The following is a 115,343-nucleotide window of genomic DNA, read 5'->3' on the forward strand; positions in this document are numbered from 1 at the left end:
TCTGCGTTTACAGGCTTCGACAACCGCTCAAGGGGCTTGGGAGAACTGGCAGCAGAGCCGGCAGAGGGACGGCAGTACCGCCCAGGGGAAGGCGCGGCAAGGGGCTATAAGTTTATTCTAAAACATAACCAACTAAGCTGCCTCTGGGACTTTTATGCTGTGGTTAAAGCCTACGATTATGTATTGAATGAGCCTTGCACTACGAATTCTTCTTTTGGTTTCCTGTGCATTCTTATTCATGAAGAGCAGGAAGATTTAAAGTATAGACAAAGGAAGTCTCCTATTATTTATCCTTTGATAGTATCAGATTAAGTTAGAAAGCGTATGGTAATGTTCAGCTGGAGCGTTGTATATTAAAAACATCCTCTCTAACTTGTTGACATGGCATTTCTCTATCCTTCCTTCTTATGGGCTCTTGCAGCGATCGCTATTCCGATCGTATTACACCTCATACAGTTACGTCGGGCGAAGCGGGTAGAATTCAGCAATGTTAAGTTCATTCAGGTTTCCAAAGATCTTACTGCTAGTCAGCGTAACCTGAAGGAACTACTTATTTTAGCTGCCCGCATTCTGTTCATTATTTTCTTGGTGTTGGCATTTGCACAGCCCTTTCTACCTGCTTCAGAATCTGTTCGCCCTATCGACTCTTCTCAGGTAACGATTGCGCTAGATAATTCATTGAGTATGCAGAACCTTCATGCAGACGATGATCTGACACTACTGACGGTAGCTGCAGATCAGGCAAAAAGGGTGTTAGATATTTTCCCCTCTACAACAGCTATCAGTATCAATACTAATTCAAATTATAACAGGACGGCTACTGTTGGTACTAATGATGCTTTGAATGAGCTTGATCAGTTATCACATTCTACCAGGCCTTTTGTGAGTCAACAGGTGATGAGCGCTAATCAGGTAGCTGCTGAGCATGTGTTTTTGTTCTCAGATTTTCAGAAGTCATACTTTGAGCCTTCCTTACTGGGCGGAGTTGACAGTAACCGAGTTTATCATCTTGTACCCTTGAAAGCTGCAGGCACTTCCAACGTATTTGTAGATTCAGTATACCTGGCTGATGAATTTGTTCGCCCTGGTACTGAGGGTACTCTATATGTTCGGCTGTACAATGCTGGGGACAATGCTATACCTGATTGTCCTGTCAAGTTAGTGATTGACAATATGCAACTCGCAGCTTTAAGCATCGATCTGCCACCAAAGCAGATCACTGAAACAGCGATTAATTTCACAATCAGGGGCGAGGGAAGTAAGCGTGCGTGGGTAGAAGTCGAGGACTATCCGGTTGAGTTTGATAACCTTTACTACTTTGTGCTCCAGCCTTCCGGCCGCCTGTCGATCACAGAGATCAACGGAAATGAAGCAAGCCCTCTGCAGCGGCTATATCGGAACGAACCATTATTCCAAACCCAGCGCTTCTCTCCTAATAATATCGATTATGCACGTCTCAATAGTTCTGACATTATCATACTGCAAGGTATAGATGAAATTCCATCAGCGCTTGTATCTACACTCGATACTTACGTTAAGTCCGGCGGGACACTAGTTATAGTCCCTCCATCAACTGAACGTAGCAGCACTTACACTGCATTAATGCAATCGCTTTCTATACCTGCTAGTTTAAATGCAGGGAGCAGCACAAAGACAGCACTTGCTATTCCAGACCGTGATAATCCTTTTTTTAAAACCATATTTGCGGACTACGACCCCAAAATGCAGATGCCCGTTTCTGTCAGGAAATTGGTATGGTCACGTTCCTCTGAGGATATTCTGAAATATAGAGGTGGTGCGCCCTATTTGTCACGTTTCGACAGAGGACAGGGGAAGGTATACCTGATGGCAGCGCCTTTGCAGCCTGAACAGAATGAACTGGTTAATCATGCGCTTTTTGTTCCGGTGATGTACCGTTTGGCGATCAGCAGCTATAAGCAGGAGCAGCAGATCGCCTATCGCCTGCAGAATATGGCGATCACGGTACCTATTCAAAAGCAGGCAGGAGGGGAGAGCATTTTTAAGTTGGTGAAAGACAGTACTGTCTTTATACCGGAGCAGCAGGTCAGAGGGGGTCGCCTTGTATTCAATGTGCCACCTGATCTTGATGAAGCTGGCTTTTATGAACTGCAACATCAGAGAGAGGTAGTGGGTAGCTTCGCTTTCAACTTTGATAAACAGGAGTCATTGCTGGATCAGTATAGCCCTGCAGAACTGCGGAGTTTCCTGCCTAATGGACAGCAGCATGTGCATGTTTATGATTACAGCGATACCTTCTCGGTGAAGAGCGAATTCGAAAAACGATTTTTTGGCGTCACCCTTTGGAAATATTGCCTATTATTGTGTCTGATTTTCTTGATGGCAGAAATAGCTCTAATCAGATTCCTCTAACATGAAACTTCTTCTCAAAGCAGTCCGCATCTACGATCCCTCTTCAGCCTTTCATCTTCAGCGTCAGAACATACTTATCGTTAACGGCCTGATCACCTCAATAGGAGGAAACGATCAGCAGGCAGACCAGATTATTGAGTTGGAGGGGCTTTGTGTGTCTCCGGGCTGGGTTGACTTGTACGCACAGGTTGGTGAGCCGGGGCTGGAGCACAAGGAAGACATAGAATCACTGGGTGAGGCTGCTGCGGCTGGTGGTTTTACCGATGTGCTGTGCATGCCCAACGTGCAGCCTGTCGTGCAAACCAAAGGTGCTATCAATTTTATAAAGGCCAAGTCGGCAGGCCTTCCTGTTAATTTATTGCCGACTGGTGCTGTGACAGTTGATACACAGGGAAAAGAGCTGACGGAGATGATCGACCTGCAGCGTGCGGGGGCCGTAGCTTTTAGTGATGGTGCAAAACCACTTCAGGGAGCCGAAGTGATCGTGAAAGCACTGCAATACCTGCAGCCTTTTGATGGCGTGCTGATGAACCGACCGGAGCATACCCGTCTGACGGAGTACGGGCAGGTGCATGAAGGCATCGTGAGCACACAGCTAGGTATGAAAGGTATACCTGCCCTGGCTGAAGAGGTAATGGTGACCCGCGACCTGCAACTGCTGGAATACACCGGAGGGCGACTGCATTTCTCGCTTATTTCTACCGCCGCTGCTGTTGAGGCAATACGTGCCGCTAAAGCCAGAGGACTGCAGGTAAGCTGCGATGTGGCTAGCTACCAGGTTGCTTATACCGACCATACCATGACGCCCTTCGATACCAATTACAAAGTGTCTCCTCCTTTCAGAAGTGAAGCCGATAAAGAAGCGATTCTGCAGGGGCTTGCCGATGGCACCATTGATGCCATTGTATCCGGGCACCAGCCACAGGACACCGAAAGTAAGAAGCTGGAATTTGACCTGGCGGATTTTGGAATCATCAACCTCGAAACAGCCTTTGCTGTGGCCAATATGACGATGTGCAATACACTTCCGCTGGAGTTATTGATCCATAAGTTCACTACCGCTCCACGTCAGATTCTGCAAATGCCCACATGCGGTATAGCCGAAGGCCAACCTGCCTGCCTCACGCTTTTCAATCCTGACTTAAAATGGACTCCGACGGCAGCAGGCACCAGATCTAAATCAAAGAACTCTCCCTTCCTGGGGCGTGAGCTTACAGGCAAGGTTATTGGGTTGGTCAACAAAGGGCAGGTAGTACTTAATCATTCTTTTTAATATCTTTATAGCTATATTTTTGTCAGCGGTAATGCTGACGCTGAATAAGCACATAATAAATGCTGAATCAAACGATTGTAAGGGTGGGAGTACGCTATGGCGTGCTGTGCGGATTGGCTTCTTTTATCATCATACTGGCCTTGCACCTGATGGGGTACAACGCACTGGGAGATGCAGGGCGTTGGAGTTATCTGCCTTTGCCGATATTCATCTTTATGGGCCTGCGCTATTTTAAGCAGTTTCACGATGCTGAGGTTGGTTTCTGGAAAGGCGTGCGCGTGAGCCTGTCGGTTACATTCTATACTGCGTTGAGCGCTGCCATGCTGCTGTACCTGATGCTATATCTGGCAGGGCCTGAGATTATTCAGCAACATGTAGTAGAGCTGAGAGCACTGCTTGACCAGAGCCGGGAGGCACAGATCAAATTATTAGGCGAATCAAACTTTGAGCAAGCTTACCAGGAACTCGACAACTTGTCGCCGAGTATGCTGGCCACACATGATTTTTTGGGGAGGATGTTAGTAGGGGCGATGTTTTCTGTTGTGGCAGCTGTATTTTTCAGAAAGTAAATCATCTTCACATAAACCTCTACTCTAATCATGACTGAAACTCAACCCTCCGTATCTTCTGTAGCGCTCAAGTATGGCTTCATTGGCGCACTGGTATCTATTGTATTCACAGCAGTTCTGCTAATAACCGGCGTTAATGTAAGCGGCTGGGTAGGCTCCTTAGGCTACCTTATCCTTATTGCCTTTATGGTCATTGCCATGAAGGAGTACAAAAAGCAAAATTACGGCTACATGTCTTATGGCCAGGGCTTAGGTATAGGTACACTGGTATCACTGGCCTTCGGTGTATTAGGTGGTGTGTTTATGTTCATCTATACCTCATTTGTTGATACCGAATATACCTCCAATATGATGGATAAGCAGCGTATTGAGCTGGAAGAAAGAGGTATGAGCGATGAGCAGATTGAGCAGGCTATTTCCATGGGAGAATCTTTCTCTAGCCCGGTGATGATGATTGTGTGGTCTATCGTAGGCTACCTGTTCATTGGTTTCCTGATTTCGCTTATCGTAGCAGCCGTGATGAAGAACAAGCGTCCGGAGTTTGAATAAAAAGCATGCAATACCCTTATGATATATCAGTAGTGGTTCCTCTTTTGAACGAAGAGGAATCGCTGCCTGAACTGGTCCGCTGGATCAAGCGTGTGATGCACGCACATAGTTTTACTTATGAAATCATCCTGGTGGACGACGGCAGCACCGACCGCTCCTGGGATGTTATCACAGATCTCAGTGCCGAAGACAATACTGTCAAAGGCATCAGTTTTAACCGCAATTACGGCAAGTCTGCCGCTCTGAACGAGGGTTTTAAGCGCTGTAGCGGCGAAGTGGTCATCACCATGGACGCCGACTTGCAGGACAGCCCGGAGGAAATCCCGGCCCTATACGACATGATCAAACACCAGCGCTTTGATCTGGTGTCGGGCTGGAAGCAGAAGCGATTTGATCCGGTTAGCAAAACCATTCCGACCAAGCTGTTTAACGCAGCTACCCGCGGCCTTTCCGGCATAAAGCTACACGATTTCAACTGCGGACTCAAAGCTTATCGTCAGTTGCTTGTGAAGAGCATTGAGGTACATGGCGAAATGCACCGTTACATACCTGTAATCGCCAAATGGCACGGCTTCACGCGTATTGGCGAAAAGGTGGTGCAGCACCAGGAACGCAAGTATGGCACGACCAAGTTCGGGCTCGAACGTTTCGTATACGGCTTTCTGGACCTGCTCTCCATTACGTTTGTGAGTCGTTTCAAAAAGCGCCCGATGCACTTTTTTGGTACGTTCGGCACCCTGTCTTTTTTTGTGGGCTTAAGCATTACGCTGTGGCTGATCATTCAGAAAGTATTTAGCTTGTATCCAGATGGTCGCGTACGTGACGTGGTAGATCAGCCCCTGTTCTATCTTTCGCTGGTGGCGGTGATTTTAGGGGTTCAGCTTTTCCTGGCTGGTTTCCTGGCCGAGATGATCTCTATGACTTCCAGTAAAAAGAATGAGTACCTGATCCGTGACCGGGCAGGTTTGATAAAGAAATAATGGCAGGGAGGCGCATTGTAATCGTGGGGCCTGCGCACCCTTTGCGGGGTGGGGGCATGTCTACATTCAACGAGCGCCTGGCCATGGCATTTCAAGAGGCTGGCGACGAAGTGGAGGTTGTTTCGTTCAGCCTGCAGTATCCTTCCTTTCTGTTTCCGGGCAAAAGCCAGTTTACTAACGAACCTGCTCCGAAGAACATCACCATTAAAGCGCTGATCAACTCCGTCAATCCTATCAGTTGGGTGCGTACAGGGAATTACATCAGTAGCCAGAGGCCGGATTTGGTTATTTTCAGGTATTGGCTGCCTTTTATGGGCCCGGCTCTGGGTACCATTGCCCGCCTGGTTAAGCGCAACAGGTATAGCCGTATTCTGGCTATTACTGACAATGTGGTTCCGCACGAGAAGCGACCAGGCGATATTCCATTTACAAAATACTTTTTAAGCGCCTGTCAGGGCTTCCTGACCATGTCGCGGGCTGTGCAGCAAGACTTGCAGCGCTTTGAGCCTAACAAACCCAACGTATACCTACCGCATCCCCTTTACGACAATTTTGGCCCTGCCGAAACTAAAGCAGAGGCCTGTGCCACACTCGGGCTTGATCCAGACTTCAAGTACCTGCTATTCTTTGGCTTCATTAGGGCTTACAAAGGGCTCGACTTGCTGCTTGAAGCCATGGCTATACCTGCACTGCAGGCTATACCTGATCTGAAACTGCTGATCGCCGGAGAGTTTTATGAAGATGCCAAACCCTACCGCGATCTGATTGAAAAACACGGACTGCAGGACCGGCTGGTGCTGCGGACAGACTTTATCCCGAATGCCGAAGTCCGCCATTACTTCTGCGCTGCCGATCTGGTGGTGCAGCCTTATAAGCATGCTACCCAAAGCGGCGTAACACAGGTTGCTTACCATTTTGATAAGCCGATGGTGGTGACAAATGTAGGTGGCCTGTCAGAGTTGGTGCCCCATGGAGAGGTGGGCTATGTAGTAGCGCCACAACCAGAAGAGATCGCAGCTGCTATTCTTGATTTTTATACCTCAGGCAGAGCGCAGGTATACGCGCAGCAGATCAAAACCTATAAGTTGCGCTTCAATTGGAGTCAGTTCGTGAAAGCAGTGTATGAGTTGGCAGATAAGGTATAGCTTTATTGCCTGTGCTGTATCAATAAAAAATATGCTAACCTGAGGACTACATATCTTTGGTTTTGGCTAAATGAAATTAATGCAAATTAGTTAATTGCCTGTGTCAAAGCCTGTAATACTATACCTACTCTGAGGCAGAATGATTTAGGCCAACTTAACGAACATGTGCTAAGAATCATTGAACCGTCTTCGACTAAGGACTTTTGGTGTTTCAAAATAAGACTGAGTTGGGTAAGGTTTAAGTTATATTTCAGGGTGATGGTTTTGCTCAACTGTGTTATGATATACTGTAATATTTTTTGAAATAATTTATTGATAAGCTTGTCATAACATTAAACATACTTTATAATTAATGTTAATTTAAGTTATAAAGTAACCTTTGATATGCGCAAAAGCCTTGCTTACCTAGTCCTCATCTTTTTAATGCCCTTTCTGCCCTTTGCTGCCATTGCCCAGGCTGACAGCAGCTTTGTAGACAATGCAGTTTCGAATGCGCTGCAGCAGTACCGCATTGCAGTTGGTGTGCACGCCCACTTATACAATGGCCCGGAGTATCATGTGTCTGTCAAGACCTACGTAGAAGGGCACCAGTTCTATCTGGACAAGATTTACCAGAACGGAACTGTGAAGTATGATGGTGCCTGGTTTGAGGATGTGCCGATGCTGTACGACCTGGTCCAGGATGAGCTCCTGATTGTCAACCATGGAAGCGGGCAGCCTCAACGGCTTGTAAAAAGCCGGGTGGAAGCCTTTAAACTGCACGGGCATACCTTTGTGAAGTTGCAGCCGGACACCACGACCAGTTCTGTAATTCGCCCAGGTTTTTATGATCTGCTTTACAGCGGAGAGGTGCAGGTGTTGATGAAGCGCGAAAAGACCCTGTTTGAGCGGGCTAGCACAAACGGTATGGAGGGTGAATACAGGGATGCCAGTAAATTCTACCTGGTGAAGGATGGCGTATACCATTCGGTCAGTAATAAACGCTCTGTAATGCGTGTGCTGCAAGACCAGAAAAAGCCGCTGAATAAGTATGCCAGCGCCAATAAACTTCGCTTCCGTAAAGAGCGGGAATATGCTATTGTGAAAACTGCGGAGCACTACGATTCGCTCAAACGATAAAGTGGCGTATTCCCGAGCTATCTAAAAATCTGTTTAAGCTTTCACCCTTTCTTATGACCCATTTCTACAGAGCACTTTTGCTGGTATTGTTGTGCTGTATTACCACGACGGTGCCGGTGCATGCCCAACAGCGGAATGAGTCTCCGCTCATCAGCGGATCATTCCGCAACATGACGTTTCAGGACTTTGTACAGCGGCTGGAGACCCGGTTACCCTACAAGTTTTACTACGAGCAGGCAGTGGCTGATAGCCTGGTGGTAAACCTGGAGGTGGAGGGTGAACCGCTTAATCTGGTGCTCGCTCAAATTCTGAAAGACACGGATTACAAATTTGCCATCACGGAACAGCGGCAGGTTTTCATCACGCGGCAAAATCCGATCATGACGAGCCTGCCTTCCAATTTCTTCAAGGACGAAGAAGAGGCAAAACGGAGCACCCAACTGGCCACGCCAGCCTACCTGCCGCAGCAGCAGGATAACAAGAAGAGTATACAGTCAGAAATCAAGCTATATGAGATAGGCACGCCTAATGGAAGCAAGACAGGTAAAGCAAACCTGGCCGGAACTCTGCGCGATGCCAACACAGGCGAGCCGATCATTGGTGCCCATATCTATATTGAATCTCCGTCCATTGGCACCGCATCCGATCAGTATGGCTACTACTCGCTTTCGCTCCCGGTGGGCCGTCATGAGCTGAACATACGCGCAGTAGGGTTAAAGAACACCAAGCGTCAGGTCATACTGCACAGTGATGGCAAGCTGAATATTGAAGTAGAAGAAGATATCCGTTCTCTGAAAGAAGTACTGGTGGAAGCCGAAAAAGACCGCAATGTTACGGGCCTGCAGATGGGTATGGAACGCCTTGATATCCGAACAATCAAGCAAGTCCCGACGGCTTTTGGTGAAACAGATATCCTGCGGGTGGTGCTGACGTTGCCCGGCGTGAAATCAGTGGGCGAGGGTGCTACGGGTATGAATGTACGCGGTGGTTCCACCGATCAGAACCTGATCCTGCTCAACGATGCTACGATTTATAACCCATCCCACCTGTTTGGTTTCTTCTCTGCCTTCAACCCGGACGTGATCAAGTCGGTGGAACTATACAAAAGTGCCGTACCAGCCCGCTATGGTGGACGTCTGTCCTCGGTACTGGAGGTGACCTCCAGAGAGGGTAACAAGAAGCAGTTTAGCGGAACAGGTGGTATCGGTCTGTTGACAAGCCGCCTGATACTGGAGGGACCGATCATTAAAGATAAAACCTCGATCCTGGTAGGAGGGCGCTCTACCTACTCTGACTGGCTGCTCAAGAAGATACCGAATAAGTCGTTCAGTAACAGCGAGGCTTCGTTCTATGACGTCAATACGCACATCAGCCACGAGATCAACGAGAAGAACAGCCTATACCTGACCGGGTACATGAGCAAGGACCGCTTCAAACTGGCAGCCGACACATTGTACCGTTTCCAGAACCAGAACGCCAGCCTCAAGTGGAAGCACAACTTCCATAACAAGCTTTACAGTGTTGTGACGGGAACATACAGCCACTACGGCTACGATATTTCAAACGAGCAGAATGCCGCTAACGCTGCTATAATGGATTTTGGCATCAGCCAGACAGGTATGCAGGTAGACTTCAACTACTTCCCTGACTCCAGGCATACCCTCGACTTTGGTGCGAGTGCCATTCGCTACGAGGTGAACCCGGGTAGCCTGGTGCCAAACCATGGAGAGTCGCTGATCAAAGCAGACAAGTTGCAGCAGGAGAAGGCTATTGAAAGTGCGCTATACCTGTCTGACCGCTATGACATCAACCAGCGTCTTTCTGTATCGGCTGGTTTGCGCTACTCATTCTTCACGGCCCTCGGGGAGAGAGACGTGCTGCAGTATGCGCCAGGTATGCCAAAGACGCTGAACACGATCGTCGACACGGTTTCTTATGGCAGTGGAAAATCGATCGCGACCTACCACGGACCTGAGTTCAGGCTTTCGGCCCGCTATGTGCTGTCAGACAACTCGTCGGTGAAAGTAAGCTTCAACAGACTGCGCCAGTACGTGCACATGCTTTCTAACACGGCGACCATGGCCCCAACCGATACCTGGAAGCTGAGCGACAGCAACATCAAGCCGCAGGTAGGCGATCAGGTGGCGATTGGCTACTACCGCAACCTGCGCGCCAATACCATCGAGTTTTCAGCGGAGGCTTACTACAAGTGGATGCAGGACTTCCTGGATTACAGAAGCGGCGCCAGCATCATCATGAATCACCACATCGAAACGGATGTAGCCAATGCCGAGGGCAAGGCTTATGGTGTGGAACTGATGCTCAAGAAAGCGACAGGTAAACTCAACGGCTGGGTAAGCTATACCTATTCCCGCACCATGGTTCGCCTGGATGATCCGGCTGTGTCAGAAGTGATCAACAGAGGAGAGTGGTATGCGAGTAACTTTGACAAGCCGCATGACCTGACCATGATCAGCAACTACCGCTTCAGTCAGCGTTTCAGCACGTCGCTTAACTTTACCTACAGCACAGGCCGCCCTATTACGCTGCCGCTGGGAAAATACTACGATGGAGCTTCACACCGCATCCTATACTCAGACCGCAACCAGTACCGTGTTCCTGACTACTACCGCGTAGACCTGGCTCTGAACATAGAGGGCAACCACAAAATTGCGAAGCTGGCGCACAGCTCCTGGACCGTGGCCGTGTATAACCTGACAGGTCGCAAGAACCCTTACTCCGTTTATTTCAAATCACAGAAAGGACAGATCAGAGGGTACAAAATGTCCATCTTTGGGCATCCAATTCCTACTATCACCTATAATTTTAAGTTTTAATTGCCATGAAGATCCGGAACTGGAAAAACCCAATTGTCTGGCTTGTGATGCTCCTGGTGAGCGGTTGCGTAGAACCATATTTTCCTGAAGTACTGGAGTCGCCTAGCAGCTTTCTGGTGGTCAATGGCTTCCTGAACGCAAACGGGCGCACCAGCATACAACTGTTGCGAAGCCAAAACCTCAATGATACAGAAGCTCCACCTGCAGAGGAAAGCGCCACTGTTGTGGTAGAGTCAGAGAGCGGCGAGCGCTACGGCCTGCATGAAACTGGTTATGGTACTTACATGCACCCTAACCTGCAGTTGAGTACCGAGAAGAAATACAGACTATACATCCGTACGAAGAACGGAAAAGAATATGCTTCGGATTATGTGGAGGTGAAAGCCACACCAGCCATCGATAATGTGTATTGGAAAGCGGTAGATGGTGAGGTGAAGGTATACGTGAACACGTACGATGCCAACAATAACACACATTACTACAAGTGGGAGTACGATCAGACCTGGCAATTTAGAGCCGCATTCTTCTCTGCACTCAAGTATGAGAACGGGCAGGTACGACAGCGGACACCAAGCGATGAGCCTATTTATGTTTGCTGGAAATCAGATAACTCAACTACGATCGAAGTAAGTTCGTCGGTAAAGTTAAATGAAGATAGAATTAGCGACTACATGTTGCTTTCTATACCTTATAACTCTGAGAAAGTTAGTATGAAGAACAGTATACTAGTAAAGCAGTATGCGCTGACCCGGGAGGCGTTTGAGTACCTGGAGTTACTTAAGAAGAATACCGAGAGCATCGGTACGCTCTTCGATCCGCTGCCGTCTCAGCTTACCAGCAACATCCGCAGTTTGTCAGATCCTGACGAGACAGTAATTGGCTATATGTCGGCCACTACTATGGAAACCAAGCGGATCTTTATAGACAGCCGTGACCTCCCACGCGATTGGCGCCTCTACTATCCAACTTGTGAGTTTGGTTCAGTGATGATCGCTTCAGGCATGGTGCAGGAGCGATTTGAGGAGGGCTATCTGGTGCCTATCGATGAGATTTATGATGAGGCTGCAGAACCGATTGGCTATACCTATGCCACGCGCCCCTGTGTAGACTGCACCCTGCAGGGCACTAATGTTAAACCTGCCTTTTGGGAATAGATGCCACACCATAATAAAATGCCCGAGACAATGAACAACCCCCAGCCTAAACACCGCTATTCTGGCAAAAAGCGATATGGTTTGAGCACTTTTCTTTGCTTCGCCTTAGGTATAGCAGGTATAGGAAATGTAAGCGCCCAGTCTGGCCAGGCTAACGAGGCCGTCAGCAGTCTGCATAAGCATCGGCAGGCATCGCTGCAAGAGAAGCTATACCTGCACATCGACAGACCCGTGTATGCTTGTGGCGATGAAATATGGTTTAAGGTATACAATGTAGACGGAAGCCTGCACCGCCCCCTAGATATGAGCAAGGTGACGTATGTGGAGTTGCTGGATGCGGACCAGAAGCCTGCCCTGCAAGCCAAGATAGCCATGAAGGATGGGGCTGGCAGTGGCTATTTGCAACTGCCCACCACGCTGAAATCTGGCAACTACACAGTGCGGGCCTATACCAGCTGGATGAAAAACTTCGATCCTGAGTTCTACTTTCAGCAGCAGGTAACGATTATCAACACCTTTGAGCAGCTGCCGAAGCAGAAGGTGCCAAAAGCAAAGGGCTATACCTTGCAGTTATTCCCGGAAGGCGGGAGCTTGCTGGCAGGTGTGGCGAGCCAGGTTGCCTTTAAAGTAACAGAAAGTCAGAGCGGCAAAGGAACTGCGCTGGTTGGCCAGGTTTACGACCAGGACGGAAATGAAGTAGCAACGTTTACGCCACACAAGTTTGGCATGGGCCGTTTCACGTTTACGCCTGAGCAGGGCAAGCGCTACACTGCCAAACTCCAGCTGCCTGATGGAAGTACGCTGGAACAGGCCTTGCCGCAGGTACACGAGCGTGGCTATACCTTACAACTGGCAGACACCACTGCTAACTATGTGCACATTGCGGTGCATTCGGTAGGCAAACCAGATGAACATGTATACCTGTTGGGCCACACCCGTCAGCAGGTGGTCAGCTCAGAAAGGTCGTTGCTGCAAAACGGCAAGTTTGTGTTCAGGATAAATAAAGCTGATCTGGCAGATGGCATTACGCACTTCACTGTATTCAACACAGCTGGTCAGCCGGTAAGTGAGCGCCTGTACTTCAAGAACCCTTCAAAAGAACTAGCCTTGCAGGTTGCTGCGTCACAGTCGCAATACAGTCTGCGCGATAAGGTCAGCCTGGAGCTGCAGGCTTCTTCGCAGGCCCCGGCAAATTTGTCGATGGCGGTGTACAAGCTGGACTCGCTGCAAATGCAGCCGCAGGCGCACATTGCCAGCTACATCTGGCTGGAGTCAGATCTGAAAGGATCCATCGAGAACCCTGGCTATTACTTCTCCAAAGAGGGGCAGGCAGACCGGTTGGGTGTAGATAACCTGATGCTAACCCATGGCTGGAGCCGCTTTACATGGAATGAAATACTGGAGAAAGAACCGGCTAAGCATTCCTTTTTGCCTGAAAACCATGGCCATCTGCTCTTTGGGAAAGTAACGCATATGAGCTCGGGACAGGCTGCTCCGGGCATTATGACTTACCTGGCGTCACCGGGCAACCCGATTCGCTTTTATAACGCCAGTAGCAACGCCGATGGCAGGCTGATGTTTGAGCTGAAGGACTTCTATGGCAATAAGGATGTCGTGCTGCAAACTGATTTCACAAAGGACAGTACCTATCACTTTGAGTTGTTCAGTCCTTTCTCTTCACGCTATACCTCCAGGACGTCATCTGCGCTTCAGCTTGCTGAGTCAAGAGAAGGGGACATCAGAGCGCGCCACATGCAGGTGCAGGTCGAGCATGCCTACCATGGGGCTTATCGCAATAGATTCCACACGCCAGGTATAGACAGCACCGCTTTTTATGGCCAGCCATCGGAGCGTTACCTGCTCGATGACTACAAGCGCTTTAAAGTGATGGAGGAAGTGATGCGGGAGTATGTGCAGGGAGTACAGGTGCGCATCAGGGGCCGTAGTTTCCACTTCATGGTTCTGAACCGCCCTTACAAGTCTATTTTCCGCCAAAACCCGATGGTGCTTCTGGATGGTGTACCGGTATTCAGCATTGACAAGATCATGGCTTTTGATCCGCTGAAGGTCAAGCAGCTGGATGTGATTGCCAGCCGTTTCTTCCACGGTCCGCTGGCTTACGAGGGCTTGGTGAGTTACCAAACTTATACGGGTGATCTGGCCGGCTTTGACCTGGATCCGCGTGCCCTGATGCAGGCATACGAGGGACTACAGCAGAAGCGTGAGTTCTATGCACCGGCCTACGACACACCCGAGCAGAAGCGCAGCCGACTGGCCGACTTCAGAAATCTCCTGCACTGGTCTCCCGAGATCAGGCTGCAGCCTGGAAAAGGAGAGCAGGTGAGTTTCTATACCTCCGATCAGCCGGGTACTTACCTGGTGGTGGTGCAGGGTCTGACAGCTGCAGGAGAGACCGGCTACGAACTGCTGCAGATCAGGGTGAACGGCCCGGTTGCGCAAGGGCAGTAATCAAATAGCACAGGTATAGAAAAAGCCCCTGCCAGTACAAACCGGCAGGGGCTTTTTTGTGTCAGAGGCTATACCTTACAGCAGTTGCACGCCGGTATAGGTATAAGGACTTATCTTTTTCAGTTCAGCCTTAATGGTATCACTCACCTGCAGGGTGTCGATGAAGTTGGCGATGGTCTGCTCAGTGATCTTCTCGTTTTTGCGGGTCAGGTCTTTCAGCGCTTCATATGGCTGCGGATAGCCTTCGCGGCGCAGCACGGTCTGTATACCTTCTGCTACAACAGCCCAGTTCTCTTCCAGGTGATGGCGCAGGGCAGCTTCGTTCAGCTCCAGTTTTCCTATACCACGCTCCAGCGATTTCAGGGCGATCAGAGCATGGGCCAGCGGAACTCCGACATTGCGTAGTACAGTAGAGTCTGTGAGGTCGCGCTGCAGGCGGGAGATCGGCAACTTGGCTGACAGATGCTCCAGCACAGCGTTGGCTATACCTAAGTTGCCCTCTGCGTTTTCGAAATCGATCGGGTTAACCTTGTGCGGCATGGCCGAAGAGCCTACTTCGCCGGCTTTGATCTTCTGCTTGAAATAGCCCATCGACACATACTGCCATACATCGCGCGAAAAGTCGATCAGGATGGTGTTGAGGCGCTTGATGCCGTCGAAGTAAGCGGCCAGGTTGTCGTAGTGCTCGATCTGGGTGGTGTACTGGCTGCGGCGCAGGCCCAGGGCTTCCTGCACAAAGCGGTTGCCGAATTCAGGCCAGTTCACATCCGGGTAGGCCACATGGTGGGCATTGAAGTTGCCGGTCGCGCCACCAAACTTAGCTGAGAAAGGCACCTGGCGCACCTGCTCCAGCTGGGCTTCAAGCCGCTCAGCAAACACCATGATCTCTTTGCCCAGTCGGGTAGGAGAGGCAGGTTGTCCATGGGTATGGGCCAGCATCGGGATGTCTTTCCAGGATTGCGCCAGTTCTACCAGTGTCTGGTGCAGCTGCTGGTACAGTGGTATAAGCACCTTTTCATCTGCTTCGCGCAGGGAGAGCGGTATAGCCGTATTGTTCACGTCCTGCGAGGTCAGGCCAAAGTGAATGAACTCCTTGTACTGGCTGAGGCCGAGGGTGTCAAATTTCTCTTTTATAAAATACTCTACCGCCTTCACATCATGGTTGGTGGTCTTTTCCGTTTCCTTGATGCGCAGGGCATCGGCCTCTGAGAACTGCTCGTAAATGGCCCGCAGTTCAGCAAATTGGTAGGAAGGCACGCCTTCCAGCTGTGGCAGTGGCAGTTCGCATAGGGCTATGAAATACTCTACCTCTACCAGCACGCGGTAGCGGATTAGTCCGAACTCAGAAAAATAAGCAGCTAGCTCTGAAGTATTGCGGCGGTAGCGGCCATCCACCGGTGATATGGCCGTGAGTGATGTCAGATTCATGGAAATGAGAATGTTTCGTCTGTCAAAGATAAGCAGTAATGCCAATGCACGCCAAATAAGCAGAAGCCTATTTAGCAGGTATAGGTGGCCTGGGGTCGATTGTACTGCTATGGTATATAAAAAAGAACGGAACGGTGAATTTGCCTGTTAGTTTGGTGTAAATAACTGTTAATGAAACAATTGGTATCTTTCTTGCAGTTGAAGCAGCCAGTTAGTGCCGGAAGTTATATCCAAATCCGACTTGGGTCGTATGCGGGGTAGATAACATATACCATACGGTATTACGTATGCGTGAGGAAGTGTTATATTATATCAGTACTATATTTTGATACTAAATCTTATTAGCGTAATTCGCATCTTGATATTTTGAACCAGCGATTGAAAAAAAGAATTTTAATAGGAGCAGGCTCTTTTTTGGGCTTCTTCCTGATTATACTGATTGCCCTTTTGGTGTTTAGGGGTAGGCTGTTGAGCTATACCGTAAACCGTGTGGTAGAGAAAGTGGAGAACCGTTATCCCGTTGATTTTAACATCGGTAAAGCAGAGTTCAACGGCCTTACCTCTGTCATACTCAGTGATATAACCTTAGTGCCGCATGGGCAGCCCCAGCTTTTCAGAACCGACAGCGTGCACGCTACCGTTGGTTTTCGCTCTCTTTTTAAGGGACGCATTGTGCTGCGCAGCCTTGATGTAGCCAACGGTTATCTTACTGCCGTGAAGGACGGGGACCGCAACAACTTCGCTTTTCTGTTTAAGAAAGACGATGCACAGCCTGTTGACACTACTGCCAAGACTGACCGCAACTATGGCGAACTGCTCAACCGTGTGCTCGAAACAGCTTTTGATAACGTTCCCGACCAGGTGGACTTCAGCAACCTGAACGTGTCCTATACCTCTCCGAATCGGGTCATCGACGTGAAAATGCCTTTTCTTACCATAGAGGACGGCAACATCGCTTCTCACATGTCAATCCGTACCGACTCTCTTATCAACAACCTGATAGTGAAAGGCACAATTGATCCGCGTGACTATAACATCATGGCCAGTCTGTACACCGCTGATACGTCCGGCATCAGACTGCCTTATGTAAAAGAGAAATTTAACGGTGTTGTGGCTTTTGATACGCTGCACCTGGGCCTCAATGAGAAGCGCTACCGCCGTGATAGGCTTACTGTAAAAGGCCGGGCGATGGTGAATAACCTGATGCTCAACCACGAGAAACTGGCAGATGAGAATATTTACCTAAGGGAGGGAGCCGTTGACTATGTGGTGAGCTTGGGGCAGAACCTCTTTGAAGTGGATAGCCTGACGGAAGTGCGCGTGAACAAGGCTCGCGCCAATGTATACGCCTCTTACAACAACGCCGACTCGAAGATCATCGCTCTGAAAGTGCGCACCGAGGCTCTCCCTGCTAATGATTTCTTCGAATCTTTGCCTAATGGCCTTTTCGAAACGCTGGAAGGTATACAGGCCGAGGGGAAGCTGCAGTACAAAATGAACTTTCACGTCAACCTGGACAGTGTAGAGCGTGTCGTGTTTGATTCAGATCTGGATGCGTCGGAGGATTTTAGGGTAGTGAAGTGGGGCAAAGCCAACCTGGACAAGCTGAAAGGTCCGTTTATGCACACCATGTACGAGTACGGAAAACCGATCCGTACCTTCATGGTGGGGCCGTCCAACCCTTTCTACGCACCGATTGGGCAGATTTCGCCCTACCTGCGCAATGCTGTACTCACAGCCGAAGATGCTGGTTTCTACAGCCACAAAGGCTTTCATGAAGAGGCTTTCCGGCAGGCAATTGCGACCAATATCAAGAACAGGGAATTCGTGCGGGGTGGTAGTACCATCTCGATGCAGCTGGTGAAGAACGTGTTCCTGACGCGCAAGAAAACGGTGTCCCGCAAGGTGGAAGAAGCCATCATTGTGTGGTTGATCGAAAACCTGGAGATCGTGTCGAAGAACAGGATGTTTGAGATATACCTGAACATCATCGAATGGGGGCCGGACGTATACGGTGCCAAGGACGCTTCGAGATTCTACTTCGGTAAGCAGCCTTCGGAGCTTAACCTGGCGGAGTCGATCTTCCTGACCAGCATCATTCCAAGTCCAAAGCGCTACAGGTCTTCCTTTGACAGCTACGGTAACCTCCGCAGTTGGAAGTCGGGATACTATCGACTCATCGGGGGCATAATGGCCAGGCGTGGGCTTATATCGCAGGAAGAGTACGAAAACCTGCAGCCTAATGTGCGGCTCTATGGCCGTGCACGCGATCTAATCGTGACGGCACCCGACGCAGACTACGAAGATACCACCGAGTTTGAACTGGAAACCATTGATATGCTGGGCTTTTAAGTCCTGATTATACCTAAAACAACGGCCGGCGCTTGTAATTGCGCCGGCCGTTGTTTTGTTTTGGAGCCAGCTATACCTGATTTTTACTTTCATCTGAACATACCATACCTGTGAGCATACCCCAGACTCCCCTGCCTGACGATCCTAATCCCAAAGCGATGAAGCCAAAGTTTGGTGTGCGCAGTGTGCAGGAGCTGTTGGTGCGGGCCGGTTTTGACTGGTTTCTGCTGGCACTGATTGGCATGATCGTGCTGGCCTGGCTTTGGCCGGAAGGGGGTATAGACAGGGAGCCTGTCTCCCTAAGTGATGTCGCTGGTATAGGTGTTTCTGTCATCTTCTTTTTTTACGGACTGCGTCTGAGTCCCGAGAAGCTTCGGGCTGGCTTAGGCAGTTGGCGCTTGCATCTGGTGGTGCAGGCTTCCACCTTTTTGCTTTTTCCGCTGCTGATCATCCCCTTGCACGGCTTTTTTGAAGGCACTTCGTACGAGCTGCTCTGGCTGGGTACCTTTTATCTGGCGGCGCTGCCTTCCACGGTGTCCTCATCGGTGGTCATGGTTTCAATAGCGGGAGGCAACATACCGGCCGCTATTTTCAATGCCAGCATTTCGAGTCTGGTGGGCGTATTTATCACCCCGCTTTGGATGGGGCTATACCTGACGGCCGGTTCCGGCGACTTCGATATGGGGCAGGTGATGGGCAAACTGGTGCTACAGGTGCTGGTACCTGTTGCGCTGGGTGTGGTGCTGCACCGTTATTGGGGCGGCTTTGCGGAGCGCAACCGCAAACAGCTTCGTCTCTCGGATCAGGTGATCATTCTGCTGATCGTCTATACCTCTTTCTGCGAGTCCTTCGCCCGTGACATGTTCAGTGGCTACAGCCTTGGTAACCTGCTGCTGCTCGGGTTAGCTATGATCGGCCTGTTCTTTCTGGTGTATGGCATTGTACATATGATCAGTCGCCTGATGGGCTTCAGCCCTGCTGACCGCATCACAGCTATCTTCTGTGGCTCCAAAAAGTCGCTGGTGCACGGCACGGTGATGGCGAAAGTACTGTTCCCGGATGCCGACATGGTAGGCCTGATGCTCTTGCCGATCATGATCTACCACGCTCTGCAGCTATTGGCCTCCAGCGTGATTGCCCAATCTATCGCCCGCCGTGCCGGGTTCGATATAAGTGGCGAATAATTCACTGATCCAGTCTCAATTCCTTTCTGTTTCTCTGCAAACTTTAACATTTGATTAACCTTTCATTAACAGACCTTAACACTAAGCTGCTTCATATTGCTGTACTTTTAGCATAAAAAAGAAAGCATATGAAAGAGTTTGTCTCAGGTTTGTTAACTATGGCGCTGGTGATACTGGCGCAGTTTGTATACGCCCAGGAGGGTGTGATTACTTACGAAAACACCATGAACATGCACCGCAGGCTCGGCCCTGAGCAGGAGGCTATGAAAAGCATGATACCAGAGTACCGCACCACCAAGCAGCAACTCTTTTATAATGCCCAGGAGTCGCTTTACAAGGCACTGGAAGAAGACGAGGACCAGTTCACGGCAAGTGGCGGTGGCATGCGCATTAACATGCGGGTACCGCTCAACGAAAGCTATTACGATCAGGCCACGACACAGAAAGTGTTACTGACCGAGTTCATGGGCAAAAAGTACATCATTGAAGATTCGATTCGCATCAGCCCATGGAAATTTGGAACAGAGACTAAAGAAATTCAGGGCTATACCTGCAAGCAGGCTTACTATGAAGATGAAGCCAAGAAGCTAGCAGTTGTGGCCTGGTATACGGACAAGCTCAGACCCGCACTTGGTCCTGAGTCTTATAACACTCTACCGGGCGCGGTGCTGGCTGTCGATATCAACAATGGGGAGCGTGTGATTAAGGCAATCAAAGTAGAACAGCGTCCACTTAAAAAAGGAGAGATGTCGCGCCCGAGCAAAGGCCAGAAAGTTAGCCAGCAGGAGTACCAGGCGATGGTAGACGAGCAGATGGAGCGCATGCGCCAGAACGGTGGCCGTAACGTAATCATCCGCTAGAAGGGGAGCGCTAAGCATACGGCTATGAAAAAATCTATACTTCTCTCACTTATCGTTTTTCTTTGTCTGACGCACGAGGCGGTGGCCCAGCGCTATACCTTGAGAGGGCAGGTGCAGGACGAAAAGCAGGCCGGTTTACCGGGTGCCACCGTGCTGATCCTGCAGGCAAAGGACTCCTCATTGGTAAGTTTTGCCGCAACCAATCCGCAGGGTGAGTTCGAGATCAAAAATGTAAACAAAGGCGACCTGCTCCTCAAAACGACTTTCCTGGGTTACTCGCCTTACTTTAAGCAGCTTCAGTTTCCGGAAGGAGGAAATGTACTGGACCTGGGCAAACTCACTATGCGACCGCTTTCGAATGAACTGAAAGAGGTGATGGTGCAGGGAGAGAAAAGCCCGGTGGTATTCAAAAAAGATACCATTGAATACAATGCCGGTTCCTTTAAAATGCAGCCCAACGCTGTAGCTGAAGACCTGCTTAAAAAGCTGCCCGGTGTGGATGTGGAAACAGATGGCTCCATCTCAGTGAAGGGTGAGAAGGTGCAGCGTGTGACAGTGGATGGGAAAGAATATTTTGGCCGTGATCCGAAGCTGGCCACCCGTAATCTTCCCGCCGATGCCATCGACAAGGTACAGGTCTTCGACAAGAAATCAGACCAGGCCATGTTCACAGGTATTGACGACGGACAGCGCGAGAAAACCATTAACCTGCAGCTGAAAGAAGAGAAGCGCAACAGTGCTTTTGGCAACGCCATGGCAGGTATAGGTACCGATGACCGTTACCAGGCCAAGGCGAGTCTCAACCGGTTCAGCAATGGAAAGCAGCTGTCTTTCCTGGGTATGGCCAATAACGTGAACGCACAAGGCTTTGGCTTTGATGAGTATATGACCTTTAGTGGAGGCATGCAGCAGATGGCTGGTGGTGGAGGTGCTCGCATAACCATCTCATCCGATAACAGCTCCGGGGTGCCGCTGAATTTTGGAGGTCGCACCAATGGTCTGATGGACAGCTATGCTGCCGGTCTGAACTTTAACAACCAGCTAAGCAAGAAGGCAGAGGCCAATGGCAGTTACTTCTTCAACAAGCTCAATCACACCATAGCCCGTGACCTGGAGCGCCTGGAGTTTCTGCGGAATGCGGATGTACGCACCGATCAGCGGAGCCGCCAGCTCAACGGCAACAGCAACCACCGCGCTAACTTCACAGTCGACTATAAGATAGACTCGGCTAATTCTGTGAAAGTGACAGGTGCCATCGGGTATAACGAAACCAGCTCAAATCAGCGGAGTGAGGTAGAAACTTACAATGGAGAGAATCAGCTCCAGAACCAAAGCACCAATACGGCTTTCTCAGATGGCTCCGCTCTGAATGCCAACGGTAGCATCCTGTTCCGGCACCGTTTCCCGAAAGCAGGGCGCACTATTTCCTCCAACACAGAGTTCAGAACCGCATTTAACAGTAATGATGGGACACTGCAGGCTGTGAACACCTTCTCAGATGGCCTTGTGAATGTGCTGGACCAGGAAAATAAGCAGGAAACGGAGAACCATAGCCTGAGCACCAACCTGGCCTATACCGAGCCACTCGGAAACCGACGCTATCTGGAGGCCAACTACAGTTATCGCCAGAACATCAACAGAGTAGACCGCCAGGTATATGACGTGGTAGAAGGTGAATTCCGCTTATATAACGAGTTGCTCAGCAACAGCTATACCAGTAACTACCAATATCATCGGGCAGGTATGAACTTCCGGATGAACAGGAGAGAGTATAGCCTGACCGTTGGTTCCAGTCTACAGCATACTGACCTGACGGGTGAGCTCCTGGGATTGGATGACGATATCCGTCACTCGTACCAAAATGTATTGCCTACCTTACGATTCAACTACGAATTCACGGGCAACCGTCGCATCGATTTCAACTACGAGACCATGGTGCAGGAGCCTACTATACGCCAGTTGCAGCCTGTTGTGGACAACGCTAACCCGCTGAACATCTACGAAGGCAATCCTGAACTGAGACCGGCTTATATGCACCAGTGGCGTCTTAACTTCAGCACTTTCGATCCGGGTACGCTCATTAATTTCTTTACGTTTGTGAATGCCTCCTACACCAACAACGCCATTACGAATGCCCAGAGCTATGATGAGCGCCTAATCAGAATCACACAGCCTGTCAACGTGAGCCATAACACTATGGTGAGTGGTTTTGCGTCGCTTGGATTCCCAGTGAAGAAGCTGAACAGTCGCTTTAACATTGGGGCCAATGTGCGTCAGCAGGAGAGCATCAATCTGGTGAACGAGGTGGCAAACGACATCCGGATACAGAACCTGAATGGTAACCTGCGCTACGAATACCGCTTGAAGGAGCTTTTTGACTTTAACCTGAGAGCAAACTATACGATGCAGCGCACCAAATATCAGTTTGGAGATGACCAGCTGTTCTTTAACCAGACTTACTCGGCAGAGACCAACCTATACCTGCCAAAGCTCTTTAACTTCAACACCAACTTCGACTACATGTTGTTTGATAATCCAGGCTTCGACTTTAGCCAGCGTATACCTATGCTCAACATGTCTGTATCGAAGCAGTTCCTGAAAAACAAAAGTGGTGAGTTGAAGCTATCTGCCCTCAACGTGCTCGATGAGAACCTGGGCGTGAACCAGACTGCCAACATCAACTATGTGGAGCGCGAGACACTCAACTCACTGGGGCGCTATTTTATGTTGAGTTTTACCTACTCCATCAACAAGCACCTCAACCCGATGGGGAACCGAAGTGGAGCCGGGACCATCCGGATCATGAACTAAGCGTTGCGTATAGAAAAGAAAAAAAGGGCTGCCCCATGCGGGCAGCCCTTTTTGATACTATTGGCTAAATAGTTGAGGGTTGTTGTTATGCAACCTGCTTTTGATTAGCAGGCTTCTCTTTTCTATTTTCCTCTTCCTTGAGTAGTTTCTTATCTAAAATAAATGGTCCGAATGGCAGGAGTGATGCGATTACCGCAGCTGCTACTTTCTTGATAGACCAGTTGTACGTGAGTGTAACTTCCAATACTGATACCATGTACAGCACAAACAGCACACCATGTGCCCAGCCAGTATATTTCACCATCTCTGGCATCCCTGCCATATACTTCAGTGGCATAGCAATGCCGAGCAGTAGTAGGTACGATATACCTTCGTATATACCAATGGTGCGAAGTCTTGAAATTGGGGTTCTCATGATGTATAGCTTTTGTTCAGCTGCAATTTAGCACTTAACAGCCGAGTTACCTGAATCGTGCCATTGGAATGCGTAAAATTACGACAGACAGCAGAAATAGCTACCATCAAAAAGCAAACAGGCTGCCTTTGGGGCAGCCTGTTATTTTTAAAAGTTCTGTTTGTAGGTTAGTTTACAGTTATTGGGACTGTATTAAATACAACTTTTTCACCATCATTATTTGTGCCTTCAACAGACCAGTCATCAGTAATTTCGCCTCCCTGGTTCTTTTTAAAGTTCTTGAAGGTGATGGTGAAAGAATTGCTGTAACCGGAAGCTATGTTGCCTAACTGCCATGAAATGTTGCTATTGCTTTCGTTATTTCCTATAGCAGTTTTTCTTACTTCTGCTGTATTGCCATTTTTATCAGTAGCTGAAACAAGCTCAGTAAAGGCTGTTAACCCACCTTGTAACTTAGCACCCTTAATATTGATGCAAGAATTGAAGGTATACTCTACGGTATATTGAGTGTAAGATTTTTCCCCGTCTGTACCAGTTTCTGTTAAATTTTCAATTAATCTACCTATTAACTGTGTGTTCTCACAATTTGAAACTACTTCAAGCTGAGCACGAAAAGAATTAATGTTATTTATATTACCTCCAGCTCCAGTGTATTTAATGTTGAAATTAATAAAGCCAACTCCTTCAGGTGTAAAAGTATGTATAATGGTTTCAGATTTTGTAATCTGTACCCAATCTGTTCCTACAAGCTGCTGTAACATTAGTTCGCCCTTCGGTAGCTCAGTACCATCTGGTGCAACAGCTGTAATAGTCATAGTTACTGGTTGGCCTACAATCGCAGGGGACTTAGAAAACTCAACATTTATAACAGGGTCAATCTTTCTGTCAGAGTTGTTAGTTTTCACTTCCTTTTTAGCCGCATTAATAGCTGATGCATTCAGACCAACCTCATCCAGGTCCTTCGTACAGCTTGTAAATGTTCCGGCTAGCATGAGTAGCGCGATCGTAATAGTAGATAATCTCTTCATATTGGTTCTTTTAAGGGTTGTGGTTTGGTGTAAGTAATAGTTGTGCTTCAACTTATATTTATAGTAAAATTGACGTAATTAATTTTAATATTCAAATATTATTATAAAAATATTTTCAAATAAAAGACTTATAGTTATAGTTTTATGTGTGAAATTGCACTGAAATATCGTCTACTGATTAATGAAAAGGAGCTAATAACTGGTTTCAAATGATAAATACTGATAAGCTTCACAGCAGTAATAGCACAAAAAAAACAGCCTGACAGATCTTGAATAAGAAGCTATCAGGCTGTTTTTTTTGTTCTGTGTTCAGACTACGAACTCAAACCATAATTATAGAGATGTGTACGGGCATACTGCGAGCGTACTTCCTGAAATATGGTCTTTACAAAAGCCTGGTCTATACCTGCGCTGCTTGCCTGGTGCAAGAGGTTTTCCAACACCAAGTCCCAACGCACCGGGTCTGGTTTCTCAGCGCTCTTTTCAGTGGGCTTGCTATAGTCGCCAAGCTGTGCTGTGACCTTCGTACGGCGTGACAGCAAAGTTAACAACTCGTCGTCAAGGTGCTCGATCTCTTTGCGCAACTTTTCCAGCTGGGCACTTTGCTTCAACTTCTCGGCAGGAGCCTGCTGTTGCTTCAAAGCCTGCAACAACATGTGCAATTCCTGTGGCATGATTTGCTGTTGGGCATCGCTCAAAGCGGCGACCGGGTTGTGGTGCGACTCTACCATCAGTCCATCGTAGCCCAGGTCAAGGGCACGTTGGCTTACCGGGCGCAGCAAACTACGACGACCCGCGATATGACTGGCATCGCAGTACATGGCCAGGGCAGGCACCTGCTGGCGCAGCTCCAGAGCGTGTTCCCATTTCGGGTGGTTGCGGTAAGGGGCGCTGTCCAGGGTAGAGAAGCCCCGGTGCATGGCACCAAGCTCCGATAAGCCACTGTTATGCAAACGCTCCAAAGCACCCAGCCACAAGGGCAGGTCCGGGTTTACGGGGTTCTTTACAAGTACAGCCACCTGCACACCCTTCAGGGCGTCAGCGATCTCCTGCACCAGGAAGGGGTTTACGGTGGTATGGGCGCCAATTAGCAGGATGTCAACATTGTGTTGCAGGGCTTGCTGTGCCTGGTTGGCATTGGCTACTTCGCAGGCGGTGCGCAAACCGGTTTCCTGTTTCACGGTGTGAAGCCACTCCAGCCCAATAGTGCCTACTCCATTGAAGCTGCCCGGGCGGGTGCGCGGTTTCCAGATGCCCGCTCTGAATACCGATACTCCTTTTACCTTTTTCAGGCCAAGGGCGGTTTGCAACATTTGCTCTTCACTCTCAGCGCTGCACGGACCTGCGATCACCATAGGGCGCTTGCTGCTTACCAACTGGCTCTGCTGTCCTGCTAATTTCATGCTGCTGTGTGCTGCTGTACTCATGGGTATATGTAATTTAGAATATGCCTTAAAACAAAAAAGCCCCGCTTGTGGCGGGGCTCCTGTGGTACCTGTGTATGTTGATGTTTTACCTAACGCACAAAGTTCTACCAGGGAGCCCCGTTTGAGGCACCAGCTTAGAATTTGTAAAAATAGAGGCGTTAGCGAAAATCATTTTTTTCTTAATTATACTGCAATTGAAAGTATTAAAATCGATAAAAGCAAATATAGGTGAACAATTTTAGTTAAAAATTTTCCAGAGCCTGCTTTAAGGTATGGTTACATCGGGCGGCGGAGGCAGCTTATTATCCTTCTTGGGGAAGAGGAGTGAAGCAACAATGGAAACTGTCAGAATAGTGCCTACGACGAGTAAAGCATAGCGCATATCCAGATGGTAAATATCGCTTAGCAGCAGCTTAGCACCAATGAAAACCAGGATCAGCGACAGGCCATAGTGCAGGTAATGGAACAACTGCATGATGCCGGCCAGGGCGAAGTAAAGCGCCCGCAGGCCCAGTAGCGCAAACACATTGGAGGTATAGACGATGAACGGATCCTTTGAAATAGCCAGGATGGCAGGTATAGAATCGGCTGCGAACACCACATCGGTACTCTCCACCATGATCAGGACCAGGAAGAGCGGCGTGGCGTAGAGCTTGCCGTCAATCCTGGTGAAGAACTTACCGCCCACGGCTGTTTTTGTGAATCGCAGCTTCTGGCTGATCCAAACAATAAACGGATTCTGCTCGGGGTGCAGTTCGTCATCATCTTTCGTAAGAGCCATTTTGGCACCGGTATAGACCAGGAAAGCGCCTAGTATGTAAATGATGAAGTGGAACTTGGCAATAAGCGCCACACCTACCAGGATGAAAATACCACGTAGCACCAAAGCGCCTATGATGCCCCAGAACAGGATCTTGTGCTGGTACTGGAGCGGCACTTTGAAGAAGTTGAAAATCAGGATAAACACAAAGAGGTTGTCGACGCTCAGCGACTTTTCAATCAGGTAGGCTGTCAAAAACTCCAGGGCGGGGGCGGGCCCTTTCCAGTAGTAGATCACTGCATTGAAGATTAGCGACAGTGCCACCCAAAAGGCGCTCCACAGCAAGGCCTCTTTTATCTTGACTTCGTGCTCCTTCCGGTGAAACACAAACAGGTCGAGGCCCAGCAACAGCAGGATGAAAACGTTGAATATGACCCAAAAAAGTATGGTATCCATAGGCTAACAAAACTTGACAGGTATAGACTTTCTTTCTCTAATTGGAGCTATACCTAATCCGTAAAGTTAGTCGATTTAGCGCGGGATATGCAGCTTTGTGGTGAGAATATATTTTGAAAAAAGATTGAAGCGTGTCAGGTATAGCAGATAGCTAGTAGCGGTCAAAATGACGGAAAAAACTGTTCACCTTCATGCGGATCACCCCCAGCACGGCTTCCTTAAATATACCTTTCGACATCTTGGACTGACCTTTGGTGCGGTCAGTGAAAATGATAGGCACCTCCTTGATCTTGAAGCCATACTTAAAGGTGAGAAATTTCATCTCAATCTGGAAGGCATAACCCACAAAACGAATCTTGTTGAGCTGAATGGTCTTGAGCACTTTGCGACGATAGCACACAAAACCTGCGGTGGTGTCGGCAATGGGCATACCTGTGATCAGGCGCACATACAGGCTGGCAAACCAGGACATCAGCACCCGGCTCATAGGCCAGTTCACCACGTTTACACCCTGCACGTAGCGGCTGCCGATCGACATGTCGTGCCCTTCTTCGGCGCAGGCCTGGTAGAGGCGCACCAGGTCATCGGGGTTGTGCGAAAAGTCGGCGTCCATCTCAAAAATGTACTCGTAACCCTGACGCAATGCATATTTAAAACCATGAATGTAAGCCGTACCCAAACCCAACTTGCCGGTGCGTGACTCGAGGTGCAGGCGATCCGGAAATTCCTGCTGTAAGCTACGAACAATATCCGCCGTGCCGTCAGGGGAGCTATCGTCCACGATCAGCAGATCAAAAGGGTAGGGGAGTGACATCACCTTCCTGACAATAGCCTCAATGTTTTCCTTTTCGTTGTAGGTTGGTATGATCACCAGCGAGTCATTCATACCGCAAATATAGTTATTAGGCTATTGAGCGGGAAGCAGCGCGTGTATTAATTTTGGAGGCAATGGCTTTGGCTTCGCGCACGCAATCGGGCACCGAAACGCCGGCAGACCAGTTGGCAGAAATGAACAGACCATCCTGCTCGAGCACCTCCGCCAGGTGGTGGGCATCCTCGATGTAAAGGTCAAATTGGGGCAGGGCGTGACGCCACAGGTGCATGTGCTGATATACAGGGGCCAGCGCCTTGATCTGGTAGGTTTGGCAGAGCTCCTGGTGCACCTGCCCGAGCAGGCTGCGTTCCTCGAGCTGGGCATGCTCGGCGAAGCGTGTGCCACCCACATAAGAAGTGATCAAAACCTCATGGGAGCGGCAGCGCCCCTCAAACAGTGAACTCGTCCATATAGAGCCTGACGTGAAAGACTGCTCCTCCCAGGGGTGAAGTGCCCCGAAGCCTTGCAGCGGGTGGCCAACTTCCGCACGGTTGTACACGGTGTGCACCACTGCCATGGGCGGGTAATTGATGTTCTGGAGCGCCGCTGACATGCCCGGATAGGTAAACTCAATCAGTTCAGCAGCCTGATGGGCAGGTAGGGCAAGCACCAGTTTGTCGTACTCTTCGTTGTCGTGGTCGCCGTTGGAAGCGCAGCTAATGATAAACTTCCCTTTGATGCGGGTTATAAATTCCACTTTGTGGTCGAGGTGCAGCGAAATCAACTTGTCAGCAATGGCTTGTGGCAGCGTGGACATACCATTGCGGAAAGAGAAGGCCCGTTGGAACACGCCCCGCTTCTTTTTCTGCACCATCCCTTCCAGCACTGAGCCATATTCTGTTTCAAGCTCTTTAAGCTCAGGATGGGCTTTGTTAACCAATAGCTGTCTGGGGTCGCCGCCATAGAGACCGCTGATCATGGGAGCTGCCAGGTAGTCCATCTGCTTAACCCCAAAGCGTCGCTCGAAAAAATCCGAGACAGTTTCGTTTTCAACCTCAGCAGGCGGCTGCTTCCGTTCCTGCAGGATTCTGTACTTGTCTTCTTTTGTAAAAAGACCGTTGGCCAGAAATGACTTGGGGCTGGCTGGGACCGGGTGCAGCTTTCCGTCGTGCAGCACATACCTTTTGTTATTACGCGGCGTCAGTGGCAGCAGCTCGGTTTCCAGTTTGAGTTCTGTAATGAGCTGCAATAGCTCTTCGTTCATTTGTAAAGTGTTGGGGCCCAGTTCTAAGGTATAGCCATTTTTGCGTATAGTACGCATGTTGCCGCCCACCTCACTGCCGGCCTCAAACAGGTCATACGCTATGCCCTGCCGCTGCAGGTAATAGGCCAAAGACAAGCCCGAAATTCCCGCTCCGATTATCGCTACTCTCATGATTTCCTGCCTGTAAGCTGTTATTATTTGTGCCTTTGTGGAGCAGTATTGCTGCCGGGGCATGCATATCCAACGTAATAATTCTAATTTTAGCGCCTGAACCTATAGACTGACAATGCAGCGAAAGTGCATATTCCTGGACCGTGACGGTGTGCTTAACCGCGAACGAGGAGACTATACCTATACCTTGGAAGATTTTGAAGTGCTGCCGGGCGTACCGGAGGCTTTGGCGCTTTTGAAGCAAAACGGCTATTTGCTGATTGTGGTTACAAACCAGGGCGGTATAGCCAAAGGCCTGTATACCAAGGCCGATGTGATGGCCTGCCACCAGAAACTACAGGATGCCTGTGATCATCTGATCGATGCCATCTACTACGCCCCCTCACATCCTAAATACTCCGAATCACTCTCCCGCAAACCCGACAGCCTGATGCTCGAACGTGCCATTGCCAGGTATAACATAGACCCTGTCCAGAGCTGGATGGTGGGCGACTCCCACCGCGACCTGGAAGCCGCTGAGAAAGTAGGCGTGCGGAGCATTATTGTTGGCGATAAGTATGACCCCGGCAGCTATACCTGGCAGGTAAATGACTTGTGGGAAGCGGCGCAGGTTATTTTGGGGAATAGGGAAAGTAAGGCTAAGGTTTATACATAATTTCTTATATTTAACATAAGTGGAGTTGCTTTTAAGCGGACAGCCGTCTGCTGGGAAAGCGTATATTTACGCTTTCGAGCAAGTTAGGTGCAGTAAAAACAAAATCAATGCAGCTTAAAAAATTCATCAAAGAAATTGAAAATCTAAAACCTACAGCGGAAGAGCTTGACAAAGCAGCAATTCCCTTAAGCGAACAAGACCGCTGGGAGATTAATGTCTTAGATGATGAATTCAACGCATACGATGGACCACTATATCAGATGGTTTATTGCTTGGATAAATTACAACTATTCTCTGGACTCGAGCAGTTATCTGATATGGATGAAGATGCCCCAGAGCCATTTATTATATGGGGCATTAATTCCAATTATAATTTTTTTTACGCTTTTAACTATTTAACCGATGAAGTAGTGCTGCTGGATGATTTAAAATCGCCTGAACCCAATATGCTTTGTGCCGCAAGTGGACCTAAATTCTTAGATTGTTTACTGGTTGTAGCAGAAGCTGAAAAGTTAAGGTTATTGAACAGTGTCGAATTTGATAAGAGTAAAGAACATTTAATTGAAAGAGCAGCAAAAGCAGCGGGTGGGATAAAATACAAAGAGCATTGTCAAAACTTAATAGGATAATTAGCTTCACCTAACCACACCCATAAGCCAGCTACGCCGCCTTATGGCCAAGTACGTTAAATCATCCGACTCCTCATGCTTCTTCTCTCTTACTTCTGTGGTCCATACTTGCAACTGCTCAGAAGTAATCCCTTAACTACCTAACATTACTCTTCGATCACAAAGAAATAAAGATGAATCCTACTTTTTTTTCACATTTTTCTGAATTTAGGAAATGGCTGGAGGAGCACCACAGCACACACTCAGAACTGGTTGTTGGTTTTTATAAAGTAGATAGCGGTAAACCCAGCATGACATGGAGCCAGTCCGTTGACCAGGCGCTTTGCTTTGGGTGGATCGATGGTGTGCGAAAATCGATCGACAGCACTAGTTACCTCATTCGGTTTACGCTACGGAAGTCCTCCAGCATATGGAGTGCTGTCAATATCAGGAAAGTGGCTGAACTTACGGGGCAAGGACTCATGCACGAGGCTGGGCTGGCCAGTTTCAACAACCGGACAGAGAGCAAATCAAAGATTTACGCTTATGAAAAAGCCGAGGTCACGCTTTCACCTGAGTTTGTACAGTTGTTTGAAGCAAACGAAAAGGCATGGTCCTACTTTCAATCGCTTGCTACTTCTTACCGCAAAGCCTCGATCAATTGGGTGATGAGCGCAAAGCAGCACGTTACGCAAACGAAGCGCATCAAAGCACTTATTGCAGATAGCGAAGCGGGAACGAATCAGTGGAAAGACAATAAGTACCAGAAAAAAAATAATTGAGTGGAGTACACACTTCAAGATTATTATCTAAGAAGTCATTAAGCCTTTTGAATTGACCAAATGCCTACCGTTAACAAAAATTCGCTGTAACATGACCCAGTATAGATCATTTGAAACAGAACGCCTGCTGCTGATCCCAACTTCGGAAGACGATGCTGCTTTTATGTTGAAGCTGCTTAATAGCCCAACCTGGATCAAGTATATAGGGGATAGGAACGTGCATTCTACAGAGGAGGCGGCTGCTTATATCCGCAGTAAAGTCACTGCACAACTAGAGCGGCTTGGGTATGCGAACTACACCGTTATCCGGAAGACAGACCAGGAGAAACTGGGCGTTTGCGGGCTTTATGATCGGGAGGGGCTGGAAGGCATTGACATTGGTTTTGCATTCCTGCCGGAGCACGAGAAGAAAGGCTATGCCCTTGAAGCTGCCCTGGAAGTAAAGCGAGCCGGTATAGAGGAGTTCGGCATTACCCAGATGAAAGCAATCACGGCAAAAGACAATGTGGTCTCACAAAGACTGCTGGAGAAACTGGGACTGCGATTTAGTAGACTGGTGCAGTTACCCGACGATCCGGAAGAGCTGCTTTTATACGAGCTGAAGGTTGATGAACTGACAGCACGCCCAAAACAGAACCATATCCATCCTGAATCAATTACATAGACATCAACATGAACCCTATCCTGAGAATTATTTTGGCCGTTGCGGCTGGTGTCGTGGTCGGCAGCGCTGTCAACATGTGCATCATTATGGTGAGCGGCGCCCTTATACCGCCCCCGGCTGGAGTTGATACCACCACTACCGAAGGCTTGTCGGCTGGCATGCATTTGTTTGAACCGAAGCATTTTCTGATGCCCTTTCTGGCGCATGCCCTGGGTGCGTTTGTGGGTGCATGGGTAGCAGCCCTTGTTGCTGCTAGTCACAAAATGAAATTTGCGCTAGGTATAGGCGTCTTCTTTCTGGCCGGAGGTATAGCCAGTGTGCTGATGCTGCCTTCGCCGGTATGGTTCACGGTGCTGGATCTGACCGCAGCCTACCTGCCAATGGCGTATCTGGCTGGTCTGCTTGCCACCAGAAAGCGGAGGAGGGTAGTAGGTATACCTGCCTGAAAAGGCTGCAGCAACAAAAAAACCGGCCTTTAAGCCAGTTTTTTTATATCCATAGGTAATCGCTCGGATTAGCCTTTGATCACTTCAGTTTCCTTCACAAGGTCAGTTGCCGGGGCGTTTTGCTCAGACACCTCAACGCTGGCAAAGTTGTAGGCTGGGCAGTATGTCTTGCAGGAAGTCATACCCAGTGCCAGGATGAATGCGCCGAATGCTGCTAATTTCTTCATGGTAAAATATTTAAATAAACGATGGTAATCCAAAAATACAATTTTTACTATAAATGCAAAACAGTATACGCAAATTTAACGCTCGCGGCGTTAAATTTCGTATCCAAGTATGTTCAGCATCGATTCATAGCTCTGCTCCGGCGCAAACTGCCAGCTGATCAGCTTACCATTCTCATCACGGTCCACCAGAATGTGCTGCGGCGAAGGAATCAGACAGTGCTTGATGCCGCCATACCCGCTTAGCTGCTCCTGGTAAGCGCCTGTGTGGAAGAAACCGATGTAAAGTGGCTCTCCTTTTGGCGCTTTCGGCAGGAACACCTGGAACGAGTGCATCTCGGAGTTATAGTAGTCCTGGCTGTCGCAGGTCATACCCCCCAGCTGAATCTTGCGGTACTCCTTGTTCCAGTGGTTGATTGCCAGCAGTGGCCAGCGCTGGTTCAGTGCCCAGGCATCCGGCAGGTTCGTGATGAATGAACCATCGATCATGTACCAGAGCTCCTTGTCGTTCTGCAGCTTCTCGTCCAGGATAGAGTAGATGTTGGCGGCACTTTCGCCTACGGTAAAGATGCCAAACTCCGTGAAGATATTCGGCTCCTGCACACCCTCTTCCTTGCATATACGCTTGATCGTGCGCAGAATCTCCTCGGTCATGTACTGGTAGTTGTAGTCCGCCTGAATGGAGGTCTTGATCGGGAAGCCACCGCCAATGTCGATGGTATCCAGCTCCGGGCATACCTTTTTCACTTCGCAGTACTTGTGCACGAAGCGACTTAGCTCAGACCAGTAGTAGGAGGTGTCCTTTATACCTGTGTTGATGAAGTAGTGCAGCATCTTCAGCTCAAACCTGTCGTCGGTTTTGATCTGCTGCTCGTACAGGTCGATCACGTCGTTGTAGCGCACACCTAGTCGGGAGGTATAGAACTCAAACTTCGGCTCTTCGTCCGAGGCCAGCCGTATACCAATTTTAGTCTTTGCGTTTACGTGCTCCTTGTAGTAGTCGATCTCGCCCAGGTGGTCGATAATCGGCATACAGTTCACAAAGCCATCGTTGATCAGCTCCGAAATCCACTGGCGGTAGCGCTCACGCTTAAAGCCGTTGCAGATGATGTAGGTGTTCTTGTCGATTTTGCCCTTCTTGTGCAGTGCCCGCACGATCTGCATGTCGTAACCAGATGAGGTTTCGATATGAATGCCGTTCTTGAGGGCTTCCTCCATTACAAAGGAAAAGTGCGAAGCCTTGGTGCAGTAGCAATAGGTGTAAGTGCCCTGGTAGTCCAGCTTCTGAATGGCGTCGTTGAAAAGACGCTTCGCCTTCTGAATCTGAGAACTAATTTTGGGCAGGTATGTTAATTTTAAAGGGGTACCATACTGCTTGATCAGGTCCATCAGGGGAATACCGTTGAAGTACAATTCGTTGTTCTCTACAGTGAATTCTTCAGTTGGGAAATCAAACGTTTGGTGTATTAGGTCAGTGTATTTATCCATTATGGTGCTTGTGCTCTTAAGAAAACATGCAATATTGTTCGTTATTTACCATCTTTGCAAAAACTTAGTTCAATTTATATGAATCGTTCATGAAATTATTCCTATTAGGCTCTTTATAGCCGGAAAATTTTGTGAAAGAAGGAAGCTAGCGTTGCAGAACATATAGATCTATGAAGAAGATTAAACTAATAGAAGTAAGGTCAGAGTTGGGAGCCGGAACACGTGGGGCGAGCATGGGAATTGACGCGCTGCGGGTCGCCTGCTGGGACAAAGGCTGCGACTACTTCAAACGTTTCAATTCCATCAGCGTACCTGACCTTAACTATACCCTGTTTGACAGGGACCTGTTCCCGAATGCGCACCGCATCGACAGTATCCTGACGGTGCAGAAGAACATTGCCAATGCCGTAGAGCAGACACTGGAGCTGGACATGTTTCCGCTCGTGCTGTCCGGTGACCACTCCAATGCCCACGGCACGATAGCAGGTATAAAATCCGCTTACCCGGACAAGACGCTGGGTGTGATCTGGGTAGACGCACACGCCGACATCCACTCGCCGTATACCTCGCCATCGGGCAACGTGCACGGTATGCCGCTGGCCATGGCGCTTAACATCGATAACCTGGAGCGTCAGATAAACGACCCGGCACCAGAGACCGTTTTCTTTTGGAACTCGCTGAAGAAGCTGGGCTATGACGGCCCGAAGCTGAAGCCGGAGCACCTGGTATACATTGTAGTGCGCGATACCGAGGAGCCGGAAGACTACCTGATGACCAAACACGGCATCAAGAACTTTACCTATGCTGAGCTGAGCCAGAAAGGGCCGGAGCAGGTAGCGGCAGAAGCACTCGGGCGTCTGCAGGACTGCGACATCATCTATGTGTCTTTTGACGTGGACAGCCTCGATTCGAAGTTCTCGAAAGGAACCGGAACACCGGTAGAGGTGGGCCTGACCGTAGAAGAAGCAAAACTGCTGAACTACCACCTGTTGCAGGATCCGCGCATTGTGTGCTACGAGATGACCGAAATTAACCCGACGCTCGACACTGAAAACACGATGGCCGAAAACGCTTTCGACATACTCGAGACAGCCACTGATGCCATTTTACACCGAGAATTCAATAAAACACCTATACATTAATTTACTTAATGCAACTTCAATCCGCCATCAGCCAAAGCATTAGCCAGGCACTGCAGGCTTTGTTTGGCCTTACTGTTGATGCTTCTGCTATCGCCCTCCAGCCAACCCGTAAGGAGTTTGCCGGCAGCTTTACGTTCGTAACCTTCCCCTACACCAAGCAGGCCGGCAAAGGTCCTGAGCAGATCGGGGAGGCATTGGGTGCCTACCTGAAAGAGCACGCCGCCGAGGTGAAGAACTTCAATGTGGTGAAAGGCTTCCTGAACCTGGAGATAGAGGAAGAGGTATGGGTGCGCCTGTTCCGCGACCTGATGACCAACCCTGCGCACGGGAAGGCAGCTGACTCCGGTAAGAAAGTGATGGTGGAATACTCTTCGCCAAACACGAACAAACCCCTGCACCTGGGTCACCTGCGCAACAACTTCCTGGGCTACTCAGTGGCTGAGATCATGAAGGCTAACGGGCACAACGTGATGAAGGCAAACCTGGTGAATGACCGCGGCATCCACATCTGCAAGTCCATGATAGCTTACCAGAAAATGGGCAATGGCGAAACACCGGAAAGCAGCGGCATGAAAGGTGATCACCTGGCTGGCAAGTACTACGTGCTGTTCGACAAAGCTTACAAGGAGCAGATCGACGAGCTGGTAGCTGGCGGTATGGACAAGGAAGAGGCGAAGAAGAAGGCACCGTTGATGCTGGAGGCGCAGGCCATGCTGCAGCAATGGGAGCAGGGAGACGAAGAAGTAGTAGCGCTGTGGAAGACCATGAACGGCTGGGTGTACGAAGGTTTTGATGCCACTTACCGCAACATCGGCGTTAATTTTGATAAATTCTATTACGAGTCTGAGACTTATACCTTAGGCAAAGAGCGTGTAGAGGAAGGCCTGCAGAAAGGCGTGTTCTTCAAAAAGCCAGACGGCTCGGTTTGGGTTGACTTGACCGACGAAGGCCTGGACGAGAAGCTCTTGCTGCGCTCTGACGGCACCTCGGTTTATATCACCCAGGATTTGGGTACAGCTGAACTGAAGTATAATGACTTCCCGTATGACCAGTCGGTATACGTGGTGGCGGACGAGCAGAACTACCACTTCCAGGTGCTGAAGGCAGTGTTGAAGAAGCTCGGCAAACCATACGCAGAGGGTATCTATCACCTGTCTTACGGCATGGTGGACCTGCCTTCGGGCAAAATGAAATCGAGAGAAGGTACGGTAGTGGACGCTGACGAGCTGGTGCAGGAGATGGTCGACACGGCACGTCAGCAGACAGAGGAACTGGGTAAGATAGAAGGTTTTACGCCGGAGGAGGCACAGCAACTGTACCATACCCTGGCTATGGGTGCCCTGAAGTATTTCCTGTTGAAGGTAGATCCGAAGAAGCGCATGCTTTTCAATCCGCAGGAATCTATTGATTTCCGTGGCAACACGGGGCCGTTCGTGCAGTACACGCACGCTCGTATCTCTGCTATTCTGCGTAAGGCTGGCGAGATGGGGATAGCCGTAGATGCCGCCTCTTTTGGTGAATTCAAGAACCTGCATGAAGCGGAACAGGAGGTGATCGTACAGCTGGTGAACTACCCGGAGGTAGTGAAAGAAGCTGGTAAGTTATACGCGCCGTCTGTTATCGCGAACTACGCCTATGAGCTGGCCAAAGCCTATAACCGTTTCTACCAGGAGATCTCGATCTTCAATGAGACAGACGAGCAGGCCCGCAACTTCCGCATTGCCCTCTCTGCCATGGTAGCCCGCTTCGTACGCGAAAGCATGAGCCTGCTAGGTATAGAAGTGCCGGAGCGGATGTAAACAAAAACAGAACGTACTGGTTAAGCCGCATATACTTATACCTTAAGCAAATCAAATATGAAACGCATTGCGCAACTTTTGAGCATAGGCCTTGTATTTAGTGTGACAACAGCCTGCTCCGGCGGGTCTAACACAACGAATACAACAACAGATACTATGACTACAGAAACAAATCAGACGGCACAGAGCTCTGACTTCTATTCTTTTAAGGTAAACAGCCTCGAAGGACAAGCAATTGATTTGTCGAAGTTTAAAGGCAAGAAAGTGCTGGTGGTGAACACTGCGTCCGAGTGCGGCTATACCCCGCAGTACGCCGACCTGCAGAAGCTTCACGAGACACATGGCGATAAGGTGGTGATTCTAGGCTTCCCGGCGAACAACTTTGGCGGACAGGAGCCCGGTTCTGAAGAGGAAATTGCAGCTTTCTGCCAGAAGAACTATGGCGTGACTTTCCAGATGATGGAGAAGGTATCGGTAAAAGGCGATGACCAGCACCCGCTCTACCAGTGGCTGGCCAAAAACAGCCCGAACAATGAGGAGCCAGGCTGGAACTTCAGCAAGTATCTGATCGATGAGAATGGAAAGGTGATCGCCTTTTATCCGTCAAAAGTGAAGCCGATGGGAGAGGAGATCCTGGCGGCTATTCAGAAGTAATTCCATCAGGTACAGGCCTTTGCTATACCTGATAATTCAGAGCAATACCTTGAACACAACACAACACATTCCGCAGAATCCAGGTCTGGTAAAGGCCTGGATTTCCGCTTTTAGGCCGCGCACGCTGCCGCTGGCTTTTTCATGTATCGGCATGGGTGGTTTTATGGCGGCTGCCTACGGAGCATTTGATGCGGTGATGGTGGGCCTGTGTGTACTCACCACACTATTTCTGCAGATACTTTCCAACCTGGCCAACGACTACGGCGATTCCATACACGGCGCCGACAGCGAGCACCGGGAGGGGCCGAAGCGGGCTGTGCAGGCCGGCCACATCAAAGCCGAGCACATGAAGAAAGGGATGGCTGTTTTCAGCCTGCTGTCGCTGGTGTCGGGCTTGCTGCTGCTGTGGGTGGCTTTCGGTACCGAAGGGATATACCTGTTCCTGATCTTTCTTGCCCTTGGCCTGGCTTCGATCTGGGCGGCTATTAATTATACAGCTGGCTCTAAGCCTTATGGGTATGCCGGACTGGGCGATATCTTCGTGTTCGTGTTCTTTGGCTTGGTGGGTGTGCTGGGTACTTTCTTTTTGCAGGCTCAATCGTTGCCCATGCTGGTGATCCTGCCGGCTATGGTTTGTGGTTTCTTCTCGACAGCGGTGCTCAACGTAAATAATATCCGGGATATCAAGTCGGATGTGCTGGCGGGCAAGCGCTCTATACCTGTGCGCTTAGGCCCAGCGCGGGCGCGTGTCTACCACACCTTCTTGCTGGCAGGGGGCGTGCTGAGTGCGGTGGCTTACGTGCTGCTCAACTTGTACAGCGTGTGGCAGTTTCTGTTTGTGCTGGCTGTTCCACTTGTGTTAGTCAATGGCGTGAAGGTATGGCAAAAGCAAACCTCCGCCGAACTCGACCCATACCTGAAGCAGATGGCGATTACCACCATGTTGTTCGTGCTGCTCTTCGGGATAGGCCAGGTGGTGGCTTGATCAGTTACTAAAGCAGGTCGCCGCTCTGTATGATTTTTCCACCGCTGGCCAGCATGTCGACTCGTGCAGCGGCATAGCCTTCCTGACTGATCGGGCGGGTGGCATCCTCAATAAAGTACTTCTCGAATCCTTCTCCCAGAGCATCTTTGGCAGAGTAGTACACACAGTAGTCGGCGGCCAGGCCGGCCAGGTAGAGCTGTGTCACGCCTTTGCCGCGCAGGTAATCTGCCAGTCCGGTTGACTTGAGACGGCCGTTGTCATAAAAGCCGCTGTAGCTGTCGATTTCCGGATTAGTGCCTTTCCTGAAAATAGCCTCAATCTTTCTGGTTTCAAGAGCAGGAGCGAGGTCGGCTCCGGGTGTGCCCTGCAGGCAGTGGTCGGGCCAGAGGACCTGTGGCAGCCCGAGTAGCTCGGTCGTTTCAAACGGGCTCTTGCCTTCGTGATTTGAGGCAAAGCTCTTGTGATCAGCCGGGTGCCAGTCCTGCGTCGCCACCACCAGATCAAACTGCTCCTGCAGGCGGTTTACAATAGGTATGATCAAGTCCCCTTCCGGCACAGCCAATGCACCGCCAGGCAGAAAATCGTTTTGTATGTCGATCAGCAAAAGTGCTTTCATAATTCAGGTATAGGTATAGCCCAAAGGATACGCTAAAATAAGCATTAGCTGCCAATTAACACCAAGTTATACCTTGCCTCCTCTTTTAGTTAAATGTCAGATAGTCTTCTACTCAAGGCTAAAGCCCATCTGTTAGGTTAGCCAGTGGAGGTTTATGGTCCTCCTGATAAATTTCGAAGTAGACGGTATCGCCAATCGACTCCACCACATTGGCCTGCTTGATCACGTCCTGATAGGTGTCATAACAGTTCAGTGCCTTTTTCATGATTTCTATGTCCTCAGGTCGCAGCTTCACTTCGCAGTCGATGAGGTCGGGCCTGCTGTGCTTCATCAGGAATTTGCCGGATTGCAGCGGCTGTTCTGTTTTATTGGGCAGCGTCAGAAAAGCCAGCCTTTTCAGGTAATCGGAACCGCCTTCTTTCATCTCCAGGTATACCCGCTTAACGACGGCGTGCATCACGAGGTGGTCATGAAAGCCGCTCACCCCATGCACCGGGTACGATACGATGACCTGCGGTTCTATCTGCCGGATATGCGCCTTTACCACCTTTTCAATCTCGCGTGGGTCCATCTCTGCTAGTTTACTGTCAGGCAGGTCGAGCACCGTCATACCTGTCAGGCCAAGCACCCGTTCCACGGCCAGCATCTCCTTATACCTGACATCGCCCATCTCTTCTACGCTCAGGCCCAGTTCGTGCCGCACTTTGGTGGCGCCGCCCCTGGTGAGGGTGAGCAGGTATACCTGGTGCCCTTGCTCCAGTTGCTGCCACATAACAGGGGCCGGACCGAAGGATTCATCATCGGGATGCGGAAAGATATAGAGAATGCGCATGATGGAGGTTTTGGTTTAAGTGTTTGGATGCTCACTTAAACGGAGAAATGCGCTGGAACGGTTTGCAGGATCTAGGCAAATCAGGTTTAGCAGAATATACTACAGGCTACAATGATTTGGATTGTAGCTGTTTGGCTTGTTAAACTTGAAACTCCCCTTTTCAATTCTGATAAATTCCTCAGGGTTTTGCTCATGATAGAGGATGCCTTCGAAGCTTCCTTTTATGCTCTGGAGTTTGACAAAGCCAGACAGCGGCAATATTTCATCTACCTTTACCTGAAAAGAATTAGGTGTATTCACATACCTGGTAGAAGTGCCATCGGCGTGCGTGATCAGGTAATAAGCGTAGGAATCGAAAATTTCCTGATAAGTGCCGGTCGTGTGGTAAGTGCCCTTTTTATCTACTCCTGTAATTTGGATCTCCAGCAGGTCGTCTGCTTGCATGTCGCTCTTGCCGGAGTTGCTGTGCGCTGAAATTGTAAAAGCAGGGGAGGAAATGTCGTTTACCGTATGAAGTGACCAGGCACCGTTAAACCTGCTTCTGCATTTATCGCCATCAATTGCTGTCGGTACCCAGTCCTGTCCGTCTAGCTGTAAGGCGAGTTCATTCACAAAAGCAGGCTCCTCCGGACCAGGCGCCTTTTTATCACAACTCACCGACAAGAGCAAGGTCAGGTATAGAAAAGCAAGTGATCCGATTTTTTGAATAGCCGTCGTTTGCATCTATACCTGTTTAGTGGTGAAAACTTAAGATACTATACCTTGTCGTTTTAATTTTGTTAGGAGCCTGTGTTTTCCTTTTACTCAGCTTCCTGGTCTTTCTTTTTTGCCCGAAGCAGGTAAGTAGCTGATATGATCCAATCATTGTTGTTGTAGGTATAATAATAGCTGGTCGCATTGTGCTCCCCATAGTGTAGTTGACCTCCAGCATGATAGGTAAAGGACACTTTGATATGCTCACCAATGGAAGAAGACAAACCGGCAAATACCTGGTGCTGAAATCTTTTAGCAGAAGAGAAGGTGTCAAACGGATCGAAACTGTTCTCGCCTCTACGTGTTTCTTGACCTTCCTGCACAAAAATGGATCTGCCGCTCTCTTCTCCTTTTATAAAATAGTTTGGTCTATACCCTACAAAAAGAGATGGTTGGAGCTTCCAGTCAGATAGTACAAAACCTGCAGAAACAGGAAAGCTAAGCTTGTGCATGGTCTTATTCTCCCAATACTCATAGGAGTAGTTCTTCTTCGTATGATAATCCTTGTCTTTTTGGTTGAAATAATAACGCGTACCTGCCAGCTGATACTGCGCCCCCATTGTAAAGCGGATGTATCGCTTCACTGTCAGTTCAGTTGCTAGTCCCACAAGCGGACCCGGGAGTGGGTTTGTCCTTTCAAATCTCTTGCCTTGTCCGGTCTCTGTGACAGAGGACATACGCTCTGGAAGTTGTGAGATTGAAAGGCCAAGTTCTCCGCCATATCGGAAGGTACTTTGAGCCTGTACTGCCTCATGTGAAACTAGGGTTGATAGAGTTATAATCAGGAGTAGAAGTTTTTTCATTTTGTATTCTTCTTTTGAGGCTTGATGTTATTTAGAAAAAAGGAAGCTGATATTTACAAACCCGGTCTAAAGTTAGTAAATATCAGCTCCGATATGATTTAGGTTTATTTTAAAACAAAGCATCTGATGCTTTCTTCTATAACAGGAGAGTCCGTTGACCATTGCCTGTCTGGAGTAATTTTAGAACCTGTAGCCTATTCTCAAACGCAGATCCAATACAGCATCTCCTGTGTTCTCAGAATATCCTGCACTTTTGGAAAAAACGTGGCGGTAACCTAGTCCAACTCCTGTTTCGTAATTGAAATGCCTGCCGATATTCCTTCTGATACCCCATGTTGGAATGATCGTGATCTGATTTATCACATTTATATTTTCGTAATTGGAAAGAACAAACCAATCGGGAATGTAAGTGGATCGCAAGGAAATAAAGCTACCACTGTTCCCGGAAATGTCTTTTGATTTCAGGACCCTCTTGTCCAGGTTATAGTAGAACTTTGGCTCGGCGGACAGCGTCGGTACAAATATGACCCATGTTTTCTCATGAAGACTGCCTCCCAGAATTCCCGTGTTAAAACCGAACTCACTTCTGAAGGCGATCTTATTGGTTAGCCTGGCTTCGTTGTGCGCCCAAATTCCAAGGAAACCCACCTGTATACCTGAGGTAGATTTTTCTACACTGGCCTCTTGTGCTTTTGCTATAAAAGTCAGACTTAAAAGAGCGAGGGTAAATACGAGCGTTTTCATATGGGATCGTTATTTGCCTTGATAGAAAAGTATAGCCGGAGCTTTACCTGCTTACTTCCAAAATGTGGGAGTAAGGTAAACGCAGTTTTATATGCTGCAAGGCTTATCAGGTGAGACCAGGAGCCACCTCGCTGAGCGGCTCCCGGAGCTAACCTAACAAAATTTTAATTCGCACCGCCGCCTGACTGCTCTCCAGCCTTCACATCGTCGTTCTTGATGCCACGTTTCTTGCGGGCGATGTCTCCCTTCAGCTTACCGAAGCGGTAGTTGAAGCCTACACTGTAGTGGCGCATCAGGAAGAAGTTCTCCTGCTTCTGTGTGAAGCGCGGGTCGTTGATTTCGTTCAGGAAGCGTCGGTTTTTCTGGAACGGGCTGTTCACGGAGAAACTGATCGTCGCCTTGTTGTCTTTCAGGAACTGCTTATTCACCGACAGGCTGTTCCAGATGTATCCAGCAGAGCGACCCTGCAGCAGGATGCGGGAGGAGTAGTAGCCAATGTTGCCGCTTGCCCGCCAGCCCTTCTCGAAGCGGTAGCTGGAGTAGCCGAACACATTGTAAGTGAAGCCCTCGTTATTCTGAGGCACGCCGTCGATGACGCTGGTCAGCTTCACATAGTTGGTAGTGGAGTTCAGGTTAATGCTCAGTTTCTTGAACAGTGTGGTGTTGCCGCTCAAAGAGAAGCCGTAAGTCTGATTGCGGCCTATGTTGCCGTAAGTAGTACGGGCCACAGTGTCTGAGCCAAGCGTGGTATAGCTCTGGATGGAGTTGTTGGTGAAGTTATGGAAGATGCTCGCATTGATAGACGTTCCTTTCACGAAAGTATTATAGGCCAGGTTAAACACATTGTTCGTGGCCGGATCGAGCTTCGGATTACCAAAGCTGATGTTGCGCGGGTCGATCTGGTTTACATACGGGTTGAGGTAGTAGAGACTCGGCCGCTCGATGCGCTGGGTATAGGACAAGCGCATGGTACTGGCACCCTTTAATTTGCGCGACAGGGTGATGTTCGGAATCAAATTGAAATAGTCGGGAGTAGCCACCGTTCCTGATGACTTAAAGTTCGCATCGATTCTGGTTTCTTCCAGACGGGCACCGGTTTTCAGACCCCAGTCACCTTTTTTAAGGCTTAACGAAGTATAGGCCGCATAGATATCCTGGCGGTATTCGAAGCTGTTGGTCAGGTTCTCGTCGATCACAAAATTGCCTGTTTCGGGATTTTGGTTGCTGTAGAAGTAATCGCTGCTGTTCAGTCGTAAGATTGTTTTCACACCGAACTCGAGGGTATGCTTTTTGATCGGCTGCACATAATCAGCCTGCATGGTATGCTCTACTGAACTGCCGTCATTGTCCGTCTGGCTTACCTGGCCATTGAAGTTGAGCACTGGGTCCAGTATGAAGTCTGAGCCGCTGCCATTGCCGCTGTTGCTTAGCCTGTAAGAAAGGGTGAACAGCTGATCTTTGTTTTTCTTGAAGGTGCGCTGGTAGTCAGCACCAAAGTCACTCCCCTTCCAGGTAAAGTTGCCATTGTTCAAACGTGTGTAAGCCTGGGTCAGTGCCCCTGTGGAGTTAAACAGATCGACACGCTGCGCCAGTGTGTTATTGCCGTTGTTCATGTTCATGCTGAAGTTGGCCGTGAACAGGTTTAGTGTGTCCATCTCGTAGCTGAACTCACCGCTCGCGTATTGATAGGTATTGTCGTTTCGGCTTTCTCCAACCTGCTGCAGTACCGTCTGGCGTATGTTGTCCTCACGGTACAAGTTGTTGCTGTTGGCTGGGCTGTAATAGGAGCCGGTACCAAAATAGCCTGAAAAACCCGCCTTGCCTACTTTGGCAGTCAGGTAGCCGCCAAAATTGCTTCCTCTCGGGCTGGAAACCTGCGCATTGACAGAGCCATTGTAGCCGCCTATGTTCTTTTTATGCGTGATGATGTTGATGATGCCGCCCACGCCTTCGGCTTCGTACTTGGATGGCGGGTTAGTGATCACTTCAATGCTTTTGATGGTGCTGGCCGGCATGCTTCTGAACACATCTTTCGGGCTGCGCACAAAAAGCGAAGAGGTTTTGCCGTTGACAAGTACCCTGTAGTTGCTGTTGCCGTTCAGTTTGATGTTGTCTTCCGCATCCAGGCTTAGCAGCGGCACCTTGCGGAGCATGTCCAGGGCCGTCATGGTCTGGCTTTCGGGGTCGGCATCTACGTTATAGGTGAGTTTGTCGATGTCCTGTTCTACCAGCAGCTTCTCCGTCACGATCTGCACTTCCTTCAGTTGTTTGGCCGAAGAAACCAGGGGTAACCTGCCCAGGTCGATGGTCGTGCCGGTAAAGGCGGGGAGGGGCAGCACTTTGGTTTTGTAGCCCACATATGAGAGCACTAATTGGTATTGCTTCAACTCAAGGCCCGTCAGCTCAAACGAGCCATTGTCTCTCGTGAAAGTGCTTTTGATTGCCTGGCTCTTTCCTGCTTCCTGCACTACTACCGTGACGTAGTCCAGAGAGGCCTGTGTTGCGGAGTCGGCTACAATGCCTTTGATGGTGCCTGTCGGTGCAGTTGACTGAGCAAAAGCCGAACATGCCAGGCACCAGAGGAGTGCCAGCAGTAAAGTTTGTTTCATATAGAAATAAAGTGGTTTGAAAGACACTAGCCGTCTTTGGTTGCGAAGCCAAAGCTCCTCACTTCACATGAACCTGAGACTTAACCGAGCATACATGCAGTGGAGACTAATTTGTAACGAGTAGAAAGGTATCAAATAATATATATTAATCTGTAAATATTATATAAACCCTCGTTTTCTATAGATGAAAAGGTGTTTTGACCTATAAAATTAGTTGTTGGAGGGGATAATGTATAAGAGGTGCTCATACACCAGGTATAGCCCCTGTTAAACAGAAAAGGCCTCTCCGGTAGGAGAGGCCCTTTCTGTTTAGTTATTGTCCTGCGAAACTGGCGGCTTGCTGTTCTGTGGGTTAGAATCGTTTGGCTTGTTCCGGTTGCGGTTCCTGTTACGATTACGGTTTGGCTTCTGTCCGCCTTCCTGCCCCTCTGCCTTTGGAGTGCCTTGCTCGCTTCTTGGCTGCGGGTTAGCAGCTTTTATTGGTCTGTTGTTACCTTCATTGCGTGGGGCTGCACCTTCCGGTTTCGGTCCTCTGCGACGATTGCGGTCTCTGCCACCACCTTCACCTGAACGCTGGCTGCCGCCTGGTCTTCCTCCACCTGTTCTTGCGCCGCCTTTGCCGCCACGTCCACGGCCCATGTCACGACGGGTCGGGTCGAATACCGGAGCCGGGCCAAAACCCTCCGGAAGCGGAAGCTTAGGCAGGTCACGCTCGATCAACTGCTCTACCTTGCGCACGCGGTACATGTCATTCTCATTTACAAACGTAATGGCCATACCAGTAGAGGCGGCACGGGCTGTACGGCCCACACGGTGCACATAGTCTTCGGCATCCTGTGGCATGTCAAAGTTTACCACATGGCTCAGGCTGTCAATGTCTATACCTCTGGATAGGATATCCGTGGCTACCAGGATCTGGTACTTGCGGTTCTTGAAGCCTTGCAGCGCCTTCTCGCGCTCTTCCTGCGTCAGGTCCGACATAATACCTTCCGCCTCAAAGCCCATCTTGCGCAGCGAGCGCACGATCTGGTTTACGTTTGACTTACGGGAGGTGAAGATGATCATGTTCTGCACTTCTAGCTCACGAATCAGGTGCTCCAGTAAAGGCAGCTTCTGGCTGTCGTAAGTCAGGTATAAACGCTGGTCTATACCTTCGGCCGGCTTAGAGATGGCCAGGTTAATCTCTTCAGGCTGCTGCAGAATCTGCTGCGACAGGTCACGAATCTTCTTCGGCATAGTAGCTGAGAAGAGGAGTGTCTGGCGTTCGGCAGGCAGTGCACGCACGATCTTCAGGATGTCATCCATAAAGCCCATGTCCAGCATCTTGTCAGCCTCGTCGAGCACCAGGTACTTCAGTTGGTCCAGCTTTACATAGCCCAGAGCCATGTGCGACATCAGGCGACCTGGCGTGGCTATAATAATATCGGCACCACCGGTTAGGGCGCGTTTTTGCTGCTCCCACTCATCGCCTTTGCTGCCACCGTAGATGGCGATAGAACTAACCGGGGCAAAATAGCCCAGGCCTTCTACCTGTTCGTCTATTTGCTTGGCCAGTTCGCGTGTCGGAACCAAAATAAGGGTGCTGGTGAAGTCGTAATTAGCGTGCGAAATGCGATCGATAAGCGGTAACAGGTAAGCGGCAGTCTTGCCGGTACCTGTCTGTGCGCAGGCGATAATATCCTTCTGCTCCAATATGAGCGGAATGGCCTGCTGCTGTACCGGTGTCGGGGTATTGTAGCCCATTGACTCAATTCCGGTGATCACATCTTCGTGAAGGTTGAATGAACGAAAATCCAAAGTTATCTCTATAAAATTATTTTTATGCCTTAGCGGCCTTTAAACCGCATTTATTGTGGTAAAGATACGTTTTTTTTACCTTATCTGAGAAAAATTTAAAAGGTTATGTTATTTATATTGAAAATTATATTAATATTGCATCGTCGATCAGCAAAGAATAGCACAATACATTTATAAAGTTGGAGCTGCATTCGAAAAGTTAAAAACATTAGAAAATCGCTATATAGATAGAATGTTTTAAATATGAACAGAATTGCAAAATATTTTATTAGCTTATATAACTTAAACAATATTAAATTTTAATTACATAGATTTTTTTATATTAACGCCGAAACATTTGATTAGGTGAGGCGTAAATAAGCCCAAAGTGATATAAACAATCATCTTAAAACATATAAAAGAAAGATTTATTTAAAATTAAAATGAAAAAAGCTATACAAGAATCTCCGAACTTCTATCTTCTACTGGGCGTTAACATCATCAATGCTATTTTCTTTTTGATATAGCAGCCCTCCTGATCGGGACCTAATTTTATACATAGCGAAATCATACAGGCAGCTCTTCTTCGGAAGGGCTGCTTTTTTTATCCCCTTTTTGATAGCTTTGTTTTCAGAGCGACAGCCTGAGGCAGGCGTGCGCCCTATCACTTATACCTTAAGAAGATGGCTGAACCCGTTTTTAGAAATATGCTGGTGCTCGAGCTGGCCAGTGTGCTGGCAGGACCTAGTGTAGGGCAGTTTTTTGCAGAACTTGGCGCTACAGTGGTAAAGCTTGAAAACGCCGCCACTGGCGGCGATGTCACCCGTACCTGGAAACTGGCGACTGAGCAGGGGAGTACGGATGTTTCAGCTTATTTTTCCGCGGCCAATTGGGGCAAGCTCTCAGTGGGACTCGATATTACACAGCCGCATGCGCTTGAAGCAGTGCACCAACTGGCCACCAAAGCCGATGTTGTGATCGCGAGCTATAAGCCCGGCGATGCTGAGAAACTGCAGGTCGATTACCGCACGCTGGCTCAACTCAACCCCAGACTGGTTTATGGACATATTTCAGGCTATGGGCTCGAGGATCAGCGGGCAGGTTATGATGCCGTGATACAGGCTGAGAGCGGATTCATGTACATGAACGGCACTGCTGACGGACCACCCACCAAAATGCCCGTTGCCCTGATGGATATTTTGGCGGCGCACCAACTAAAGGAAGGTATATTGACGGCGCTCTTGCTGCGTGAGCGTACCGGGGAGGGCAGGTATGTGCAGGTTTCGCTTTTTGATGCTGCTGTCTCAGCGCTGGCCAACCAGGGCACTAACTACCTGGTGGCAGGGCATAGCCCACAGCGCATGGGGTCTGAGCACCCCAACATTGTACCCTACGGCAGTGTGTTTACCTGCAAAGACAGTCTGCGGGTAGTGCTCGCCATAGGTGATGATCGACAGTTCAGGCGCCTTTGCCAGGTGCTGGGGGATGCGGGGTTGGCTGATCACCCACACTTTGCCACCAATAATGCGAGAGTACAACATCGGGAGGCTATCAACCAACAGTTAGAGCAGCTGATCAGGCAGCACGAGCGTACTGCGCTGTTGCAGGAGCTGCACAGGCTGCATGTGCCGGCTGGTGCCGTAAACAGCGTGCCCGAAGTATTTGAGCAGCCACAGGCCAGGCGCATGTTGCTGACCCAGCCAGGTGGCCCCAGTGGCATCAGGCAGGTAGCTTTTGTGGGAGAGGGGATGGCAACAAATGAAGTGGCCCCTCCACCAACCTTTGCACAGCATCATGAGCAAGTACTCAGGCAATTTATAGCACCTGCTAAGTAGGATGATTCTTAGCCTGTTAAATGTAAGCCAGCAAGGTTGGTATACCTTGGCGAAAACCGCTTGAATAACTATTTCTGAAAGATTAGAGTAAAAAATACAGCACCCGAAACAAGCATAAGTATGAAAGATAGACTCGACGATATAATACAAGGCCTGCAGCAAAAGTCGGCTACAAAGCAGGCAATATACCGCAACACCTACCAGACCTTTACGCGGATGAAGGAAATCTCGCAGGAGATTGTAGAGGAGCTGACCAATCGGATCACGACGCACAATGCGGATGTTGTAATCGAATACAAGGCGGTAACCGATCTGGAGTTTCAGATCAAGTTCTCTGGTGATCTGCTTGTTTTTGTCATGCATTCCAACATCGTCACGTTCCCTGACGATTACGAGATCATGCGCAACGATTATGTGGAAGAGGACTTCCGCCGCCGGTTTTTCGGACACATCATGGCGTACAACTTCATGGCTGATACTGTTAAATACAACCGCCTCGACGACCCGGGCTACCTGGTTGGCCGGATGCTCATCAACATCGAGAATCACTTTGCCATAGAAGGTGTAAAGCAGATGGACCTACCCTACGACCGCATTGCCCGAAATGTAATAAATGATGACATGCTGCGCCTCATTGTGGAAAGCGCCATGGTGGCAGCTGTGAACAACGACCTGATGGGGCAGGATGTCTCGGACATTGAACGCATCACCTACAAGCAGAAGCTCGAAAACTCACAGCTGTCGAGGCCACGCAAGCTAGGTTTCATAATCAACCACGAACTCACGCACTAAGCTGTATCTGTAGGTATAGATAAATCCCGCCAGCAGGAGGTAGCCTATACCTGTTGCTGGCGGGGCTTTTTATGTCAGGCAGTGGTCGCTAACTCATCCTGGGTGCGGAGCTGCTGCAGGGCCGCTTCAATAACTGGCAGGCTCCCGAGTAGCTGCTCAAAGTTCTGAATACAGAAGTACTGGCTCTGGAACGTCTCTTTGATGTAGGCCGTGTCCAGAATATGGTCCACGTCAAAGTCGAACTTCACGCTTTCATCAGATACAGACAGGTTGCTCTCGCCCATTGAGGAAAGAATGCCGGCGCCGTAGATCTTTGCCTTCTGGCCAGGCTTGCGGAACAATCCGAATTCAATCGTGTACCAGTAGATGCGTGTAAGGCGGTCAATAATATCGGGGCGGTCGAGGTGGGTAAGAGCCAGCTCGGATAGCTTGGCCAGGAACTCGCAGTACACCGGAATAGTGAGCAGCGGCACGTGGCCAAACACGTCGTGGAACATGTCAGGCTCCTCGAGGTAGTCGAGCTGGTCCATGCGGCGCACCCACACCGTGGCCGGGAAGCGTTTGCTGGCAATCAACTGAAAAAACAGCGCATCATCGACTATGCCGGGAGCTGCCACTACTTCAAACCCTGTCAGTGGCCTGAGCTTTTGGTTTATCTCATTGAAATCAGGTATACGGTCGCGGTTGAAGCCGACTTTCTCCAGGCCCTCCATAAACTCAGGTATGGCTTTGTCGGGGAGGTTGTGCAACTGGCGGTCGTAGAGGATGGCCCATACCTGGTGGTTTTCGGTTGTGTAGCTGCTGTAGTTCTGTGTCAGGTCCATGGATGTCATACGGTTTGATTTTTAGTTTTTGGAATAGGTATAAAATGAAAAAAGCAGAGCGAAAGCTCTGCTTCAGTTGTATCAGTCAGGGGCCTTGTGGACTTTTCCTGTTTAAGTGCGGTATGTAAGTCGCCTGATTGCCTGAGAGAGCGCAGTAGAGCAGCGGTAATAATAACCGTAGCAATAATAGGCGGCACGATAGCAATCAGCGGAAACAGCATGCAGCAGCACGATACCAAATGGCAAAGGCAATGAGAGGCTCGCTATGGCTGCTGGTTTAGACATGTGTTTATTTGATGTGCGCAATGAAGCGATAATCACGAGTAAACGCAAACTATTCTGACAGGTTTTCTGATTTTTTCAGATCAACCTGGCTGTTTGCCTGAACTCTAGCGGATATCGTATACCTAAGTATAGGATTTTATGCCCTTTTATTTGTGTCAGGTATGGGAGCTTACCCCGGATATTCAAAATTGCGTTGCCGCCGGTTGCGTGCAGGTAGACTGCAGGTGCTGCTGGCCCTGGCTACAGCGGCTCTGCTTGGTTCCTGTGCTACAACAGGCGGAGGAGCAGGTGGTCTTCGCTCCGAAAATGTGATCATCCTGGTGATTGATGGGGTGCGCTATTCGGAAACATGGGGGGCGGTGCCGGGTATCATACCAAATATGTCCCAAAGTTTGATGCCGCAAGGCACCTTTTGCAATAACTTCCGCAACGAAGGCTATACCTATACCAATTCGGGGCATGCAGCTATCACGACAGGTATAAACCAGCCCATTGACAATTACGGAGCCGAGCTTCCCGCTAACCCTTCCTTCTTCCAGCACTGGCTAAAGCAGACAGGCAAACCCTCTACAGCCGCCTGGATCGTGTCGAGCAAGGACAAGTTGGACATCCTGGGCAACACTCTGCACCCAGACTGGCAGAACCAGTTTATGCCCTCACTTAACTGTGGCGTCAGTGGGCCAGGCAGTGGCTACCGGGCTGATTCCCTGACGCTGGCGGAGGTGCTGAAGGTGCTGCAAGCCGATCAGCCGAACCTGATGCTGATCAATTTTATGGAGCCCGATGGCTTTGCCCATGCAGGTAACTGGGAGTATTATCTGCGCGGTATTTCCCGTGGTGACCGCTATGCAAAGCAACTCTGGGACTTCCTGCAGAAAAACCAGCACTACCGAAACAAAACAACGCTGCTGATCACCACCGACCACGGGCGCCACCTGGATACGGTAGAAAACGGCTGGATAGACCATGGTGATGATTGTGAGGGTTGTCAGCGCATCAGCCTATTGGCTCTCGGACCTGACTTCCGGAGGGGTGGATTTGTAGAAACAAAGTATACGCTGGCTGATATTTCGGCAACAGTGGCTCCAATGCTTGGTATGGCCTTCCCTCAATCGGAAGGAGCGCTTATGACTGAACTGTTTACACGTCGCAGCCTGCGCAGGCTGCCAGCAGGCACCGTGCCTGTGCCCTGATGCCTGTACCTGGGCCATACGCCTAAGGTATAGGCTGACTTGATTTGTGTCGCTACGGGCTGCATCGCTTACCTGTCCCTATTTAATGGCAGCTTCTGTATGTACTGGTGATTTCAAGCGTCGGCTATACCTGTTGGTGTGCGCTGTACTGCTGTGCATCCCTTTGCAGGGGCTGGCGCAGGTATACTCAACTGAAAGCTCACATACTGCGACACAGCTACGCAAACAAGTGGCCAAACCAGCCGACCTGTTTTCGGAGGACTCGCCGCTGAAGTTTACGCTAGTAGTTAATTACCAGCGGCTGCTGAAAGACCGTGGCGATGAAAGGCAGTATCACACAGCCACCCTTTCTTATGCCGACAACACAGGCACTGTCGTGACCCTGCCGTTGCGGGTGATGGTGCGGGGCAACCGCCGTCGCGATGTCACCGTCTGCCGCTTTCCGCCGCTCATGCTCAACCTGATCCGCAAAAAGATGCCGGCAGGTTCTATCTTCGAAGGGCAGAACAAACTGAAGCTGGTGACGCACTGCATCGGGGATGAGTATGTGCTTCGGGAGTACCTCGTGTACAAGGTATACAACATTTTGGCTGAGGAGAGTTTTAGGGTGCGTTTGTGCCAGGTAACCTATGCCGACAGCGCTGGGAGACGCAAAGAAGAAGTGCGCTATGCTTTTCTGATAGAGGATGACAAAAGCATGGCCAGCCGCACAAACATGAAGCTTATACCTGGTAAATTACGCTTAAGCATGGACCACGTTGACCCGAAGGCCATGGCCCGGCTAGCCCTTTTCCAGTACATGATCGGCAACACGGACTGGTCTGTGCCTTACCGGCATAACATCGACCTGCTGGCACCTGATTCTCTTTCAGCGCCTATACCCGTGCCTTTCGACTTTGACTACGCAGGTATAGTAGGCGCCCCCTATGCTTCACCGCCTCCTGAGCTGGGTATAAAGTCTGTAAAACAGCGCCTGTACAGAGCGTATACTTTCCCGGAAAACATCCACCGGGAGATAGTCAACACATTTAACGCTTACCGTACTCCGATTTATGCAGTATACAGGCAGTGTGAGCCCCTGAGTAAAACAGGGCTGCGGCAGTCTCTCAAGTACCTTGACAGTTTTTACGACATCATCAACCACCCCCGCAAGTTTGACCGGGAAATCGTGAAGGTGGGGGAGCGTAACGGGAAAGCTTATGTGACCGTGAAAGGCCTGAAATGAAATCGCCGAAGCAAACAAGTTGATTCGGCGATTTTAAGGTATAGCTGCAAGGTGCTTACATGATCTCGGAGAGCTCAAGCCAGCGCATCTCTTTTTCTTCAAGCTGCTCGTTTAGCTGCTCCAGTTCTTTGGCCCATTTGCTAAGCTGCTCGTGGTCAGTGGTAGTGCCGGAATTCATGGTTTCGATGATCTCTGCTTTACGCGCCTCGAGTTGTGGCATGGTCTTCTCCAACTCTTCAAACTCTTTTTTCTCCTGGTAAGTCGGTTTGCGCTTGCCTGTCGTCGGTTGTTCCTGTTTTTTTTCGACAACAGGAGCAACCTGCTTTGGCTCCGGCTCGGTTTTTTCCTGCTCCTTCAGCCACTCACGGTAGTCAGTGTAGTTGCCCGGGAAGTTGCGGATCTTGCCTTCGCCCTCAAACACAAACAGGTGCTCTACCAGTCGGTCCATAAAGTAACGGTCGTGGGACACCATCAGCAGACAGCCGCCGAAGTTGAGCAGGAAGTCCTCCAGTATGTTGAGCGTGATGATATCGAGGTCGTTGGTAGGCTCATCGAGTATCAGGAAGTTGGGATTCTTGATCAGCACGCGCAGCAACTGCAGACGACGCTTCTCACCACCGCTCAGCTTGCTCACAAAGGTATACTGCTGCGGCGGGGCAAACTGGAAGTGCTGCAGGAACTGACTGGCTGTGATCACCTCCCCGTTGGCCATCTCCACTACCTCCGCAATTTCCTTCACGATGTCGATCACGCGCTGGTCTTCCTTGTAATCCAGCTCATCCTGGGTATAGTAACCGAACACAGTCGTCTGGCCGGCGTCGATGGTGCCGCTATCGGGTTGCAGTTTGCCAGTGAGCATGTTCAGGAAGGTAGACTTGCCCGCTCCGTTCGGACCCACGATGCCGATGCGGTCTTTCTTCTTGAACACATATGAGAAGTCATCTACGATCTTCTTGGAGCCAAAAGACTTCGAGATATGGTCTACCTCGATGATCTTGCCGCCTTGTCTGGTGGTTTTCACAGACAGTTCCAGTTGCGGAGCCGCTGTTTTCTTGGCGGCTTTCTCCTTTAGTTCCTCAAAAGCGTCGACTCTATACTTGGCCTTGGTGCCGCGGGCTTTCGGCTGACGTCGGATCCAGTCGAGCTCTTTGCGCATCAGGTTGCGGGCTTTCTCGGTTTCTACGGCGGCCATCTCTTCACGCGAAGCTTTCTTCTCCACAAAGTAGCTGTAGTTGCCTTTGTAGGTATAGAGCTCCCCGTTGTCGAGTTCGGCTATCTCATTGGCCACTTTGTCGAGGAAGTAGCGGTCGTGCGTCACCATCAGCAGGGTTGTGTTCTGGGTAGATAGCAGGCCTTCGAGCCACTCAATGGTGTCGAGGTCCAGGTGGTTGGTGGGCTCATCGAGAATAAGCATGCTGGGCTCTTCAATAAGCACACGGGCCATAGCCACCCGCTTGCGCTGCCCACCCGAGAGTTGTTTTATCTGTTGCTCAAGGTTATGTATACCTAATTTGGAAAGAATCTGCTTCACTTTGATCTCAAAATCCCAGGCCTGCAGTTCGTCCATGCGCTCCATTAGGTGCTGCATCTTCTCCGCGCTGGTGTCAGGATGGGAGATGGCCACTTCGTATTCGCGGATGACGTCGAGTACTTCGCCCTGTCCGCCGAAAATGGTCTGCTGCACCGTCAGCTCTTCGTTAAACTCCGGATTCTGGCCCAGGAAACCGATCGTTACTTCTTTTCGCACGCTCACGCTACCCTCGTCAGGCGGCAATTTGCCTGCCAGCACATTTAGCAGCGTGGTTTTGCCGGAGCCGTTCACACCTACCAGGGCGACGCGTTGCCCCTGGCTGATGCCAAAATTCAGGTTTTTGAAAAGCCAGCGTTCGCCAAAGCTTTTCGAGATATTTTCTGCGGATAGGTAATTCATAGTGCAAATTTAGGTATTTCTGCGCTATGGGCAGGCAAAATAAAACAGGCTGACTTGATGAAGTCAGCCTGTTGCGTTACACATGGTTTATGTCGCTTATCTTACAGTTTCTTCGTGTGCCACATTGGTTTTATAAGCTCTGCTTGGTGTGCGGTGTGTGGTGAGCGATGCCAGTATGGAGAATACACCAAAGATCAGATGTGGTGTAAACACATAGTCAGCAAAGCCGAACAGCCACGGCGATAGCGCCAGAATGACACCTATACCAAAGTCGAGCATCAAGTGCGTCTGCATCGGAATCTTCTTTACCAGGCCCATCTCAAAGTCTGTTAAGATTGTTTGCAGGAGCACCATTGCACCTATGACAACAGGTACCCAGGTTTCAGCACCACCGGCGGCAAAGTCAAACAGCCAGGGCGATGCGATAAGCAAAATACCATATAGATAGTCCAATATTCCGTGAAAACGGGTTGGGATAAAACGCATAATTACCTCCTTTCTTGTTGTTGTACAGGATATAATATACGGTTCATTCTATGAGGTGTTGGGTATATAGTAGAAAAATAGTGCAATTTACTGCTCAGTCATTACCAGGGTGCGGGCCACATGATCGTGCAGCGCCTGCTTACGGCGGGTGAATTGAATGAGCAAGAAGCCAAGTAAAAGCGGTAGCGCTGAGAGGATGCGAGAAAAGTAGCGTGCATTTGCCTGCAGGAAAGAGATGCGTTTGCCTCGCAGGTCAGTCACTTTTAAGCCCAAGGTAAACTTGCCAATAGTAGCCTGCTTTGGAGAGGCCTCCAGCAAGGTATAGTACAGCCAGTGCAGAACAGGGAAGTAGAGACTGTAAAAGAATAGCTGAAGCACCGCCTCAAACTCCAGCATACTAATGTTCCCATCGATCACTACTTGCTTCCATGTATTGAACTGCAGCGAGTTCTCCGCCATGGAGTACAGTATGATCGAATACCAGAACACCAATATAGTTGTGTCGATCAGGAATGCCACAAAACGACTGATAGAACTACCATACAGGGGCGTGCGTTTCACCACAGGTGACGCAGGCGAGATGATGAAAGCGGAGTCAGTGATAGCTGTAGACATAAGGGCTAGGCTAGGAGGTGGATAATCTGCTTTATCTGCTCTGTTGATAAAGCCAACGGGTGTCGTACTCAGGGAACTGAGAATTAAAATAGCAATTCCCTTTGTATAAAGTAGTTAAATATAATCAAATAAAATTTTTTCACAAAATATATTGTAAAAATAATATTCAGTGCCGCCGCTCAAGGCGACAAGTTGATTTATAACTCAATAATAAGTTTGAAAAATTCAATTGTGGTATCAAAATAAGTGAATGACCTTAAAATTATGGTGAACATCTTATTTTGTGGGTTTTAACATAACTTCGCACCATATGGGAGACAGAAAAAACATGCACCCGATCGGGGTATTTGACAGTGGCATAGGGGGGCTTACTGTAGCGCAGGCAATTGTGGCAGAGCTGCCAAACGAGAAGCTTATATACTTTGGTGACACCGCTCATCTGCCTTATGGTGATAAATCTACGGCTGCCATACAGGCCTATGCCGTGAAGATATGTGATCTGCTGCTCCGGCAGAACTGCAAGGTGATTTTAATTGCCTGTAACTCAGCATCAGCGGCGGCTTATGAGCTTGTAAAGGAATATGTGGGCAGCAAAGCACGGGTGTTGAATGTGATAGATCCGGTGGTAGAGCATATTGGAAAAACTTATGCGGGCAAAACGATCGGACTTATTGGGACAAAGCAAACAGTCAACTCCAATGTGTATCGCAAAAAAATAGATGAACTGGATTTGGCTATCACGCTGAAGTCACATGCCACGCCGCTGCTCGCTGCTATGATCGAAGAGGGCTTTTTCAATGATTCTATCTCTGAGAATGTGATTCACGCCTATCTGTCGGCGCCAGAGCTGCAGGGTATAGAGGCGCTTATTCTGGGTTGCACGCACTATCCGCTTATCAAGAAGCAGATCGAGAATTACTATCAGGGGAAAGTTGATGTACTGGACGCCAGCCAGATCGTGGCCAGACATGTGCGGCGGTTTCTGGAAACCAATGACCTGACCTCAGACGAGCTGCAGGGTGATCATGCTTTCTTTGTATCTGATTTTACTCGGTCATTCGAAGAGAGTACCCGCATCTTCTTCAAACGGAAGGTGCACCTGGAGCACTACCCACTGTGGGAATAGGGATTTTGTAGGGCCAGGTTGCGACACGTCCGAATCGTGTACTGGCAATCAACAAATCAACCATCCACCGATTCCCCGACTTTCAGAAATCCCGTAAAAAGAGTACCTTTATATATCAACGGAGATAATCTTATGAAAAAGCGATATTTGACCATCGGTGACTTCAAGCGCAATGCCTTTATTGTGGCCGCCGCCGCTACCATGGGACTCACTAGCTGTGATTCAAACACGCAGACAAATGATGAATGGAACGCGGGTACAGAAGTGCCAGTGCCGGATGGGATTGTAACGGAACTCACAGAAGAGGCACCTGACCAATGGAAGATCACCGACGAGCGTACCACAGCGCCTGGCCAGAGCATGGCGATCCTAAAGTATAACGACGGCCGCGTAGATACGCTGCAGGGCCTGGCACTCGAGAACCAGATGCGTGACATTGCCCAAAATGAGCAGCAATATTCCCAAGGCGGCTTTGGCTTGGGCAGTGTGCTGTGGTGGAGCGGCATGGGCTTTATGGCCGGCCGCATGATGTCACCAAGACCTGCTTACTATGCCAACCCGGGCGTAATGAACAATACAGCCGCATGGCGCCAGAATGTGCAGACTTACCGTCAGCAGTCTACAGCGCCGCGTACAGGCCGAAGTGGCTATTTCCGTGGACGTAGCGGCGGAGCGGGAGCTTAATCTTAAAGAACAGGAAAAGCATTCTTGCTGTTTCGCAAGGAAAGTAGTCCGGCGACCAGGTATAGCGGTGTGCTCCTTTTAGGGAACATGCCTTGTATGGAAGGTATCAGTATAAGCTATGCTGCTTGTGCCGATACCTTCATTTGCGTATCAACCTTTTATTTCAGAGTATTTCATGCTAGAAAATTCTAAGACGAGCATCCAGGTAAAACCCCACACAGGCGATGTGGAGAAGGCAGTGCGCGGACTAGGCTGGGAGTGGTGTGTAGAAGACGGCTGCGCCAACTATGTGCCTGGCGAGGCAGTGGTGATTACGGAGGACGAAGCCGAAGAACTGCTTGACGCCGCCAGCTCACTTTACAACATGATGGTGCAGGCTATCCCGAATGATCTCCCGGATGCCTTCCTGCAGGTGCTGGGTATACCTGAGAACCTGTGGCAACTGGTACGCCATTCATGGAGCGACGACCGTCAGGTGCATCTGTACGGCCGCTTTGATTTGGCGATGACGCCTGATGGCCCTAAAATGCTGGAGTTTAACGCCGATACCGCTACTTCTATACCTGAAACCGCTGTAGTGCAATGGGCTAGTCTGGCCGCTGCTGGCAAAAACGATGCCCTGCAGTATTCTGGTTTGTACGAAGCCTTGGTAGAACAGCTCAGGGTATGGCGCGAACGCAACGAAGACCTAGCCCCTGCCTTGCTCGTTACTTACATTGGGGCAAGTGCCGAGGACGAAGCCAACTGCTCGGTCATAACCCAGGCTGCCAACGAAGCTGGTTTTGAAGCCCATCTGTGTCCGATCGAGGAGGTGAGCTTCTCTACAGAGGGTGACGAAAAAGGCGTGTGGGCACAAGTGGAGTCAGAGCAGTGGCGGCAGTTTCCATTTCTATTCAAGCTGCTGCCATGGGAACAGATTGCCTGGGAAGAACCTGAGCTGCTGCAAACCCTGACATTGCTCTCCCGTTCCCGCACTATCACAATTGCCAACCCGGCCTATACCTTGCTGTTCCAGAGCAAAGGCATGCTGGCCTGGCTTTGGAAGGCATTTCCGTACCACCCTCTTCTGCTGGAGGCAGACATCGAGCCACTGACAGGTAAGTACATCAAAAAGCCTTACTTCGGCCGTGAAGGACAAAGCGTAGAGGTCGTAGACCGCGGTCGCGTAACCAAAGTGCGTGGCGACTATGCCAAGCAGCAGCAGGTATACCAGCGCTGGTGCGATCTGCCCGAAGACAGTAAGGGCTACCAGTACCAGGCCGGTGTGTTCTGGTCAGGCGAAGGAGCCGCTATCGGTTTTCGGCGCGAAAAAGGCATCATCACCAACTTATCTCAGTTTGTGCCGCATCTGGTGGAAGGGTAATATTTATAAATCCTAAAATAGGTATAGCTATGTCAATAGACTCAAATGAGGACCTGGAAGGTATAAAAAAGGTGAGTGAGGCTGTGGCTGTCACGCTCAGAAAAATGCGTGAACATGCCAAGCCAGGTATGACAACAAAAGAGTTGGATGAGTTCGGATACAAGCTGCTGCAGTCTTACCATGCGCAGTCGGCACCCAAGATCACCTATGATTTCCCCGGCTATACCTGTATCAGTATCAACAATGAAGCTGCACACGGTATTCCCTCTGATAAAACCGTTCTTAGAGAGGGGGACCTGGTAAACATAGATGTGTCGGCGGAACTCAATGGATATTACGCTGATAACGGCGGTTCTTTTATCTTAGGAGAAGACATTCATGGTTTGAGCAAGCTGGTAGATGCTTCTGTCACGGCACTGTATAAAGCGCTGAAGGAAATAAAAGGAGGCAAAAAGATAGCTGAAATAGGCCGCATTATAGAGACAGACGCAAAGAAGAACGGCTTTAAAGTGATCAAAAATCTGGTCGGCCATGGTGTAGGGCGCAGCCTACACGAAGAGCCGCACGAGATTCCATGCTTCTATGACAAACAGGAGACCCGAAGGTTTCGGAAAAACACCGTGGTGGCTGTAGAAACCTTCATTTCTACAAAAGGAAGCTACGTGCACGAGAAAGGCGACGGCTGGACACTACTGGCTGATGCAGGTGCTTTTGTAGCGCAGCACGAGCACACGATCCTGATAACAGACGGAGAGCCAATAATCCTTACAGCTGCTAACGGGATATAGTTATGGTCAGCTGAGCAACAGCCGGTTTATTAAGACTTCATTTTCAAATAAGCTAAACCTGCCTGTAGTTTCTTGCTCTACTAGCACATTAGCACATTAAAAACTACCTTTGCCCGTTCATAAACCCTAACGCTTATGCTTGCCTTTCTGCTGACACTTATGCTACTGCTGGGTATCGTCATTGTGCTGGCGTATGCGGAACGCAAGGTAGCGGCCTTTATGCAAGATCGCCTGGGGCCAACCGAAGCCGGACCCTACGGCTCGCTGCAATCGGTACTGGACGTGCTAAAGCTGCTGCAGAAAGAAGATATTGTGCCTGCTGCGGCTGACATGAAGCTATTCAAACTGGCCCCTATCCTGATCTTTGCCGCAGTATTCGCAGGCTTTGCCGTTATACCTTTTACACCTGATCTTATACCTGCCGGCATTGGCATCGGCGTGTTTTACCTGCTGGCCATTATTTCTTTGGATGTGGTGGGGCTACTAATGGCAGGTTGGGGCTCCAATAACAAGTACGCCATGCTGGGTGCCATGCGATCGGTGGCACAAATTGTGTCGTATGAGATACCAGCCGGATTGGCCATCCTCTCTGTTGTGATGATCTGCCAGTCACTCGATTTTCAGGAAATTAGCTACCAGCAAGGTATATTGCTAAATCGCTTTCCCGGACTTGAATTTGAAACGAACTGGCTCTTTGGCATCGAAGCACTGGGTATAAACACGACAAACATAGGAGGTATCACCACCTGGAACATCTTCAGAGCTCCGCTTTTGCTGGTGGCCTTTGTAATCTATTTTATCGCATCCCTGGCAGAAAGTAACCGGGCACCGTTTGATATACCTGAAGCGGAGTCGGAGTTGGTAGCCGGTTTTCATGTGGAGTACTCAGGCTTCCGGTTTGCCGTGCTGTTTCTGGCAGAGTATAGCATGATGGTGCTGGTGAGCCTGGTAGCAGTCATTCTTTTCCTCGGTAGCTGGAACACTCCTTTGCCGAACCTCACAATGCTGAAGTTTGCCGACTGGACAACAGGCACAGTGGGGTCACTTTCAGGTATACTGTGGGGTGGCTTCTGGCTGCTAAGCAAGACCTTTGTGCTGCTGTTCCTGCAATTGCAGATCCGCTGGACTTATCCGCGCCTGCGTGTGGATCAGCTCATGCACCTGTGCTGGAAGGTGTTGACACCCATTGCGCTAGGTATAGTTTTGCTGGCTGGCATCTGGCGTTTGCTAATGGTTTGAGTCCAGGAGTTTAGAAGTAAGAGCATTAATAATTTGTTCCCCTCTTGGGAGGGGCAGGGGTGTGTTTCGGCTTGTACCCTTTCAAATAAGATATGGAAAAATCGTCTGTTCAACATAAAACCGGGTTTTGGGAAGTAGTAAAGTCGCTGCTAAGCGGCTTGCAACTAACCTGGCGGCATTTTAGAAATGCAGACAAGCGACGTGCGCCCGTACCGGTCATGGACGAGAACTACTTTAAGCAACCGGAGGGACTGGTGACACTTACCTACCCCTACGAGGCTATACCTGTTCCGGAGAATGGTCGCTATCGCCTGCACAACGAGATCGACGATTGTATTGTGTGCGATCTTTGTGCCAAGATCTGTCCCGTAAACTGCATTACTATTGAATCGGTGAAGGCGACTGAGGAAATTGGGTTGACCTCTGACGGCACCAAGAAACGCCTGTACGCTCCCGTGTTCGATATCGACATGGCCAAGTGCTGCTACTGCGGCCTGTGCACCACCGTTTGTCCAACCGACTGCCTCACCATGACTCCAGTATACGATTTCGCTGAAGTGGATATTAAGAATATGATCTACCACTTCACTGACCTTACTCCGGAGCAGGCAGAGGAGAAGAAGCAATTGCTACAGAAGCAGCAGGAAGAAATGGCCGCAGCCAAAGCCGCGGCACTAGCGGCCCGGAAGCAACAGTAAATTAAATTGTTAAATTGCTATACGGTTACAATAAATGCTGGATCTGATGATTGGGAATGGCTTCCATGAATCAGCTCGCATTTGACAAACCAGGTATCTAAAAACAGACGAATTATAAGAGAAGATGCTATTCTACGTTTTTGCTCTACTAGCCATAGTTTCAGGTGCCTACATGGTGCTGACGCGGAACCTGTTGTATGCCGGCTTCTCACTGCTGCTCACTTTGTTGAGTGTGGCTGCTATTTTCGTGTTGCTCTTCGCTGATTTTGTAGCCGTTACCCAGCTGATGGTATATGTGGGCGGCGTACTGGTGCTAATCCTTTTCGGTATCATGCTCAGCAGCCGGGTACACGACAAGTCTGTCATGTCGGAGAATGTAAATGTAGGATGGGGAGTTACGATTGCACTGCTCACACTCTTAGGGCTTGGCTATACCATTTGGCAGGCAGGTTTCAGTTCACTCCCCTGGCTGCAACAAGCTGACACTGATGTGCTGGCAGGCCAGAAAAGCACGGTACAGCATATCGGTATTAAGCTGATGACTGACTTTGTGCTACCCTTCGAAATAGCCTCCTTGTTGTTGCTTATTGCCCTGATGGGAGCAGCTTATATTGCCACTGACAAACAGAAGGTATAATGTTAAATCAGGTTCCTTTAGAACACATCCTGCTATTAAGTGCCGCTTTGTTCACCATTGGCATTTTGGCTGTTATTACCAAGCGCCATGCAGTGGTGGTGCTGATGGGTATAGAATTAATCTTCAATGCCGCCAATCTGAACCTAATTGCCTTTGGCCGTCACGACCCGATGCTGATGCAGGGGCAGTTATTTTCACTCTTCGTTATCCTTGTCGCCGCTGCTGAGGCTGCTGTGGCGCTTGCCATTGTGCTGCGGGTATACCAGCATTTCAAAACTGCTAATTTGAATCAAATTGTTACCAGGGAAGAGTAAGGCGGATGTTTACTCTTGATTATGGTATTTAATGTTGATTTTTCCTCCCTAAAGAAATCCTTTTTATTCATTGGCTTAGTTGTTATTTCAATCCATCAGGCGTTGATCAAGAAGTGCTTGAGTTTACTTTATTCAATGTATAACCATTGAATAAAGTAAACTCAATTTTTGTCTTTTTTGAACTTATAAAATTGGCAAAGGGTTACTGAACAAATTCTATCATCAATAGCATTACTTCAGTATTCGAAAAATTTACTTTTAGCCAAAATGAAAGAAGGGACTACATGGGTAAGATGTGCGAAAGTGTACATCTTGCTCGTGTCTTGGGTATGTGCACAAAAAGCTAATGCACAAGCAATTGAAATGGGGCAGTTGGGAACAACTTACATGCAGGATTTTAACACACTACCTGCTGTATCTGGGGAATATCAGCTGGGGAGTAATGCTTTTCTGCCAGATGGTTGGGCCGTGCATCGATCCACGTCGAGCAACGTTATCATGGTTAATAATGGCTCGTCTAATACTGGTGGCCTTTATAGCTATGGAAATACGGGTGCGACTGATAGAGCCCTCGGTGCCTTAACCGCATCGGGCATAGAGATTACTTACAATCTCCTTTTACAAAATACTTCCGGAAGGACAATTACGGAGTTAGACATAGCATATGCCGCTGAGCAATGGCGTTCAGGTAGCTCGAATACAGATGTTCAACGCTTGCTTTTTACTTATTCTATTGCTGAATATCCTTCTTCTTTTAATTTAGCCGTTAAACTCAGCACTCCGAGATGGACTACTGTTCCGTCCATGCAATTCAATAGTCCTGTAATAAAGAGTACAGCTGGACATGTCAATGGCAATCTACCTCAGAACCGAAAAGAATTCATCTATACCTTGCCCGAAGTGATACCTGATGGGCATTATGTGATGTTGCGCTGGTACGATCCGGATGAGCTCCACCAAGACCACGGATTGGCTATTGATGATGTGCAAATTACCTGGAATTTTGCCCCCGACTACATCCCACTCCCAGTAGAACTTACCAAATTTACAGCCCAGATGAAAGGCAAAGCAGTTGAGCTGAACTGGACAACTGCCTCAGAACAAGACAGCCGCCATTTTGAAATAGAGCGAAGTGCTGATGCAAAGAATTTCACAACTATCGGTATAGTAAACGCACGGGGCACTACCAGCTTAACCACCCACTATATCTTTGCCGATCGGGAGCCATTGCTAGGTACATCTTATTACCGGCTCAAGCAAGTCGACGAAGATCTGACTTATACCTACACCAGCGTAATTGCAGTATCCAATCAGCAAGCCAAAGCGACCTTTGTGTATCCAACACTCGCACAACAGGAGTTGAAAGTGGAGCTCCCGCTTGCTCATTTATCTTATGATGCGGCTGTGTATGACAAGATGGGACGCGTTGTCCTTCGCCAAAGTCTGAAAGGCTATACTCACTTGTTGGATGTTAGCCGCCTAGGGCATGGCAACTATACTTTGGTGCTTTCAAATGAAATAGGTGAGAGGCAGTCACTACGATTTTTGAAGAGATAACTATACCTATAATGGAGCTATACCTGCGCCTGTAATAGGTATAAAAGCAGAAGGGCCAGCTAAGTTTAGCTGGCCCTTCTGCTCTGTATAAGCTGCTGTTATTTTTAAACGGAGAAGCTATCGCCGCAACCGCAGGTACGGGAGGCGTTCGGGTTGTTGAAGTAGAAGCCCTTGCCGTTCAGGCCGTCCGAGAAGTCAAGCTCGGTACCAGCCAGGTACAGAAAGCTCTTCATGTCTACCACTACCTTTATGCCTTTGTCTTCAAACTCCTGGTCCATTGGCTTTACCTCATCGTCGAAGTCGAGGTTATAGGAGAGTCCGGAACAGCCGCCTCCGGCTACAGATGCGCGCAGGCGAAACGTATCGTCAAGCTGCGCATCCTGCTTCAGCTTCAATACCTTCTCTTTTGCTTTATCTGATACTGTTATCATAACAATTCTTTCTTTAAGATACCGGATTCAGCACCACACTGAAAACAGTTATGGTATTCATATCGCGGCCAAAGTATAATTTGTCGAGAGCCTCGTACATATTACGTGCCCGGAAGTAGGAAGTATTCAACTCCTTATCTCCGCGAGCCATCCACTGCACGGTATAGGGGCTCTCTTTCTCTTTATAACTCTGTACGTAGTCCAGCATCCGGCGAAGCACGTCCACTTTATCATACCCTGTTTCTGTATGGAACAGGAATGACTGGTGGTGGCGTGGGTTCACCGTAATAAGGTCCAGACGCACTTTATTATCCATCTGTCTGAATTCGAAAAGCAGACTGTCACCGCTTAAGCCTAAGTGGTTCTCAATCTGCTTTTGAATGCGGGCACTTTCTACGTGCACCTCGGTCGTTGACTCCATGCGCGAGTCTGTGTCTTAGTGGTGAGACTTCGGCATTTCCAGTGCTGGAAGGCCGTTCTTAACTCTGTAGTCGTTGATGGCAGACTTGATTGCGTCTTCAGCCAGTACAGAGCAGTGAATCTTCACAGGAGGCAATGCCAGTTCTTCCACTATGTCCATATTGTCAATGGAAAGGGCCTCGTCGACAGACTTTCCTTTCAGCCACTCGGTAGCAAGTGAAGAAGAAGCAATAGCAGAACCACAGCCGAATGTCTTGAACTTAGCATCGGTGATGATCTGGTTTTCGTCTACTTCAATCTGGAGGCGCATTACGTCACCGCACTCAGGCGCACCTACAAGGCCAGTACCCACGTTGTTTTTCGCCTTGTCAAGCGTACCAACGTTGCGTGGGTTGTTATAATGATCGATTACTTTATCTGAATAAGCCATAGCTATTTATTATTACTAGTTATTATTGATGAATGAATAATAAGGGGGAGAATAATTAATCTTTATTCATTCCCCCATTACTAATTAAATCTTAGTGTTCCGCCCACTCAATTGAGTTCAGGTCGATGCCTTCTTTAAACATCTCCCACAGTGGCGACATCTCACGCAGTTTGGCAACAGCCTCTTTCACGTGGTCGATGGCATAGTCGATCTCCTCGTCTGTTGTGAAGCGGCTCAAACCAAAACGCAGCGAAGAGTGTGCCAGGTCGTCACTCAGACCTAACGCTTTTAATACGTAAGATGGTTCTAAAGAGGCTGATGTACAGGCAGATCCGGAAGATACGGCGATGTCTTTTACACCCATCATTAGGCCTTCACCCTCTACATACTTGAAGGAAATGTTAGTTACGTGCGGCAAACGGTGTTCACGTGAACCGTTTACATAAGACTCCTCGATTGTTAGAAGCTCTTTCTCTAATCTGTCGCGCATAGCTGAAAGACGGGCTGTATCTTTTTCCATGTCCTGCTTCGCAATCTCACAAGCCTTACCAAGACCTACAATACCAGGCACGTTCAGTGTACCAGAACGCATACCGCGCTCGTGTCCGCCACCGTCCATCTGGGCAGTTACTTTCACACGTGGGTTTTTGCGACGCACGTACAGCGCACCTACACCCTTCGGTCCGTACATTTTGTGACCAGAGAACGCCATCAGGTCGATACCATCAGCTTCCACGTCTACCGGAATCTTACCAACAGCCTGGGTAGCATCTGTAAAGAACAGGATGCCGTGCTTCTTGGCAATGGCAGAGATTTCGCGAATTGGTTGGATAACACCCACCTCGTTGTTGCCATACATGATCGAAATCAGAATGGTCTTGTCTGTGATGGCTTCTTCCAGTTGCTTCAGGTCGATCAGACCTTCTGCATTTACCGGCAGGTAGGTTACTTTGCCACCGATTTTCTCGATGTGCTTGCAGGTGTCCAGCACAGCTTTATGCTCTGTGGTAGCCGTAATAATGTGGTTGCCTTTTGAAGCATACATTTCAAACACACCCTTGATAGCCAGGTTGTCTGATTCTGTTGCGCCTGATGTGAAAATGATCTCTTTTGGAGAACAGTTGATCAGGGATGCGATTTGCTCGCGGGCATAGTCAACAGCCTCTTCGGCATGCCAGCCGAATGCATGGTTACGGGAAGCGGCGTTGCCAAACTTATTAGTAAGGTACGGCATCATGGCCTCCAACACGCGTGGATCCAGTGGCGTAGTGGCGTTGTTGTCTAAGTATATCGGAAATGTTAGCATATCACTATTTTTTATCTCTTTTTGTCCTGTCTGATTAACAGTTGTGAGAAATTATTAGTTTTGAATTCCCTGCAAAATTAACAAAAAAAGGTTACTTAGACTAATTACAAATTGAAAATGGTAAACGTAGAACATATAGGTATAGCAGTTAAAAATTTTAGTGAGGCAAATGCCCTGTATTTTAAATTGCTGGGCGTGGAGCCCTATAAGACAGAGTTTGTGGAGTCAGAGGCAGTAAACACCTCTTTCTTTAAGGTAGGCGGCACTAAAATAGAGCTTTTAGAAGGCACTACGCCTGACAGCGCTATCAGTAAATTCATCGAAAAGCGCGGCGAAGGTATACACCACATCGCTTTTGAGGTGAAAGATATACTGGCAGAGATGGAGCGGCTGAAAGGTGAAGGCTTTACATTGCTGAACGAAACACCCAAAAAAGGCGCCGACAACAAGCTGGTGTGCTTCGTGCACCCCAAAAGCGCCAACGGTGTGTTGATAGAACTGACGCAGGAGATTAAGTAAATTGTTGATTGTTAATTGCTGATTGTTTTTCTCAACAATGTGAACAAGCGCAAGTAGAATCAACAATTAACAACCAACAATCAACAATTAGATAATGAAACACTTTCTGAAAGAGATACAGGCGGCTGAGGAAGAGTTGCTGGTAGGCAACGTCATCTTATACCCAACTGACACGGTATGGGGCATTGGTTGTGATGCTGAGAATGCAGCGGCTGTCCGGAAGATCTTTAAGATCAAAGAGAGAGAAGAGTCGAAGTCGATGATCGTGCTGGTGAGTGATGTGGCCATGCTGCGTCGCTACGTGCGCGATGTACCGGAGGACTTTGAGCAGTTAGCTGAGTCACAGGAGCGACCGACGACTTTTGTGCTCTCTGGCGCGCAGAACCTGCCCAAAGAACTGATCGCGGAAGATGGCAGTATTGGTATGCGCATTGCCAAAGACGAGTTTTGCCACCGCCTGATGCAGCAAATCGGCCGCCCGCTGGTGTCAACTTCAGCCAATGTGAGCGGTGAACCCTCGCCGCGGACTTTCGCTGAAGTGTCTGCTACCATAAAGGAACGGGTAGATTACGTGGTGCAGTGGCGGCAGGATGAAGAAGTGGAAGCACGGCCGTCACGCATTATTAAAATTGATGAAAATGGCAAACAGAGCATAATCAGAGAATAAGTTTAAGTATAGCATGATTAGCATAGACTTGCTATACCTTTGTTTCAGAGCCTGCTTTTGAAATTTTACCCATGCTCTGAATTTATCTCTTTATTTTTGTGCCTCAGGCGTATGTTTTGTGTACAGCCTGAGGTTTTGATTTTTCTGAATGGATACGATAAAATTACCAGAGCACCCCATATTCGATACCGTAGCCGCCGCAGCTGCGGAAGTAGGTGTAGATGCCTATGTGATTGGGGGCTTTGTGCGTGATCTGGTCTTGAAAAGGCCCTCAAAAGATATTGACGTGGTATGCGTGGGCAACGGCATCGAGCTGGCTGAGCGGGTATCGCATAAGCTGCCGCACAAGCCCAAGGTGTCAGTTTTTAAACACTTCGGTACGGCCATGCTGCGCTCCGGTGAGTGGGAAGTGGAATTTGTGGGTGCCCGCAAGGAATCGTATCGCGAAGAATCCCGCAAGCCGGATGTAGAAACTGGTACGCTGGAAGATGATCTCAAGCGCCGCGACTTCACCATTAATGCGCTAGGTATAAGCCTGAATAAAAACAGCTACGGCCAGCTGATTGACCGCTTCGAGGGTATAAAGGACATGAAGCGCAAGATCATTCGCACACCGCTGGAGCCGGGTATTACCTTCTCCGACGACCCGCTGCGCATGATGCGGGCTATTCGCTTCGCCTCCCAGCTTAATTTCGATATTGCCCCCGATACGTTCGACGCAATAATTGATAATAAGGAGCGCATCAAAATTGTGTCGCAGGAGCGGATCACAGACGAGCTGAACAAGATCGTGCTCTCCCCGCAGCCTTCATACGGCTTTAAACTTCTTTTCGCCTCTGGACTTCTGCAACTTATCTTTCCCAAAATGGCAGAATTGCAAGGTGTGGAGACGATCAAAGGAAACTCTCATAAAGATAACTTCTACCATACCTTGCAGGTGCTCGACAATGTGGCCGAGGTGTCGGATGACCTGTGGCTTCGCTGGTCAGCCATCATGCACGACATCGCCAAGCCGGACACCAAACGCTACCACGAGAAAGCAGGCTGGACCTTTCATGGACACGAAGAGCGTGGCGCACGTATGGTGCCCAAGCTGTTCAAAGACCTGAAACTGCCCCTGAACGAGCACATGAAGTTTGTTCAGAAACTCGTGCGCCTGCACCTGCGCCCTATTGCGCTAGTGAAAGACACAGTTACTGACTCCGCTATACGCAGACTTCTGTTTGAGGCGGGCGACGACATTGATGCGCTGATGAAACTGTGCCGTGCCGACATCACGTCCAAAAATGACAGCAAGGTAAAGCGCTACCTGCAGAACTTTGATAAGGTGGAGAAGCGACTAGTAGAGGTAGAGGAGAGCGACAAGCTGCGCAATTTCCAGCCGGTGATTACAGGTGAGATCATCATGGAGACCTTCGACCTGAAGCCATCTAAAACAGTAGGGGAGCTCAAGGAGGTCTTGACGGAGGCTATACTGGAAGGAGCTGTGAAAAATGAGTTCGAAGACGCCTATGCTTATCTGCTGAAAAGAGGAGAAGAGAAGGGCCTTAAAGTAGCTAAACTGTTTCAGGCAAACGAAAGAGGAGAACAGCAGTAAAGCTGTCCCCCTCTCAGTTTTTTATTTTTGGCTTAGGGCGCAGCGAATGGCCTGTGCCTGCATCGGAACATGATTACGCCCTACTACCGCAAATACGCTTTCACCTCGTAACACGGCATTGGTCAGGAGCCTGTACATATGCAGGTTGCGAAATTCGCTGCTATGGCGGTTGATCTCGTTGGTGAACTTGCCGCCGGTTTTCTCCCCGTCATCGCCCGGCGTAAACCAACTTGAAGGTGCTTCCCACCAATTGGCCGGTGCTGACCAGTATTTGTTGTAGGCTGGCTGTAGCGAGTTAACGTCAGGCAGTACATCGGCAAAAGCGGGTACCATGCTGTTTGCCTTCTGAAGCAGCTGCGCAATTGCGGCCTTAATCTGCTCCTCGTTCATCCCTTTTCGCTCCCGCAGCCGGCTTGCTTCACGAAGTATAAAGAACAGCTTGATTTGCTCCGGGGTGAATTTGTTCAGCGAAATCAGGTAACTCACTTCATCCTGAGGCCCAGGTTCCAGCGTCTGTGTCTTTATGCCTTGTTCCTTTGCCAGGAAACGGACAAAGCCTGATTCACCAAATTTTTCTATGGTTTCTTCCGCTGATTCGGCTGTGCCACGGTCCGGTCCTTCAAAAAAAGCGATGGTTGGCTTCTGAGACTCCCAGGCGCGGCGTATGATGTCGAATTGTTGGTGCGTAGTGTCATCAGAATGAGAGGCACCGATGTACTGCAGTTTGCCGCCGGTTTTGGTAGTGAGTTGCAGTGACCATTCTGTAGTTGGAGTTTCCTTCCAGTTCAGGTAAGAGACAAGTTTCTCGTCACAACTGGCAGTGTTTTGATGCTGCGCCTGCAGTGGCTTGAAGCCGGCCAGTATGGCAGTGGCAGCAGCAAGCATGAGCAGAAAAATAAGCTTAAACATAGTTTTATCTTGTACTAGTGGCAGGTATAGAGAAGGGATAAGTCGATTAAACTTATCCCCTTTTGTAGAGCTACTACAGGCGCGAAATTTTACTAGCACCTGCAACGTCAGTTACCACGTTACTAGGGTTGCCCCTGTAGCGCACTTTGCTGGCACCTGCCGCGTTGGCGCGCAGTGTGTTGGTGGCATGTACATCAGCGGAGCAGGCGCCAACAGCATCAATCTCCACTGAATTAGCTACCAGTCTGGTGGCATCCATCTTGCTGGCTCCGGCAATATCCATGTCCACATAGTCTGCACGACCTGAAAATGTGCTTTTGGAAGCTCCGGCGATATCGGCTTTTATTCTGTTCACATTCACATCTACAAAAGCCTGAGTAGCACCTGTTAGGGCAAGATTTAGTTCTGGTGATTTGATGTGACCGATATCCGCTTTGATAGCACCACTCAAATCGAGGCTTCGCAATTCAGGCACCGTTATCTGAATCAGCACCGTCTTCTGTCTGTCAAAGAGTTTGAAGGTTCTGTTTTCGTGCTCAATCACCAGTTCATCGCCTTTTTTAGTGATTTCAAGTTTTTCCAGATCATCCGCATTGCCACTGGCAGTGATGTTATAGCTGCTGCCCTGGGTAATCTGTACGTGGTAAGCTCCATTCACAGTGATGGCGTTGAAGTCGCTGAAATCGTAAGTCTGTTTGTTAGAGCTATACTCTGACTCGTTCATCAGCACGCTTCCGCCAGCACCCATTGTAGCAGCGGCATTGTAGGCAAAGTCACTGTCGGCTACGTCTAGCGTATCAGAGGCGCAAGTAATGCAGGCAAGCAGATTGCCTTTTACCTGCCACAGGTTGCGCAGGGTCTTTTCACGGCTATACTCTTCTTCGAAGGCGCTGCTCGGCACCATACGCAGGAAGTTGCTGGTCAGGCGTAGCTGCTTATCTTGCGGTATAAGCAAGGTCACGTCCATGCGCTGGCTGCGGTAAGCCGCCCCCGATGCAAACTCGAAGCTGTCGTCGAAACGGAGCGTAGAGTCAGTTTGCACCACGCGGTAGGTTACCATGCGGGCGTTCTCCTGTGCTTCGGCCTCCGTTTTTCCTTTGGCTTGCAAGCGTTGCTGTACCTCCACGTTGGAACCAGGGTGTCCCTGCACATCAAAATAGATGCGGTTTTCATAAGACGAGTTCGTGTTATACCCATCCAGCGTGATAGTAGGGTATGGCCCAACCGGGAAGGACTGCGTTGTAACCACTTCGCCTGAGCGACGGAAGTTTTCCGCATGCGCCGCGATAAAGGCGATCATGGTAAACAGGCTGATCAGCCAGATACCGAACAAAGACCAGCCTACCAGTGGGCGCATGAAGAAGCGCTTCGCCAAGAGGCCAATAGATAATAGGATGAGAAACAGAATCGGAATAAGTCCTACAAAAAAACCTGCCACCAGTCCGAGCCGGGGAAAGCCCTCCAGAAAGATGGAGGCCGGAAAATCACCCATCATGAATGCGCTGTGTTCATCTACTATGCCCAGAGACACAAACAAGGAAGTGAAAAGAGCCACTGTGAAGGCCAAAGAAATCATCAAAAGCGTAATGCCGGCAGCTACTCTGATGAGTGTAATCAGAACGGCGAGTATAGGACCGAGTGCACGGCCAAGCCAATTGATTACCTGTGAGATGATGCGAAAAGGCAGTAACAGTACCTTTGCGGCAGTGCTTTCTTCCCCGTCATGGTCCTTCATGTTCAGGTTCTCTTTCAGCGTATGCTCAATACTGGCCAGCGTAACCGGGTTTCCCTGCATCTGCATACGTTCGGTCAGGCTGGCCGCCTCCGGGACCGCTACCCAGAGGATGATGTAAGCCAGCAAGCCAAAGCCACCCGCGAAAATCAGGGCAAGGAACAGAATGCGGATAACCGCTACATCTACACCGAAGTACTTGGCAATACCGCTCGCTACACCAGCCAGTTTCTTGTCATCGGGGTCGCGGAACAGCTTCTTCACCGTAATTTCAGGCAAAGAGTAATTTGTAGGCAGCGCAATCCAGAGGATGATGTATAGGATCAGACCAAAAGAACCCGAGATGCCGTCTGTGATCGGCGTACCGATTACCAGGAACACGAAGATCAGGCGAATCCACACCGGGTCTACGTTCAGGTAATTGGCTATACCTGATGATACACCGCTGATCACTTTGCGGCTTGCATCGCGGTACAGACGCTTCGGACGGGCAGTTGCGGCGGCGGCTGCGGCCCCGCCAGCTTCGGCGTACTCCGGTTCAGGAGCACCAGCTCTGTAGGCTTGCTTGGCGTGCGGCATTTCCTCTTCCATCGGCTCCAGTATCTCGAAGTCGGTCACATCGCCCATTTGGGCAATCAGTGACTGTACATCCTCTATAGTGATGACCTGTTTGCCAGGAGAAAGTCGCGTCGAGAAAATCTCAGCGATGCGGGCCTCGATATCAGCTACAATTTCCTCGTGGCCTTCGTAGCTCGAAAAGTAATGGCGAATAGAAGCAAGATAGCGGCTAAGTTGCTCATACCCATCTTCCTCAATGTGGAAGATAATGCCTTGCAGGTTGACGTTTATGTTCTTTTTCATGATTGCTGCGCTTTCTTGTTGTGGATGATGAATTCGGTGGAAGCTACCAGTTCGCCCCATGTTTCCCGGAGTTGTTCCAGAAAAGTGCGTCCGGTCTCGGTAAGTGTGTAGTACTTGCGGGGTGGTCCAGAGGTAGATTCGACCCAACTGTAGTCGAGAAGCCCCGCGTTCTTGAGGCGAGTAAGGAGAGGATAAAGAGTTCCCTCCACTACTATCATCTTGGCAGCTGTCAGCTCCTCCAACATATCGGACGCATATACCTCACCACGAGAGATAATCTCCAGTATGCAGAACTCCAGAATTCCCTTCCGCATCTGCACTTGTGTGTTTTCTACTTTCATGATGATTCCGTTTAATGTTGAAGCAAAGTTATTAAAAGGTACTATGTGAAACAAGGTACTGTTTAAAAATAATTACGAAAGTTTTTTCAAAGGGTTTAAACGGCAGCTAATTGTGGATAAAAATGATTATTTTTGAATGCGAAAAAATGTCGTTTAAAATCAACTTATTCGCTTTTTATGGTGTTAGGAGGCAAAACTGCATCCATTGATCAGGTTATAACCTATGCCTGAAATTTTTTTGAATAATCCTGAAAAGCCCATTTGAGATTGTATTCCTGTGCCTATGACCACCAGATTTACCCTTTCGGTTCTATTGCTAGTGCTATGTTTTGTGAGTGGTGTTGCCCAGGCGCAGGTAGCTACTCCAAAGTATAGCAATGAATTTTTAAATATCGGGGTGGGGGCTCGGGCCCTTGGTATGGGGAATGTGCAGGTCGCAGTTGCCGATGATGCCACAGCCGGCTTTTGGAACCCCGCTGGTTTGCTGCAGCTGCGCAACAAGTACAACATCGCCCTGATGCATTCAGAACTCTTTGCAGGCATCGCAAAAAATGACTTCGGCAGCTTCGCCATGCCCATCGACTCTAGTAGTGCGCTTGCTGTCTCGGTTATACGCCTCGGCGTAGACGACATTGTAGACACCCGTCGCCTCCAAAACGAGTACGGCTACATCCAGTACGACAGCATTCGCTTTTTTTCGGTAGCAGACTATGCTATGCTGTTATCCTATGCTCGTAAAAGTAACTTGGTACAAGGCCTAACACTGGGGGTGAACGCCAAGATAATCTACCGCAATGTGGGGGAGTTTGCCAATGCCTGGGGCTTCGGTTTTGATGCAGGCGCCCAACTGCGCCGTGGGACGTGGCAGTTCGGCCTCATGGCCAAAGACGTAACCACTACCTTCACCGCCTGGACCCACAATGTAGAGGCGCTGGAAGCTACCTACCAGCAGACGGGTAATGATCTGCCTGAGAGTACGGCCGAACTTACGCTGCCCCGCTTAGTGTTGGGAGCCGCCAAAAACTTCAGGTTCTCTGATAAGTTTACAGGTTTACTGGCTACTGACATTGACTTTACGTTTGACGGCAAGCGCAACGTGCTGCTCAAGTCTGACTTCGCCTCCGTGGATCCGCATGTAGGAATGGAACTGGCCTATGCCAATACAGTATTTGTGCGGGGAGGTATCAACAACTACCAGCAATTCCGCAATTTCAACGGAAGCATGTCCTCTAAGGTGCAGCCAAACTTCGGGGTAGGCTTTGAGAACAACGGCCTGAACATCGACTTGGCTCTATCACGCGTGAGCGGTAACGATGGAAACACGGCCAATGCAAACGGGCTTTATTCCATCATCATCTCTTTAGGTTATTCTTTCAATTAAAAATTTACGGTTCTAAGTTTTACAGCCGATGAATATAAGTAGACTCATTAAGCAGTTTTTGTTTGTATGCACCTTCGTAGTAGGCCTGCAGTCTGTAGCACTTGCCCAGTCGCCGACCCCCTATGGCAACGAGTGGATCGACTACAACAAAACCTACTACAAACTCAAGGTCGTTAATACAGGTCTGCACCGCCTCAGCCATGGCTTTTTGGACAGTCTTGGGCTTGCCGGTACTAACCCGCAGCACTTCCAGCTTTTCAGAAGAGGCAAAGAAGTCACCATTCATGTTGCCGGTGAGGCTGATGGCCGCCTGGATAGGCAAGACTTCATAGAGTTCTACGGTGAGCGCAACGACGGTAGATTAGATCAGGACCTATACAAGAACCCAGCTCATCAGCCGCACCAGTTGTATAGTCTCTATACTGACACAGCAGCATATTTTTTAACCGTGAACCCTGCTGGGGGTAAGCGCATGCAGCAAGTTAATCCTTCGCCTGCAGGGAAGACGCCAGAGCCGTATGTTTTGAGAAAGGTGACGCAGTATTTTGTGGATAGGTATTATGATGGTAAGATTTATGGGAATACAAAATCGCAGCTTTCTTGGATGGATTCTGGAGAAGGTTATACCGCAACTAGTAGTGCAGGTGCAAAGAACTATGATATTAATTCTGTAATTAACTTAGTCACAACAGGCCCAAAGCCAGTAGTCCAGTTCAACCTGATTGGTATCAATGGCGAGACTCAGACAGGGTTAATAAATGTTGTGCCGTCTGCAGGGGGAGCAAGGCAAATATCATCCTTTACGTTTGGAGCGTATGGTCATCAGCATGTTAGCGGTCAAATTGAATTTACTGATGTTCTAGCTGATGGCAGAGTTGCTTTCCGGGTGGTTCCTAATTCTGTTCAGAAGAGTAACGTTAGTATGTCAAACATAAGGTTAACATTTCCCCAAAGGTCAACCCTTATGACAAACTCCATTATTTTCTTCACTGATTCTACACGTGCAGCAAACCCTTATTTTGAAATTGGAGCTGCCCCTGTAGAATCGTTTGCTTATGATATATCAGATCCTTACAACCCTATCAGGATTGAGGGTAATATAAGCGGAAGTGGCAAAGGATTTGTAATTCCAACCAACTCTGCTATTTCTCATAAAGTGCTTATCGCAAATAGTGCTAAAGCTTTCAAGGCAGTTGGTAATACGGAGTCATTGCGTTTTCGTCAAATAACACCAGCTAATCATAATTATATTATTGTTACAAATAGAAGGCTGATGAAGGTAGCTACAGGCACACAAAGGCCTGCGCCACTGGAATATGCATCGTATCGGGCTTCTGCATCAGGTGGAGGACACGATACCTTATTAGTATACATGGATCAAGTCGTAAATCAGTTTCATTATGGTGAATTTTCATCTAATGCGATCCGAAAATTCATGTCCTACATGCTTACATCCAATCGTTCAAAGCAGCTATTTATTATAGGTAAGGGGATGAAGTATGCTCACCCAGATTATAGATCTATTAGAGATGATTATTGGGTGGGTACCCATAACAGGTATAGTTTCTACCATCCAGATGGAAGGCATCCCAAAGTATATGAAATGGATTTAGTTCCTACGGGTATGTTACCAGCATCAGATGTTTTCTTTACTGCTGATTTCAGAAATAATCGATATGAACCTAGGGTGCCAACAGGGCGCTTACCTGCAACTTCAGCTGAGAATATTATTGCATATCTAAATAAAGTTAAGGAGCATGAGACCTTACCTGAAGGTCTAGCTTGGCGTAAAAATATTTTACAATTAGGGGGTGGATCTGGTACTGCACAAATTAACCAATTTAAAAGGTGGCTTAACCAACATAAAGTAGTTGCAGAAAGCCCTCTCTTTGGAGGAAATGTAATAGAAAAATATAGATTCGACTCAAGTCAACCTACAGCTTATGTGAATGTCTCCGAAGAAGTAAATGCTGGTCTTTCTCTGATTACTTTTTATGGACATAGTTCTGCAGATGTTTCCGATATCGAAATTGGATTTGCATCTACGAATTTGAATGGATATAGAAATAAAGGTAAATATCCTGCGATTTTAATGAATGGCTGTTATAGTGGTGATTCTTTTTTCTATAACAGAGTTTCCTTTGGAGAGGATTGGCTGATTACACCTGATAGAGGGGCAATTTCATTTATGGCTCAGTCTTATATAGGCGGAGATAGTCCTCTAAATGAATTTTCAAAGAGGTTCTACAACTTGTCTTTCGAGGATCATGAATTTTACGGAAGAACCATTGGCGAAATACAAAGAGAAACAATCCGCAGATACAATAATAGCTACAATAACGAGGAACATGTAGCTACCATGACACAAATGGTATTACAAGGAGATCCAGCAGTAAAGCTTTATGCACCTAGTAAGCCTGATTTTGCATTTCATAATAATAACTATTCAGTAAAGGATCCTTCAGGTGAAGTAGCTACAGCTGTGTCCAGAAATTTTGTTCTACAGGTAGATGCGACTAATCTTGGTAAAGCGCTTAATGAATCTTTAAGTGTAAGTGTAAAGAGGATTTTACCTAACGGGAAGGAATTAGAACCTGTCTCGCAAATGGTTAAACCAATTTATTACAGGGAGAAAATTGAATTAACTTTACCTAATGCCGATTCTACTGGAGCTGGTATTAATAGGTTTGAAATCATATTGGATGACACAAACCAATTTGATGAATTGAATGAAGATAATAATACCTTAATTGTACATCATTTCTTACCAAGTTCAGGGATTTCTTTACTGGCACCTATGGACTATTCTATCGTAAACAGTAAGTCCGTAGAACTTTTTGTTCAGTCAACACAACTTAGAGCAGAGCCAAAAGGTGTTTACTTTGAGTTGGATACCGTGTCTACTTTCACTTCAGGTATTAAAAAAAGTCATACAACTCAAGCAGGTAATGTTCCTTCTTGGAAAGTAGAATTGCCAATCCAAGACCTGGTTAGTGATAGTACTGTGTTTTTCTGGCGTGCAAGATTCGATAGTTTCGATGTAAAAGAAGATACAGTATGGGTGGAGAGCTCATTTAGATATATTAAAGATAGCAATGGTGGTTGGTCGCAAAGCCACAAAGGTCAGGTCGTGAAATCTGAGTTGAATAAAGTAGAAGTAAACGATAAAGGGAGATGGGATTTTGAAATAATTTCGAGGAATATAGAAATAAGAACTGTAGGTGGAGATACAAGGTTTAATACTACACCCTATGGTATTTATATAGATGGTGTCTCTGAGATTGATAATTCTTGTGGAAATTTTAGGGGATCAAGTGCACCAAGAATGTATTTCTATGTACTAGATAGTAAAACATTAGAACTTGTTACAGTACCAGGATTCTCTCCATGTAGGTGGATGAGCAATAATACATATGAGTTTGGAGACTTGACTAATCCTACAATCAGAGCAACAGTTCAGCGATTTATTACGGCTATACCAGATGGGCAACATGTAGTTGTAATGGGTATTAATAAAGTTCCATTTGATCAGTTCTCAAATGAGCTTAAAGCTGCTTTTAGAAGCCTTGGTTCCGAGTTAATAGATGATATAAGAACGAGCCATCCATTTGCTATGGTTGGGCAGAAAGGGGCGGCAGTAGGTGCGGCTAAAGAAGTTACAGCAAATCCTGAAAGTGAAGTAGATTATACAAATCAAGAAGTGTTGCTCGAAACCAAGGTACAAACGTACAGTACAACTGGCTCTATAACTTCCACCATCATCGGGCCTGCTTTAAGCTGGAGGAGTCTGCACCATAATATTGAAAGGTATAAGGCTGGAAATGATAGCTATAAGCTGAGTTTGTATGGTATAACTACAGACGGGAATCGTGAGTTGCTAAATGGTGCTATAACTTCAAAAACACTGGACTTAAGCCAGATAAGCGCAACACAGTACCCTCACTTGCAATTGCACGCTGAATTGTCTGATACCGAAGACAGATCGGCGCCTCAACTGAAGCAATGGATGGTGTACTACCAGGCGGCACCAGAAGGGGTGATAAGGCCAGACTTAGTAGAAATCAGCGACGAGATAGTTACACAACAAGCCAGCCGCGGCAGGATTTCTTTGCTAATGGCCTATCAAAATGTAACACCTTATGCCTTCCGTGACTCTATTACTGTGGAGGTAACGGTGACCGGCGAAGGTATTGAACCACGAGTTTCGCGGTTCAAAATAGAGGCACTTGAGGGAAATAAGACAGCAATGTTCAACTATTCTATGTCAACGCTTGATCTTGATGGAAACTACAAATTGAGCATGTATGTGAACCCGCGTCTGCAGCCGGAACAGCAGTATCAGAATAATATTTATGAAGTGAATTTTGCTGTAAAATCAAAACTGCACCCAATTATGGATGTGGCTTTCGATGGGGTGCATATTATGGACGGAGAACTTGTGGCACCAAGCCCACTAATCAGCATTACCATGAAAGATGAAAACAAACATGTCTATCTGGAAAATGCGGATGCGATGGAGGTTTACTTAACTAACAATGCAACCAAAGTATCAATTGATGTTAGAGAATCTGCCAAGCCAAGTGAGTTACGTGTTTTCCCTGCCGACGAGAAAAATGATTTCCGTTTCGAATATAAGCCAGAGCGTTTAGAAAATGGTACCTATACCTTAGAGGTAAGGGGCAAAGACGTGACAGGAAAAGCATCGGGTTTTTCTCCTTATCGAATCAACTTCGAGGTAGAGAACGAATCAAAAATCACCAACTTCTACCCATACCCGAATCCATTCTCAACCAAAACACAATTTATCTTTACGTTAACGGGTGGTGTGATTCCGGATCAATTCAAAATCCAAATCATGACCGTGACAGGTAAAATAGTGAAGGAGATAATGCGGGAGGAGATTGGGCCGATTCGGATTGGCAACAACAAAACCGAATATGCCTGGGATGGTACGGATATGTACGGCGATAAATTAGCTAATGGCGTATACTTGTATCGCGTAGTAATGCCGAAGGAAGCCGAGGAAATGAAACACATTTGGCGGAAGGGTGACAAAGGGTTTGTGAACGGCTACGGCAAGATCTACATCCTGCGCTAAGGTTCAACTGAATATCTTACCTTTAAAAAAAGGAGCACCCTTGGGTGCTCCTTTTTCGTTGCGTCTATACCTTGCGGCGTAGCTCCTTAAAGGTATACCTATACTTGTTCTTCTCGTCCGGCTCGTGGCTTTCTGCACTTATTTCCTGCCATTCCTCTTCCTTCAGCTCAGGGAAAAAAGTATCCCCATCGAAGGTGTGGTGCACCTCCGTCAGGTATAGCGTATCCACGTAGGGCAAGGCTTGCTTATAAATCTCAGCACCGCCCACTATATTCACTTGCTCACTGTCCAGCTCTTTGCCTTTAGCAATCGCTTCCTCCACAGAGTTAACCACAATACAGCTCTCTGCCTGATAGTCTCTCTGACGCGTCACGATGATGGTCGTGCGGCCGGGGAGAGGTTTGCCGATGGACTCGTACGTCTTGCGGCCCATAATCATGGGGTGGCCCATGGTCTTTTGCTTGAAGTGGCGCAGGTCGGCGGGTAGGTGCCAGATTAGCTGGTTGTCCTTTCCGATGACGTTGTTATCGGCTATGGCGACGACAATAGCTATCATACTTGCTCCGTTTTGAAGGTGTAGCCTCTCAATAAATCCTGCACCGGCATGCGCTTTTTGCCTTCCATCTGCAGGTCCAGAATGGAGAGCACTCCATCTTCTGTCTGCACGTGCAGGTAGGTTTTGTTGTCGGTTTTAATTTGACCGGGCGATAAGGTATAGGCGGTGTTCTCCAAAGCTTCCGTTTTGAAAATCTTGAACGTCTTACCGTCAAAGCGCGTCCATGCGGCGGGGTAAGGGGATAGGCCACGGATGAAGTCACGCACCTGACGGGCGGGCTGATTCCAGTTTATCTCGCAGGTCTCCTTGAAGATCTTCGGGGCATGCTTCGTTTCAGAAGTCGTTTGCTGCGGCTGTGGCTGTACTTCACCACGCTCGATGGCCTGCACCGTGCGAACGGCCAGCTCAGCACCTTTGTACTTCAGCTTTTCGTACATGCTGCCAAAATCGTCTTCTTCCAATATTGGCACACGGTCTTGGAAAATTAAGTCACCGGTGTCGATTTCGTGCTTGAGGAAGAAGGAGGTAACGCCCGTTTCTTTTTCGCCGTTGATAATGGCCCAGTTGATGGGCGCTGCCCCACGGTACTGCGGTAGCAGGGAGCCATGTATGTTGAAAGAACCGAGCTCCGGCATAGCCCATACCACCTCTGGTAGCATGCGGAAAGCCACGATAATTTGCAGATTGGCTTGGTAGCTGCGTAACTCTTCCAGAAAAACCTCTGACTTCAAATTGGTCGGCTGTAGCACCGGTATACCTTGGGATACAGCATACTCCTTCACAGGTGACTGCTGTATCTTCTGGCCGCGGCCCGCTGGTTTGTCGGGGGCGGTGATAACGGCTACCACATTATAGTTATGTTCGACGAGTGCTTGCAGGGTAGGCACGGCAAAGTCGGGAGTACCCATAAACACGATTCGCAATTCAGGCATGGTTCTATTCAAAATCAGGGTATAGCAAATAGTTTTTGCGGAGCACTTTATAGTCCGACAGCTCTGGCTCCCAACTCGCTCTTATCTCCGTTTCAGTTTTGCCGGCAATCACTTGCTTGCGCAGCTCCGAGGTGCCCGCTAGTTTCTCGAAAAAGTTGTTGAAGAACTTCTCCTTGTTTGACGAATTGTTGTACATCTCCAACAGGTACTTCAGCGTGAACGGCTGTGCATGCGACACATCTGTTAAATCCATGCCGAAGCATTTTACGCCTTTGTGCGGCGGCTCAGTGGCACCTGGTGTACTCACTGGGGTAAAGGAAAAGTCTTTCTTCTGGTAAAACGGAGAGCCAATCACCTGAAAAGGAGTAGGCGTACCGCGGCCTACGCTCACGTTCGTGCCTTCAAAGAAACAGATGGATGGGTATAGTGCAATAGCTTGCGCATTCGGCAGGTTTGGGGAAGGGCGCACAGGTAGGTCGTAGGCCATAGTGTGGTCGTAGTTTTCCATTTTGATGACGGTCAGATCGCAGCTTCTCTCGCCTTCCAGCCATTTCTCACCATTAATCATCTCGGCCAGTTCGCCTACCGTGAGGCCGTGCACAATCGGAATCGGGTGCATACCCACAAAGGACTTATGCTCCATCTCCAAAACGGGACCGTCTACGTAATGACCGTTCGGGTTAGGGCGATCCAATACGAGCATTTTCTTGCCATTTTCGGCGCAGGCTTCCATAGCGTAGTGCATGGTACTGATGTAGGTATAGAAGCGCGTACCTACGTCCTGAATGTCGAACACGAGCACGTCGAGGTTCTGCATTTGGGCTTTCGACGGCTTCTTGTTGCTACCGTAGAGCGAGATGATCGGCAACCCGGTTTTAGTATCTTTCGCATCTTTGATGTGTGCACCTGCATCAGCCTCTCCACGGAAACCGTGCTCTGGCGCAAAAATAGTGGTCACTTCCACGCCACGGCTAATCAACGTGTCTACGAGATGGGTATTACCCACCATAGAGGTCTGGTTTACGACCATACCTACTCTTTTGCCTTCGAGGTGTTTCAGGTAGCGCTCGAGTTGTTCGGCACCCAAGGCCAGTGGTTTTCTGGCTGGAACTTGAGAGGGTTCTTCAGTGGCCGGGGCGTTTTGCGCAGCGGCGGCGACAGGTGCCTGTTTGGGTGTGCAGCTGTTAAAGCTGAGCAACAGGGCGCTGCAAAGTATAGCAAGTGGTTGTATCATCAATGTTGTTTTTTCAGGGCCGCGTTTGGAGATTCGCTCACAAAAACGAAACTTTAACAGGACCTAAGTCAAAATTCATACCTATCTTTAAGGCAGTTTAGACGCAAGCGAGTGAACGTATCCAAATTCATATCTGATAAGATTTCCGAAGTACAGGCTGGTTCTTTCACCACGTCTGTGACAAAAATAGCAATTATAAGCATAGCTGCAGGCATTGCCATCATGATTGTGTCGTTTGCAATTCTGGAAGGCTTCCGTGATGAGATAAGAAACAAGATTTTCAGCTTCGGGGCACACCTGCAAATCAGCAAGTACGATACTAACAATTCCTTTGAAGGCGCCCCCATCAGCACGGCCACAGGTATAAACAGCACTGAGGAAATAGCGGGTATACAGCATATTCAGGGTTTCGCCCGCAAAACGGCCATCATCAAAACCGAAGACGAAGTACTGGGGGTGGTAATGAAAGGTGTAGGCAAAGACTACGACCTGAGCGCCATGCAGGCCAACTTAGACGAGGGTGGCGTGGTGACTTTTACTGACACGGCTTCTTCCAAAGACGTCATGCTTAGTCGTAAAATTGCCAATAAACTCCGCCTGAAAGTGGGAGATGAGGCCATTTTCTACTTCATTCAGAACCCTCCGCGAGCCCGAAAACTCAAAGTTGCTGGCGTTTTCAACACAGGGCTGGAGGAGTTCGACGAGGTTTTCGTTATCGGTGATTTGCAACTGATTCGCGAGCTCAACAACTGGCCAGATACCCTGGTTGGTGGTGTTGAAATTTTGCTCAAGGATTTCGAACAGATAGATGTGGTGGCCGATCAGGTGTTCGATCAGATGAACTACGACCTGCAGCTCGAGAAAATCACTGATCGCCATGCCCAGCTTTTCGACTGGCTACAGCTGTTACGTAAAAACGTAGTCATTTTTCTGGTGCTGATTATTTTTGTGGCGACGTTCAATATGGTGTCCACAGTGTTCATCATGATCATCGAGCGCATCAGCATGATTGGCGTGCTCAAAGCCATCGGGGCCACCGACGCACAGATACGGCAAATCTTCTACTTCCGCGGCCTCAGCCTCACGCTCAAAGGCATGTTATGGGGCAACCTCATCGGCCTGGGCTTCTGCGTTATCCAGTACTACTTCCAGGTCATCCCGCTCGACCCGGAAAACTACTACATGGACACCGTTCCCATTAGCTGGAACTTTGCCATCATCATTGCTCTCAACATTATCACCCTTGTGATGACCATGCTCGCCATCCTTATTCCCGCCGCTATGGTCGCGCGCATTAAACCTGTACGGGCGATTAAGTTTGATTAGGGGAGGTAGTATATCTTCTAAAATAATTGATCATTAAGAGGTAAGTTTTTGTATCAGCCAGTATTTTATTTCAAAAAATTAGGCACCTGGGATAAATGGACAGTGGGACTTTATACAGTTCTAACACTTTTTGTGTATGTGTTTTTGGCTGCAGATAATGAGGGTGCAGCTTCAATACTACAAGGCTACACATTGAGCACACATTTCTTTCTGTATTTCATTAATTACAGGTCATTGAGGAATTTTGCTGTTTATTTAATTTGGCTAGGTTTTGGGGCAATTCACTTTCTTGCATACCTGGTTTTGAAAGTTGACCCTAGCTATCAACTAACGATTGGGGGAGGTGTTATAGGTTTAAGAAATACAATATTTTTGTTAATCCTATTCCAGGTACTGCGTATTCTTAGTGTAAATTTGCAGGGCCAGGAATTTGTGGCAGTATCAAGAGGTAGTAAAACCGATTTATTTGATGAGCGCAAAATAAATATGCTTGACTTTGGCATTTTTGTCATCTATGCAGCCACAGCAGTAGTATTGTGGGGAATTTGATAATTACGCCTTCAAGTTGCAGCAAGCTATACCTTAAGGTGCAATATTTCAAACGTAAAAAACGGCGGCCCATCCCTGAGCCGCCGTTTCTATTTCTCTAAAGTCTATACCTGTAGGCTATACCTGCGGCACCGCCTTCGGGGCCTGCCCATTAGCACCACCCACCATCTCTCTGCGAGGTACTGGCATATGGATACCTTGCTCTTCGAAAGCGGACTTGGCACGTTCATTCATGTCCCAGAAGAAGGCCCAGAAATTCTCTTTGTACACCCATGTGCGCACGCTCAGTGTGAGGGAGTGCTCGGCGAAATCGGTTACTACAATGACGGGGGCTGGATCAGGCAGCACTCTTTCATCAGCGTTGATCAGGTCCTGCAGAATCTGTCGCACTTTGCCGATGTCGTTGTTCACCGACACGGCAAACTTCAGCTCCACGCGGCGGGTCTTTTCGATGGTATAGTTCACCACCACACTGTTAGCCAGCGGACCGTTGGGTATAAAAATCGTCTTATTATCAGGCGTTTTCACCACCGTGTTGAAGATGTTAATCATGTGCACGGTGCCCGCCTGTCCCTGCGCTTCGATGTAGTCGCCCACACGGAATGGCTTGATGGTAAGAATCAGTACGCCACCTGCAAAGTTGGATAGGCTGCCCTGCAAGGCCAGACCAATGGCCAGACCCGCTGAACCGAGTATGGCGATAAACGATGTCATCTCGACACCCAATTGCGCGATTACCAAAATGATTAGGAGCACGCGCATGACAACAGCCAACACACTCTTCAGGAACGGACGCAGCGACACATCTACGTCCTTCTTCACCATCAGGTCATATATCAGGCGGTTGATTCTATTGATGACCCAGAGGCCAACTAAAAGGGTGATGATAGCCGAGACAAGGCGCATGCCATAGAGCATCACAAAATTGGTGAGGTTAGCGCTGTAGGCTTCGAAATTAAAAAGGTCAAACATGAGTTCAGGTTTGTGGTAAAAAGCAAAACTCTGGCACCTATGCGAGGGTACCAGAGCTCAAATTTGGTCATTTTCTACAGCAAAGGCAAAACTAAGCCAGATGGCGACACCGGAGAATTAGGTTTGGGTCGGGGCAAACTCCTTCATACATAGCCCTTTCTGATAGACATGCCACGCCCGGATAATCACCGTGTTTTCCTTCCATGGAGCACATCACCTGAAAGTGCAGGTGCGGTGGCCAGTCGCCGTTCTCCGGGTAGGGACCTACTTCAGCAATCTTATCGCCTTTTCGGAATTCCATGCCAACCGACATGCCTGCCAAACAAGCACTATTCAGGTGGCCGTACAAAGTATAGAACATCACGCCTTCGAGCTCATGCTCCAGAATGATGGTCGGGCCGTAGTCGCCGAAGTTGGCGTTGTCGGCGAAGCTGTGCACCTTGCCGTCGAGTGGGGCAAGCACAGCGGTACCGGCGGGTAGCCAAACGTCTATACCTAAGTGTAGGTCACGGCTTTCTTCGGCTACATTAAAGTGCTGGCTGCGGCGGTAGATAAAGCGGTTCTCCAGATAGCCTCCCACGCCGATAGTGGCATTCTGCTCCTGCAGCATGCGGTTCACAGCTTCATTAAAGGCCTCTGTGTTGCGCAGGTCGGTTTGCTGCAGCAGTTGGTTGGCTGCCGTAAAATCAAGACGACACACGTGCTCGCCGTTCAGGTCCGCATCAAGTACGGGCCCAAAAGCAACAGTGTGCCGTCTTAGAATGTCGCTAAGTTTCTTTTCGGTATTCAGCATGAGTAATCATGACGGTGGGTATTCCGTCACGCAAGTATAAGAAGAATTAAGCTACTTCTTCAACATACTTGGAGAGTGTCTTCAGACTTTTAGTCTTGCCAAAGAGTTCCTCAGACTTTTTGCTGTAAGCCTGCGCAGCTTCCTGCAGCGTGTCGAAGGTGCCGAGGTTGATGCGTTGCTTGTTGTGGTGAATGATGGCGCGGTATTTCTGTGCCTCTTTGTGTACACCGCGTACACCCAGTTTGTTCTCTGTTTTGGATGTGTTACGCACAATTTTGCAGAGCGGAGCCCACTCCAGGTTCTCGAGACGGCAGTCGAGTTTGTTGCCGTTCTTGAAATGCACGTATAGCTTAATGTTGCTTTCCGGCTTCTCAATCAGCTGCTCGCCGATCATTTTGTGCAGGTAAATGGTTTCGTTGCGGTACTTGCCATTTTTCAACGGCCAGTTCTTCTGGAAGAAGGCGTAGCCGTTGGAGTGAATACGCAGGTGCTTCAGAAACTCAATCTGCTGCAGGTAGGCATTGTTTTGAATATACTCGTAAGTGCGGTCATCCACCATTACGGTTTTTTCACAGTTTTTGAGAGTTAGTTTGTAGAGCATTGGTGTTTTCAGTAATTGTATGGTAAAGAACGGAATGTGGGGGTTGGTTATTTCCCGGCCACGGCACTTGTATGTACTATGTTACAAATGTGCAGCTTTTTTTTCATTCACCGTTCATTCTGTTAATGATTTGGTTATAATACGTGATTCGTGAAATCGGTTTTAAAAATTCGCCTAAATTTTCACGCAACAGCCCAGATTGTCGTAACTTTCAGTCTGAAACCATGTTTCCCGCTAAAAGACTATTAATAAAACGATATGAGTAGCCCCTATTTCACGCTGAAGGTCGTGGAGATAACCCGCGAAACCTCAGATGCGATTACGATACACTTAGAACATCCCGATAAAAAACCGATTCCATTCAAGGCAGGGCAATTCCTGACACTTATCCTCCCGATAGACGGAAAGAAAGTCCGCCGTTCCTACTCCCTCTGTTGTGCCCCAAATGAGGGTAGTCGCCTGTCAGTTACTGTTAAACGTGTAGAAGGCGGTCTGGTTTCCAATTATTTGCTTGATAATCTGCAAGTTGGACAGGAAATCGAAGTAATGGAGCCGCTTGGTAATTTTAACCTGGTGCCAGAGGCAGATAAGAGCCGTCATATTATCCTGTTCGGGGCAGGCAGCGGTATTACCCCGCTGATGTCTATGCTCAGAGCAGCCCTGCGCGAGGAGCCGAACACGAAGGTGACCTTGCTGTACGGTAACCGTGATGAAGACTCCGTGATCTTCAAGCAGCAGCTACAGGAACTCCAGGCTGCACACCCTGAGCGTCTGCATGTGGAGTACATCTATAGTCAGCCAAAGCATGCCTGCGACTACCGCGGCCGCATGAACCAAAGCGTGATACTCAAAATATTGGAGCGCCGGCAACTGGCCAAGTCAGCTGATGCGCTTTACTACATGTGCGGACCTGAGGGGATGATGGAAGAGGTGCGCAAGGCCCTAAACGTGCTGCACGTACCTTCTGACCGCATTTTCCGTGAGAGCTTTGTTAGCAACAAACTGGTAGAGCAACACGAGCAGGAGCACCACGGCGACGTATCCTCTTCAGATGACGACGGTGAGATAACCACCCAGACCGTGACCATCATTTATGAAGGCGCCGAGTACAGCGTGACTGTGGAGCCAGACCAGACCATTCTGGAAGCGGCGCTTGACCAGGACGTGGATTTGCCTTACTCTTGCCAAGCAGGTTTGTGCACCGCCTGTCGCGGCAAGTGTCTGAGCGGAAAAGTGCATTTGGACGAACGCGAAGGCCTTTCTGATGCTGAATTGGACGAAGGTTATGTACTCAATTGCGTAGGCCATCCGCTAACTGCCAATGTTGTCATCGAAATAGGATAAAAATACCTGTTGTAACTTCAGTTAAGCTGCACTATCTTTTAAAGATATAGTGCAGCTTTTTTTTGCACTTTCAGGAGAAGTGTATATATTACCTTTTCTTATACAGAACCATCTATGAGTAAAACAGAAGCTATGATACAAGTACCCGAACGAAAGAAACGGGTTTACCTGTCCGAAGACTTTAAAATAGATACTTGGGAAACCATACAGCCATATTTTGAAGAACTGAAAAGCCGTCCCATCAACTCGGTGGAGGAGCTGGAGAAGTGGATGAAAGACCGCAGCGAACTCGAGAGTGTGCTCTCTGAAGATCTTGGCTGGCGCTACATCCGCATGACCTGCGACACACAGAACGAGGACATCACGAAGGCATTCCAGTATTTCGTGTCAGAGATTGAACCCCAAATAGCCCCTTACGATCATGAGCTCAACCTCAAGTTGATGCACTCGCCTTATGTGAACGGGCTCGACAAAGACAAGTACCGCATCTACCTACGCGGTGTGGAACGTGCGCTGGAAATTTTCCGCGAAGAAAACATTCCGCTTAATACCGAAATCAGCACCAAGCAGCAACAGTATGCCGCCATAACGGGCGCCATGACAGTAACGCTGGACGGGGAGGAGATGACCCTGCAACGTGCCGCCGACCGCCTGAAGCGCAACGAGCGTGCAGTGCGTGAAGAGGCGTGGCGCGCCATACAGGAGCGCCGCACACAGGATCGCCAGAAACTCGATGACCTGTTCGATGAGCTGTTGAAACTGCGCACGCAGCTGGCCAAAAACGCCGACTTCGATAACTACCGTGACTACATGTTTGCTGCCATGGGCCGTTTCGATTATACCCCGCAGGATTGCTTTGATTTCCACAAGTCCATTGAGGAAACTATCGTGCCGGTGCTGACAGGTATAGACCGTGAGCGCAAAGATAAACTAGGTATAGCCGACCTGCGCCCATGGGATCTCGATGTGGATCCAAGCGGGAAAGCACCGCTGGAGCCGTTTACGTCTGGTGAAGAGCTGTTGGAGAAGACTATACAGGTATTCTACAACCTCGATACTTACCTGGGAGACTGCCTGGCTACTATGCGCGAGATGGGCCACCTGGATCTGGAGTCAAGAAAAGGCAAAGCGCCGGGCGGATACAACTATCCGCTGGACGAAATTGGCGTGCCGTTCATTTTTATGAATGCCACTTCCAGCCTCCGAGACGTTATTACCATGCTGCACGAAGGCGGCCATGCCGTACACTCGTTCCTGACACGCGACCTGACGCTGGGTGCTTTTAAACACCCGCCATCAGAGGTGGCCGAGCTGGCTTCTATGTCGATGGAGCTGATCTCGATGGACTACTGGGATACTTTTTTTACTGACGAAGACGAGTTGCGCCGTGCCAAGCGCACGCACCTGGAGAGTGTGCTCGAAACCTTCCCGTGGGTTGCCACCGTGGACAAGTTCCAGCATTGGCTCTATGAAAATCCAACCCATACGCAGGAAGAGCGTCATCAGGAGTGGCTCAATATTTTCGAGCGCTTCAATCACCTGGAGGTGAACTGGAGTGGACTGGAGAAATATAAGCCATTCATCTGGCAGAAGCAGCTGCACATTTACGAAGTGCCGTTCTACTACGTGGAATACGCCATGGCCCAGCTAGGGGCTATCGCTGTTTGGAAAAACTACAAAGAAAACCCTGCCGAGGGACTGGCCGCTTATAAGCGTGCCCTGAGCCTGGGCTATACCGTATCGATTGGCGAGGTATATGAAGCCGCTGGCATCAAGTTCGACTTCAGCACCGATTACATCAAGAGTCTGGTAGACTTTGTGAAAGGCGAAATGGCTAACATATAAGGTACAGCTATACCTGCAATGAAGCCCCGTCGTTACCTCATCAGGTAGCGGCGGGGCTTCTTTTATGAACTCCCGGAAAATTTGGTAGTTTCGCAGGTATAATGCTCCGTGGGTGTTTTAAGATTTTTTCACCTATACCTGTGCCAAGCCATTCCTCGTAGAGATTTCTATACCTGTTCACCAAGAAAAATGAATCCGCTCAAGCTTTTGTTTCCCATCGGGGGCCTCTTACTATGTTTAGCCGCTGGTTGTTCAACCGCACCAACTTCCGTGTCGCAGTCGAATGCAGAGATGTCGAACGCTGAGGTCGCACGGGCAGCCGTGGGTGCGTGGGTAGGCACCATTCCCTGCGCCGACTGTCCGGGGATAGACTATACCCTTGACCTCAAACCTGACAGCACCTACCGGGAACGCATGGTATACCAAGGCCGTAGCGCAACACCTTTTGTGCAGTCGGGTACATGGGGTGTGGGCAACGGGAGAGTACAACTGAGCAAACAAGGCGCCGGTAACAACCAGTTTGCCATAGAGGGTGAAGCATTGGTTATGCTCGATAGTGAAGGCAGCCGCATAGAATCACAACTCGCTGATGCCTATCGCCTACGCCGGCAAAACCCGGACGAACCGGAGGACAGCCCCAGGCTGTGGCGTGATAAATACGAACGCGGGATCGACTTTGCCGCCATTGGAAACGAACCGTTTTGGTCACTTGAAGTTGACTTGGATAAAATGATTGAGTTCAGGGTGCTGGACGAAGAGGATGGCAGTGTGCTGACACCAGTGCCGGTTGCTGAAAAGCCAGAAACGGGGGAGGGAGTCGTGTACAGGGTACAGACTGTTACAGGCAATCTCGAAATCCGGCTTATCAAGGAAACTTGCGTCAACACGATGTCAGGGCGAGAGCTTCCTTATACCGTAACGGTACTGAAAGATGACAAGGAATACAGAGGTTGTGGCATGTACCTCCGTGACTCCCGCCTTGATGGCACCTGGCATCTGGTGGAGCTGCAGGCGAAAGCCATCAATCCGAAAGATTTCGGACAGAACCAGCCGGCCTTGGTTATATCACTTGCCGAGGGCAGGGTGTCGGGGACTACGGGGTGTAATAGAATAACAGGCACACTTGAACCGATTACCGACAGAATCAATTTCGGCCCCATCGCCGCGACTAGAATGGCTTGTCCGGATATGGAGGTGGAGGACCGGATGCTGAAGTTGTTGAATGATGGGGAGTTAAGGTATAAGGTGAGTGAGGAGTGGCTGGAACTGATACTGGAAGGCAAAGGAGTGATGATGTTTAAGAGAGGGGAGTAGAGTTGATATAAGTACCCGCGAGCAAGATTTTAGAGGGCTTCCCTAATTCCGATTATACAAATTATGACAATCAGCAATTACCTATAGTGACAAGTCGCGACTTAACCAACCGTGCACTTTAATAGCTTCGAGAAAAATCCTGTTAATCCTGGGGTAGGGGGCCTCTTTAAAAATCCTGCAAATCCTTGGGGTAGGGGCCCTATGTAGAGATTCAGACAAAGTAAAAATCGCCTGTCGTTTCCAACAGGCGATTTCTATTTTTATAAGGGCTTAAACTGCTCAAACATCTGTCGGCAGTCGTTACAGTAGTGCATGGAGCGGCAAAGCGTTGGCCCGAATGGGGTGCGCATGTCCGTGTTTTCGCTATCGCAGTAGGGGCACTTTACGTGCTCCAATATGTCAAGGTCTAGGATCAGGTCATATTTAAGAGGCGGTGCCAGACCGAATTCCTTCAAATGCTGGCGACCTTTTTCTGAGATTTTGTTGCTGTCCCAAGGTTTGTCGAAAGACATAATAACGGTATGGTTGGTGATGCCATACTTCTCCAAAGTACGCTCCACATCCTTTTTCATATAGTCCATGGCAGGACAACCGGCGAAAGTCGGTGTCATGTTCACGGTCACGTGGCCCTCATCTGAAATCTCCACACCCGTGATCACACCCAGATCCACCAACGATAATACCGGTATCTCAGGGTCTTTCACCTCTTCTAATAGGGTCAATATGTTCTCTTTCGTCAGTTCCATGTTTTTACTTCTGGGCAAAGGACTCGATGACAAATGACATAGGAATTAATTAGTCTATGTACAGTCTTTTGTCCTTTGTCAAAAAAACTACCACTCGGCCGTCGGGTCGATCTTAAACACCTCCGCCATTTCATCCAGTAGCGGCTGCAGATGCTCGGTGTGCTCGCCGTAGCGGCCTCCCAGTTTTGGTTCTACCGTGGCAAGATCCGGCAACTTCAGGTCTGTCTTTTCAATGACCGCCTGAATGCGCTTCAACCACTCTGCTTTCACGGCTTCCTCGCCAGCGTATACGCCGGCCTCAATCAGCTCCTGCTCGTACTTCGACGGCTCGAACATACCCAGCGCATAAGGTATAGCTTCGTTCAAAGAGGTCTGCAGACGCAGGACGGCTTCTTCAGTAGACGAGCCCAGGTTCTTGATCCACGTATTGGCGTGCAGCACGTGGTACTTCACTTCGCCTTTCAGTTTGGTGGCTACCTTGGCAATCGGCTCATAGCTCGACTGGCTTAGCATCTCGAAACGGATGATCTCAGCGTTGTCGTACAGGAAGTGACGGATCAAACTGAAATCGTACTCGCCGTTTGGCAGCTCTACCAGTTGGCTATTGTGGAACTGGTTGGCGTTGCGGGTAAAGGCAACTGTATCCGGATCAGCTTCTCCAAGCTCCTGCAGCAAGGTATAGAAGGCCAGGCTGTGGCCGATCTTGTCCTGTGCCATCGACGAGAAAGCAATGTCCTCCTCGAGTATCGGGCCGAAACCGGTCCACTCGGAGTTGCGGTGGCCAAGTATCAGTTGGTCGTCAGCTAGTTTGTATAACAGGTCTTTAATCGCTAGCTCGTTCATTAGGAAGCAGTCGTTTTATGTTCTTCTTTATATTTTGTGATCTTGTCCATCACTTTGTAGGCAATGGCTTCACGGTACTTCTTCTCAGGTATGGTGGTCCACATGTCCTTGTCCTCTTCCGCTGACTGCAGCACATGCTTTGACTTTACCACCCACACGTTTACGATCGGGCCTTTCTCGCCAAAAGCCTGACGGGCCTCCTGCAGTGCCTCCTGATAAGATGTAGCCATCACACGGCCGGCATGGGTATGGGCTTTGCCGCGCTTTTTAAGGTGAAAGATCTCGTAAGCTTCCGCATCTTCGCTGCGTTCAGTCGGCTCTTCCACTCGCATCATGTCGTACACGTTTTCACCGTCGCCGACATAAGGCGTTACCTGGATATGCTCGGTGCGTGCAATCCAGAGACCCACGCAGGCAAAGCGGCGGCTGTACTGTTCTTTGGCGAACAGGAAAGCAACGTCTTCATTAGGCGCGTGTACCGGTCCAACATAGGTATGGGCAGCGCCTTCTTTCTTCTGATGGAAGGCCTCATATGTTTCAAACTGGTCCAGCTCCGGTTTCGGCTCAATGGCAGGCATCTCACCTTCCGGCAGGTTCAGTCGGGTTACTCTTGGGTCTAGTGATGTCAAAGACATAGTTTTGATAGTTAAGAGTTATGAGTTAAGAGTTGTGAGTTGAATGGAAATCCATCTTGAACTCATGACTCTTAACTTTTAACTAAGTACGCCTACGCAAGTGGGCGTACATACTTTGCTTTCGGATTGAGGAGGGCTCTGCGAACCCAGGCACCGCGTTCTTCGGCGGTGCGGCGAACGGCAAGGCGCTCGGCGTTGCAAGGGCCGTCACCATTGATCACGCGCTTGAACTCATCCCAATCTGGCTCGGTGTATTCCCACTGGCCGGTTTCCATGTTTTTCTTCAGGTTCGGATCCGGAACGGTCAGGCCAAGCTCCCAGATCTTCGGCACATACATATCGAGAAACTGCTGACGGCACTCGTCATTCGAAGCCATCTTCACTTTCCAGCGCATAAGCGTTTCGGTGTGCGTACTCATTTTGTCTGACGGTCCAAAGAAGGTCATGATCGGAGGCCACCAGCGGTTGAGGGCAGCCTGAATCATCTCGCGCTGCTTCGGTGTGCCTGTTGCCATATGCACCACGGCATCGTGGCCATACTTCAGGTGGAAAGCTTCTTCAGCGCAGATACGCTCCAGGGCACGTGAATAAGGGCCGTAGGAGCCTTTGGCATTCGCCATTTGGTTCACGATCGCACCCGCATCAATCAGCCAGGAAATGATATTGGAGTCAGCCCAGGTGAAAGCCGGGTAGTTGAACACGTTCGAGTACTTGCTCTTACCGTTGATCAGGTCGGTCAGCATTTGCTCGCGTGTCTTGCCCAGCGTTTCGGCTGCACTATATAATAGCTGTGCGTGCCCTACTTCGTCCTGCACCTTGGCCATCTGCGCCATTTTGCGGCGGAAGCCAGGTGCACGGGTAATCCAGGTACCTTCCGGTAATGCGCCGATGATCTCAGAATGTGCATGCTGCTCGATCATACGGATCAGCTGCTTGCGGTATAGTTGCGGCATCCAGTCGTTCGGCTCGATCTTCTCGCCACGGGCGATGCGCGCTTCAAATTCGGCCAGCTTTGCAGGATCTTCCGTCTGCAGGTCGTCGAATTTGGTAGCTTCGAAAACGTTTCCTCCTCCGTACATAATATTTTTAGTTTTAAGGTTCAGTAAAAGGCGCCGGACTGTTAAGGTGGAACAGTCCGGCTAGGGTTAGGTATAGGTAAACTAGTTAAGGTTCGTTTTTAAACCGTTCAGTAACATGGCCGACAGGTTTTCTGCGATCTCAGCCGGCTTCATCTTTCCGTCTGGTTTATACCAGGTATGAATCCAGTTAAGACCCGAAAGAATAGTGAGCACAGCAAACTTCTCGTCCGGCACCTGAAACTCGCCGCTGGCTATACCTTCGCGGATGATCTCGCGGAAGTAATTTTCATACCGGTCGCGCAGGGCCAGAAACTCCGTGTGGTATGGCTCGCTCAGGTGGCGCCACTCTTGCAGGAACACCGCCGATGCCTCTGTATTGCGGGTCAGCACCTGCACGTGTGCCGAGATAGCTCTTTTCAGTTGCTCGGTGGCACTGACATTATCGGTTTTCAGCGCCTCAATTGCTCCGAAAAACTCATCTGCCATCCTAAAGCATACCCGCTGCAGAATCTCTTCTTTGGAACGGATATGGGAGTAAATACTGGCGGCTTCTATACCTAAGGCATTAGCCAGGTCACGCATGGACGTAGCCGAAAAACCTCTGGTCTTGAATAAGGCCGTTGCCATTTGCTCTATCTGTTCTTTCCTGCTCAATGTAAACTTCTTATATAGATAAGAACAAATGTAAACAACCTAACGTTCGTTAGCAAATAATTTTACGGTTTTACCTCATTTGTGTTGTGTGGCAGGCGGTGATGTTGAGACTATGATTAGGAAGCATGTTGTGTTGTGTGATTGTTCATCAAGTAGCTGCGGGCTAATATGAAATGCGCGTACTAAGAATTTGTGCTCATTTTGACGCGACATTCACTGAATTTGCTTATCTTTTTCGAGCATTACCGATTAACTCGCGTATTATCTGAAACCGGCTGACCGGTATGTGGAATTATAATTAAGAAGACTTTACCATGACTGACACGACTCAACCACCTATCACGCAAACCATGGACTTTGTGCATTACGAAGTGAAGGAGCGTGTAGGATATATCACCCTGGCCCGTTCTGAGAAACGTAATGCGCTGAATGCTGAGATGGTCTCGGAACTGAAACGAGCCTTCGCAGCGGCCGAAGATGACGAAACCTGCAAAGTGATTGTGCTGCGGGCCGAAGGCAAAGTATTCTGCGCCGGTGCTGACCTGGAGTACCTGCAGCGCCTGCAGCAATACGACTACCACGACAACCTGGCCGACTCTACCCACCTGATGGAGCTCTTCCGGCTGATCTATACCTTGAAGAAAGTAGTGATTGCCCAGGTACACGGTCATGCCATAGCGGGCGGCTGCGGACTGGCTGCGATCTGCGACTTCACTTTTGCAGTACCGGAAGCTAAGTTCGGCTACACCGAAGTGAAGATCGGTTTTATACCTGCCATCGTGAAAGTGTTCCTGCTCCGCAAAATAGGAGAGGCCCGCGCCAAGCAACTGCTGCTCACCGGCGATCTGATCACGGCAGAGGAAGCGCAGAACTTTGGCTTGCTAAACTACGTGGTGCCTGCCAATGAACTGGACGAGCGCGTGTTTAGCTTCGCTCAGAAACTCTGCAAAGAGAACTCCCGCCAGAGCATGGAGGTGACCAAAGAGATGATCGCCCGGGTGCAGGAGATGTCGCTGGAGGACGGCTTGCAGTATGCGGCCGAAATGAATGCCGTAGCCCGTGGCAGCGAAGACTGCCAGCGCGGTATAGCGGCCTTTTTGAACAAGGAGGAGCTGACCTGGTAATTTTCTGTTAAAGTTTCAAAACCATTTGTTAAACTTGTTGTTTGATGAGTATGCTGATGGGCCTTGGGATCATGCTGATTACTTTTGTGGCAATGGAAGGTGTGGCCTGGGCCATGCACAAGTATGTGCTGCACGGTTTTCTGTGGTTCCTGCACAAGTCCCATCATACCCATCATAAGCACGCTTTTGAGTGGAATGACCTCTTTTTTGCCTATTACGGTACTTTGGCTATGCTGTTCTTTGTGTTCGGCAGCGACCCAATCGATTACCGCTTTTGGATAGGCGCAGGCATTACACTCTATGGTGTAGCTTATTTCCTGATACACGATGTTTTCATCCACAGGCGCATCAGGCTTTTTGGTAGTACGTCTAATGTTTACCTGAAAGCCTTAAACATAGCGCACAAGGTGCATCATAAGCACAAGGGGCGCGACGGCTCCGAGTCTTATGGCATGCTGTGGGTGGCGCCCAGGTATTTCAGGGATGCATACGCAATCATTCAGAAACAACAACAAGGGGAACAGACGTGGCGCAATACACCATCAAAGAGCTAGAGCACCTTTCAGGTATCAAGGCTCACACCATCCGCATCTGGGAGCAGCGCTACAACGTGCTTTGTCCCCAACGCACCGACACCAACATACGCTACTACAGCGATGCCGACCTGAAAACCCTACTCAATATTTCGCTCCTGAACGAACAAGGGTATAAAATCTCTAAGATTGCCAAGATGAGCCCTGAGCAGCTGAAACTGACAGTGCAGCAGCTGGCCGAACAGGAGGCATCATCGCTTTCACATCATATCACCAATATGGTGACGGCCATGATTGACATGGACGAAGAGCAGTTTGATAAATCCTTCTCCACGGTGACTTTGCAGGTAGGCTTTCATCAGGCGATGCTGCAGGTAGTGTACCCATTCCTGCATAAGATTGGCATCCTGTGGCAGACCAATAACATAACACCTGCGCATGAGCACTTCGTGAGTAACCTGGTGCGCCAGAAGCTGATCGTGGCTATAGACGGGCAGGTGGTGAAGCGCAAAGAAGGCGCGCCAACTTACCTGCTATACCTGCCGGAGGGCGAGCTGCACGAAATTGCCCTGCTCTACATGAACTACCTGATCAGGTCGCATCACCAGCAGGTGATCTACCTTGGGCAGAATCTGCCATTTAAGGATCTGCAACTTACTTACGATCAGCTTAAGCCTGATATCATCTGCACAGTCATGACGATCATACCTGAGCGCGATCAGGTGCAGGCCTACATAGATAAACTTGCCACTACTTTCCCGGCTGCGCAGATATACTTGTATGGCTACCAGGTGCAGCACGATTTCCTGGTATTCCCCGAAAACACACACCGTCTCAGTTGCATCGAAGATTTTATTCGCGTGTTAACGCAGAAGAGCTAGCGAGTTAAACAAAATAATACAGCTGCTATTGTTCAACAAAAAGGGCCAAATCCGCAAGGGTTTGGCCCTTTTTGTTGTGAAAGGTTCTATTAGAGCTAGCTAAGCAGAGTGCATTTTGTTTAAAATATAAAAATAAATGTTAAACAAAATTTGACATTTATTAAATTGCACCGTATAATTGTTTAGTGATTGTATTAAAAAGTTAAACATTATGACAGCGTTAGAATTTTCCAACCACATTCAGTTGGCAGCTGGTTCGTTGAAGCCGGTAGCCATGAACCTTACCCGCAATGCGGACGACGCGAAAGACTTAATGCAGGAAACGTTGCTCAAAGCGCTCTCGAACCGGGAGAAATTCAACGCTGGCACTAATTTGAAGGCATGGCTTTACACGATCATGCGCAATACGTTTATCAACAACTACAACAAGATCACGAAGCGCAGCAGCAATATCGATAGTTCAGAGTACCTGCAGTACCTGAATACTGACGACAGCTTTGTGACGGTAAACAAAGGCACGGCCGCCTTCGTCATGAGCGACATCAAAGCCGCCATTGCTAGGTTAAATGAAGAGCATCGCACCCCTTTCATGATGTATTACATCGGCTTTAAATACCTCGAGATTGCCGAGAAGCTGAATATTCCGATTGGCACGGTGAAAAATCGCATCCACATCGCCCGGAAGGAGCTGAAGAAGATGCTGCAGGTTTATGGCGACTAAAAACAACTTAAACCAGTTTTTTTAGTAAATTTCTAAATGATGTCAAAAAAAGTAATCGTAATCGGTGCCGGTTTCTCAGGTCTTTCGGCCGCCACCAGTTTGGCTGACCAGGGCTATGAAGTAACAGTGCTGGAGAAAAACACCACACCGGGAGGCCGTGCCCGCAGCTTCGGGGCCGAAGGCTATACCTTCGACATGGGGCCGAGCTGGTACTGGATGCCCGACGTGTTTGAGTCGTACTTCAATAAGTTCGGCAAATCCGTTTCCGATTACTATGACCTCGTGCGTCTGGATCCGTCCTATACCGTGATCTTCGGTGAAGATGATTTTGTGGATGTACCTGCATCACTTGAAGAACTAAAAGCCCTCTTCGAGAGATGGGAGCCGGGAAGTGCCACCCGACTTGACAAATTTCTGGAGCAGGCTGCTTATAAATATGAAGTCGGTATAAACCAGCTCGTGTACAAACCGGGTCGTTCGGTGAGTGAGTTCATGAGTCTGCAGCTGCTAATGGATGTGCTCCGCATGGATGTGTTCCAATCCATTCACGCTCACATCCGCCGTTTCTTTTCTCACGAGAAAATAATCAAGCTGATGGAGTTTCCGGTGCTGTTTTTGGGTGCGCTGCCGCAAAACACACCCGCCCTATACAGTCTGATGAACTACGCCGATATCAGCCTTGGAACCTGGTACCCGATGGGTGGCATGTACAAGATCATCGAAGGGATGGTGCAGCTGGCAGAGGAGAAAGGTGTGGCTTTTCTATATAATCAGGATGTGCAGGAGATAGAGGTGGAGCGAGATATAGCCCGTCGCGTCCGCACCGCTTCAGGTACATTTGAGGCAGAAGTGGTGGTGGCCAGTGCCGACTATCACCACGTGGAACGCCACCTTTTAGCACCGGCTCTACGTAGTTATACCGAGGACTACTGGGACAAGCGTGTGATGGCACCTTCCTGCCTGATCTTCTACTTGGGTATAGGAAAGAAGCTCGGTAACCTACGCCACCACAACCTGTTCTTTGACGAAGACTTCGGTCCACATGCGCACGAGATTTACACAGATCCTAAGTGGCCGGCCAAGCCGCTGTTTTATGTGTCGGCCCCGTCAGTGACAGATGCCAGTGTGGCACCGACCGGTTGTGAGAATCTGTTTGTGCTGATGCCGGTAGCGCCGGATCTGGAAGATACTGAGGAGCTGCGGGAGCGCTACTACGACATCATCATGAACCGTCTGGAGTACCTCACTAAGCAGGATGTGCGCAGTGCTGTGGTGTTTAAGCGCAGCTATGCCCACCGCGATTTTATCTCTGACTACAATGCCTTCAAAGGCAATGCCTATGGCCTGGCCAATACACTGATGCAGACCGCCCTGCTCAAGCCCAGCCTGAAGAGTAAAAAAGTAAAGAACCTGTACTATACCGGTCAGCTGACAGTGCCGGGTCCGGGAGTGCCGCCATCGCTTATCTCGGGACAAGTGGTGGCAAAGGAAGTGGCGAAGGAATACGCCCTGGCTGCGGGCCAGCGAGAAATAATGAATAAGTAACGTCCCAGATAAAACTATGGATTTATTTAGAGAAACCTGCCTGAACTGCAGCAAACTGATAACGGAGGCGTATAGCACGTCCTTTACGCTCGGCATCAAGACGCTGCACCGCAAATTCCATCAGCCCATCTATGCCATTTATGGTTTTGTGCGCTGCGCTGACGAGATTGTGGATACATTTCATGACTTCGACAAACGCAAATTGCTCAGCGAGCTCCGCAAACAGACTTTTGAAGCCATTGAGCAAGGTATAAGCCTGAACCCGGTGCTGCATGCCTTTCAGTGCGTGGTGAACGAATATAAGATCGACCGGGAGTATATTGAAGCCTTTCTGAACAGCATGGCCATGGACCTGGAAGACCATGTGTACGATCCGGCTCTGTACAAAGAGTACATCTACGGATCGGCTGAAGTGGTAGGGCTGATGTGTCTGAAGGTGTTCTGTGAGGGAGATCAGGAGATGTTTGAGCGGCTGAAGAAACCGGCCAGTAGTCTGGGAGCAGCCTTCCAGAAAGTGAACTTCCTGCGGGACATGCAGAGCGATTTCAAGGACCGTGGCAGGGTATACTTTCCGGCTGTCGATATCCGCACGTTTAACAATGCTAGCAAAGAGGAAATAGAGGCCGACATTGCGCAGGACTTCAAAGACGCCTACGTTGGAATACTCGGTTTGCCGCGTTCTGCCCGCATGGGCGTATACCTTGCCTATGTGTATTACCTCAAGCTTTTCCACAAAATCAAAGGGCTGCCGGCAACCCATATCTTGAATGAGCGCGTAAGAGTACCTGATAACACAAAGTTTGCCTTACTTTTGGGCTCTTATCTCAGGTACCAACTAAACGCCATCTAAATCGTGAAGAATAGCTTACTGATATTACCTTTTTTACTCTTTTTTTACATTACGGCTCTGGCCGATAATACCAAGTCCTACAAGTTGCCTGATCTGCGTGTGCAGTTCCTGGAGGCGAGTCAGAACAGCAAGGCTGGCAAGGAGTTTCACAGGCTGATGAGCGACTACGAGGACAAAAACCCTGTTGTGCTAGCTTATAAGGCGGTTTCAGAAGCCATTATGGCGAAACACGTCTGGAACCCCTACATGAAGATGAAGCATCTGCAGCGGTCTTCGGAGATATTTGAGCAGGCCGTGCAGTTGGACGCAAGCAATCCGGAAATAAGGTTTCTGCGCTTTACGGTAGAGCACTATGTGCCGCGCTACCTGAACATGAGCAAGAACCTGGAAGACGACAAAGCCAAGATCATTGCCGGGCTGGAGCGTCACCCGAAATCCGGTCTGTCCAATGACATGGCCCGCGATATCCGGGACTTTATGCTGACGAAAGACCACTGCACCGAGCAGGAAAAACGAAAAATCAAAAGCATACCCATATAAGCCGCATGCCGCTATACCTGTACCTGAACATCTTCACCATCCTGTTTCCGCTGTTGCTCTCGTTCGACAGGAAAGTGGCTTTTTATAAAAACTGGCCTTATTTGTGGCCGGCCATCATTATCAACGCTGTCCTGTTCATTATCTGGGACGAACTCTTCACGCAGGCAGGTATATGGGGCTTCAACCCGGAGTATCTGGTAGGGATCTACATCTTTAGCCTGCCGCTCGAGGAGGTGCTTTTCTTCATCACGGTGCCTTACGCCTGCGTCTTCATCTATGAATGTCTGAACGCCTATATCACCAAAGATCTGTTGCAGCCTTATGCCAAGGGTGTAACTTTTGCCCTTATACCTGTGCTCCTGATTCTGGCGGTCTTTAACCTCGAAAAACTCTATACTTCTATCACCTTCACCTTGCTGGCTGCCATGCTGGGGGCACATTACTACTATTTCAATACACAGCGGCTGGGGCGTTTCTATCTGGCCTACATCGTGCACCTGGTGCCTTTTTTGCTTGTGAACGGCGTGCTGACCTACCTGCCGATAGTGTGGTATAACAACAGCCACAACCTGAATCTGCGCATTGTGTCTATACCTGTGGAGGACTCGATGTACTCCATGCTGATGCTTTTGCTGACGATTTCGATTTACGAGGGCTTAAAACAGCGCTACGCCGTTAAACAATATCAACGCTTGGCTGTATAAAGGTATATGCGAAACCTTCAAGTCACGATCGATTCTAACTCAGGCTTTTGCTTCGGCGTGGTCTATGCCATCCAAATGGCCGAGGACCTGCTCGATGAGCAAGGGTATCTTTATTGTCTGGGTGACATCGTGCACAACGACGTGGAGGTGGAACGCCTTCAGAAGCGGGGCCTTCGCATCATCGACCATACCCAGTTGCGGGAATTGCGCGACGAAGCGGTGCTGATTCGCGCCCATGGTGAGCCGCCTGCTACCTATCATGTGGCTATGCAGAACAACCTGACTCTGATCGATGCCTCCTGCCCTGTGGTGCTCAAGCTGCAGAACAGGATCAAAACCTCGTACGATAAAGACGAGCGCATTTTCATCTACGGCAAGCACGGACATGCTGAGGTGATGGGACTGTTGGGGCAGACGAGCAACAAGGCGGTGGTGTTTGAGAATCTGGATGAGCTGATGCAGCATGAGTTGCCGACCAAAATCACGCTCTACAGCCAGACCACCAAGAGCACCAACAGCTTCTACAACATAAAGGACACACTGGAGCAAAAAGGCTACGAAGTAGACGCCAACGACACCATTTGCCGGCAGGTATCGAACCGCGACAAAGACCTGCGAAAGTTTGCCGCTCAGTTTGATAAGATTATCTTCGTGTCGGGTACCAAGTCGAGCAATGGCAAAGTATTGTATCAGGTATGCAAAGACACTAATCCGGCTACTTACTTTGTCTCGAAGGTAGAAGAGATTAAACCCGAGTGGTTTGCTGACGGCGACACTGTGGGCATCTGTGGCGCGACTTCAACGCCGATGTGGCTGATGGAGGAGGTGCGCAATACCTTACTAAAGGAAGCGGTGTAGTCAGGTATAGGTTGGGCCTGCGGAAAAGCAGGTATAGCCCAAGCTTAAAGTTTAGGCAGATATACCCGAAGCTAAGCTGTCAGATATAGGGTATAGTCAATATCCAGCCTTTAAACAATCAAATGGCAAAGACAATCAACAGAGATAATAGAGGTATAGCCATCGCAGCCGTCATCGTGGCGTGCTGGTTTGGCTTGCTTGTATACCTGTTGCGCCTTCCGGTTGATTTCGCTTCGCCGCTGCCATACCTGTTTATGCTCTTGCAGACGCACCTGTACACGGGGCTTTTTATCACCGCCCACGACGCCATGCATGGAGTTGCCGCTCCAGGCCGACCAAAGCTGAACCGTTTTATTGGCACTGTAACTGCTTTTCTGTTTGCTTACAACTGGTACCCGCGCCTCCTGCCCAAGCACCACCAGCACCACCGGCACGTTGCCACAGAGGATGACCCGGACTACCATCACGGCTCTTTTTGGCCCTGGTACTACAGCTTTCTGAAGAACTACATCACCTGGTGGCAGATTGTATTGATGGCGATTACCTATAATGTGCTGCAGCTGTTTTTCCCGCTAGAGAATGTGATTATGTTCTGGATGGTTCCGGCTATTCTAGCGACTTTTCAGCTGTTTTACTTCGGTACCTACCTGCCGCACCGCGGCGAGCATGCGCCAGATAACAGGCACAAGTCCGGTACGCAAGCCAAGAACCACCTGTGGGCTTTTGTGAGCTGCTATTTCTTCGGTTACCACTACGAGCACCACGACAAACCCTACCTGCCGTGGTGGCAGTTGTATAAAGCAAAAGGGTAGCCGACATGGTGTCAGCTACCCTTTTAAGTTTTTAGATTTAAGAGACTTAGTGTGCACCAGCTTCCTTGCGGCAGCAATCATCCAGCTTGTTGTAAGCACGTGGCGTAGCTGGCTTGTCATCAGCGTCGTAACCTGTGTCGTTCACTGCCTTGCGGATTTTGTCCTCGTTGGTCTTCTTCGGGTCGTAGGTTACAGTCAGCATCTTGGAATCCACGTCCAGGTTCGATTTCTTAACGCCCTTCTCGTAAGCCATTGTTTTTTCAATGCTCTTCTTACACATGCCGCAAACAGCTGAAGTTTTGATTTGAACTGTTTTCTCGTTGCCATTCTGTGCATGTGCGCTCAACGTAGCGAAGAACATAACAAGTGCTAATCCGATGTTTCTGAAGATTTTCATAATGTGAGTTATTATTGGTTAATATTAGATGTATGATAATGATTTAGTTTCTATAAGAGCTGCCGGAACTGTACAAATGATGTGCCGCTATTCAATCTTAAAGCGCATACCTGCATAAATAACCCTGCCGGTAATTGGCCCCCACACCATGCTGGCGTCGAAGTTGGCGCCGAAAGGATTGTCTGCTCCCCTGATCGCATCCGGCTGACGGAAATTCAACAGGTTCTCACCGCCCAGGTATACTTCCCAGCGCTTAAAGGCCCTTGATACCTGCCCGTTCAGGGTATAGAAAGCGTCGGACTGGCGCACGTTGGCGGCACCGCCGTGGCCTTCCATGTAAGCCAGTGGCATCTGCCCAAAGTATTGTGTTGTCAGGTCAGCTCGCCACTTGTCGAATGGGGTGGCGAAGCCAAGGTTCACAAAGAAGCGGTGCTGCGGTATCATCGGGCGTTGCTGCAGCGTGCCGTTATAGGTTGTCTGTACGTCATAGTATTTATAAGCCGTCTTCACGTCAAAGCCCTTCAGCACTTCGTACTGCAGCTCCGCCTGGAAGCTGCGCGAGAAAGAGCGTCCCTGCAGGTTGTAAAACTCCACCTGGTTGGCGCTGCTGTACATATCGGCTACCACCTGGTTTTGGAACGTGGTATAGTAATAGTCGGTGATGAATGCACCCGGACGACCGCCCAGTTCAAAGTATTGGGTAAAAGAACCGCCCAGGTTCCATGCTTTCTCCGGTTCCAGTTCTTCTCTGAAGGTAAAGGCACGGTTGCTGACCAAAGCCGCGGTGTTCTCCGAGATCGGGTTGGCTACCCGGAAGCCCTTGCCAGCCGCTACTCTGAAAATGGTGTTTTGTGTAAGGTCATATTTTACATTCAGTCGTGGCGTGAACACAGTGCCGTATAGGTTGTGGAAGTCGGTGCGGGCCCCGGCCACCACGGTCAGGTTTTCGGCATTGTTGAAGATGTACTCCACAAAAATTCCTGGCACTTGCTCGGTGCGTGCCAATCTGGTCTGCTCCAGTCGCTCGGTATAGTCATCATACAAAAAGCTGGCGCCTACCTTATAGGTATGGCCTGTGTGCCCGATGATGGACTGGAAGATCAAACGCAGATCGCCGGTGTTTTGCTCGCCATTGTAGTGGCGGCGGCCATAGAGGGAGTTGAACTTGTGGTGCACACCCGAGGAGATGAAGCCCAAACTCTGGTATGGTCTGCCCGGGAAGGTATAGGAGGTTTTGTTGTAGAAAGACAAGCGATCTGTCTCGGACTCGGTGCCATAGCGTTGTGTCGGTCCAACAGGTTCTCCTTTCACATAATCCATCTGCCCGCCCAGTTTTGTTTCGCGCAAGGCATTAAAACCGAACTCCGACACCCAGGTGTCGCCGTGCTTATATTTCCACTTATTATATACATTGTGGTGCGTGCCCAGTGCCAGGTCCATAAAGCCATCCTTGTTACGATCCACACGGTTACCCAAGTGGTCGCTGTGCAGCATCAGGAGCGTACTCCACTTCGGACTTACCTGCGCCGACACATTCAGGTTGGCGTCAAACTTTGCCAGGCTGTTGCCATACAGGTTCAGGTATAGCCGTTCGGTTTTCTCCGGGTCCCGCAGCTTCACGTTCACCTGCCCCGAAATTGACTCGTAGCCGTTCAATACTGAGCCCATTCCTTTTATAATATCAATCGACTCGATGTAGGTGCCTGACAGGTAGTTGAGGCGATAGGGGGTGGAAAGGCCACGCAGCGCAGGCACATTGTCAGTAGTCAGCAAGGTATAGGAGCCATCTAGCCCCAGCATCTGGATCTGCCTGGCACCCGACACTGCGTCTGTGGTCGTTACTTCTACGGAGGCATTGGTCTCGAAGCTCTCTGCTAAGTTGCAGCAAGCTGACTTTTCCAGGTCACGGGTCGTGATGATCTGAGAGTTGGTCGGGGTAAGGGCGGAATAGCGCGTTTGCTGCCCCTCGACCACGACCTCCCTTAAGGAGCTGGTAGGCGTGAGTGCCACGGTAACAGCTGTTTTGCCGCTGACATCAATCGTATCGGGCTTGTAGCCCAGGTAAGACACGACGACCTGGGGTGTGAGGGCGTCTGCCAATTGCAGCGTGAAATTGCCGGCAGCATCGGTGGAGGTGCCTTTAGACGTTCCCTTCCACACGGCGTTGGCGCCAATCAGAGGTATTTTGCTGGATTGGTCTACCACTGTGCCCGTCAGTTGCTGGGCAGCGGCAGGTATAAGTATGGTAATAAGGAGTGCAAACGTGCCGAAGATTCGGCTGATGGTTCGCACAGGTATGCTGGAATACATATTCTTTATCGATTAAAATTTCTGAATGCAGGTATGCGCATAGGTGTTGAGCCAATGCAGGGCTTTGTGCAAACGAAAATCCTAGACGATAAGAATATGCAGTCGATGAAGCAGCTCAATGCCAAATAGCGGTGGTGAGCTGTCGGAGTAGGTGAGAATCCGCTGGTCCGTGGCGATGGCTGGAGGCCAGGTAGTAAAAAGTGGCGTGAAAGCTACTGCAAAGAATACCGGCATCTCAAGCGACAAGCTTTTAATAGAAGAGACTGGCTCCAGCTTTTCAAAAGAAAGCTCGGTTGTGCAGCAATCGTCGTCGCTTTCCTGTTGGTTATGCCCCTGCGAGTCGGGTTTCTCGCAGCAACCATCCGCCAGTTCCTGTACAGCCGACATTTTCAGACCGGTCATCAGGCAGAGTTGTTCGCTCAGGGCCACGCCAAAAGAGCCCAGCAATATGCTTAGGGTCAGCAGCAGTGTAACCGTATGTCGGATGGTCTGATTCACAGCACAAATATACGGATAAACTCCCCACTTTTACCACAAACTTTATCCACTCTCGGGATATCGCCCCACTTTCTACCACATTCTCCACTTTGTCCCACTTTTGACAAAAATGCCTGACTTGAGGGGTTGTTTACACCTGATTATCAGGTTAATATTTTGATATACAGTGTGTTAAAATATATAACCTCTCGTATATTACTAAACGGGCATATTTAATGCAAATAAACTTATCCGCAAAATGAAGGTCCGAAATGTGGATAATGTGGATAAGTGGGGTGGATAACCGTAATTTATCCACAAAGTGGTAAAAAGTGGGAGATTGTGGTTGCGGTGATTTGGTGAATCGTTACATTTGTATACTCCGAAAACTATACGGACTTAACTGTCATATACATGAACTTCCTGTCTGGCGAATATGAATGCAAGATTGACCCAAAGGGAAGGTTGGTTTTACCTGCGAAGATAAAATCCAACCTGCCGGAGGCGTCTGGCAATCATGTCGTGCTGACGAGAGGCTTCGAACCTTGCCTCGTGCTCTACCCGAAATCGGAGTGGAAGACGATCTACGATAAGGTGGCAGGTCTGAATGAGTTCAATGAGGAGTACCGCCAGTTTCAACGCAACTTCTTCCGTGGCAACACGGAGATCGAGCTGGACGGCACCGGCCGTTTCATCGTGCCCCGCACCATGGCCCGCTTCGCCGACCTGGAGAAGGAAGCGATTGTGGTAGGCTTGGGTAACCGTGTTGAGATCTGGAACCCCGATAAGTATGAGGACTTCCTGATCAAGGACCAGCAGAGTTTCTCGCAACTGGCCGAGAAGTTTTTAGGAGATAAACCGGCGGAAGCGCCTTTGATTTAATGGAGTACCACAGACCGGTTATGCTGCAGGAATGCATAGACGCGCTGGCGATTAAGCCAGATGGTGTGTATGTGGATGTGACGTTTGGAGGCGGCGGTCACTCTAAGGTAATCGCCGACAAGCTGACAACAGGTCAGCTTTACTCGTTTGACCAGGACCGCGACGCGGAGGAGCAGTCGAAGAAGATTGACAGCCCGGCTTTTACGTTTGTGCGCGCCAACTTCCGGGATCTGAAAAAGTACCTGCGCCTGTACCGCGTGAAAGAAGTGGACGGCATTCTGGCTGACCTGGGCGTATCGTCGCACCAGTTCAACGAAGCCGAGCGAGGTTTCTCGACCCGCTTCGATGGGCCGCTGGACATGCGCATGGACCCGGAGTCAGGGATGCCGGCAAGCGAAGTGGTGAATACCTACAGCCAGGAGCAGCTGCACAAGATCTTCGGTATTTACGGCGAAGTGAAGAACGCCAAGACGCTGGCCGGCGTGATTGTATCGCAGCGTGCCCGCAAGTCGATCGAGACGATCGGTGAGTTTAAGCAAGCCATCAGCTCCTGCACCCCGCGTGGGAAGGAGAACAAATACCTGGCGCAAGTGTTTCAGGCGCTGCGCATAGAAGTAAACGACGAGCTGAAGGCGCTCGAGGAAATGCTGGAGCAAGCGGCCGAGGTGCTCAAGCCCGGCGGTAGACTGGTAGTGATGTCTTACCACTCACTCGAAGACCGGCTGGTGAAGAACTTTATCGCCAAGGGTAAGTTCTTCGGAGAAGTGGAAAAAGACCTGTTCGGCAACGAGAAAAAACCACTCGACGCCGTCAACCGCAAGCCGATCGTGCCATCGGAACAGGAATTGCTCGAGAACAGCCGCTCACGCAGCGCCAAACTAAGAATCGCAGAGAAGAGATAGCGAATGCAGAAATAGAATTAACCAACAGTGTAGTAACCTAAACTTAATTATGGCTCCTAACCTTATGACTAAGACAGCTGCCGCGCCCAAGGGCAACACGCTGCGCGTGAAGCCAGAGGAGGAGGTGAAGCCGGAGGTGAAGGCAAAGAAGAAAGGGTTCAGCCTGTTTATGTGGCTGGATAAATACACCAACGTTGATTTTCTGTTTCAGGAAGGCGTGCCGACCAAGTACCTGCCGCACGTGCTTTTTCTGACAGGTATTACGCTTTTCTACATCGGCAACACCCACTACGCCGAGAAGACCATCCGCAAAATTGCTAAGATCAAAGTAGAGACAGAAGACCTTCGGGCGGACTATACCACTCTGAAGTCTGATTATATGGGCGCCAGCAAGCAGTCAGAAGTGGCGCGCAACGTGGCACCACTGGGCCTGGTTGAAAGTTCATCTCCTCCTTATCAAGTAGAAGTAGCGGCAGATGAATATTAAGAAAGAAATCGTACTGCGTGTACGGATCGTGTTTTTGCTGGTCTGTCTGTTTGCCTGCGCTATCGTGTACAAGATTGTGCAGATACAGGTGCTGGATGGTACCAAGTGGAAAGAGATCTCGAAAGAGCGTCGCATCCGCTATCAGCCGGTGCCGGCTACCCGTGGCAATATCTACTCCGACAACGAGAGCATATTGGCTACGTCGCTGCCGTTTTACCGCGTGGCCTTTGATCCGGCTATTGCTCAAGCAGAGACCTTCAACGCAGGTATAGATTCGCTGGCGATGTTGCTTTCGCGGTTCTATAAGGATCAGTCGCCGGAGCACTACCGCCGCAAGATCAAGAATGCGCGGCACGCCGGCAGAAGGTACATTCGTCTGAACAGTCGCCAGATCAACTACCAAGAGAAGAAGATGATGGCGAGCTGGCCGATCTTCCGGGCTGGTAAGAACAAAGGCGGGGTAATCTTCGAGAAAGTAGAGAAGCGCTTCAAGCCTTTCGGTATGCTGGCTGAACGTACGATCGGTTTTATTAACGAGGACAAGAACGGCGCCGGTTTGGAGTACAGCTTCAATGGCGATCTGGCGGGCACCGATGGGGAGGCCCTTTTTGAGCGTATAGCGGGCGGTAACAAACCGATCTACGATGGCACGGAAGTGGCGCCGCAGAACGGCTACGACATCAAGACCACCATCGACATCAACCTGCAGGACGTGGCGGAAAACGCCCTCTATAAGGCATTAGTAGAGAAGAACGCTGACTACGGTTGCGTGATCCTGATGGAGGTGAAGACAGGCGAGATCAAGGCGATGGCTAACCTCGGCAGAACCAAGGGCGGTTACATCGAAGACTATAATTATGCTGTTGGTAACCAGGGACGTACGGAGCCGGGCTCAACTTTCAAATTGGCTTCTATGTTGGCGCTGTTTGAGCACTCTGACGTGGAACTGACAGATACAGTGGATACCGGAGACGGCCGATACCGCATTAAAAACACAACCATGACCGATGTGAAAATCGGCGGTTACGGTAAGATCACGACGCAGGAGGTGTTCGAGAAGTCGTCCAACATCGGGGTGGCGAAGCTGATTCAGGAGAACTTCAGTGACAATCCGCAAGCTTTTGTGGATTACCTGCACAAGTTTGGGCTGAGCAGTACACTGGGCTTCCAGATGGATGGTGAAGCAAGGCCTTACATCAAGAACACCAGCGATAAGACATGGTATGGCACCTCGCTTACCTCCATGTCGATTGGCTACGAGATGAAACTGGCACCCCTGCAGACGCTGGCGCTGTACAATGCCGTGGCGAATAATGGCGTGAAGGTACAACCGATCATCGTGAAGGAGATCCGTCGCGCTGATCAGGTGATACAGACCTTCCAGACGCGTGTGCTGAACGAGCGCATTGCTTCCGAGGAGACCATTAAGAAGGTACGTGCCATGCTGGAGGGTGTGGTGCAGAACGGTACCGCCAAGAATATCCGAAGTGCCGATTATAAAGTAGCCGGCAAAACCGGAACCGCCCGCAAGGTGAAGGACGGCAAGTACGTGAAGCTATACTCAACTTCGTTTGCCGGTTATTTTCCAGCCGACAATCCGAAGTATAGCTGCATTGTGATCATCGACAGCCCAAGAGGGGTGAACGTGTACGGTGGCGATGTGGCCGCGCCGGTGTTTAAGGAGGTAGCCGATAAGGCCTATGCCCGTGACCTGGCCATGCACCAGCCACTACGTGCCCGTGTTACGCCGAACAAGGACAGCCTGCCACAGGTGAAAGCCGGCAGCTTCGATGACCTGAGCCTGATCCTGAACAAGATCGGTGTCAGCAATCACTCCACCGCGACCAATGACGACGAGTGGGTGCGCGTGACGCCGCAAATGCGCTCGCTTAAGTTTGAGCCAAATCCGGTTAGAGGTGGTCAGGTGCCGGACGTGACTGGTATGACGCTGCGCGACGCACTGTTCATATTGGGCAATCAACACCTGAAAGTTAGTGTGGAAGGCATGGGCAAGCGTGTACAGAAACAGTCTGTGCAGCCGGGCACTGAAATTAACAAAGAAACTAAAATTACGATTGTACTGAGCTAATGCAGCTATTGCAGGACATATTGAAAGACGTTACCGTGCTGGAAAGCCACGGCCCGCTGAATGTGCAGGTCGAGTCCATCACCTTCGACTCGCGCCAGGTGCGGGAAGGGGTGCTGTTCGTGGCTATGCGCGGTGTACAGGTGGACGGACACGACTTCATAGCGAAAGCCGCGGAGGCGAAGGCTGTTGCCATCGTGTGTGAGGAGTTGCCGGCAGATCTAGCCGGAGAGGTTACTTATATCAAGGTAAAAAACAGCGGTCAGGCCCTGGGTTTGATGGCTTCTGCGTTTTACGGGCATCCATCCCGCAAACTGAAACTGGTGGGCGTGACAGGTACGAACGGCAAAACCACTTCGGTGACTTTGCTGCATAAGCTGTTCCGCGAGCTGGGCTACCATGTGGGGATGATCTCCACGGTGCAAAACCAGATTGACGAGGAAGTGATTCCGTCGACGCATACCACGCCTGATGCGGTATCGCTGAATGCACTATTGGATAAGATGGTGAAAGCGGGTTGTGCCTTTGCCTTTATGGAAGTGAGTTCGCATGCCATGGTGCAGCAGCGTGTGGCAGGTATAACCTTCGCCGGCGGCGTGTTCACCAACATCACCCACGACCACCTGGACTACCACGGCACGTTCGACGAGTACATCAAAGCCAAGAAGTCTTTCTTTGATCTGCTGCCGGCAGGTGCTTTTGCGCTGATAAACGCAGACGACAAGCGCGGACCGGTGATGGTACAGAACACCAAAGCAGACGTGCGCTATTTTTCGCTGCGTAAGGTAACTGATTTCAAGGCGCGACTGATCGAAAACACGCTGCAAGGGCTACATCTGGATGTAGACGGTCACGAAATCTGGGCGAAATTGATCGGTGCGTTTAACGCTTATAACTTGCTGGGCGCCTACGGCGTGGCCGTGTTGCTGGAAGAAGACCCAATGGAAGCGCTGACAGTGCTTTCAAGCCTGAATACGGCAGCGGGTCGCTTCGATTATATCATGTCGGAGACCGAGCAAATTACAGGTATAGTGGACTATGCCCACACGCCGGACGCGCTGGAGAACGTGCTGAACACGATTCAGCAAATCCGCACGCCGCTGCAGACAGTGATAACAGTAGTTGGCTGTGGCGGTAACCGCGACGCAGGCAAGCGCCCGGTAATGGCTGATATTGCCTGCCGCCTGAGCGACAAGGTGATCCTGACATCCGACAACCCGCGCTTTGAAGAGCCGCAGGCGATACTGGAGGACATGCAGAAAGGCGTAAAGCCACTCGACTTCAAGAAAACATTAAGCGTGCTGGACAGGAGAGAGGCGATCCGCACGGCTTGCATGCTGGTAGGCAAAGAAGATATTATTCTGGTGGCAGGCAAAGGCCACGAGACTTATCAGGAGATAAAGGGCGTGAAATACCCATTTGACGATAAACAAGTGCTGCAGGAAGCCCTGCAACAGCTTGGCAAATAAGACAAACTTAGAAAAACATAGGAAACGATTACCGAATAAATGCTTTACCACCTCTTTACATACCTTGACCGTGAGTACGACCTATTAGGGGCGGGTGTATTCCAGTACATCTCGTTCAGGGCGGGTATGGCAACGCTTACATCCTTGTTAATCGCGATGATGTTTGGCGGACGACTGATTAAAATACTGCAGCGCAAACAAGTAGGCGAAAGTATTCGCGACCTTGGTTTGGAAGGCCAGATGGAGAAAAAAGGCACTCCAACCATGGGTGGTCTGATTATCCTGTTGGCTATTCTGGTACCGACGCTTTTGTTCGCCCGCCTGGATAACATTTACGTGCTCCTGATGATCGTTTCAACGGTCTGGTTGGGCTTGATCGGCTTTCTGGATGACTACATCAAAGTGTTCAAGAAGAACAAAGAAGGACTGGCCGGAAAATTTAAGGTACTGGGTCAGATTGGCTTAGGAATTATTGTGGGTTTGACCCTATACTTTAGTGACGATGTTGTCGTAAGACAGTACATTTTCACCGATGGCTCTACCTCTGCCGTGAACGCCACGAGCAAGTGGGTGGACATCAAATCCATGATTACAACCATTCCTTTCCGTAAAAACAACGAGCTCGATTACTGCAATCTGTTCTCTTTTGCCGGTCCGTTTTTCGCAGATTGGTCGTGCTACCTGTATATACCGTTTGTGATTCTGGTGATTACGGCTGTATCGAACGGCGCCAACATCACCGACGGCATCGACGGTCTGGCAGCTGGTACTTCGGCTATTATTGGTCTGACACTGGCAATTTTTGCATGGGTATCCGGTAACACCATTTTCGCGGATTATCTGGATATTATGTTTATCCCGAACTCAGGCGAACTGACCATTTTTGCGCTGGCCTTCGTGGGAGCCTGTGTGGGTTTCCTGTGGTATAATTCGTATCCGGCGCAGGTGTTCATGGGCGATACGGGCAGTCTGGCTATTGGCGGTATCATCGCGGTGATGGCCCTGATCGTGCGCAAAGAACTGCTTATTCCTATCCTGTGCGGCATTTTCCTGATCGAGAACTTATCGGTAATGCTGCAGGTGAGCTACTTCAAGTATACGAAGAAGAAATACGGGGAAGGCCGACGCATCTTTAAGATGTCGCCGCTGCACCACCACTACCAGAAGAACGGCTACCACGAGTCCAAGATCGTTTCGCGTTTCTGGATTGTGGGCATTATGCTGGCGATTTTGACATTGGCAACCCTGAAACTGCGCTAAACCTAAAGAAAACAAACAATGAAACTAGCGATACTCGGAGCGGGAGAAAGTGGCGTAGGGGCAGCATTGCTGGCCAAGGCGAAGGGGCTTGACGTGTTCGTGTCGGACATGGGTCAAATCAAGGAGGTATACAAAGCCAAACTGGCAACAGCGGCTATACCTTACGAAGAAGGCACCCATACCTTTGAGCGCATACTGGAGTCGACCGAGATCATCAAGAGCCCGGGTATACCTGACAAGGCGGCCATTATTCAGGAGGCGATCAAGCGGGAGATCCCGGTTATATCTGAAATCGAGTTTGCAGGTAGGTATACCGACGCGAAATTCATCTGCATCACCGGCACGAACGGCAAGACCACGACGACTTTGCTGACTTACCACTTGCTGAAGAGCGCAGGTATAAACGTGGGGCTAGCGGGTAACATAGGCGAGAGCCTGGCCGAGAAAGTAATTGACAATAAGCACGAGTACTATGTGGTGGAGCTGAGTAGTTTTCAGCTCGACAACATGTACCAGTTCAAAGCACATATTGGAGTACTGTTAAATATTACGCCAGACCACCTTGACAGGTATGGCTATGACATGAACAAGTACGCTGCCTCAAAGTTGCGCATTGCGCAGAACACGAGCGGCGCGGACTACTTTATCTACAACAACGATGATGATATTATCCGTAATGCGTTCGATTCTGCGTCTTTTGGCGGAACCACAGTCCCATTCTCACTCCAGAACAAGGAGGGTGCGAAGGTACTATGTGAAGGGA

Annotated in this window: 105 protein-coding genes (1 of these 105 running past the window's edge); 64 read left to right on the forward strand and 41 right to left on the reverse strand. The window is 49.3% G+C overall.

Annotation, left to right across the window (positions count from 1 at the left end):
* The 11 genes from AC5FXQ_RS15445 to AC5FXQ_RS15495 all read left to right on the forward strand — a co-directional run.
* A partial coding sequence (locus tag AC5FXQ_RS15445; protein WP_493603320.1) for a hypothetical protein occupies positions 1 to 312 on the forward strand: 312 nt, incomplete at its 5' end.
* Between the two features lie 69 nt (positions 313 to 381).
* The gene (locus AC5FXQ_RS15450; RefSeq protein ID WP_493603321.1) at positions 382 to 2,391 is read left to right on the forward strand and encodes a BatA domain-containing protein; all 2,010 of its coding nucleotides are present in this window, start codon (positions 382 to 384) and stop codon (positions 2,389 to 2,391) included.
* A 1-nt stretch (position 2,392) separates the two neighbouring features.
* Positions 2,393 to 3,664: a dihydroorotase gene (locus AC5FXQ_RS15455; protein ID WP_493603322.1), complete on the forward strand. Its 1,272-nt coding sequence runs from the start codon at positions 2,393 to 2,395 to the stop codon at positions 3,662 to 3,664.
* A 59-nt stretch (positions 3,665 to 3,723) separates the two neighbouring features.
* Positions 3,724 to 4,233 carry a DUF4199 domain-containing protein gene (locus AC5FXQ_RS15460; protein ID WP_493603323.1) on the forward strand — a complete coding sequence of 170 codons (510 nt, stop codon included), beginning with the start codon at positions 3,724 to 3,726 and terminating at the stop codon, positions 4,231 to 4,233.
* Between the two features lie 30 nt (positions 4,234 to 4,263).
* Positions 4,264 to 4,782 carry a DUF4199 domain-containing protein gene (locus AC5FXQ_RS15465; protein ID WP_493603324.1) on the forward strand — a complete coding sequence of 173 codons (519 nt, stop codon included), beginning with the start codon at positions 4,264 to 4,266 and terminating at the stop codon, positions 4,780 to 4,782.
* 5 nt (positions 4,783 to 4,787) lie between these two features.
* A complete protein-coding gene (locus AC5FXQ_RS15470; RefSeq protein ID WP_493603325.1) occupies positions 4,788 to 5,762 on the forward strand; it encodes a glycosyltransferase family 2 protein in 975 nt (324 codons plus the stop codon).
* Positions 5,763 to 5,818: 56 nt separating this feature from the next.
* Complete coding sequence (locus AC5FXQ_RS15475) at positions 5,819 to 6,907, forward strand: glycosyltransferase (RefSeq protein ID WP_493603326.1); 1,089 nt, start codon at positions 5,819 to 5,821, stop codon at positions 6,905 to 6,907.
* A 384-nt stretch (positions 6,908 to 7,291) separates the two neighbouring features.
* Positions 7,292 to 8,026, forward strand: coding sequence for a hypothetical protein (locus AC5FXQ_RS15480; RefSeq protein ID WP_493603327.1), 735 nt, complete (start codon positions 7,292 to 7,294; stop codon positions 8,024 to 8,026).
* Between the two features lie 53 nt (positions 8,027 to 8,079).
* A complete protein-coding gene (locus tag AC5FXQ_RS15485) occupies positions 8,080 to 10,863 on the forward strand; it encodes a TonB-dependent receptor (RefSeq protein WP_493603328.1) in 2,784 nt (927 codons plus the stop codon).
* A 5-nt stretch (positions 10,864 to 10,868) separates the two neighbouring features.
* The gene (locus AC5FXQ_RS15490) at positions 10,869 to 12,017 is read left to right on the forward strand and encodes a DUF4249 domain-containing protein (protein WP_493603329.1); all 1,149 of its coding nucleotides are present in this window, start codon (positions 10,869 to 10,871) and stop codon (positions 12,015 to 12,017) included.
* Positions 12,018 to 12,098: 81 nt separating this feature from the next.
* Entirely contained in the window at positions 12,099 to 14,486 is a 2,388-nt protein-coding gene (locus AC5FXQ_RS15495) for a hypothetical protein (protein WP_493603330.1), read from the forward strand.
* A gap of 75 nt (positions 14,487 to 14,561) precedes the next feature.
* On the opposite strand, the gene purB is transcribed toward AC5FXQ_RS15495, so the two are convergent.
* Entirely contained in the window at positions 14,562 to 15,914 is a 1,353-nt protein-coding gene (gene purB / locus AC5FXQ_RS15500; RefSeq protein WP_493603331.1) for an adenylosuccinate lyase, read from the reverse strand.
* 378 nt (positions 15,915 to 16,292) lie between these two features.
* On the opposite strand from purB, the gene AC5FXQ_RS15505 reads away from it, so the two are divergent.
* From AC5FXQ_RS15505 to AC5FXQ_RS15520, 4 genes are all read left to right on the forward strand, one after another.
* Positions 16,293 to 18,266, forward strand: a complete 1,974-nt coding sequence (locus AC5FXQ_RS15505) for a transglycosylase domain-containing protein (protein WP_493603332.1) — start codon at positions 16,293 to 16,295, stop codon at positions 18,264 to 18,266.
* Positions 18,267 to 18,424: 158 nt separating this feature from the next.
* Positions 18,425 to 19,450 carry a bile acid:sodium symporter family protein gene (locus AC5FXQ_RS15510; RefSeq protein ID WP_493603456.1) on the forward strand — a complete coding sequence of 342 codons (1,026 nt, stop codon included), beginning with the start codon at positions 18,425 to 18,427 and terminating at the stop codon, positions 19,448 to 19,450.
* Between the two features lie 128 nt (positions 19,451 to 19,578).
* Positions 19,579 to 20,310, forward strand: a complete 732-nt coding sequence (locus tag AC5FXQ_RS15515; protein ID WP_493603333.1) for a GLPGLI family protein — start codon at positions 19,579 to 19,581, stop codon at positions 20,308 to 20,310.
* A gap of 24 nt (positions 20,311 to 20,334) precedes the next feature.
* Positions 20,335 to 23,121: an outer membrane beta-barrel family protein gene (locus AC5FXQ_RS15520; RefSeq protein ID WP_493603334.1), complete on the forward strand. Its 2,787-nt coding sequence runs from the start codon at positions 20,335 to 20,337 to the stop codon at positions 23,119 to 23,121.
* Positions 23,122 to 23,206: 85 nt separating this feature from the next.
* On the opposite strand, the gene AC5FXQ_RS15525 is transcribed toward AC5FXQ_RS15520, so the two are convergent.
* The 6 genes from AC5FXQ_RS15525 to hemG all read right to left on the reverse strand — a co-directional run bounded on the left by AC5FXQ_RS15525 (position 23,207) and on the right by hemG (position 29,456).
* Positions 23,207 to 23,536, reverse strand: coding sequence for a DUF3817 domain-containing protein (locus AC5FXQ_RS15525; RefSeq protein ID WP_493603335.1), 330 nt, complete (start codon positions 23,534 to 23,536; stop codon positions 23,207 to 23,209).
* A 167-nt stretch (positions 23,537 to 23,703) separates the two neighbouring features.
* The gene (locus tag AC5FXQ_RS15530; RefSeq protein WP_493603336.1) at positions 23,704 to 24,564 is read right to left on the reverse strand and encodes a hypothetical protein; all 861 of its coding nucleotides are present in this window, start codon (positions 24,562 to 24,564) and stop codon (positions 23,704 to 23,706) included.
* A gap of 314 nt (positions 24,565 to 24,878) precedes the next feature.
* Positions 24,879 to 25,991 carry a chorismate mutase gene (locus AC5FXQ_RS15535; RefSeq protein WP_493603337.1) on the reverse strand — a complete coding sequence of 371 codons (1,113 nt, stop codon included), beginning with the start codon at positions 25,989 to 25,991 and terminating at the stop codon, positions 24,879 to 24,881.
* A gap of 265 nt (positions 25,992 to 26,256) precedes the next feature.
* Positions 26,257 to 27,207, reverse strand: a complete 951-nt coding sequence (locus AC5FXQ_RS15540; protein ID WP_493603338.1) for a TerC family protein — start codon at positions 27,205 to 27,207, stop codon at positions 26,257 to 26,259.
* Between the two features lie 151 nt (positions 27,208 to 27,358).
* Positions 27,359 to 28,093: a polyprenol monophosphomannose synthase gene (locus AC5FXQ_RS15545; protein WP_493603339.1), complete on the reverse strand. Its 735-nt coding sequence runs from the start codon at positions 28,091 to 28,093 to the stop codon at positions 27,359 to 27,361.
* Between the two features lie 16 nt (positions 28,094 to 28,109).
* Complete coding sequence (gene hemG / locus AC5FXQ_RS15550; RefSeq protein ID WP_493603340.1) at positions 28,110 to 29,456, reverse strand: protoporphyrinogen oxidase; 1,347 nt, start codon at positions 29,454 to 29,456, stop codon at positions 28,110 to 28,112.
* 115 nt (positions 29,457 to 29,571) lie between these two features.
* Between hemG and AC5FXQ_RS15555 the strand changes: the two genes are divergently transcribed.
* The 5 genes from AC5FXQ_RS15555 to AC5FXQ_RS15575 all read left to right on the forward strand — a co-directional run bounded on the left by AC5FXQ_RS15555 (position 29,572) and on the right by AC5FXQ_RS15575 (position 32,611).
* Positions 29,572 to 30,111, forward strand: coding sequence for a D-glycero-alpha-D-manno-heptose-1,7-bisphosphate 7-phosphatase (locus tag AC5FXQ_RS15555; protein WP_493603341.1), 540 nt, complete (start codon positions 29,572 to 29,574; stop codon positions 30,109 to 30,111).
* A gap of 107 nt (positions 30,112 to 30,218) precedes the next feature.
* The gene (locus AC5FXQ_RS15560; protein ID WP_493603342.1) at positions 30,219 to 30,740 is read left to right on the forward strand and encodes a hypothetical protein; all 522 of its coding nucleotides are present in this window, start codon (positions 30,219 to 30,221) and stop codon (positions 30,738 to 30,740) included.
* Between the two features lie 173 nt (positions 30,741 to 30,913).
* A complete protein-coding gene (locus AC5FXQ_RS15565; protein WP_493603343.1) occupies positions 30,914 to 31,501 on the forward strand; it encodes a YdeI/OmpD-associated family protein in 588 nt (195 codons plus the stop codon).
* 91 nt (positions 31,502 to 31,592) lie between these two features.
* On the forward strand, positions 31,593 to 32,165 hold the full coding sequence (locus AC5FXQ_RS15570; protein WP_493603344.1) for a GNAT family N-acetyltransferase: 573 nt from the start codon (positions 31,593 to 31,595) through the stop codon (positions 32,163 to 32,165).
* An 8-nt stretch (positions 32,166 to 32,173) separates the two neighbouring features.
* Positions 32,174 to 32,611, forward strand: coding sequence for a hypothetical protein (locus tag AC5FXQ_RS15575; RefSeq protein ID WP_493603345.1), 438 nt, complete (start codon positions 32,174 to 32,176; stop codon positions 32,609 to 32,611).
* A 68-nt stretch (positions 32,612 to 32,679) separates the two neighbouring features.
* Here AC5FXQ_RS15575 and AC5FXQ_RS15580 read toward each other — a convergent pair whose 3' ends face one another.
* Positions 32,680 to 32,838: a hypothetical protein gene (locus AC5FXQ_RS15580; RefSeq protein ID WP_493603346.1), complete on the reverse strand. Its 159-nt coding sequence runs from the start codon at positions 32,836 to 32,838 to the stop codon at positions 32,680 to 32,682.
* 90 nt (positions 32,839 to 32,928) lie between these two features.
* Entirely contained in the window at positions 32,929 to 34,323 is a 1,395-nt protein-coding gene (locus AC5FXQ_RS15585; protein ID WP_493603347.1) for a type III PLP-dependent enzyme domain-containing protein, read from the reverse strand.
* A gap of 170 nt (positions 34,324 to 34,493) precedes the next feature.
* Here AC5FXQ_RS15585 and rocF point away from each other — a divergent pair, with 170 nt between their 5' ends.
* The 4 genes from rocF (at position 34,494) to AC5FXQ_RS15605 (ending at position 38,903) form a co-directional block, all read left to right on the forward strand.
* Positions 34,494 to 35,465: an arginase gene (gene rocF / locus AC5FXQ_RS15590; protein ID WP_493603348.1), complete on the forward strand. Its 972-nt coding sequence runs from the start codon at positions 34,494 to 34,496 to the stop codon at positions 35,463 to 35,465.
* An 8-nt stretch (positions 35,466 to 35,473) separates the two neighbouring features.
* Positions 35,474 to 37,264, forward strand: coding sequence for an arginine--tRNA ligase (argS, locus tag AC5FXQ_RS15595; RefSeq protein WP_493603349.1), 1,791 nt, complete (start codon positions 35,474 to 35,476; stop codon positions 37,262 to 37,264).
* Between the two features lie 156 nt (positions 37,265 to 37,420).
* On the forward strand, positions 37,421 to 37,918 hold the full coding sequence (locus tag AC5FXQ_RS15600; protein WP_493603350.1) for a glutathione peroxidase: 498 nt from the start codon (positions 37,421 to 37,423) through the stop codon (positions 37,916 to 37,918).
* A gap of 49 nt (positions 37,919 to 37,967) precedes the next feature.
* A complete protein-coding gene (locus AC5FXQ_RS15605; RefSeq protein ID WP_493603351.1) occupies positions 37,968 to 38,903 on the forward strand; it encodes a 1,4-dihydroxy-2-naphthoate polyprenyltransferase in 936 nt (311 codons plus the stop codon).
* A gap of 7 nt (positions 38,904 to 38,910) precedes the next feature.
* Here the strand turns inward: AC5FXQ_RS15605 and pncA are convergent, their stop codons facing one another.
* The 7 genes from pncA to AC5FXQ_RS15640 all read right to left on the reverse strand — a co-directional run bounded on the left by pncA (position 38,911) and on the right by AC5FXQ_RS15640 (position 47,003).
* Positions 38,911 to 39,519, reverse strand: a complete 609-nt coding sequence (gene pncA / locus AC5FXQ_RS15610; RefSeq protein ID WP_493603352.1) for a bifunctional nicotinamidase/pyrazinamidase — start codon at positions 39,517 to 39,519, stop codon at positions 38,911 to 38,913.
* 118 nt (positions 39,520 to 39,637) lie between these two features.
* Positions 39,638 to 40,351 (reverse strand): PIG-L deacetylase family protein, encoded by a 714-nt coding sequence (locus AC5FXQ_RS15615; RefSeq protein ID WP_493603353.1) that lies wholly within the window; start codon positions 40,349 to 40,351, stop codon positions 39,638 to 39,640.
* Between the two features lie 99 nt (positions 40,352 to 40,450).
* On the reverse strand, positions 40,451 to 41,074 hold the full coding sequence (locus tag AC5FXQ_RS15620) for a DUF5025 domain-containing protein (RefSeq protein ID WP_493603354.1): 624 nt from the start codon (positions 41,072 to 41,074) through the stop codon (positions 40,451 to 40,453).
* Between the two features lie 77 nt (positions 41,075 to 41,151).
* Positions 41,152 to 41,907: an outer membrane beta-barrel protein gene (locus AC5FXQ_RS15625; RefSeq protein WP_493603355.1), complete on the reverse strand. Its 756-nt coding sequence runs from the start codon at positions 41,905 to 41,907 to the stop codon at positions 41,152 to 41,154.
* Positions 41,908 to 42,087: 180 nt separating this feature from the next.
* The gene (locus tag AC5FXQ_RS15630) at positions 42,088 to 42,651 is read right to left on the reverse strand and encodes a hypothetical protein (RefSeq protein ID WP_493603356.1); all 564 of its coding nucleotides are present in this window, start codon (positions 42,649 to 42,651) and stop codon (positions 42,088 to 42,090) included.
* A gap of 164 nt (positions 42,652 to 42,815) precedes the next feature.
* Positions 42,816 to 45,260, reverse strand: coding sequence for a TonB-dependent receptor (locus AC5FXQ_RS15635; RefSeq protein ID WP_493603357.1), 2,445 nt, complete (start codon positions 45,258 to 45,260; stop codon positions 42,816 to 42,818).
* Positions 45,261 to 45,569: 309 nt separating this feature from the next.
* The gene (locus tag AC5FXQ_RS15640) at positions 45,570 to 47,003 is read right to left on the reverse strand and encodes a DEAD/DEAH box helicase (RefSeq protein ID WP_493603457.1); all 1,434 of its coding nucleotides are present in this window, start codon (positions 47,001 to 47,003) and stop codon (positions 45,570 to 45,572) included.
* A 716-nt stretch (positions 47,004 to 47,719) separates the two neighbouring features.
* Between AC5FXQ_RS15640 and AC5FXQ_RS15645 the strand changes: the two genes are divergently transcribed.
* Positions 47,720 to 48,871, forward strand: a complete 1,152-nt coding sequence (locus AC5FXQ_RS15645; protein ID WP_493603358.1) for a CaiB/BaiF CoA transferase family protein — start codon at positions 47,720 to 47,722, stop codon at positions 48,869 to 48,871.
* Positions 48,872 to 48,991: 120 nt separating this feature from the next.
* Positions 48,992 to 49,663 carry a hypothetical protein gene (locus tag AC5FXQ_RS15650; protein WP_493603359.1) on the forward strand — a complete coding sequence of 224 codons (672 nt, stop codon included), beginning with the start codon at positions 48,992 to 48,994 and terminating at the stop codon, positions 49,661 to 49,663.
* Between the two features lie 74 nt (positions 49,664 to 49,737).
* Here AC5FXQ_RS15650 and AC5FXQ_RS15655 read toward each other — a convergent pair whose 3' ends face one another.
* Entirely contained in the window at positions 49,738 to 50,496 is a 759-nt protein-coding gene (locus AC5FXQ_RS15655) for a phenylalanine 4-monooxygenase (protein ID WP_493603360.1), read from the reverse strand.
* Between the two features lie 479 nt (positions 50,497 to 50,975).
* Here AC5FXQ_RS15655 and AC5FXQ_RS15660 point away from each other — a divergent pair, with 479 nt between their 5' ends.
* Both AC5FXQ_RS15660 and AC5FXQ_RS15665 read left to right on the forward strand, forming a co-directional pair.
* Positions 50,976 to 51,965, forward strand: a complete 990-nt coding sequence (locus AC5FXQ_RS15660; RefSeq protein WP_493603361.1) for an alkaline phosphatase family protein — start codon at positions 50,976 to 50,978, stop codon at positions 51,963 to 51,965.
* Positions 51,966 to 52,050: 85 nt separating this feature from the next.
* On the forward strand, positions 52,051 to 53,190 hold the full coding sequence (locus AC5FXQ_RS15665) for a hypothetical protein (RefSeq protein ID WP_493603362.1): 1,140 nt from the start codon (positions 52,051 to 52,053) through the stop codon (positions 53,188 to 53,190).
* A gap of 55 nt (positions 53,191 to 53,245) precedes the next feature.
* Here AC5FXQ_RS15665 and AC5FXQ_RS15670 read toward each other — a convergent pair whose 3' ends face one another.
* The 3 genes from AC5FXQ_RS15670 to AC5FXQ_RS15680 all read right to left on the reverse strand — a co-directional run bounded on the left by AC5FXQ_RS15670 (position 53,246) and on the right by AC5FXQ_RS15680 (position 56,221).
* Complete coding sequence (locus tag AC5FXQ_RS15670; RefSeq protein ID WP_493603363.1) at positions 53,246 to 55,120, reverse strand: ABC-F family ATP-binding cassette domain-containing protein; 1,875 nt, start codon at positions 55,118 to 55,120, stop codon at positions 53,246 to 53,248.
* Positions 55,121 to 55,216: 96 nt separating this feature from the next.
* Positions 55,217 to 55,573: an SPW repeat domain-containing protein gene (locus AC5FXQ_RS15675; protein ID WP_493603364.1), complete on the reverse strand. Its 357-nt coding sequence runs from the start codon at positions 55,571 to 55,573 to the stop codon at positions 55,217 to 55,219.
* A gap of 120 nt (positions 55,574 to 55,693) precedes the next feature.
* Positions 55,694 to 56,221 (reverse strand): RDD family protein, encoded by a 528-nt coding sequence (locus AC5FXQ_RS15680; RefSeq protein WP_493603365.1) that lies wholly within the window; start codon positions 56,219 to 56,221, stop codon positions 55,694 to 55,696.
* Between the two features lie 310 nt (positions 56,222 to 56,531).
* Between AC5FXQ_RS15680 and murI the strand changes: the two genes are divergently transcribed.
* From murI to AC5FXQ_RS15725, 9 genes are all read left to right on the forward strand, one after another.
* Positions 56,532 to 57,347: a glutamate racemase gene (gene murI, locus AC5FXQ_RS15685; RefSeq protein WP_493603366.1), complete on the forward strand. Its 816-nt coding sequence runs from the start codon at positions 56,532 to 56,534 to the stop codon at positions 57,345 to 57,347.
* A gap of 132 nt (positions 57,348 to 57,479) precedes the next feature.
* Positions 57,480 to 58,031 (forward strand): Cj0371 family chemotaxis-regulating polar lipoprotein, encoded by a 552-nt coding sequence (locus AC5FXQ_RS15690; RefSeq protein ID WP_493603367.1) that lies wholly within the window; start codon positions 57,480 to 57,482, stop codon positions 58,029 to 58,031.
* Between the two features lie 175 nt (positions 58,032 to 58,206).
* Complete coding sequence (locus AC5FXQ_RS15695; RefSeq protein ID WP_493603368.1) at positions 58,207 to 59,394, forward strand: glutathionylspermidine synthase family protein; 1,188 nt, start codon at positions 58,207 to 58,209, stop codon at positions 59,392 to 59,394.
* Between the two features lie 29 nt (positions 59,395 to 59,423).
* Positions 59,424 to 60,182, forward strand: coding sequence for a type I methionyl aminopeptidase (gene map, locus AC5FXQ_RS15700; RefSeq protein WP_493603369.1), 759 nt, complete (start codon positions 59,424 to 59,426; stop codon positions 60,180 to 60,182).
* 135 nt (positions 60,183 to 60,317) lie between these two features.
* Positions 60,318 to 61,421 (forward strand): complex I subunit 1/NuoH family protein, encoded by a 1,104-nt coding sequence (locus AC5FXQ_RS15705; protein WP_493603370.1) that lies wholly within the window; start codon positions 60,318 to 60,320, stop codon positions 61,419 to 61,421.
* A 92-nt stretch (positions 61,422 to 61,513) separates the two neighbouring features.
* Entirely contained in the window at positions 61,514 to 62,119 is a 606-nt protein-coding gene (locus AC5FXQ_RS15710; protein WP_493603371.1) for a NuoI/complex I 23 kDa subunit family protein, read from the forward strand.
* A 124-nt stretch (positions 62,120 to 62,243) separates the two neighbouring features.
* A complete protein-coding gene (locus AC5FXQ_RS15715; protein WP_493603372.1) occupies positions 62,244 to 62,756 on the forward strand; it encodes an NADH-quinone oxidoreductase subunit J family protein in 513 nt (170 codons plus the stop codon).
* Positions 62,756 to 63,070 (forward strand): NADH-quinone oxidoreductase subunit NuoK, encoded by a 315-nt coding sequence (nuoK, locus tag AC5FXQ_RS15720; RefSeq protein WP_493603373.1) that lies wholly within the window; start codon positions 62,756 to 62,758, stop codon positions 63,068 to 63,070. The genes AC5FXQ_RS15715 and nuoK overlap by 1 nt, the downstream gene beginning before the upstream one ends.
* A gap of 267 nt (positions 63,071 to 63,337) precedes the next feature.
* The gene (locus AC5FXQ_RS15725) at positions 63,338 to 64,627 is read left to right on the forward strand and encodes a T9SS type A sorting domain-containing protein (RefSeq protein WP_493603374.1); all 1,290 of its coding nucleotides are present in this window, start codon (positions 63,338 to 63,340) and stop codon (positions 64,625 to 64,627) included.
* Between the two features lie 104 nt (positions 64,628 to 64,731).
* Here the strand turns inward: AC5FXQ_RS15725 and AC5FXQ_RS15730 are convergent, their stop codons facing one another.
* From AC5FXQ_RS15730 to AC5FXQ_RS15745, 4 genes are all read right to left on the reverse strand, one after another.
* A complete protein-coding gene (locus tag AC5FXQ_RS15730; protein WP_007656691.1) occupies positions 64,732 to 65,058 on the reverse strand; it encodes a HesB/IscA family protein in 327 nt (108 codons plus the stop codon).
* Between the two features lie 13 nt (positions 65,059 to 65,071).
* Positions 65,072 to 65,479: a hypothetical protein gene (locus AC5FXQ_RS15735; RefSeq protein WP_493603375.1), complete on the reverse strand. Its 408-nt coding sequence runs from the start codon at positions 65,477 to 65,479 to the stop codon at positions 65,072 to 65,074.
* A 15-nt stretch (positions 65,480 to 65,494) separates the two neighbouring features.
* On the reverse strand, positions 65,495 to 65,908 hold the full coding sequence (iscU, locus tag AC5FXQ_RS15740; RefSeq protein WP_018478387.1) for a Fe-S cluster assembly scaffold IscU: 414 nt from the start codon (positions 65,906 to 65,908) through the stop codon (positions 65,495 to 65,497).
* A 91-nt stretch (positions 65,909 to 65,999) separates the two neighbouring features.
* Positions 66,000 to 67,214 carry an IscS subfamily cysteine desulfurase gene (locus tag AC5FXQ_RS15745; RefSeq protein ID WP_493603376.1) on the reverse strand — a complete coding sequence of 405 codons (1,215 nt, stop codon included), beginning with the start codon at positions 67,212 to 67,214 and terminating at the stop codon, positions 66,000 to 66,002.
* Positions 67,215 to 67,331: 117 nt separating this feature from the next.
* Here AC5FXQ_RS15745 and mce point away from each other — a divergent pair, with 117 nt between their 5' ends.
* From mce to AC5FXQ_RS15760, 3 genes are all read left to right on the forward strand, one after another.
* Complete coding sequence (gene mce / locus AC5FXQ_RS15750) at positions 67,332 to 67,733, forward strand: methylmalonyl-CoA epimerase (protein WP_493603377.1); 402 nt, start codon at positions 67,332 to 67,334, stop codon at positions 67,731 to 67,733.
* A gap of 94 nt (positions 67,734 to 67,827) precedes the next feature.
* Entirely contained in the window at positions 67,828 to 68,400 is a 573-nt protein-coding gene (locus AC5FXQ_RS15755) for an L-threonylcarbamoyladenylate synthase (protein WP_493603378.1), read from the forward strand.
* A 148-nt stretch (positions 68,401 to 68,548) separates the two neighbouring features.
* The gene (locus AC5FXQ_RS15760) at positions 68,549 to 69,997 is read left to right on the forward strand and encodes a CCA tRNA nucleotidyltransferase (RefSeq protein WP_493603379.1); all 1,449 of its coding nucleotides are present in this window, start codon (positions 68,549 to 68,551) and stop codon (positions 69,995 to 69,997) included.
* 21 nt (positions 69,998 to 70,018) lie between these two features.
* On the opposite strand, the gene AC5FXQ_RS15765 is transcribed toward AC5FXQ_RS15760, so the two are convergent.
* The 3 genes from AC5FXQ_RS15765 to AC5FXQ_RS15775 all read right to left on the reverse strand — a co-directional run bounded on the left by AC5FXQ_RS15765 (position 70,019) and on the right by AC5FXQ_RS15775 (position 73,840).
* Positions 70,019 to 70,906: a hypothetical protein gene (locus AC5FXQ_RS15765; RefSeq protein WP_493603380.1), complete on the reverse strand. Its 888-nt coding sequence runs from the start codon at positions 70,904 to 70,906 to the stop codon at positions 70,019 to 70,021.
* A gap of 73 nt (positions 70,907 to 70,979) precedes the next feature.
* Positions 70,980 to 73,499 (reverse strand): GIN domain-containing protein, encoded by a 2,520-nt coding sequence (locus AC5FXQ_RS15770; RefSeq protein ID WP_493603381.1) that lies wholly within the window; start codon positions 73,497 to 73,499, stop codon positions 70,980 to 70,982.
* Complete coding sequence (locus AC5FXQ_RS15775) at positions 73,496 to 73,840, reverse strand: PadR family transcriptional regulator (protein ID WP_493603382.1); 345 nt, start codon at positions 73,838 to 73,840, stop codon at positions 73,496 to 73,498. The genes AC5FXQ_RS15770 and AC5FXQ_RS15775 overlap by 4 nt, the downstream gene beginning before the upstream one ends.
* Before the next feature lie 283 nt (positions 73,841 to 74,123).
* Between AC5FXQ_RS15775 and AC5FXQ_RS15780 the strand changes: the two genes are divergently transcribed.
* Both AC5FXQ_RS15780 and porU2 read left to right on the forward strand, forming a co-directional pair.
* The gene (locus tag AC5FXQ_RS15780; protein WP_493603383.1) at positions 74,124 to 75,221 is read left to right on the forward strand and encodes a putative type IX sorting system protein PorV2; all 1,098 of its coding nucleotides are present in this window, start codon (positions 74,124 to 74,126) and stop codon (positions 75,219 to 75,221) included.
* A gap of 28 nt (positions 75,222 to 75,249) precedes the next feature.
* Positions 75,250 to 80,319 (forward strand): putative type IX secretion system sortase PorU2, encoded by a 5,070-nt coding sequence (gene porU2 / locus AC5FXQ_RS15785; protein WP_493603384.1) that lies wholly within the window; start codon positions 75,250 to 75,252, stop codon positions 80,317 to 80,319.
* A 64-nt stretch (positions 80,320 to 80,383) separates the two neighbouring features.
* Here the strand turns inward: porU2 and AC5FXQ_RS15790 are convergent, their stop codons facing one another.
* From AC5FXQ_RS15790 to AC5FXQ_RS15800, 3 genes are read right to left on the reverse strand one after another with little or no spacing between them, the layout of a single operon-like run.
* Entirely contained in the window at positions 80,384 to 80,875 is a 492-nt protein-coding gene (locus tag AC5FXQ_RS15790; protein ID WP_493603385.1) for a dihydrofolate reductase, read from the reverse strand.
* Positions 80,872 to 81,807: a methionyl-tRNA formyltransferase gene (gene fmt, locus AC5FXQ_RS15795; protein ID WP_493603386.1), complete on the reverse strand. Its 936-nt coding sequence runs from the start codon at positions 81,805 to 81,807 to the stop codon at positions 80,872 to 80,874. The genes AC5FXQ_RS15790 and fmt overlap by 4 nt, the downstream gene beginning before the upstream one ends.
* 4 nt (positions 81,808 to 81,811) lie before the next feature.
* The gene (locus AC5FXQ_RS15800; protein WP_493603387.1) at positions 81,812 to 83,041 is read right to left on the reverse strand and encodes an exo-beta-N-acetylmuramidase NamZ family protein; all 1,230 of its coding nucleotides are present in this window, start codon (positions 83,039 to 83,041) and stop codon (positions 81,812 to 81,814) included.
* Positions 83,042 to 83,218: 177 nt separating this feature from the next.
* Here AC5FXQ_RS15800 and AC5FXQ_RS15805 point away from each other — a divergent pair, with 177 nt between their 5' ends.
* Positions 83,219 to 84,367, forward strand: a complete 1,149-nt coding sequence (locus AC5FXQ_RS15805; RefSeq protein ID WP_493603388.1) for an ABC transporter permease — start codon at positions 83,219 to 83,221, stop codon at positions 84,365 to 84,367.
* 48 nt (positions 84,368 to 84,415) lie between these two features.
* Positions 84,416 to 84,916, forward strand: a complete 501-nt coding sequence (locus AC5FXQ_RS15810; protein ID WP_493603389.1) for a hypothetical protein — start codon at positions 84,416 to 84,418, stop codon at positions 84,914 to 84,916.
* A 117-nt stretch (positions 84,917 to 85,033) separates the two neighbouring features.
* Here AC5FXQ_RS15810 and AC5FXQ_RS15815 read toward each other — a convergent pair whose 3' ends face one another.
* From AC5FXQ_RS15815 to AC5FXQ_RS15825, 3 genes are all read right to left on the reverse strand, one after another.
* Complete coding sequence (locus AC5FXQ_RS15815; protein ID WP_493603390.1) at positions 85,034 to 85,888, reverse strand: mechanosensitive ion channel family protein; 855 nt, start codon at positions 85,886 to 85,888, stop codon at positions 85,034 to 85,036.
* A gap of 91 nt (positions 85,889 to 85,979) precedes the next feature.
* Positions 85,980 to 86,681 carry a peptidoglycan DD-metalloendopeptidase family protein gene (locus tag AC5FXQ_RS15820; RefSeq protein ID WP_493603391.1) on the reverse strand — a complete coding sequence of 234 codons (702 nt, stop codon included), beginning with the start codon at positions 86,679 to 86,681 and terminating at the stop codon, positions 85,980 to 85,982.
* A gap of 46 nt (positions 86,682 to 86,727) precedes the next feature.
* Complete coding sequence (locus tag AC5FXQ_RS15825) at positions 86,728 to 87,282, reverse strand: HNH endonuclease (RefSeq protein WP_040573668.1); 555 nt, start codon at positions 87,280 to 87,282, stop codon at positions 86,728 to 86,730.
* 258 nt (positions 87,283 to 87,540) lie between these two features.
* On the opposite strand from AC5FXQ_RS15825, the gene AC5FXQ_RS15830 reads away from it, so the two are divergent.
* The 3 genes from AC5FXQ_RS15830 to AC5FXQ_RS15840 all read left to right on the forward strand — a co-directional run bounded on the left by AC5FXQ_RS15830 (position 87,541) and on the right by AC5FXQ_RS15840 (position 91,785).
* Positions 87,541 to 88,626, forward strand: coding sequence for a 2Fe-2S iron-sulfur cluster-binding protein (locus tag AC5FXQ_RS15830; protein ID WP_493603392.1), 1,086 nt, complete (start codon positions 87,541 to 87,543; stop codon positions 88,624 to 88,626).
* Positions 88,627 to 88,758: 132 nt separating this feature from the next.
* A complete protein-coding gene (locus AC5FXQ_RS15835) occupies positions 88,759 to 90,471 on the forward strand; it encodes a M3 family oligoendopeptidase (RefSeq protein WP_493603393.1) in 1,713 nt (570 codons plus the stop codon).
* Between the two features lie 270 nt (positions 90,472 to 90,741).
* The gene (locus AC5FXQ_RS15840; protein WP_493603394.1) at positions 90,742 to 91,785 is read left to right on the forward strand and encodes a copper resistance protein NlpE N-terminal domain-containing protein; all 1,044 of its coding nucleotides are present in this window, start codon (positions 90,742 to 90,744) and stop codon (positions 91,783 to 91,785) included.
* Positions 91,786 to 92,045: 260 nt separating this feature from the next.
* Here the strand turns inward: AC5FXQ_RS15840 and paaD are convergent, their stop codons facing one another.
* The 5 genes from paaD to AC5FXQ_RS15865 form a co-directional block, all read right to left on the reverse strand.
* The gene (gene paaD, locus AC5FXQ_RS15845; RefSeq protein ID WP_493603395.1) at positions 92,046 to 92,531 is read right to left on the reverse strand and encodes a 1,2-phenylacetyl-CoA epoxidase subunit PaaD; all 486 of its coding nucleotides are present in this window, start codon (positions 92,529 to 92,531) and stop codon (positions 92,046 to 92,048) included.
* A gap of 87 nt (positions 92,532 to 92,618) precedes the next feature.
* On the reverse strand, positions 92,619 to 93,374 hold the full coding sequence (paaC, locus tag AC5FXQ_RS15850; protein WP_493603396.1) for a 1,2-phenylacetyl-CoA epoxidase subunit PaaC: 756 nt from the start codon (positions 93,372 to 93,374) through the stop codon (positions 92,619 to 92,621).
* Entirely contained in the window at positions 93,374 to 94,009 is a 636-nt protein-coding gene (locus AC5FXQ_RS15855) for a phenylacetic acid degradation b (protein WP_493603397.1), read from the reverse strand. The genes paaC and AC5FXQ_RS15855 overlap by 1 nt, the downstream gene beginning before the upstream one ends.
* A gap of 92 nt (positions 94,010 to 94,101) precedes the next feature.
* Positions 94,102 to 95,088 carry a 1,2-phenylacetyl-CoA epoxidase subunit PaaA gene (paaA, locus tag AC5FXQ_RS15860; protein WP_493603398.1) on the reverse strand — a complete coding sequence of 329 codons (987 nt, stop codon included), beginning with the start codon at positions 95,086 to 95,088 and terminating at the stop codon, positions 94,102 to 94,104.
* A gap of 81 nt (positions 95,089 to 95,169) precedes the next feature.
* Positions 95,170 to 95,715, reverse strand: a complete 546-nt coding sequence (locus AC5FXQ_RS15865) for a TetR/AcrR family transcriptional regulator (RefSeq protein WP_493603399.1) — start codon at positions 95,713 to 95,715, stop codon at positions 95,170 to 95,172.
* A gap of 377 nt (positions 95,716 to 96,092) precedes the next feature.
* On the opposite strand from AC5FXQ_RS15865, the gene AC5FXQ_RS15870 reads away from it, so the two are divergent.
* The 10 genes from AC5FXQ_RS15870 (at position 96,093) to AC5FXQ_RS15915 (ending at position 104,310) form a co-directional block, all read left to right on the forward strand.
* Complete coding sequence (locus AC5FXQ_RS15870) at positions 96,093 to 96,866, forward strand: enoyl-CoA hydratase/isomerase family protein (RefSeq protein WP_493603458.1); 774 nt, start codon at positions 96,093 to 96,095, stop codon at positions 96,864 to 96,866.
* Positions 96,867 to 96,910: 44 nt separating this feature from the next.
* Complete coding sequence (locus AC5FXQ_RS15875) at positions 96,911 to 97,420, forward strand: sterol desaturase family protein (RefSeq protein WP_493603400.1); 510 nt, start codon at positions 96,911 to 96,913, stop codon at positions 97,418 to 97,420.
* Positions 97,393 to 98,280, forward strand: coding sequence for a MerR family transcriptional regulator (locus AC5FXQ_RS15880; RefSeq protein ID WP_493603401.1), 888 nt, complete (start codon positions 97,393 to 97,395; stop codon positions 98,278 to 98,280). The genes AC5FXQ_RS15875 and AC5FXQ_RS15880 overlap by 28 nt, the downstream gene beginning before the upstream one ends.
* 211 nt (positions 98,281 to 98,491) lie before the next feature.
* Positions 98,492 to 99,001 carry an RNA polymerase sigma factor gene (locus AC5FXQ_RS15885; protein WP_493603402.1) on the forward strand — a complete coding sequence of 170 codons (510 nt, stop codon included), beginning with the start codon at positions 98,492 to 98,494 and terminating at the stop codon, positions 98,999 to 99,001.
* Positions 99,002 to 99,037: 36 nt separating this feature from the next.
* Complete coding sequence (crtID, locus tag AC5FXQ_RS15890) at positions 99,038 to 100,546, forward strand: bifunctional phytoene desaturase/3,4-desaturase (RefSeq protein ID WP_493603403.1); 1,509 nt, start codon at positions 99,038 to 99,040, stop codon at positions 100,544 to 100,546.
* Positions 100,547 to 100,562: 16 nt separating this feature from the next.
* Complete coding sequence (locus tag AC5FXQ_RS15895; RefSeq protein WP_493603404.1) at positions 100,563 to 101,396, forward strand: phytoene/squalene synthase family protein; 834 nt, start codon at positions 100,563 to 100,565, stop codon at positions 101,394 to 101,396.
* 3 nt (positions 101,397 to 101,399) lie between these two features.
* Entirely contained in the window at positions 101,400 to 101,936 is a 537-nt protein-coding gene (locus AC5FXQ_RS15900) for a hypothetical protein (protein WP_493603405.1), read from the forward strand.
* Positions 101,937 to 101,941: 5 nt separating this feature from the next.
* Entirely contained in the window at positions 101,942 to 102,640 is a 699-nt protein-coding gene (locus tag AC5FXQ_RS15905; RefSeq protein ID WP_493603406.1) for a lycopene cyclase domain-containing protein, read from the forward strand.
* 6 nt (positions 102,641 to 102,646) lie between these two features.
* Complete coding sequence (locus AC5FXQ_RS15910; RefSeq protein WP_493603407.1) at positions 102,647 to 103,498, forward strand: 4-hydroxy-3-methylbut-2-enyl diphosphate reductase; 852 nt, start codon at positions 102,647 to 102,649, stop codon at positions 103,496 to 103,498.
* Positions 103,499 to 103,620: 122 nt separating this feature from the next.
* Complete coding sequence (locus AC5FXQ_RS15915; RefSeq protein WP_493603408.1) at positions 103,621 to 104,310, forward strand: fatty acid desaturase; 690 nt, start codon at positions 103,621 to 103,623, stop codon at positions 104,308 to 104,310.
* Positions 104,311 to 104,356: 46 nt separating this feature from the next.
* Here the strand turns inward: AC5FXQ_RS15915 and AC5FXQ_RS15920 are convergent, their stop codons facing one another.
* The 3 genes from AC5FXQ_RS15920 to AC5FXQ_RS15930 all read right to left on the reverse strand — a co-directional run bounded on the left by AC5FXQ_RS15920 (position 104,357) and on the right by AC5FXQ_RS15930 (position 107,515).
* On the reverse strand, positions 104,357 to 104,707 hold the full coding sequence (locus tag AC5FXQ_RS15920; protein WP_493603409.1) for a heavy-metal-associated domain-containing protein: 351 nt from the start codon (positions 104,705 to 104,707) through the stop codon (positions 104,357 to 104,359).
* A gap of 87 nt (positions 104,708 to 104,794) precedes the next feature.
* Positions 104,795 to 106,999, reverse strand: coding sequence for a TonB-dependent receptor (locus AC5FXQ_RS15925; RefSeq protein WP_493603410.1), 2,205 nt, complete (start codon positions 106,997 to 106,999; stop codon positions 104,795 to 104,797).
* 99 nt (positions 107,000 to 107,098) lie between these two features.
* On the reverse strand, positions 107,099 to 107,515 hold the full coding sequence (locus AC5FXQ_RS15930; RefSeq protein WP_493603411.1) for an HYC_CC_PP family protein: 417 nt from the start codon (positions 107,513 to 107,515) through the stop codon (positions 107,099 to 107,101).
* 393 nt (positions 107,516 to 107,908) lie between these two features.
* On the opposite strand from AC5FXQ_RS15930, the gene mraZ reads away from it, so the two are divergent.
* The 7 genes from mraZ to murD all read left to right on the forward strand — a co-directional run.
* Positions 107,909 to 108,376: a division/cell wall cluster transcriptional repressor MraZ gene (gene mraZ / locus AC5FXQ_RS15935; protein ID WP_007652473.1), complete on the forward strand. Its 468-nt coding sequence runs from the start codon at positions 107,909 to 107,911 to the stop codon at positions 108,374 to 108,376.
* Entirely contained in the window at positions 108,376 to 109,278 is a 903-nt protein-coding gene (gene rsmH, locus AC5FXQ_RS15940) for a 16S rRNA (cytosine(1402)-N(4))-methyltransferase RsmH (protein WP_493603412.1), read from the forward strand. Before mraZ ends, rsmH begins: the two co-directional genes overlap by 1 nt.
* Positions 109,279 to 109,342: 64 nt before the next feature.
* Positions 109,343 to 109,765 (forward strand): FtsL-like putative cell division protein, encoded by a 423-nt coding sequence (locus AC5FXQ_RS15945; RefSeq protein ID WP_493603413.1) that lies wholly within the window; start codon positions 109,343 to 109,345, stop codon positions 109,763 to 109,765.
* On the forward strand, positions 109,755 to 111,854 hold the full coding sequence (locus AC5FXQ_RS15950; protein WP_493603414.1) for a penicillin-binding protein: 2,100 nt from the start codon (positions 109,755 to 109,757) through the stop codon (positions 111,852 to 111,854). Before AC5FXQ_RS15945 ends, AC5FXQ_RS15950 begins: the two co-directional genes overlap by 11 nt.
* Entirely contained in the window at positions 111,854 to 113,320 is a 1,467-nt protein-coding gene (locus tag AC5FXQ_RS15955; protein ID WP_493603415.1) for a UDP-N-acetylmuramoyl-L-alanyl-D-glutamate--2,6-diaminopimelate ligase, read from the forward strand. Before AC5FXQ_RS15950 ends, AC5FXQ_RS15955 begins: the two co-directional genes overlap by 1 nt.
* 39 nt (positions 113,321 to 113,359) lie before the next feature.
* Positions 113,360 to 114,580, forward strand: coding sequence for a phospho-N-acetylmuramoyl-pentapeptide-transferase (mraY, locus tag AC5FXQ_RS15960; RefSeq protein WP_493603416.1), 1,221 nt, complete (start codon positions 113,360 to 113,362; stop codon positions 114,578 to 114,580).
* 18 nt (positions 114,581 to 114,598) lie between these two features.
* Positions 114,599 to 115,343 carry the 5' portion of a UDP-N-acetylmuramoyl-L-alanine--D-glutamate ligase gene (murD, locus tag AC5FXQ_RS15965; protein WP_493603417.1) on the forward strand. The gene runs 599 nt beyond the window's last position, so the window shows 745 of its 1,344 coding nt (coding positions 1-745); it begins with the start codon at positions 114,599 to 114,601; its stop codon lies off the right edge, out of view.

The organism is Pontibacter sp. LHS1 (genome assembly GCF_058932855.1).

Excerpts from the sequence above, each read along its gene's own strand:
- AC5FXQ_RS15895 (WP_493603404.1), top strand. The coding sequence starts at position 100,563 with ATGGATTTATTTAGAGAAACCTGCCTGAACTGCAGCAAACTGATAACG.
- AC5FXQ_RS15530 (WP_493603336.1), bottom strand. The coding sequence starts at position 24,564 with ATGAAGAGATTATCTACTATTACGATCGCGCTACTCATGCTAGCCGGA.
- AC5FXQ_RS15715 (WP_493603372.1), top strand. The coding sequence starts at position 62,244 with ATGCTATTCTACGTTTTTGCTCTACTAGCCATAGTTTCAGGTGCCTAC.
- AC5FXQ_RS15905 (WP_493603406.1), top strand. The coding sequence starts at position 101,942 with ATGCCGCTATACCTGTACCTGAACATCTTCACCATCCTGTTTCCGCTG.
- AC5FXQ_RS15460 (WP_493603323.1), top strand. The coding sequence starts at position 3,724 with ATGCTGAATCAAACGATTGTAAGGGTGGGAGTACGCTATGGCGTGCTG.
- rocF (WP_493603348.1), top strand. The coding sequence starts at position 34,494 with ATGAAGAAGATTAAACTAATAGAAGTAAGGTCAGAGTTGGGAGCCGGA.
- hemG (WP_493603340.1), bottom strand. The coding sequence starts at position 29,456 with ATGAGAGTAGCGATAATCGGAGCGGGAATTTCGGGCTTGTCTTTGGCC.
- AC5FXQ_RS15625 (WP_493603355.1), bottom strand. The coding sequence starts at position 41,907 with ATGAAAAAACTTCTACTCCTGATTATAACTCTATCAACCCTAGTTTCA.
- map (WP_493603369.1), top strand. The coding sequence starts at position 59,424 with ATGTCAATAGACTCAAATGAGGACCTGGAAGGTATAAAAAAGGTGAGT.
- AC5FXQ_RS15560 (WP_493603342.1), top strand. The coding sequence starts at position 30,219 with ATGCAGCTTAAAAAATTCATCAAAGAAATTGAAAATCTAAAACCTACA.
- rsmH (WP_493603412.1), top strand. The coding sequence starts at position 108,376 with ATGGAGTACCACAGACCGGTTATGCTGCAGGAATGCATAGACGCGCTG.
- AC5FXQ_RS15485 (WP_493603328.1), top strand. The coding sequence starts at position 8,080 with ATGACCCATTTCTACAGAGCACTTTTGCTGGTATTGTTGTGCTGTATT.
- AC5FXQ_RS15815 (WP_493603390.1), bottom strand. The coding sequence starts at position 85,888 with ATGTTTGACCTTTTTAATTTCGAAGCCTACAGCGCTAACCTCACCAAT.
- AC5FXQ_RS15800 (WP_493603387.1), bottom strand. The coding sequence starts at position 83,041 with ATGATACAACCACTTGCTATACTTTGCAGCGCCCTGTTGCTCAGCTTT.
- AC5FXQ_RS15490 (WP_493603329.1), top strand. The coding sequence starts at position 10,869 with ATGAAGATCCGGAACTGGAAAAACCCAATTGTCTGGCTTGTGATGCTC.
- AC5FXQ_RS15735 (WP_493603375.1), bottom strand. The coding sequence starts at position 65,479 with ATGGAGTCAACGACCGAGGTGCACGTAGAAAGTGCCCGCATTCAAAAG.
- AC5FXQ_RS15920 (WP_493603409.1), bottom strand. The coding sequence starts at position 104,707 with ATGAAAATCTTCAGAAACATCGGATTAGCACTTGTTATGTTCTTCGCT.
- AC5FXQ_RS15825 (WP_040573668.1), bottom strand. The coding sequence starts at position 87,282 with ATGCTCTACAAACTAACTCTCAAAAACTGTGAAAAAACCGTAATGGTG.
- AC5FXQ_RS15465 (WP_493603324.1), top strand. The coding sequence starts at position 4,264 with ATGACTGAAACTCAACCCTCCGTATCTTCTGTAGCGCTCAAGTATGGC.
- AC5FXQ_RS15950 (WP_493603414.1), top strand. The coding sequence starts at position 109,755 with ATGAATATTAAGAAAGAAATCGTACTGCGTGTACGGATCGTGTTTTTG.
- AC5FXQ_RS15835 (WP_493603393.1), top strand. The coding sequence starts at position 88,759 with ATGATACAAGTACCCGAACGAAAGAAACGGGTTTACCTGTCCGAAGAC.
- AC5FXQ_RS15650 (WP_493603359.1), top strand. The coding sequence starts at position 48,992 with ATGAAAGATAGACTCGACGATATAATACAAGGCCTGCAGCAAAAGTCG.
- mraY (WP_493603416.1), top strand. The coding sequence starts at position 113,360 with ATGCTTTACCACCTCTTTACATACCTTGACCGTGAGTACGACCTATTA.
- AC5FXQ_RS15620 (WP_493603354.1), bottom strand. The coding sequence starts at position 41,074 with ATGCAAACGACGGCTATTCAAAAAATCGGATCACTTGCTTTTCTATAC.
- AC5FXQ_RS15455 (WP_493603322.1), top strand. The coding sequence starts at position 2,393 with ATGAAACTTCTTCTCAAAGCAGTCCGCATCTACGATCCCTCTTCAGCC.
- AC5FXQ_RS15885 (WP_493603402.1), top strand. The coding sequence starts at position 98,492 with ATGACAGCGTTAGAATTTTCCAACCACATTCAGTTGGCAGCTGGTTCG.
- crtID (WP_493603403.1), top strand. The coding sequence starts at position 99,038 with ATGATGTCAAAAAAAGTAATCGTAATCGGTGCCGGTTTCTCAGGTCTT.
- paaD (WP_493603395.1), bottom strand. The coding sequence starts at position 92,531 with ATGGAACTGACGAAAGAGAACATATTGACCCTATTAGAAGAGGTGAAA.
- AC5FXQ_RS15535 (WP_493603337.1), bottom strand. The coding sequence starts at position 25,991 with ATGAGTACAGCAGCACACAGCAGCATGAAATTAGCAGGACAGCAGAGC.
- AC5FXQ_RS15755 (WP_493603378.1), top strand. The coding sequence starts at position 67,828 with ATGAAACACTTTCTGAAAGAGATACAGGCGGCTGAGGAAGAGTTGCTG.
- AC5FXQ_RS15710 (WP_493603371.1), top strand. The coding sequence starts at position 61,514 with ATGGAAAAATCGTCTGTTCAACATAAAACCGGGTTTTGGGAAGTAGTA.
- AC5FXQ_RS15515 (WP_493603333.1), top strand. The coding sequence starts at position 19,579 with ATGAAAGAGTTTGTCTCAGGTTTGTTAACTATGGCGCTGGTGATACTG.
- murI (WP_493603366.1), top strand. The coding sequence starts at position 56,532 with ATGGGAGACAGAAAAAACATGCACCCGATCGGGGTATTTGACAGTGGC.
- AC5FXQ_RS15915 (WP_493603408.1), top strand. The coding sequence starts at position 103,621 with ATGGCAAAGACAATCAACAGAGATAATAGAGGTATAGCCATCGCAGCC.
- AC5FXQ_RS15695 (WP_493603368.1), top strand. The coding sequence starts at position 58,207 with ATGCTAGAAAATTCTAAGACGAGCATCCAGGTAAAACCCCACACAGGC.
- AC5FXQ_RS15525 (WP_493603335.1), bottom strand. The coding sequence starts at position 23,536 with ATGAGAACCCCAATTTCAAGACTTCGCACCATTGGTATATACGAAGGT.
- AC5FXQ_RS15765 (WP_493603380.1), bottom strand. The coding sequence starts at position 70,906 with ATGTTTAAGCTTATTTTTCTGCTCATGCTTGCTGCTGCCACTGCCATA.
- AC5FXQ_RS15545 (WP_493603339.1), bottom strand. The coding sequence starts at position 28,093 with ATGAATGACTCGCTGGTGATCATACCAACCTACAACGAAAAGGAAAAC.
- AC5FXQ_RS15615 (WP_493603353.1), bottom strand. The coding sequence starts at position 40,351 with ATGCGCATTCTCTATATCTTTCCGCATCCCGATGATGAATCCTTCGGT.
- AC5FXQ_RS15760 (WP_493603379.1), top strand. The coding sequence starts at position 68,549 with ATGGATACGATAAAATTACCAGAGCACCCCATATTCGATACCGTAGCC.
- AC5FXQ_RS15565 (WP_493603343.1), top strand. The coding sequence starts at position 30,914 with ATGAATCCTACTTTTTTTTCACATTTTTCTGAATTTAGGAAATGGCTG.
- AC5FXQ_RS15945 (WP_493603413.1), top strand. The coding sequence starts at position 109,343 with ATGACTAAGACAGCTGCCGCGCCCAAGGGCAACACGCTGCGCGTGAAG.
- paaA (WP_493603398.1), bottom strand. The coding sequence starts at position 95,088 with ATGTACGGAGGAGGAAACGTTTTCGAAGCTACCAAATTCGACGACCTG.
- AC5FXQ_RS15820 (WP_493603391.1), bottom strand. The coding sequence starts at position 86,681 with ATGCTGAATACCGAAAAGAAACTTAGCGACATTCTAAGACGGCACACT.
- AC5FXQ_RS15745 (WP_493603376.1), bottom strand. The coding sequence starts at position 67,214 with ATGCTAACATTTCCGATATACTTAGACAACAACGCCACTACGCCACTG.
- AC5FXQ_RS15705 (WP_493603370.1), top strand. The coding sequence starts at position 60,318 with ATGCTTGCCTTTCTGCTGACACTTATGCTACTGCTGGGTATCGTCATT.
- pncA (WP_493603352.1), bottom strand. The coding sequence starts at position 39,519 with ATGAAAGCACTTTTGCTGATCGACATACAAAACGATTTTCTGCCTGGC.
- AC5FXQ_RS15955 (WP_493603415.1), top strand. The coding sequence starts at position 111,854 with ATGCAGCTATTGCAGGACATATTGAAAGACGTTACCGTGCTGGAAAGC.
- AC5FXQ_RS15630 (WP_493603356.1), bottom strand. The coding sequence starts at position 42,651 with ATGAAAACGCTCGTATTTACCCTCGCTCTTTTAAGTCTGACTTTTATA.
- AC5FXQ_RS15665 (WP_493603362.1), top strand. The coding sequence starts at position 52,051 with ATGGCAGCTTCTGTATGTACTGGTGATTTCAAGCGTCGGCTATACCTG.
- AC5FXQ_RS15865 (WP_493603399.1), bottom strand. The coding sequence starts at position 95,715 with ATGGCAACGGCCTTATTCAAGACCAGAGGTTTTTCGGCTACGTCCATG.
- AC5FXQ_RS15910 (WP_493603407.1), top strand. The coding sequence starts at position 102,647 with ATGCGAAACCTTCAAGTCACGATCGATTCTAACTCAGGCTTTTGCTTC.
- AC5FXQ_RS15510 (WP_493603456.1), top strand. The coding sequence starts at position 18,425 with ATGAAGCCAAAGTTTGGTGTGCGCAGTGTGCAGGAGCTGTTGGTGCGG.
- fmt (WP_493603386.1), bottom strand. The coding sequence starts at position 81,807 with ATGCCTGAATTGCGAATCGTGTTTATGGGTACTCCCGACTTTGCCGTG.
- AC5FXQ_RS15555 (WP_493603341.1), top strand. The coding sequence starts at position 29,572 with ATGCAGCGAAAGTGCATATTCCTGGACCGTGACGGTGTGCTTAACCGC.
- AC5FXQ_RS15585 (WP_493603347.1), bottom strand. The coding sequence starts at position 34,323 with ATGGATAAATACACTGACCTAATACACCAAACGTTTGATTTCCCAACT.
- AC5FXQ_RS15855 (WP_493603397.1), bottom strand. The coding sequence starts at position 94,009 with ATGTCTTTGACATCACTAGACCCAAGAGTAACCCGACTGAACCTGCCG.
- AC5FXQ_RS15870 (WP_493603458.1), top strand. The coding sequence starts at position 96,093 with ATGGACTTTGTGCATTACGAAGTGAAGGAGCGTGTAGGATATATCACC.
- AC5FXQ_RS15520 (WP_493603334.1), top strand. The coding sequence starts at position 20,335 with ATGAAAAAATCTATACTTCTCTCACTTATCGTTTTTCTTTGTCTGACG.
- AC5FXQ_RS15540 (WP_493603338.1), bottom strand. The coding sequence starts at position 27,207 with ATGGATACCATACTTTTTTGGGTCATATTCAACGTTTTCATCCTGCTG.
- paaC (WP_493603396.1), bottom strand. The coding sequence starts at position 93,374 with ATGAACGAGCTAGCGATTAAAGACCTGTTATACAAACTAGCTGACGAC.
- AC5FXQ_RS15575 (WP_493603345.1), top strand. The coding sequence starts at position 32,174 with ATGAACCCTATCCTGAGAATTATTTTGGCCGTTGCGGCTGGTGTCGTG.
- AC5FXQ_RS15830 (WP_493603392.1), top strand. The coding sequence starts at position 87,541 with ATGAGTAGCCCCTATTTCACGCTGAAGGTCGTGGAGATAACCCGCGAA.
- purB (WP_493603331.1), bottom strand. The coding sequence starts at position 15,914 with ATGAATCTGACATCACTCACGGCCATATCACCGGTGGATGGCCGCTAC.
- mraZ (WP_007652473.1), top strand. The coding sequence starts at position 107,909 with ATGAACTTCCTGTCTGGCGAATATGAATGCAAGATTGACCCAAAGGGA.
- AC5FXQ_RS15670 (WP_493603363.1), bottom strand. The coding sequence starts at position 55,120 with ATGAATTACCTATCCGCAGAAAATATCTCGAAAAGCTTTGGCGAACGC.
- AC5FXQ_RS15790 (WP_493603385.1), bottom strand. The coding sequence starts at position 80,875 with ATGATAGCTATTGTCGTCGCCATAGCCGATAACAACGTCATCGGAAAG.
- nuoK (WP_493603373.1), top strand. The coding sequence starts at position 62,756 with ATGTTAAATCAGGTTCCTTTAGAACACATCCTGCTATTAAGTGCCGCT.
- AC5FXQ_RS15690 (WP_493603367.1), top strand. The coding sequence starts at position 57,480 with ATGAAAAAGCGATATTTGACCATCGGTGACTTCAAGCGCAATGCCTTT.
- AC5FXQ_RS15580 (WP_493603346.1), bottom strand. The coding sequence starts at position 32,838 with ATGAAGAAATTAGCAGCATTCGGCGCATTCATCCTGGCACTGGGTATG.
- AC5FXQ_RS15770 (WP_493603381.1), bottom strand. The coding sequence starts at position 73,499 with ATGAAAAAGAACATAAACGTCAACCTGCAAGGCATTATCTTCCACATT.
- mce (WP_493603377.1), top strand. The coding sequence starts at position 67,332 with ATGGTAAACGTAGAACATATAGGTATAGCAGTTAAAAATTTTAGTGAG.
- AC5FXQ_RS15600 (WP_493603350.1), top strand. The coding sequence starts at position 37,421 with ATGACTACAGAAACAAATCAGACGGCACAGAGCTCTGACTTCTATTCT.
- AC5FXQ_RS15470 (WP_493603325.1), top strand. The coding sequence starts at position 4,788 with ATGCAATACCCTTATGATATATCAGTAGTGGTTCCTCTTTTGAACGAA.
- AC5FXQ_RS15725 (WP_493603374.1), top strand. The coding sequence starts at position 63,338 with ATGAAAGAAGGGACTACATGGGTAAGATGTGCGAAAGTGTACATCTTG.
- AC5FXQ_RS15655 (WP_493603360.1), bottom strand. The coding sequence starts at position 50,496 with ATGACATCCATGGACCTGACACAGAACTACAGCAGCTACACAACCGAA.
- AC5FXQ_RS15480 (WP_493603327.1), top strand. The coding sequence starts at position 7,292 with ATGCGCAAAAGCCTTGCTTACCTAGTCCTCATCTTTTTAATGCCCTTT.
- AC5FXQ_RS15680 (WP_493603365.1), bottom strand. The coding sequence starts at position 56,221 with ATGTCTACAGCTATCACTGACTCCGCTTTCATCATCTCGCCTGCGTCA.
- AC5FXQ_RS15475 (WP_493603326.1), top strand. The coding sequence starts at position 5,819 with ATGTCTACATTCAACGAGCGCCTGGCCATGGCATTTCAAGAGGCTGGC.
- AC5FXQ_RS15780 (WP_493603383.1), top strand. The coding sequence starts at position 74,124 with ATGACCACCAGATTTACCCTTTCGGTTCTATTGCTAGTGCTATGTTTT.
- porU2 (WP_493603384.1), top strand. The coding sequence starts at position 75,250 with ATGAATATAAGTAGACTCATTAAGCAGTTTTTGTTTGTATGCACCTTC.
- AC5FXQ_RS15635 (WP_493603357.1), bottom strand. The coding sequence starts at position 45,260 with ATGAAACAAACTTTACTGCTGGCACTCCTCTGGTGCCTGGCATGTTCG.
- AC5FXQ_RS15450 (WP_493603321.1), top strand. The coding sequence starts at position 382 with ATGGCATTTCTCTATCCTTCCTTCTTATGGGCTCTTGCAGCGATCGCT.
- AC5FXQ_RS15640 (WP_493603457.1), bottom strand. The coding sequence starts at position 47,003 with ATGGGCTACAATACCCCGACACCGGTACAGCAGCAGGCCATTCCGCTC.
- AC5FXQ_RS15875 (WP_493603400.1), top strand. The coding sequence starts at position 96,911 with ATGAGTATGCTGATGGGCCTTGGGATCATGCTGATTACTTTTGTGGCA.
- AC5FXQ_RS15570 (WP_493603344.1), top strand. The coding sequence starts at position 31,593 with ATGACCCAGTATAGATCATTTGAAACAGAACGCCTGCTGCTGATCCCA.
- argS (WP_493603349.1), top strand. The coding sequence starts at position 35,474 with ATGCAACTTCAATCCGCCATCAGCCAAAGCATTAGCCAGGCACTGCAG.
- AC5FXQ_RS15645 (WP_493603358.1), top strand. The coding sequence starts at position 47,720 with ATGGCTGAACCCGTTTTTAGAAATATGCTGGTGCTCGAGCTGGCCAGT.
- iscU (WP_018478387.1), bottom strand. The coding sequence starts at position 65,908 with ATGGCTTATTCAGATAAAGTAATCGATCATTATAACAACCCACGCAAC.
- AC5FXQ_RS15730 (WP_007656691.1), bottom strand. The coding sequence starts at position 65,058 with ATGATAACAGTATCAGATAAAGCAAAAGAGAAGGTATTGAAGCTGAAG.
- AC5FXQ_RS15775 (WP_493603382.1), bottom strand. The coding sequence starts at position 73,840 with ATGAAAGTAGAAAACACACAAGTGCAGATGCGGAAGGGAATTCTGGAG.